79 protein-coding genes and 1 pseudogene (1 of these 80 running past the window's edge) are annotated in these 85,847 nt (G+C 60.2%); 44 read left to right on the top strand and 36 right to left on the bottom strand.

Going from position 1 to position 85,847, the window contains the following annotated elements; all coding sequences use genetic code 11:
• Positions 1-937: 937 nt before the first annotated feature.
• On the top strand, positions 938-1,126 hold the full coding sequence (locus ABSE61_RS11920) for a cold-shock protein (RefSeq protein ID WP_423871308.1): 189 nt from the start codon (positions 938-940) through the stop codon (positions 1,124-1,126).
• A gap of 1,540 nt (positions 1,127-2,666) precedes the next feature.
• Here the strand turns inward: ABSE61_RS11920 and ABSE61_RS11915 are convergent.
• A complete protein-coding gene (locus ABSE61_RS11915; RefSeq protein ID WP_423871301.1) occupies positions 2,667-2,885 on the bottom strand; it encodes a hypothetical protein in 219 nt (72 codons plus the stop codon).
• A 246-nt stretch (positions 2,886-3,131) separates the two neighbouring features.
• Positions 3,132-3,392, bottom strand: coding sequence for a hypothetical protein (locus ABSE61_RS11910; RefSeq protein WP_423871300.1), 261 nt, complete (start codon positions 3,390-3,392; stop codon positions 3,132-3,134).
• 344 nt (positions 3,393-3,736) lie between these two features.
• Here ABSE61_RS11910 and ABSE61_RS11905 point away from each other — a divergent pair, with 344 nt between their 5' ends.
• The 3 genes and pseudogenes from ABSE61_RS11905 (at position 3,737) to ABSE61_RS11895 (ending at position 4,928) form a co-directional block, all read left to right on the top strand.
• Complete coding sequence (locus ABSE61_RS11905) at positions 3,737-4,057, top strand: DUF2934 domain-containing protein (protein ID WP_423871299.1); 321 nt, start codon at positions 3,737-3,739, stop codon at positions 4,055-4,057.
• Positions 4,058-4,212: 155 nt separating this feature from the next.
• Positions 4,213-4,332 (top strand): annotated as a pseudogene (locus ABSE61_RS11900) (IS701 family transposase); the annotation flags it as partial.
• 242 nt (positions 4,333-4,574) lie between these two features.
• Positions 4,575-4,928, top strand: a complete 354-nt coding sequence (locus ABSE61_RS11895) for a hypothetical protein (protein ID WP_423871298.1) — start codon at positions 4,575-4,577, stop codon at positions 4,926-4,928.
• 343 nt (positions 4,929-5,271) lie between these two features.
• Here the strand turns inward: ABSE61_RS11895 and ABSE61_RS11890 are convergent, their stop codons facing one another.
• On the bottom strand, positions 5,272-5,697 hold the full coding sequence (locus tag ABSE61_RS11890) for a hypothetical protein (protein WP_423871297.1): 426 nt from the start codon (positions 5,695-5,697) through the stop codon (positions 5,272-5,274).
• A gap of 25 nt (positions 5,698-5,722) precedes the next feature.
• Here ABSE61_RS11890 and ABSE61_RS11885 point away from each other — a divergent pair, with 25 nt between their 5' ends.
• The 6 genes from ABSE61_RS11885 to ABSE61_RS11860 all read left to right on the top strand — a co-directional run bounded on the left by ABSE61_RS11885 (position 5,723) and on the right by ABSE61_RS11860 (position 12,188).
• Entirely contained in the window at positions 5,723-5,980 is a 258-nt protein-coding gene (locus tag ABSE61_RS11885) for a cytochrome d ubiquinol oxidase subunit II (RefSeq protein WP_423871296.1), read from the top strand.
• 73 nt (positions 5,981-6,053) lie between these two features.
• Positions 6,054-6,263: a formate dehydrogenase gene (locus ABSE61_RS11880; protein WP_423871295.1), complete on the top strand. Its 210-nt coding sequence runs from the start codon at positions 6,054-6,056 to the stop codon at positions 6,261-6,263.
• Between the two features lie 12 nt (positions 6,264-6,275).
• On the top strand, positions 6,276-9,227 hold the full coding sequence (locus tag ABSE61_RS11875; RefSeq protein ID WP_423871294.1) for a formate dehydrogenase subunit alpha: 2,952 nt from the start codon (positions 6,276-6,278) through the stop codon (positions 9,225-9,227).
• Between the two features lie 11 nt (positions 9,228-9,238).
• Complete coding sequence (fdh3B, locus tag ABSE61_RS11870; protein ID WP_423871293.1) at positions 9,239-9,841, top strand: formate dehydrogenase FDH3 subunit beta; 603 nt, start codon at positions 9,239-9,241, stop codon at positions 9,839-9,841.
• A gap of 64 nt (positions 9,842-9,905) precedes the next feature.
• Positions 9,906-10,904 (top strand): formate dehydrogenase subunit gamma, encoded by a 999-nt coding sequence (locus ABSE61_RS11865; protein WP_423871292.1) that lies wholly within the window; start codon positions 9,906-9,908, stop codon positions 10,902-10,904.
• 57 nt (positions 10,905-10,961) lie between these two features.
• Positions 10,962-12,188: an oxalate decarboxylase family bicupin gene (locus ABSE61_RS11860; RefSeq protein ID WP_423871291.1), complete on the top strand. Its 1,227-nt coding sequence runs from the start codon at positions 10,962-10,964 to the stop codon at positions 12,186-12,188.
• 25 nt (positions 12,189-12,213) lie between these two features.
• On the opposite strand, the gene ABSE61_RS11855 is transcribed toward ABSE61_RS11860, so the two are convergent.
• Positions 12,214-14,199, bottom strand: coding sequence for a 4Fe-4S binding protein (locus ABSE61_RS11855; RefSeq protein WP_423871290.1), 1,986 nt, complete (start codon positions 14,197-14,199; stop codon positions 12,214-12,216).
• Between the two features lie 168 nt (positions 14,200-14,367).
• Between ABSE61_RS11855 and ABSE61_RS11850 the strand changes: the two genes are divergently transcribed.
• The 5 genes from ABSE61_RS11850 (at position 14,368) to ABSE61_RS11830 (ending at position 17,612) form a co-directional block, all read left to right on the top strand.
• On the top strand, positions 14,368-15,381 hold the full coding sequence (locus ABSE61_RS11850; protein WP_423871289.1) for a DUF6352 family protein: 1,014 nt from the start codon (positions 14,368-14,370) through the stop codon (positions 15,379-15,381).
• Positions 15,378-15,884 carry a DUF3305 domain-containing protein gene (locus ABSE61_RS11845; RefSeq protein WP_423871288.1) on the top strand — a complete coding sequence of 169 codons (507 nt, stop codon included), beginning with the start codon at positions 15,378-15,380 and terminating at the stop codon, positions 15,882-15,884. The genes ABSE61_RS11850 and ABSE61_RS11845 overlap by 4 nt, the downstream gene beginning before the upstream one ends.
• A complete protein-coding gene (locus ABSE61_RS11840; protein ID WP_423871287.1) occupies positions 15,799-16,476 on the top strand; it encodes a DUF3306 domain-containing protein in 678 nt (225 codons plus the stop codon). The genes ABSE61_RS11845 and ABSE61_RS11840 overlap by 86 nt, the downstream gene beginning before the upstream one ends.
• A gap of 45 nt (positions 16,477-16,521) precedes the next feature.
• Entirely contained in the window at positions 16,522-17,130 is a 609-nt protein-coding gene (locus tag ABSE61_RS11835) for a TorD/DmsD family molecular chaperone (protein ID WP_423871286.1), read from the top strand.
• Positions 17,131-17,396: 266 nt separating this feature from the next.
• A complete protein-coding gene (locus ABSE61_RS11830) occupies positions 17,397-17,612 on the top strand; it encodes a hypothetical protein (protein ID WP_423871285.1) in 216 nt (71 codons plus the stop codon).
• A gap of 29 nt (positions 17,613-17,641) precedes the next feature.
• Here ABSE61_RS11830 and mobA read toward each other — a convergent pair whose 3' ends face one another.
• Both mobA and fdhD read right to left on the bottom strand, forming a co-directional pair.
• Positions 17,642-18,271 (bottom strand): molybdenum cofactor guanylyltransferase MobA, encoded by a 630-nt coding sequence (gene mobA / locus ABSE61_RS11825; protein WP_423871284.1) that lies wholly within the window; start codon positions 18,269-18,271, stop codon positions 17,642-17,644.
• Positions 18,261-19,151 (bottom strand): formate dehydrogenase accessory sulfurtransferase FdhD, encoded by an 891-nt coding sequence (fdhD, locus tag ABSE61_RS11820; RefSeq protein ID WP_423871307.1) that lies wholly within the window; start codon positions 19,149-19,151, stop codon positions 18,261-18,263. The genes mobA and fdhD overlap by 11 nt, the downstream gene beginning before the upstream one ends.
• Before the next feature lie 166 nt (positions 19,152-19,317).
• Here fdhD and ABSE61_RS11815 point away from each other — a divergent pair, with 166 nt between their 5' ends.
• From ABSE61_RS11815 to fdhF, 4 genes are all read left to right on the top strand, one after another.
• Complete coding sequence (locus ABSE61_RS11815) at positions 19,318-20,571, top strand: molybdopterin molybdotransferase MoeA (RefSeq protein ID WP_423871283.1); 1,254 nt, start codon at positions 19,318-19,320, stop codon at positions 20,569-20,571.
• Positions 20,572-20,582: 11 nt separating this feature from the next.
• Positions 20,583-20,846 carry a sulfurtransferase TusA family protein gene (locus ABSE61_RS11810; RefSeq protein ID WP_423871282.1) on the top strand — a complete coding sequence of 88 codons (264 nt, stop codon included), beginning with the start codon at positions 20,583-20,585 and terminating at the stop codon, positions 20,844-20,846.
• A 173-nt stretch (positions 20,847-21,019) separates the two neighbouring features.
• Positions 21,020-22,729, top strand: a complete 1,710-nt coding sequence (locus ABSE61_RS11805; protein WP_423871281.1) for an NADH-ubiquinone oxidoreductase-F iron-sulfur binding region domain-containing protein — start codon at positions 21,020-21,022, stop codon at positions 22,727-22,729.
• A gap of 37 nt (positions 22,730-22,766) precedes the next feature.
• The gene (fdhF, locus tag ABSE61_RS11800; RefSeq protein ID WP_423871280.1) at positions 22,767-25,673 is read left to right on the top strand and encodes a formate dehydrogenase subunit alpha; all 2,907 of its coding nucleotides are present in this window, start codon (positions 22,767-22,769) and stop codon (positions 25,671-25,673) included.
• A 564-nt stretch (positions 25,674-26,237) separates the two neighbouring features.
• On the opposite strand, the gene ABSE61_RS11795 is transcribed toward fdhF, so the two are convergent.
• Positions 26,238-27,053 carry a substrate-binding domain-containing protein gene (locus ABSE61_RS11795; RefSeq protein ID WP_423871279.1) on the bottom strand — a complete coding sequence of 272 codons (816 nt, stop codon included), beginning with the start codon at positions 27,051-27,053 and terminating at the stop codon, positions 26,238-26,240.
• Between the two features lie 197 nt (positions 27,054-27,250).
• Between ABSE61_RS11795 and ABSE61_RS11790 the strand changes: the two genes are divergently transcribed.
• Together ABSE61_RS11790 and ABSE61_RS11785 are read left to right on the top strand one after the other, a co-directional pair.
• Positions 27,251-29,545, top strand: coding sequence for a TonB-dependent receptor (locus ABSE61_RS11790; protein WP_423871278.1), 2,295 nt, complete (start codon positions 27,251-27,253; stop codon positions 29,543-29,545).
• A 42-nt stretch (positions 29,546-29,587) separates the two neighbouring features.
• Positions 29,588-30,286, top strand: coding sequence for an ABC transporter permease (locus ABSE61_RS11785; protein WP_423871277.1), 699 nt, complete (start codon positions 29,588-29,590; stop codon positions 30,284-30,286).
• Here the strand turns inward: ABSE61_RS11785 and ABSE61_RS11780 are convergent.
• The 5 genes from ABSE61_RS11780 to ABSE61_RS11760 form a co-directional block, all read right to left on the bottom strand.
• Positions 30,260-31,069 carry an ABC transporter substrate-binding protein gene (locus tag ABSE61_RS11780; protein WP_423871276.1) on the bottom strand — a complete coding sequence of 270 codons (810 nt, stop codon included), beginning with the start codon at positions 31,067-31,069 and terminating at the stop codon, positions 30,260-30,262. The two genes, ABSE61_RS11785 and ABSE61_RS11780, sit on opposite strands and share 27 nt — an antisense overlap.
• Positions 31,066-33,027, bottom strand: coding sequence for a molybdopterin biosynthesis protein (locus ABSE61_RS11775; RefSeq protein WP_423871275.1), 1,962 nt, complete (start codon positions 33,025-33,027; stop codon positions 31,066-31,068). Before ABSE61_RS11775 ends, ABSE61_RS11780 begins: the two co-directional genes overlap by 4 nt.
• Before the next feature lie 16 nt (positions 33,028-33,043).
• Positions 33,044-34,159, bottom strand: coding sequence for a molybdopterin-binding protein (locus ABSE61_RS11770; RefSeq protein WP_423871274.1), 1,116 nt, complete (start codon positions 34,157-34,159; stop codon positions 33,044-33,046).
• A gap of 1,252 nt (positions 34,160-35,411) precedes the next feature.
• Positions 35,412-36,866: a short-chain fatty acid transporter gene (locus tag ABSE61_RS11765; protein ID WP_423871273.1), complete on the bottom strand. Its 1,455-nt coding sequence runs from the start codon at positions 36,864-36,866 to the stop codon at positions 35,412-35,414.
• A gap of 58 nt (positions 36,867-36,924) precedes the next feature.
• The gene (locus ABSE61_RS11760) at positions 36,925-40,320 is read right to left on the bottom strand and encodes a molybdopterin-dependent oxidoreductase (RefSeq protein ID WP_423871272.1); all 3,396 of its coding nucleotides are present in this window, start codon (positions 40,318-40,320) and stop codon (positions 36,925-36,927) included.
• Between the two features lie 535 nt (positions 40,321-40,855).
• Between ABSE61_RS11760 and ABSE61_RS11755 the strand changes: the two genes are divergently transcribed.
• The gene (locus ABSE61_RS11755; protein WP_423871271.1) at positions 40,856-41,230 is read left to right on the top strand and encodes a hypothetical protein; all 375 of its coding nucleotides are present in this window, start codon (positions 40,856-40,858) and stop codon (positions 41,228-41,230) included.
• On the opposite strand, the gene ABSE61_RS11750 is transcribed toward ABSE61_RS11755, so the two are convergent.
• Together ABSE61_RS11750 and ABSE61_RS11745 are read right to left on the bottom strand one after the other, a co-directional pair.
• Positions 41,227-42,573 carry a polysaccharide deacetylase family protein gene (locus ABSE61_RS11750; RefSeq protein ID WP_423871270.1) on the bottom strand — a complete coding sequence of 449 codons (1,347 nt, stop codon included), beginning with the start codon at positions 42,571-42,573 and terminating at the stop codon, positions 41,227-41,229. The genes ABSE61_RS11755 and ABSE61_RS11750 overlap by 4 nt on opposite strands.
• A gap of 78 nt (positions 42,574-42,651) precedes the next feature.
• Positions 42,652-43,494, bottom strand: a complete 843-nt coding sequence (locus ABSE61_RS11745) for a polysaccharide deacetylase family protein (RefSeq protein ID WP_423871269.1) — start codon at positions 43,492-43,494, stop codon at positions 42,652-42,654.
• 179 nt (positions 43,495-43,673) lie between these two features.
• On the opposite strand from ABSE61_RS11745, the gene ABSE61_RS11740 reads away from it, so the two are divergent.
• Positions 43,674-43,997, top strand: coding sequence for a helix-turn-helix domain-containing protein (locus tag ABSE61_RS11740; protein ID WP_423871268.1), 324 nt, complete (start codon positions 43,674-43,676; stop codon positions 43,995-43,997).
• A 21-nt stretch (positions 43,998-44,018) separates the two neighbouring features.
• Here ABSE61_RS11740 and ABSE61_RS11735 read toward each other — a convergent pair whose 3' ends face one another.
• Positions 44,019-44,696, bottom strand: coding sequence for a DUF599 domain-containing protein (locus tag ABSE61_RS11735; protein ID WP_423871267.1), 678 nt, complete (start codon positions 44,694-44,696; stop codon positions 44,019-44,021).
• A gap of 244 nt (positions 44,697-44,940) precedes the next feature.
• On the opposite strand from ABSE61_RS11735, the gene ABSE61_RS11730 reads away from it, so the two are divergent.
• The 5 genes from ABSE61_RS11730 to ABSE61_RS11710 all read left to right on the top strand — a co-directional run bounded on the left by ABSE61_RS11730 (position 44,941) and on the right by ABSE61_RS11710 (position 48,930).
• Positions 44,941-45,597 (top strand): glutathione S-transferase family protein, encoded by a 657-nt coding sequence (locus ABSE61_RS11730; protein ID WP_423871266.1) that lies wholly within the window; start codon positions 44,941-44,943, stop codon positions 45,595-45,597.
• Between the two features lie 543 nt (positions 45,598-46,140).
• Positions 46,141-46,509, top strand: a complete 369-nt coding sequence (locus ABSE61_RS11725) for a YidB family protein (RefSeq protein WP_490338370.1) — start codon at positions 46,141-46,143, stop codon at positions 46,507-46,509.
• Between the two features lie 286 nt (positions 46,510-46,795).
• Complete coding sequence (locus ABSE61_RS11720) at positions 46,796-46,999, top strand: hypothetical protein (RefSeq protein ID WP_423871264.1); 204 nt, start codon at positions 46,796-46,798, stop codon at positions 46,997-46,999.
• A 417-nt stretch (positions 47,000-47,416) separates the two neighbouring features.
• Positions 47,417-48,388, top strand: coding sequence for a hypothetical protein (locus tag ABSE61_RS11715; protein ID WP_423871263.1), 972 nt, complete (start codon positions 47,417-47,419; stop codon positions 48,386-48,388).
• Positions 48,389-48,489: 101 nt separating this feature from the next.
• Positions 48,490-48,930, top strand: a complete 441-nt coding sequence (locus tag ABSE61_RS11710; RefSeq protein ID WP_423871262.1) for a DUF1489 family protein — start codon at positions 48,490-48,492, stop codon at positions 48,928-48,930.
• Positions 48,931-48,956: 26 nt separating this feature from the next.
• Here ABSE61_RS11710 and panC read toward each other — a convergent pair whose 3' ends face one another.
• Entirely contained in the window at positions 48,957-49,808 is an 852-nt protein-coding gene (panC, locus tag ABSE61_RS11705) for a pantoate--beta-alanine ligase (RefSeq protein WP_423871261.1), read from the bottom strand.
• A 283-nt stretch (positions 49,809-50,091) separates the two neighbouring features.
• On the opposite strand from panC, the gene ABSE61_RS11700 reads away from it, so the two are divergent.
• The 3 genes from ABSE61_RS11700 (at position 50,092) to ABSE61_RS11690 (ending at position 53,047) form a co-directional block, all read left to right on the top strand.
• Positions 50,092-51,015 carry a division plane positioning ATPase MipZ gene (locus ABSE61_RS11700; RefSeq protein WP_423871260.1) on the top strand — a complete coding sequence of 308 codons (924 nt, stop codon included), beginning with the start codon at positions 50,092-50,094 and terminating at the stop codon, positions 51,013-51,015.
• Positions 51,016-51,368: 353 nt separating this feature from the next.
• Positions 51,369-52,226, top strand: a complete 858-nt coding sequence (locus tag ABSE61_RS11695; RefSeq protein WP_423871259.1) for an alpha/beta fold hydrolase — start codon at positions 51,369-51,371, stop codon at positions 52,224-52,226.
• 74 nt (positions 52,227-52,300) lie between these two features.
• Positions 52,301-53,047 carry a VWA domain-containing protein gene (locus ABSE61_RS11690; protein ID WP_423871258.1) on the top strand — a complete coding sequence of 249 codons (747 nt, stop codon included), beginning with the start codon at positions 52,301-52,303 and terminating at the stop codon, positions 53,045-53,047.
• A 6-nt stretch (positions 53,048-53,053) separates the two neighbouring features.
• Here ABSE61_RS11690 and ABSE61_RS11685 read toward each other — a convergent pair whose 3' ends face one another.
• Complete coding sequence (locus ABSE61_RS11685) at positions 53,054-53,452, bottom strand: DUF302 domain-containing protein (protein ID WP_423871257.1); 399 nt, start codon at positions 53,450-53,452, stop codon at positions 53,054-53,056.
• 138 nt (positions 53,453-53,590) lie between these two features.
• Between ABSE61_RS11685 and ABSE61_RS11680 the strand changes: the two genes are divergently transcribed.
• The gene (locus ABSE61_RS11680; RefSeq protein ID WP_423871256.1) at positions 53,591-54,322 is read left to right on the top strand and encodes a DnaJ domain-containing protein; all 732 of its coding nucleotides are present in this window, start codon (positions 53,591-53,593) and stop codon (positions 54,320-54,322) included.
• Between the two features lie 181 nt (positions 54,323-54,503).
• Here ABSE61_RS11680 and ABSE61_RS11675 read toward each other — a convergent pair whose 3' ends face one another.
• Positions 54,504-56,339 carry a serine hydrolase gene (locus ABSE61_RS11675; RefSeq protein WP_423871255.1) on the bottom strand — a complete coding sequence of 612 codons (1,836 nt, stop codon included), beginning with the start codon at positions 56,337-56,339 and terminating at the stop codon, positions 54,504-54,506.
• Positions 56,340-57,199: 860 nt separating this feature from the next.
• Here ABSE61_RS11675 and clpS point away from each other — a divergent pair.
• The 3 genes from clpS (at position 57,200) to ABSE61_RS11660 (ending at position 61,233) form a co-directional block, all read left to right on the top strand.
• Positions 57,200-57,532 carry an ATP-dependent Clp protease adapter ClpS gene (clpS, locus tag ABSE61_RS11670; RefSeq protein ID WP_423871306.1) on the top strand — a complete coding sequence of 111 codons (333 nt, stop codon included), beginning with the start codon at positions 57,200-57,202 and terminating at the stop codon, positions 57,530-57,532.
• 275 nt (positions 57,533-57,807) lie between these two features.
• Positions 57,808-60,222, top strand: coding sequence for an ATP-dependent Clp protease ATP-binding subunit ClpA (gene clpA, locus ABSE61_RS11665; RefSeq protein ID WP_423871254.1), 2,415 nt, complete (start codon positions 57,808-57,810; stop codon positions 60,220-60,222).
• Positions 60,223-60,315: 93 nt separating this feature from the next.
• On the top strand, positions 60,316-61,233 hold the full coding sequence (locus tag ABSE61_RS11660) for a dioxygenase family protein (protein ID WP_423871253.1): 918 nt from the start codon (positions 60,316-60,318) through the stop codon (positions 61,231-61,233).
• Between the two features lie 6 nt (positions 61,234-61,239).
• Here ABSE61_RS11660 and ABSE61_RS11655 read toward each other — a convergent pair whose 3' ends face one another.
• From ABSE61_RS11655 to ABSE61_RS11630, 6 genes are all read right to left on the bottom strand, one after another.
• Positions 61,240-62,523 (bottom strand): TRAP transporter large permease, encoded by a 1,284-nt coding sequence (locus ABSE61_RS11655; RefSeq protein WP_423871252.1) that lies wholly within the window; start codon positions 62,521-62,523, stop codon positions 61,240-61,242.
• A gap of 12 nt (positions 62,524-62,535) precedes the next feature.
• The gene (locus ABSE61_RS11650; protein WP_423871251.1) at positions 62,536-63,033 is read right to left on the bottom strand and encodes a TRAP transporter small permease; all 498 of its coding nucleotides are present in this window, start codon (positions 63,031-63,033) and stop codon (positions 62,536-62,538) included.
• 32 nt (positions 63,034-63,065) lie between these two features.
• On the bottom strand, positions 63,066-64,094 hold the full coding sequence (locus ABSE61_RS11645) for a TRAP transporter substrate-binding protein (protein WP_423871250.1): 1,029 nt from the start codon (positions 64,092-64,094) through the stop codon (positions 63,066-63,068).
• Between the two features lie 170 nt (positions 64,095-64,264).
• Complete coding sequence (locus ABSE61_RS11640; protein WP_423871249.1) at positions 64,265-65,458, bottom strand: alpha/beta hydrolase; 1,194 nt, start codon at positions 65,456-65,458, stop codon at positions 64,265-64,267.
• 94 nt (positions 65,459-65,552) lie between these two features.
• Complete coding sequence (locus ABSE61_RS11635) at positions 65,553-65,909, bottom strand: PilZ domain-containing protein (RefSeq protein ID WP_423871248.1); 357 nt, start codon at positions 65,907-65,909, stop codon at positions 65,553-65,555.
• A gap of 145 nt (positions 65,910-66,054) precedes the next feature.
• Positions 66,055-66,990: a glycine/sarcosine/betaine reductase selenoprotein B family protein gene (locus ABSE61_RS11630; protein ID WP_423871247.1), complete on the bottom strand. Its 936-nt coding sequence runs from the start codon at positions 66,988-66,990 to the stop codon at positions 66,055-66,057.
• Between the two features lie 109 nt (positions 66,991-67,099).
• On the opposite strand from ABSE61_RS11630, the gene ABSE61_RS11625 reads away from it, so the two are divergent.
• The 5 genes from ABSE61_RS11625 to tsaA all read left to right on the top strand — a co-directional run bounded on the left by ABSE61_RS11625 (position 67,100) and on the right by tsaA (position 71,014).
• Positions 67,100-68,125 (top strand): transglycosylase SLT domain-containing protein, encoded by a 1,026-nt coding sequence (locus tag ABSE61_RS11625; RefSeq protein WP_423871246.1) that lies wholly within the window; start codon positions 67,100-67,102, stop codon positions 68,123-68,125.
• Positions 68,126-68,236: 111 nt separating this feature from the next.
• Positions 68,237-68,974: an AzlC family ABC transporter permease gene (locus tag ABSE61_RS11620; RefSeq protein WP_423871245.1), complete on the top strand. Its 738-nt coding sequence runs from the start codon at positions 68,237-68,239 to the stop codon at positions 68,972-68,974.
• On the top strand, positions 68,971-69,315 hold the full coding sequence (locus tag ABSE61_RS11615) for an AzlD domain-containing protein (protein WP_423871244.1): 345 nt from the start codon (positions 68,971-68,973) through the stop codon (positions 69,313-69,315). The genes ABSE61_RS11620 and ABSE61_RS11615 overlap by 4 nt, the downstream gene beginning before the upstream one ends.
• Before the next feature lie 59 nt (positions 69,316-69,374).
• The gene (locus tag ABSE61_RS11610) at positions 69,375-70,355 is read left to right on the top strand and encodes a Bug family tripartite tricarboxylate transporter substrate binding protein (RefSeq protein WP_423871243.1); all 981 of its coding nucleotides are present in this window, start codon (positions 69,375-69,377) and stop codon (positions 70,353-70,355) included.
• A gap of 167 nt (positions 70,356-70,522) precedes the next feature.
• On the top strand, positions 70,523-71,014 hold the full coding sequence (tsaA, locus tag ABSE61_RS11605) for a tRNA (N6-threonylcarbamoyladenosine(37)-N6)-methyltransferase TrmO (protein ID WP_423871242.1): 492 nt from the start codon (positions 70,523-70,525) through the stop codon (positions 71,012-71,014).
• A 155-nt stretch (positions 71,015-71,169) separates the two neighbouring features.
• Here tsaA and ABSE61_RS11600 read toward each other — a convergent pair whose 3' ends face one another.
• The 4 genes from ABSE61_RS11600 to ABSE61_RS11585 form a co-directional block, all read right to left on the bottom strand.
• Positions 71,170-71,595, bottom strand: a complete 426-nt coding sequence (locus tag ABSE61_RS11600) for an HIT family protein (protein ID WP_423871241.1) — start codon at positions 71,593-71,595, stop codon at positions 71,170-71,172.
• A gap of 14 nt (positions 71,596-71,609) precedes the next feature.
• Positions 71,610-72,821, bottom strand: a complete 1,212-nt coding sequence (locus ABSE61_RS11595; RefSeq protein WP_423871240.1) for a GNAT family N-acetyltransferase — start codon at positions 72,819-72,821, stop codon at positions 71,610-71,612.
• 64 nt (positions 72,822-72,885) lie between these two features.
• Positions 72,886-73,632 (bottom strand): glycerophosphodiester phosphodiesterase family protein, encoded by a 747-nt coding sequence (locus tag ABSE61_RS11590; RefSeq protein WP_423871239.1) that lies wholly within the window; start codon positions 73,630-73,632, stop codon positions 72,886-72,888.
• A gap of 17 nt (positions 73,633-73,649) precedes the next feature.
• Positions 73,650-74,117 (bottom strand): RidA family protein, encoded by a 468-nt coding sequence (locus tag ABSE61_RS11585; RefSeq protein ID WP_423871238.1) that lies wholly within the window; start codon positions 74,115-74,117, stop codon positions 73,650-73,652.
• Positions 74,118-74,317: 200 nt separating this feature from the next.
• Between ABSE61_RS11585 and ABSE61_RS11580 the strand changes: the two genes are divergently transcribed.
• Complete coding sequence (locus ABSE61_RS11580; RefSeq protein WP_423871237.1) at positions 74,318-75,193, top strand: cell envelope integrity EipB family protein; 876 nt, start codon at positions 74,318-74,320, stop codon at positions 75,191-75,193.
• 9 nt (positions 75,194-75,202) lie between these two features.
• Here the strand turns inward: ABSE61_RS11580 and ABSE61_RS11575 are convergent, their stop codons facing one another.
• Together ABSE61_RS11575 and ABSE61_RS11570 are read right to left on the bottom strand one after the other, a co-directional pair.
• Entirely contained in the window at positions 75,203-76,501 is a 1,299-nt protein-coding gene (locus tag ABSE61_RS11575; RefSeq protein WP_423871236.1) for a DNA polymerase IV, read from the bottom strand.
• Positions 76,498-76,791 (bottom strand): DUF3572 domain-containing protein, encoded by a 294-nt coding sequence (locus ABSE61_RS11570; RefSeq protein ID WP_423871305.1) that lies wholly within the window; start codon positions 76,789-76,791, stop codon positions 76,498-76,500. Before ABSE61_RS11570 ends, ABSE61_RS11575 begins: the two co-directional genes overlap by 4 nt.
• A 224-nt stretch (positions 76,792-77,015) precedes the next feature.
• Between ABSE61_RS11570 and ABSE61_RS11565 the strand changes: the two genes are divergently transcribed.
• A complete protein-coding gene (locus ABSE61_RS11565; protein WP_215606327.1) occupies positions 77,016-77,381 on the top strand; it encodes a response regulator in 366 nt (121 codons plus the stop codon).
• An 11-nt stretch (positions 77,382-77,392) separates the two neighbouring features.
• Entirely contained in the window at positions 77,393-78,766 is a 1,374-nt protein-coding gene (locus ABSE61_RS11560) for a PleD family two-component system response regulator (protein ID WP_423871235.1), read from the top strand.
• Between the two features lie 13 nt (positions 78,767-78,779).
• Here ABSE61_RS11560 and ABSE61_RS11555 read toward each other — a convergent pair whose 3' ends face one another.
• A complete protein-coding gene (locus ABSE61_RS11555) occupies positions 78,780-79,379 on the bottom strand; it encodes a TetR/AcrR family transcriptional regulator (protein ID WP_423871234.1) in 600 nt (199 codons plus the stop codon).
• Positions 79,380-79,511: 132 nt separating this feature from the next.
• Between ABSE61_RS11555 and ABSE61_RS11550 the strand changes: the two genes are divergently transcribed.
• On the top strand, positions 79,512-80,744 hold the full coding sequence (locus tag ABSE61_RS11550) for an MFS transporter (RefSeq protein WP_423871233.1): 1,233 nt from the start codon (positions 79,512-79,514) through the stop codon (positions 80,742-80,744).
• 51 nt (positions 80,745-80,795) lie between these two features.
• Here the strand turns inward: ABSE61_RS11550 and rpmG are convergent, their stop codons facing one another.
• The 5 genes from rpmG to rnr form a co-directional block, all read right to left on the bottom strand.
• Positions 80,796-80,963, bottom strand: coding sequence for a 50S ribosomal protein L33 (rpmG, locus tag ABSE61_RS11545; protein WP_159011529.1), 168 nt, complete (start codon positions 80,961-80,963; stop codon positions 80,796-80,798).
• Between the two features lie 187 nt (positions 80,964-81,150).
• Positions 81,151-82,476 (bottom strand): LLM class flavin-dependent oxidoreductase, encoded by a 1,326-nt coding sequence (locus ABSE61_RS11540; RefSeq protein ID WP_423871232.1) that lies wholly within the window; start codon positions 82,474-82,476, stop codon positions 81,151-81,153.
• 123 nt (positions 82,477-82,599) lie between these two features.
• The gene (locus ABSE61_RS11535; protein ID WP_423871231.1) at positions 82,600-83,337 is read right to left on the bottom strand and encodes an NUDIX hydrolase; all 738 of its coding nucleotides are present in this window, start codon (positions 83,335-83,337) and stop codon (positions 82,600-82,602) included.
• Between the two features lie 34 nt (positions 83,338-83,371).
• Positions 83,372-83,800, bottom strand: coding sequence for a DUF983 domain-containing protein (locus ABSE61_RS11530; protein WP_423871230.1), 429 nt, complete (start codon positions 83,798-83,800; stop codon positions 83,372-83,374).
• Positions 83,749-85,847: the 3' portion of a ribonuclease R gene (gene rnr / locus ABSE61_RS11525; protein ID WP_423871229.1), read on the bottom strand. It continues 259 nt past the right edge of the window; only the last 2,099 of its 2,358 coding nucleotides appear in the window; its start codon lies beyond the right edge, outside the window; it ends in the stop codon at positions 83,749-83,751. Before rnr ends, ABSE61_RS11530 begins: the two co-directional genes overlap by 52 nt.

Genomic DNA, 85,847 nt, shown 5'->3' with positions numbered 1-85,847 from the left:
ACCAGATCAACCGCCTGCCGCTTGTAGTCGTCCGTAAACGACCGACGTTGACGTCCTTCCATCCGACACCTCCTGGCTCTTCGAGCCTACTACAGGTGTCCATCAGTTCGGAGGAGGTTCAAATATTGCTGCTGCAAAGCTACCCAAATTACGAAGAGTAAAGTGGCGATGATGCAGACTTGAACCCTTAAATCTCCTACCCATTTCCAGCCCTTCACTTCGTTTTCGCCGTCAGCCCGAGCGCTACCAATCGCCTTATGGCGTGTGCCCGAGTGAGCTTTTTGTCGCTCGACGACGCGATCCAAGCATCGATCGCCGCAAGCTCGGCGGGGTGCCATCGCTCGCCGATCTGAGTGCCCTTGCCAGTCGGCGCAGGCCCGCGCTTTTTCTTTGGTACCACACTTGTCTTTGCCATAAACCATGGTACCAGAATTGCGAGCCGTCGGGAAGGGTGCAGGCATAACCTCAATCATCGAAAGCGCTGAAATCCATCATCGAAAACTGACAGCGTGCATAGCACGCCACCCCTAAACTCGTCCTCGATCCGAGATCCCAATCCCCGTCTACAAACTGTGCGGACTCGGTGGATTCCTTTTCCCGTCAACTCGCTATCGGACAGCCCGAAACCGAAAACTCAACTAGTGACTCTCCTGGCGCCGTTGAGGCCACAACGTAATCAAGATTGACTTGAGCGTTTCTTGCGAGGCACACGCCCGCAACGTACGGGCGCAAAAAGTAAAGGCCGAGCGCCGGCGCCAATCAATCAGGAAGCGCAACCGGCAGCGGCGGCCGAACATGCCAGGAGGCCCAAGCGGTAACAAACCATCAACTTGATTTCGGTATGTTGCTGCTGTCGCGAGCCTAATATCGCGATCCTTTCGGATGAAACCCACAGGACCCGCCGGTCTCAACCCCGGCGGGTTTTGCTTGCGAGGCCCTGTCTGAGCGCCTTAAGCTGCAGTCGCGCGGTAAAAGGGAGTGCGGACGTGGCGGCAAAGATGTATTCGTGCACATCTCAGCCGTCGAGAAAGCAGGCCTGAGCAGCCTCAATGAGGGTGCCAAGGTGAGCTACGAAGAGACGGAAAACCGCGGAAAAACATCCGCGGAAAATCTGCGGGTTGGCTAGGTGATTGGATCAGCGTGCTAGCACAAAAAGCTACGCGCCAGGTTCGAAATATGGCGTCCGCCGGCGCCTGTGACTCGGCCCTTAAATCCCCGGCATCAAGAGTTTAGCAGGTGCTGCGCAAGGCTGACGAGAACTGGCTCACAATAGGGCATTCTGAACGAAACCTACCCTTAACTACGCGAGCGGAACTGAAACTGACAGTCATAATTGCCCCGCATTGATCGTCGAACGAAGCGCCATGGGTATTGCGTATGGCAATGTGCGGGTAACAGCGCTCGCGTCAGGGGCGCTACTGTTGTTGAGCCTATCGCTCGGCGGTTGCGCAAGTTCAGCGGGCGTCTCATCCTTGATGGACGCTCGAGCCGAAGTAACGGACCATCCCAAGACAACCACTTATCCGGCTGTGGAAGATGTGCCACCTAGGCCTGACAAACCTGCCATGACGGCCGACGAGCAGTCGAAGCTAAAGAAAGCTCTGATCGCTGCTCGCGAAGGACAGGCCAAGGAAAAGGCCAAAGAGGATGCTCTGCGCGCTGAACCTGCAAAGCCGTGACCTGTGAGCTTCTCTCTCGCCTAACCGCCCGTCATCACGCGCGTGTGGATCAAACCCGCCCCGGCATATAGGCCCGCAGTTTCGCTTTGGGCGGCGCCTTCGGTCCCGCGCCCTTCCCAGATTTCATGGAACTGACCTTCGAAAGCGTTATTGGTTTTAGCGTCGCTGACAGCCGCCCGTCAGGGCCTGCACGGTCGGCAGAACCTTCCCCCCAGCAGGGCCGGCCGTGCTCTTCGGGATCGAACTATTCCGCTGCAGACGCGTATTCCTGGATGAGCGAGAAACCAAAATTCCATTCGAGGATGATCAAGGACGGTCGTTGGACCGTTGCCGTAAGTACCGGATATGGCCCCGTCTCGCATGCCGGGAATTTTGCGACCGAGGAAGAGGCTAACTGTCAATCGGCTTGCAAATTTGACCCCGTATCGGCGTCCAATTTTTGGACGCCGATCCCCCGGCTTAGGGGGTCAATATTGCAGGCCGAATAACAACATAGAAGCCGATCCTTTCATTCGGCACTTGATAAAAGTGAGCCAAAATCAATCCGAAGGTAAAAAACACCGAATTATAAAGAAAAGACTGTGCAGACCATTAGCGTGAGCGCCAGGATGCTCCGCTGCCGGTACTTGCCGATCATGCCTGTAAATATCAGTCCTAGCCCAAATGATATACGCGGATGAACTTCTAGCCGTTAGCTCGGCTTCGTCAGTGTTTGCTTTGTAACGGCAGCCACCTTTTCTTCGATCTCCTTGACCACCGCTTCAGCTTGGTCGCTTCGGCAATGCGTCACTAGCCATCGGGGCTGCACTTTCAGTAATGTCTGCTTTACCGCCAAGGAAAGGACGCGGACTCCACTGCGATCAGCGTTACTGCGGACACAGATCATCCTTCGGATAATAGTGCTAGCCGCCATAGGACATCAGCGCATTATTCTCGGCGGACGTTTGTTCGAACGGCTTGCGGGCAATCATCCGACCGGATTCCAAATCACCGCGAGCGCGGCAATGGCGCACTCAACTCGTCAACGATGCGGTTGATCACAAGTCGCAAGAACTGATCGCGCGGGAGACCAGCATCGGTCTCCGAGACGTAGGCAACAAGCAATTCGACTAAGTGGTGTGAGCGGAGCCGGGCCTTGGAGACGCGGGAGTGATCATCCCTGATTTGGTCCTCGGCTAGAACGACGGCTTCAGTTTGATCGCTCATGTGATTCCCCAAGACCAAGATACAAGCGCATTGAAATGTAGCGGACAAGTTGTGGCGCTCGGAAATCCCCCGAAAAGCTAAGCCCTCCTTATAGGTCGGCTTCGAAAATAGGCTGCCTCATGCCAAATAGGAACTTCCGGCCCCAACGACGATTGCCTCGGAGGTTACGGAGATTCCGATGTCCCAGCACATAACCCGCGTGCGGCTGAGCCGCAGCGTCCTCGGCGCGCTTAGCGATGATCGTCTTTACGACGCCGCTATTTTCTGTGGCGCATCATTTTGCCGGGTAATTAATCGTCCCAAGTGCGCTGGCCGCAATCGCCGCACTCGAAGATGCGCGCTGCGCGTGCGGTCGTTGAATCGATAATGCTGCGAATAAACTGAACGGTCGCCAAGCATTTTTTGGCAAGTGAGTTCGGCTGGCGAGTCTTCAACAGCGAAGTCCGCCTGAAGGCTATTTTCGTTTTTTGATGCATCATCATGGTCGATCGTACCGACAGCGACCAATGGGTCTATCCGTTGAAATACCGGCCGGCGTTAGAAGCCGATGCGCAAGCGTTCTAACTGAAGACGCGACCGACGACGCCGCAACCAAACAGTAGGAAGCTGACATAAGCGAGGGCGAGAAACTCGCACGAGAAGAATGCTTGCTTCACGATCCCCTCCTGCGGCTGAAACTAGGAGTCACGTCGTAGGACACAAGCGTTGCCGGCCTATGTCATGCACTCCGCAGAATGGTTTCGTCGCACGCGATTGTTGTTCATAGGATTTCAAATCATAGGCCAACCTCACGTTAACCGTTCATTAACCATCTAAGTCGATGTTTTCGCTTACGAAGCGGTGGAACCAGGATGCTGGCAGCCGCCCGGTACGGCCGGCGGCGTAGCGCCCGCCGCCATTCCCTCGGGGAAACACGCAAGGAAGGCTCTCCGGAAGCAGCGAACAGGAGGCCTATGGTGCAGGAATTAGATCAAGCCATCCGCGAGCGCGCGTACCAGCTTTGGATCGAGAGCGGTCGTGACGATGGAAAAGCAGACGCTCATTGGCTGGCGGCGCAGCGAGAAATTCTGAGCGTATCGCTCGGTGATCTCGGCCGGCCGGCGTCTAGCGAAGCAAAGAAGATCGAAAAACCTAAGAAGGCGAAGGCGCCTCGGAAACGGCGCGCTGCTTAGGTAATCGCGAGGGGATTCACGCGACTGTGATTCGGCAGACAGGGAGCCGACGGCGTCTAACCGATCGGGCTCGATCTGCTTTAAATGTTATCTCGAATTGGCCGATCTCGAGGCCGAACAAACCAACAGCGCCAATCAAGGACTGTGGACGCGTTCGGTGGGCGATCGAGGACAGTTTCGAGACCGCGAAAAACGAATTCGGCCTCGATCACAACGAGAGCCGATCCTGGCATGGCTGGCATCGTCACGTTTCCATGGCTATGCTCGCCTTCGCCACCTGGTGTCCAGCTGCAACATCCATCGAGACGTACGGAAAGGATGCCTTTTACAGGATCACTGAGGAAGGCATCGCGGCAAAGACAGCGTTCATTCCACGCGCGAAACGATAAGCGAAGCGTTTCTCTCAGCTCAGGACCATCGATTCGGCGACGGCGACAAAGCTCGGGGCCATGCGGAACCAAGAGCAGTCCAGGGGCTTGACCGGATAAGGAGCACCCGGCTCGGGTGTCTTGGACCGATGGTGCGCGACGACAGCCGTCCCGGATTTCGATATCACCTCAAGGTCCATTCCTTCCGGACGTTGACGGTCATCCTAGCTTGGGTCTTTCTAGCCTTGGCTTTCTATCAGGACCCGGAAGTTCTCACCGGCGCGCAGCGGTTGATCCAGCGAGGCATCGAATTTGTCGGCGACAACATTCCGTCTCCTTGGGGTCCCCGGATAGAGTTTGTTTTTCGGGAGGTGGGCGGTCTGATCTGGCTGCAGATCACGCTTTTAGTATTGGCGCTTCGTGTCGCTCTCTCTGCACTCGCAATGGTGTTTCGCGGCTTTCGCCGCAGGTCGGTGCGCCGAGCGGGTGAGATCGGCGCGTGAGTCCCGCCTCGAACAGGCAGCTTCTTCCCTCGTGACGCAGATCGTGGAGGGGGTTTGTTCGACTTCAGCTAAGCCGCCAAACAAGCGTCTAAGAAATGGATGCATAGATCCCTGTTGTCCATTTAAAATTCCCTGTTCTTCGGAAAAACTTCCCTGATAGTTCGCTTAGGGAATCCACAGAAAAGTCCCTCCGGCACAGCGGTTTCTTGCTCTAAGACTTCCGCCTGTCTGCCTAAATTCGTAATTTTCCCTGTAAAATTCCCTGTTTTCAGGGAATTAGCCCGGAGACAGGTGCGATCTGCACTGCGTCGCCAGCCAGGTTTCACTCAGCAAAATCAGGTGCTTACCGAATCTGCCAGATTTTCATCTGAACGGGCGGTCGTCTTCCCGTTCTTTTCCAAGTCAGCGTCCTCAACACCAAGCGCGCCTTTGTGCGCGCAAGCAATACTGACTCGTACGACGACAAAAGAAAACATCGATTTTGTTGGTTGCCGCCGGCGAGGATCAAATATTGGCGTGCTTCTTCGATCTCATTCGTAAGCTGGCGTAATTCGGCGAAGACAGGCGTTGCAGAAAAACTTGCGCGCTTCTGATCTTCATTCATCATTGCGATCGCTAACAATTTATAGAGCATCCAGACGGCAGGATCGTCGGCTAAAAAACCGGAATTGAGGTAGTCCATTAGAATTTTGCGGTCGAATAGTGCCTGCACCATTCGCGACGCGCTTTTTCCCGACCATTCGGAGATTCTCGCGTTCGTCAGTGGCATAGGCCTTTTCGTACTGTCGTTTACCGTGATTACGATCAGTCTCTTCCCGATGATCGTGCCGCCTCATTTCACGTTGTGGCAGGCGGCGTCCTCGGACCGGACCCAGGCTTACTTGCTTGTCGGAACGCTGGTGCTACTGCCGGCCATCTTGATGTACACGATCTGGTCGTATTGGGTCTTTCGCGGCAAGGTGCGGGCCGACATCGGTTATCGCGGAGGCGCATCGAAAACGGCAATAACGAAGAAGTCGTGCGTTTTTCACATAAAAGGCAGCGCCGAATAGCACTTCAATTTGATTGAGGTCAATTCGGACGTCGGATAAGCTGGGAGCTGGGCTAGTTTGGAAGGGTCCCTCGATGTCAGAGAATTTGGAGCGAAAATTTCCTCGGCGCGACCTGTTTCGTTTAGCGTTGGCCGGTACTGGTGCCGTGGTGATCGGCTCGCAATTGCCGGAGCCGGCTTCCGCACAATCCGTTGATCTGAAAAACAAGCGTCGCGCCCGCTATCAAGCGGAGTCTGCAGAAGTCCGTAATTTTTACCGCGTCAACAGCTATCCGGCCCGATAAGGGGAAAGTGCGGTGCTCGTAAGGAAGTCTGAAAAGCGTGCCGAGAAGAGAAACGGCGACAGCAAAGCACCACTATCAAATGGCGAGTTGGGACGTCGTGCGTTTCTGAAGCGCTCCGGTGTTGTTGCCGGAGCGCTCGCTACGCTTGGCGCTCTTCCACTGACCGGCGTGCGGAAGGCCGCCGCCGGGCCGCCGCCGCCCGTAGGGGCGGCAGTCACGACACGCAAGAACGTTTGCACCCATTGTTCGGTCGGCTGTTCGGTGATCGCAAAAGTCGCCAACGGTGTGTGGATCGGGCAGGAGCCGGACTATGACAGTCCGATCAATCGCGGTTCGCATTGCTGTAAGGGCGCCGCAGTCCGCGATGATGTCCTGAGCGAGCGTCGCCTTCGCTATCCCGTCAAGCTCGTCAATGGCGAGTGGACCCGTGTTTCTTGGGAAAAGGCGATCGACGAGATCGGCGACAAGCTGCTCGATATTCGTCAGAAGGCCGGTCCAGATTCGGTCTATTGGCTCGGTTCAGCCAAGTTCACCAACGAAGCCGCCTACCTCAACCGCAAGCTTGCCGCGTTCTGGGGCACCAACAATTCCGATCATCAGGCGCGTATCTGCCATTCCACGACGGTTACCGGCGTAGCCAACACCTGGGGCTACGGTGCGATGACGAATAGCTACAACGACATCCGCAACGCCAAGACCATTCTGGTTATGGGCGGCAATCCGGCTGAGGCCCATCCGGTCTCGTTGCAGCATATTCTGGAAGGCAAGGAGCTTAACCGCGCGAACATGATCGTGGTTGATCCGCGGATGACGCGGACTGCGGCCCACGCCACCGAATACGTGAGGGTTCGTCCGGGCACCCACATCGCTACCATCTATGGCATGCTGTGGCACATTTTCGAGAACGGTTGGGAAGACAAGGAGTTTTTGAGCCAGCGCGTTTACGGCATTGACGAGATTCGCAAGCACGCAGCGAAATGGAATCCGAAAGAGGTTGAGCGTGTCACCGGCCTGCCTGAGGCCCAGGTCAAGCACATTGCTGAAATCTTCGCCAAGCAAAGGCCGTCGACACTGATCTGGGCGATGGGCCAGACCCAATTTACCACCGGGACCGCTAACGTCCGCGCAAGCTGCCTTCTCTTGCTCGCTACCGGCAATGTGGGCATCGCCGGCGGCGGTGCCAACATCTTCCGCGGCCACACCAATGTGCAGGGAGCGACCGATCTCGGCCTCGATGTGACGTCATTGCCGCTCTATTACGGACTGGCGGAAGAAGCTTGGCGGCATTGGTGTCGGGTGTGGGAAGTCGACTACGACTGGATGAAGTCGCGTTTCCCCGACAAGAAGCTGATGGAGACGCCCGGTATTCCGAGCACACGCTGGTTTGACGCGACTTTGCTGCCCAAGGATCAGGTCAACCAACCTAATCCCGTGCAGGCCATGTTCATCATGGGACATGGCGTCAACACGATTACCCGTATGCCGGAAGCGGTGCGTGGCATCGAGAAGCTCGAACTGCTTGTGGTTTGCGATCCGTATCCTACGGCGTGGTCGGTGCTGTCCGAGCGCAAGAACGGTACCTATCTGCTGCCTGCTTGCACTAGCTTCGAAATGGACGGCTCGCGGACGGCCTCGAACCGCTCGCTGCAATGGGGCGAGAAGATCGTCGAGCCCGTCTTTGAATCGAAAAACGACTACGACATGATGTACATGCTGGCCCGCAAGCTTGGCTTTGCGGACCTGATGTTCAAGAATATCAAGGTCGAGGACGGCAAGGTATCGGCAGAGGACCTCCTGCGCGAGATCAATCGTGGCGGCTGGTCGACCGGCTATTGCGGACAGTCGCCGGAACGCCTTAAGGCGCATATGCGCAACCAAGCCAAGTTCGACCTCGTCACGATGCGGGCGCCGAAGGACGATCCTGAAGTCGGTGGCGATTACTACGGCCTGCCGTGGCCGTGCTGGGGAACGCCGGAGTTCAAGCACCCCGGCACGCCGATCCTCTACAACACAAATCTTCCGGTGAAAGAAGGGGGAGCCACGTTTCGAGCCCGGTTCGGCGTGGAGCGGGTCGTCAAGCGCAAGGTGATGGAGAACGGCCAGGAGGTCGAGCGCGAAGATCATGACAATTTGCTGGCCGAAGGCTCTTATTCGGTCGGCTCGGAGATCAGGGACGGCTATCCGGAATTCACGCTTGGCGTTCTGAAGAAATTGGGCTGGGACAAGGATTTGACGCCGCAAGAATTGGAAGTGATCCAGCGCGTCAACGCCGCAAATCCAGATGCCGTATCATGGTCGCTCGATCTGTCGGGTGGGATTCAACGCGTGGCGATCGAGCACGGTTGTTCGCCTTACGGCAACGCAAAGGCGCGCATGATCGCCTGGAATCTTCCAGATCCTATCCCAGTGCATCGCGAGCCGATTTACACCCCGCGTCCTGACCTCGTCGCGGATTATCCGACGCTGCCGGACGCCAAGCAGTTCCGGGTGCCTAATATCGGTTTTTCGGTGCAGAAAGCTGCCGTCGACCGCGGAATCGCCAAGCAGTTTCCGCTGATCCTGAGCTCCGGCCGATTGGTCGAATACGAAGGCGGCGGCGAGGAGACGCGGTCCAATCGGTGGCTCGCCGAACTGAAGCAGCACATGTTCGTGGAAATCAATGTGACGGATGCCGCCGATCGCGGTGTCAAGGATGGCGATTGGGTCTGGGTTACCGGCCCGGAGAATAACTCGCGCGCCAGGATGAAAGCGCTGGTCACGGAGCGCGTCGGTAGGGGCGTTGCCTGGATGCCCTTTCATTTTGCCGGCTGGTTCGAGGGCGCCGATTTACGTGCCAGATACCCGAAAGGGGCCGACCCGATCGTATTGGGCGAGAGCGTCAACACGCTGACGACGTACGGCTACGACCCTGCGACCGGTATGCAGGAGCCGAAAGCCACACTTTGCCAGATCAGGGCCGCCTGAGAGGAAAATCGATGGCACGCATGAAATTTCTTTGCGACGCGGACCGCTGCATCGATTGCAACGCCTGTGTCACCGCCTGTAAGAATGAGAACGAAGTGCCTTGGGGCATCAATCGCCGGCGTGTCGTCACGATCAATGATGGCAAACCGGGGGAGCGCTCAGTCTCGATGGCCTGCATGCATTGCACTGACGCGCCTTGCGCGGCGGTATGTCCGGTGACGTGCATCTATCCGACTGATGACGGCATCGTCCTCCACAACAAGGATTTGTGCATCGGCTGCGGTTATTGCTTCTATGCTTGTCCGTTCGGCGCGCCGCAGTATCCGAAGGTGGGTAATTTCGGCTCACGCGGTAAAATGGATAAGTGCACCTATTGCGCAGGGGGCGGCGGTCCGGAAGCCTCCGGCAGTGCCGAGGAGTACGCGAAATACGGGTCAAACCGTTTCGGCCAAGGCAAACTGCCATTGTGTGCCGAGATGTGCTCGACCAAATCTCTGCTGGCCGGCGACGGTGACATGATCGCGCAGATCTACGGAGAGCGGGTTCGCAAGCGCGGATACGGCTCGGGTGCTTGGGGCTGGGAGACGGCCTATCACGAAGACGTCAAACTATGAGCGGGCGGACTTCAATCACTGCGGGAGACGTCGTGATCGAGGGAACTTGGAATAGGTGATTGTCATGACGTTCTTCGCGCGCATTCGCCTCGTGACGCTCGTCCTGATGTTGCTCGGCCTTGTCGTGGCACCTCTCTGCGCTCAAAAGCTCGGCCCCGACGGCGCTCCAAACCCGGATGCCAGCGTCACTAACCAGCGTACGCTGCTTGAACAGGTTCCGCGGATTCAGGGTCGCATCGACATTCCCGACGTCAAGGCCAGCGTCTTGATGCAGCCCATGGGCCGGACATGGGATTATTTCCACGAAGTTCTTCTCCATTGGGGCGGCGCGATTGTCATCGTCGGAACGATAGCGGTTCTTGCGCTCGCCTATCTGATCATCGGACGCATCCGCATCGCCGCCGGCCGTTCGGGTAAGAAGATCGTCCGCTTCAAGGCCTTTGAGCGCTTCTCTCATTGGCTGACGGCCGTCTCTTTCGTCGTCCTCGGGCTGACCGGCTTGAACATCACCTTCGGCAAGATCGTGCTGCTACCGCTTGTCGGTCCGGAGGTTTTTTCCGAAATCTCCGAGGTTGCCAAATACACGCACAATTTTACGAGCTTCGCCTTCGTGGCCGGGCTCTTCATCATCATGGTGATTTTCTTCAAGGACAATCTGCTTGCGAGAGTGGATTTCGAATGGCTCAGGCAAGGTGGCGGCTTCATCAAAAACAGGCACGCGCCGGCAGGACGGTTCAATCTCGGTGAGAAGATGGTCTACTGGCTGTCCGTTGCCGCCGGGATTGCAGTCTCTGCTTCCGGATTTGTGCTGCTGTTTCCGTTCTACGGCACCAACATCGCCGACATGCAGCTGGCGCAGGCAGCCCACGCCATCGTCGCCCTTTTGTTCATCGCCCTCATTCTCGCGCACATCTATATCGGTACGCTCGGAATGGAAGGCGCGTTCGAAGCCATGGGCAAGGGCGAGGTCGATCTTAACTGGGCGAGGGAGCATCATGATCGCTGGCTCGCCGAGCAACTTGAGAGGGAAGGCGGGCGACCTTCCGCGACGCCGGCGGAATAAGGGGGGCGACATCCGAGCGGGGGCTCACTAATCCAAGGTTCTGTAGGAGCAACCACGATGGATGAAGTTACGCGGCGCGCCATGTTGGCGGCAACTGCGGCCGGTAGTGTTTTGACACTGGCATCTGCGGCCAATGCGCAAACGGCCGAGCCGATCCCGCAACCACAGCGACCCGGACACGGTGGCACCGATCCAGGACCGCGCAACGTTGTACGTGATCGGCAGAATCCGGACTTGCTCGTACCTCCGTCGACCGACCACGGCACGCTTCCCAACCTGCGTTTTTCGTTCGCCGACGCGCATGTGCGGCAGGAAACCGGCGGTTGGACCCGGCAGATCACGGTCCGAGAGCTTGGCATTTCCAAGGAAATCGCTGGCGTGAATATGCGCCTGAACGCCGGCGGCATTCGGGAGCTGCACTGGCACAAGGCCGCCGAATGGGCCTACATGCTCTACGGAACGGCGCGTATCACCGCGATCGACGCCCAGGGACGCAACTTTGTCGACGATGTCGGCGTTGGCGATCTGTGGTATTTTCCATCAGGCGTTCCGCATTCGATCCAGGGCCTTAGCCCGGACGGGTGCGAGTTTCTGCTGGTGTTCGACGATGGCGATTTCGACGAAGATAACACGTTTCTATTGAGTGATTGGTTCAAACATACGCCAAACGACGTGCTGGCGAAGAACTTCGGCGTTCCCGGCACCTCACTCGCCCATCTTCCGGACCCAAGCGAGCTCTATATCTTTAACGCCAAGGTGCCCGGCCCGATCGATTCCGACAAGATAGCCGGGGCCACGCCAGTGCCGCAGACGTTCAGCCATAAGATGCTGGCGCAGCAGCCGAGCAAGACCAAAAGCGGCACGGTGCGTATCACTGACACCAGCGTATTTCCTGTTTCGAAGACGATCGCGGCGGCGCTGGTCGAGGTCGAGCCTGGCGGGATGCGGGAGATGCATTGGCATCCCAACACCGACGAATGGCAATATTACATCGATGGACAGGCACGAATGGGCGTTTTTGCCGCCTCGGGTCAGGCGCGAACCTTCGATTTCCAGGCCGGAGATGTCGGCTTTGTCCCCTTTGCGATGGGGCACTATGTCGAAAACACGGGGACAACGACGCTGCGCTTCCTGGAGATTTTCAAGAGCAGTTACTACGCCGATGTCTCGCTCAATCAATGGCTCGCGTTGACACCCCCCGAGTTGGTGAAAGCGCACCTCAAATTCGACGATCAGGTGATGGCCGCTCTACACAAGGAAAAGTTTCCGATCGTACCGGGATGATCGGCGTCGCCACGTCTTCTTCGTTCTATTCGCCGCTGTCGCCCAGAGGGCGTTGCGCTTCTCTTTCGCGCAGATAGTCGTCCGTCGTGCGGACGAGGGGAGCTGCGCCGTAGGTTTCGAAACCCTGCTCCGCAACAAAGTTGACCCGGCAGTCTTCGCACATCTTGATAACGTCCAGTCTTTCTGGCGAAGCCTTGTACATCCAGTGCTTACCCTCGAGCTTTGCCACGACGCGCTCGATGCTGCTTTTGACACCGAATGGTTTGTTGCAACGGATGCAGCAGAAAGGCTCTTCCTCTTTGAGGACGCGAGCGGGAGCTCTTGAGGCACCAAAATCGATCCGGGGCGATAGCGTGATGACTTTCTCGGGACAGGTCGCCTGGCAGAGGCCACATTGCACGCAGGCATCCTCGATAAACCGGAGTACTGGTCGTTCTGGATCGTCGCGCAAGGCGCTGGTCGGACATGCCGACACGCAGGACAAACACAGCGTGCAATTATCCACATCGATCTCGACCGCTCCGAATGGAGCGCCACCGGGTAGAGCAATCACGTCGGCGGGAGCCGGAGCGGAACGGTGCAATTCGCTGAGGGCAAAGCGCAACACATCGCGCTTCTTTCCGAGTGGGTGGAAGCTTGCGGGGCGTGGCGTAGGCGTGAGTGGCGGAATCGTACGAAGCGCGTCAAGTAAGTCGTCCGGGTCATCCGTTTCGATCGTCGCGATACGGTCCGCACCAAAGTTGAGTCCGACAAGGATCGGATCCGCTACTGCGATCGTCCGCGACAGGCCCGCGACGTCGTGACGTGGCTTTGCGCGCAGCAGAAAGCGCATCGCCGACGTACCATAAGCGAAAGCGGCGATAATGGCTTCCAACCCGACCTGAGTGATCTCGTTGACCGCAAACGGCAACACGTTCGCCGGCAGTCCGTCGCCAAATCGAGCCAGCGCGTCGATCAGCGGCAAACCGTGCGCCTCGTCGTGAAGCAGCACCACGGCGCGTTCGCCGCCGGCCTCGCGAAACGCCATCAGCATCGAGCGGAGGCGGCGCATGAGCGCATCCTCGGGCGGCAGTCCATATGATGCCGCGCCGGTGGGGCAGGCGGCGGCACATTGGCCGCAACCCGCGCAGATATTCGCGTTAATCGCGACATGGTCTCCTGCGGCGCTGATGGCGCCCGCCGGGCACAGATCCAGACATCGGGTGCAACCCGTCCGATGCGAGCGCGAGTGGGCGCACAGTCTGGCTTCAAAATTGATGTAGCGCGGCTTCTCAAAGGTGCCGACGAGATCTCGAGCTTTGAGGACGGCCTGCAAGACCGCCGCAGGATTGGCCGGATCCGCCCGCAGATAGCCGTCGCGTAGATCAGCGGCAGAAAACAGGGCGGCGCCGCCGGTTAGATCAAGAACGATGTCGCAATTGGAGCGGGCGTTGTTACGGGAAGGCCCGAAGGTCAACACCTCGCGCGAGGAGGGAGCGGCCTCGGCGAAATCATCGACTGTGATCTCGAACGCGCCGAGATGGCCTTTGGCGCCCCTCACCTTGCCCTTCGCTACCGGAAATTCGGTTCTTCCTGGGGGGGCGATTGATGCCGGCGGCTCGATAAGTACGGTGACGTCGAGGTGGTCCTTGACCAGGTTGGCGGCCTCAACCGCGGTCTCGTCTCTTCCGCAGATGAGAATTATGCCGCCACTTTGAAGTTCGACCGAGGGCGTCGGCGGGACCGGCTCAGCTGCGGCCGCCAGCAGGGCTGCCATCTTTGGCCCGGCATGTTTCGCCTCGCTGGACCAGCCGGCGGTTTCGCGGATATTCGCAAACTGCAGCGGGGTCGTGCGGCCGATTTCGCCAGCGACATCTCTGAACAGAGTTGCCTGCTGGGTGCATCCCACCGTGAGAGGACCATCTTCGGATGCGATCGTCTTGAAGCGGTTGAGTTCAGCGCCACAGAGATGGGTCGCTGAGGTGGTATCCAGGTGACAACCACGGCCGACTGCATCAGCGTCAAGCGGCATCGTCCCTTCGCAAGAGCAGATCAGCAGCCGCCGCGCGGGATTGGGTGTTGAGGTCACGGTTGCAAGTAGCCTCTTGGTATAGCCGGCACCGCTGGCTCGGAACTCCGCGGAAGTATATACTGCTGTTGCCAAAAGCACGATGCCGAGACACAGGACAGATAGCGGCAAATGGTGAGTTCTTGCGATTTTTGGCTGTCTTGCGGGCATCATTTGCTCGACCGGAACACGGCGGGTCGCTTGCTGGTAACGGATGAGTTCTTGAAGGCGTATCTGGCCCGCCCGGAGCTGGTGCCACCGCCGGAAGCGTGTGCTGAGGAGCAGGCCCTGCATCGGGCGCTGTTGCGCGAACCGAGGCTGCCAATCGCGACTTCGCGGATCGCGGCGATAGCCGACGCGGATGCACGCGAGAATTGGCAGATGATGATCGCTTGGCGCGATCAGCTTCTCGGGCACGACAGTCTGGAGGCGGCTTATCTTGGTATTGCCCGGCAAAGCATCCACTTCCCACAGATACTTGTAGGTCAGTTGGTTCAGGTCATCCTGCGCAATGCGTTAGACGCCTGCGGGGATGTTTTCGTGTTGCGCGCGGCCGAAATGTTGTTCCGGCCACAAAAAATCTCGTTTCAGGAGGCTGCAGTCGTCGCGGTCGACGAAGAGACCGAAGCCGTTGGCGTACAGCATCCGTCGTCGCCGCTGTTCTCGTTGCTGGGATTGCAGACCGCCACCGGCGTTGAGCTCCTGAGCGAAGCAACGTCACAAAGCTATTGGGAGCGAAGCGACCGCTTTGATATGGCGCTCGATCTCTCGCCAGGTGGACGTGGCTTAACCGCGCTTTGTGACGTCATCGCGCGCTGGCTGGCACATCTGCTTGCCATCGAGGTGGTAGTCGAGCCGGTGGCGGAAATGCAGAATTTGCCATGGAATTGGTACGTCGGATTGAGCTCGGAAGCGACGCATATCGGTGACGCCCTCTGGCGAGGAGAGCAAGTTACCGACGCGATGCGTGCGCAGTTGATCGGCCTGCTGCGGCTGTTGTTCCGTGATCCTGCGGACGTGATTGAGAAGGTGAGGGACGAACCGGTTCACCTGCTGCTGGCCATGACGACTAAAGAGGTACTCCGAATAAAGCCTCAAAATCTTCTGACGGGATTGCCGGTTCGCGATATGGAGGCTGTGAGTTGATATCAACCGCCCTGACACGAATTGCTGTTGGCGTCGTGGTCGAGCGGCGAAAGGCAAAAAGTGCCTGGGCCGATGTTTTGTGGCGGCCGGTATCTGTGTTTGCGGGAACGCCGGAGGCGACGCCCTGGACGCCACTTGGCGGCGATAACGAAGTAACGCGCTTCTATGCGGGTGAAGCAGTGATCGAATTGCATCGTACCGAGACCACCAATTATCGAGAAAACCTCGCGTCAGGGGCGCCGAGCCTATGGGTCAACATGCGCCCGACGATGTCTGAACCTCCGTACGAATTGCTGGTTGTCACGGCAGATCCGGCAGAGGGCGAAGCGTTTACGGATGCCGGCAACAATCTGGTCGAAGCGGTCCCGATGCCCCAAGAAATCGCCGACACCGTCAGCCGGTTCGTCGCGACCCACCATGTGGAGCGCCCGTTCGTCAAACGGCAACGCAATCGACAAACGCCATTGCTTCAAAATCCGCCAGGGACCGCAAGCGATGAGTGAGCCGGAAAATCCGTTATCGCGCTGGGCGCGACTGAAACAGGTCGCGAAAGCCCAGGAAGAAATCGAGGCTGCTTCTCCTGGCTCCGAAGCAATGGCCGCGCCCGAAGCGCCATTTGATCCCGCGAGCCTGCCTTCCATTGAGTCAATTGTCGGCGATAGCGACATCATTGCGTTTCTGCGCAAGGGGGTGCCGGCTGATTTGACGCGAGCGGCCTTGCGGAAGGCCTGGGCGAGCGATCCTGCCATTCGAGATTTCATCGGGATTGCAGAGAACCAGTGGGATTTCAACGATCCCAACGCGATTCCAGGCTTCGGCCCACTGGCCCCCACGGAAGCTGGTGTCGACGTTTTTGCTCAAATCTCGAGCAGGCTGCGGCCTCGTGTGGATGAAGATTTAACGGCCGCGGAACCCATAGTCCCTTCGAACGAGGATGCCGGCGCTGCCGATCGATCCCCCGTCCTCGCCGAGCCGCCTCTTGTCACTTTGAGCGCTGTACCCAACAAAATGCCTGTTTTTGCGGCAGATGAGAATCCATCGACAGCTGGTGAGGCTCGAAACACTCGGCGTCACGGCAGCGCTCTGCCGCGATAATTAGTTTGAGCGGTATTTGTTCTTTCGACAGGATTAAGAATCGCAGTGGATACAATTTCGCAGAATTTACTTGAACGCAGCATCGACGAGTTCGATCGCGCGCGTGCGCGCGAATATGCGCTGTTGGCGACTTTGCTTTCCCATAGTCCCGACGCGGAACTGCTGTCTGGTTTGGCTGGCCTGTCTATCGATAGCAGCCCGATCGGGCTGGCTCATGCCGCGTTGGCCGAAGCGGCCCGGCAAGCCACCGAGGAAAGTGTTGCCCGCGAGTATGTGGCGTTATTTGGCGGAGTGGGGGGAAGCACCTTGTTGCCGTATGCCTCGCACTATTTGGCGGGCGCGCTGTACGGCCGCCCTTTAGCCCGGCTGCGGGAGACGCTCCAGCCTCTTGGCGTCGAGAAGGCGCCAGAGCGCATCGAGCCGGAAGACCATGCCAGCTTTCTCTGCGAGGTCATGGCAGGATTGATCGGTGGAGACATCTCTGCGCCACACGGCGCTGACCGAATCTTCTTCGAGGAGCATCTTGCGTCTTGGATAAGGCGTTTTTTCGTCGATCTCGAAGCGGCCAAATCCGCCGATTTCTACAGATCTGTTGGTATTCTTGGACGGACCTTCATTGATGTGGAGACACACGCTTTTACGCTTTCTGAGTGAACACATATTGTTGTCCGAACCATGAGGGTCTCGGATCGACAAATGTGTTAAGAGACTGCGATTGAGGATTATCGAATGCGCGCATTCGCCCTTGCTTGTTTGGTTTTGGTCGGCGTCGCGGTTGGCTCTTCGGCCATCCTATTGGAATTGGTTCAACAATCTTCTTCAACGGCATTTGCCGAGCCGAGCGCGCGCATTCCAACGTAGAATACGTGTCGGGCCATTTAGGCCAGAGGACCTTACCTAAATTGAAACGGAGGCTTCCGATGACGCGTTCCGTACTCATTGTTTTGGCGATTTTAGCTGTCATTGTTGGTGGCGAGCTGTTGAGCCCGCGGCCCGATGCCCTCAAAGAAGCGACGGCTGCAATGCCTTCGTTGCTGGAACTCCATTCGATGGCGGAGGTCCACAAGCTACCGCTCCAGGACATTGAGGATCAGTCGCTGATGTATCCTACCACCACGAACGGGCCCAAGCCCTGATGTTGGGCGCGCCGTAAATCACCGCCGGATTAGCTCTCGTCCAGCGCCACCAGCCGCTCGGCCTCGGCGATGTCTTCAATGGTGTTCGCATTGAAGAAGGGATCGAACGGAATGGTCGGCCAAGCGATTGTGGCAATCGGGTAGCGGGAGGTCCACCGGTCGATCTTCCGCAGTCCTTCGACGACCAACGCCTGGCGAAGTTCCTCGCGAAGCCGGACGCTCCAAAGACCAATGACCGGGTGCGTCTGGCCGTCGGATGCCGCAACCGCGAGCTCGGCTTTTTGCTGCCTTCGTTCGCTATCGAGCCGAGCCACCAGATCGTGGGGCAAGAACGGGCAGTCCCCCGCTGCGCTCAGCATCCAATTTACGCCGGGACGGTTTGCGGCGGTCCAATCGAGCCCGGCAAGTATACCGGCGAGGGGACCTGGAAAGCCCACGACGCTGTCTGCGATCACGGGGATGCCAAATTGAGCAAACCTAGCAGGATCGCCGTTGGCGTTGAGAACGAGTCCGTCGCATTGCGGCGTTAGCCGCGCGATCACGCGGTCCAGGATAGTGCGCCCGGCAATCTTGCGCATCGGTTTGTCGCCGCCGCCCATCCGCCGTGCCAGACCGCCAGCGAGCAACACGCCAGGCGTCCGAGGCACATCAATCGTCACGACCTTCGCCCCTACGTCTATGCCGTGCAGATTCTTCTTCAACGTACTCAAGGTTCTGGTCGAATATGATGCGCTCTAGACCTGATAGTGCGGTAAAGCGTTTGCCGCGCGCTCGCCCAATTAGCGTCAACCCGACCTGCCGCGCTAGATCGACGCCCCAAGCGGTGAAACCCGAGCGAGAGACGAGGATCGGAATGCCCATCCGTACCGTCTTGATGACCATCTCCGAGGTAAGTCGTCCCGTAGTGTAAAGGATCTTGTCGGTGGGATCGACGTTGTGGTGATAAATCCAGCCTGCAATCTTATCGACAGCATTATGGCGACCAACGTCTTCCGTGTAGCAGACGGGCGTACCTTCCTTGCAAAGCACGCAGCCGTGGATCGCACCTGCTTCGAGATAAAGCGATGGCATCGAGTTGATCGTGTAGGTCATCTGATAAAGCCAGGATGTATGGAGCTTGGCTTTAGGAAGCGCAACTTTTTCGAACGCTTCAAGCAAGTCGCCGAACGCCGTGCCTTGCGCACAGCCTGAAGTTTGCGTTCGCTTTTTCAGCTTCGCTTCGAAATTAGTGTGATGCTCCGTGCGCACCACGACGACCTGCAAGTCGTCGTCATATTCGACTTCGGTGACAACGTCGTCGTATTTGAGCATGTTCTGGTTCAGCAGGTAGCCGAGCGCAAGATATTCGGGGTAGTCGTTGATCGTCATCATGGTGACGATCTCTTGTGCGTTGAGGTACAGCGTTAACGGTCGCTCGACCGGAACTTTGATCTCAGTTTTAATGCCGGTTTGGTCAACGCCGATAACCCGCTCGGTTAACCGCGGGTCTTCTGGGTCTGGGACAATCAAGGGGACGGGGGTTTTCCCGATTTTCATCAGTGCGCCGTGCTTAGTATGAAACTCACTCGTACCTAGATATAAAGCGCATTCGACATTGGCTAGTCATGTTCCTTTCGGATGCGGCCCGCCAATTTCGACGATATACCGCGGTGGCGCGATTTCTAATCCACAATATCACGACGATAGTCGAAGGTTGAAACCCGACATGGCGCAGCTCTCTGAGGACTCTTTTGCCTTTGGCGGGCCGATGCTCTCCGTCGATGAGGCGGTGGAGATCATCGCGTCACGTGTCAAAGCGGTTGGCGAGACAGAGGCTGTTTCATTGGGAGAGGCCGACGGCCGGATACTGGCGCGTGACATTGCCGCGCCTTTGCCGTTGCCGCCTTTCACCAATTCTGCGGTCGATGGTTATGCCGTGAACGGCGGAGACTTGCCGCCTGACGGCGAACGGGCTTTCCCGATAGGTGGACGCGTGCAGGCGGGTACGCCAGCAAAAGCCGGGCGGCCCGCACACGCCGTGCGGATCTTTACCGGGGCACCAATGCCCGACGGCACCGATACCGTTTTTATGCAGGAAGATGTGCGAATTGATACCACAGGGCAGGTGGTGCTTCCGCCCGGCTTGAGGGTGGGCGCAAACGTTCGCCCGGCCGGCGAGGACATACCGCTCGGCCATCTCGCCCTGACATCCGGACAACGATTGCGCCCGCAGGATGTCGCACTTGCCGCCGCTTTTGGGCTAACGCAGCTAGATGTGGTACGACGCCTTCGCATTGCGGTTTTCTCGACCGGCGATGAACTGGCCTCGCCCGGGACAGAGCGGGCAGCCGCTCAGCTCTTCGACTCCAATCGTTTCATGTTGATGGCGATGCTCCGAAGGCTGGGCTGTGAGGTTAGCGATCTCGGCATCTTGCGCGATGAGCGGGCGTCACTGGCGAACGCGCTGAAGCAGGCCGCAAGACAACACGACCTCATTCTCACCACCGGTGGTGTCTCGACTGGCGAGGAGGATCACGTCAAGGCGGCCGTCGAAAGCGCAGGATCGCTCGTTCTGTGGCGGATGGCGATCAAGCCCGGCCGCCCGGTGGCTATGGGAATCATCGATGGTACGCCGTTTATCGGACTGCCAGGTAACCCGGTCGCTAGTTTTGTTACCTTCGTCCACGTGGTGCGGCCCACAGTGCTGGCCCTTTCGGGAGCCGCGTCTGCGCCGTTAATACCGATGCCGGTACGGGCGACTTTCAGGTACAAGAAGAAACTTGGCCGCCGCGAATATGTCCGCGTCACGCTTCGTAAGGCGGCGGACGCTATGTTGGAGGCGACCAAATTTCCGCGCGAAGGAGCTGGCTTGTTGTCGTCCTTGGTCGAAACCGATGGACTGGTGGAACTCGGCGAATCCATCGTCAAGGTGGGGCCTGGCGACAGCGTCGGGTTCCTCAGTTACGCCAACATGTTTTAAAGCCCTAACGCATGATAACGACCAAGCTCAATCTCACCGGTCTCAGATGCCCGTTGCCGGCGCTGAAGACGCGCAAGGCGTTGAAGTCGATCTTGCCAGGCGATTTCCTTGAAGTGCACTGCAGCGATCCGTTGTCAGTCATCGATATTCCGAACTTGGTCCGCGAGACCGGCGATAAGGTCGAAATCACTGAACGCGACGAAAAGAGAATTGTGTTCCTGATCGAAAAGGCAGAGAGCACCCCCGCGGACGAGGGACCTTCGAAGGGTTCGTAAGGTTTCGGCGCCGGCTGCCTTAGACTTATTTGGAATTGACTTGCATCTGGTATACCAAGGGCTAGAGTTTAGCTGCGGCGACCTTGAAATCCGGGATCAAAAGCTGATCGTGTTCAAGGACTTGCCGAATCGGTTTCGAGTGCTTTCGCCTTAAAGGAGCGCGCGACTTTTCCATGAGTGAGGACGTTCACAAAGTCCGTGCCTTTGAGCACCCCGGGGAAGGGAGGAAACGGGCTAAATCGACACCCAAGGGTCGTCAGGTCGATCTGACCGCGGCGCATGAGATCGAACTTCTATTAGGGGATCGGCCTAGGAAGCGTGACCTGCTGATCGAGTATCTGCACCTGATCCAGGACACCTATCATCAGATTTCCGCGGCGCACCTTGCGGCACTCGCTGATGAAATGAAGCTTGCTTTTGCCGAAGTGTTTGAGACCGCGACTTTCTATGCGCATTTTGACATTGTGAAGGAAGGTGAGGCGGAGGTCGCGCCGCTGACCATTCGCGTCTGCGATTCCCTCACGTGCGCCATGCTGGGCGGCGAAAAGTTGCTTCATGAATTGCAGAATACGGCCGGCCCTGGCGTTCGCGTGGTGCGCGCGCCCTGCGTTGGTCGCTGCGATACAGCGCCCGCTGCCGAGGTCGGACATAATTTCGTGGATCATGCGACCGTTGCGAACGTCCTTGCCGCCGCGAAAGCCGGCGACACCCACGCCCATCTGCCTGATTATGTCGACTTCGACGCTTACGCGGCCGGTGGTGGCTACCAACTGTTGGGGCGTCTCCGCTCCGGCGCTCTTCCAAAAGAAGACTTGCTAAAATCGCTCGACGACGCGAGTTTGCGCGGTCTCGGCGGTGCTGGCTTTCCGACGGGACGCAAATGGCGCTCGGTGCTGGGGGAGCCAGGTCCGCGGCTGATGGCCGTCAATGGCGACGAAGGCGAGCCTGGCACGTTCAAGGACCGCTACTATCTCGAAACCGATCCGCATCGCTTTCTCGAAGGCATGCTGATCGGTGCGCACGTGGTCGAAGCGACCGACGTCTATGTCTATCTTCGCGACGAGTATCCGGCCTCGCGGCAAATCCTCGAGCGCGAGATCGCAAAGCTGCCGCCGAGCGGACCGAATATTCATATGCGCCGCGGCGCTGGTGCCTACATCTGCGGCGAAGAATCCTCGCTTCTGGAAAGTCTGGAAGGCAAGCGCGGCTTACCCCGGCACAAGCCTCCGTTTCCGTTCCAGGTCGGCCTGTTCGGTTTGCCGACCCTGATTAACAACGTTGAGACGCTGTGGTGGGTGCGCGACATCGTCGAGAAGGGGGCTGATTGGTGGAAGGGCCACGGCCGCAATGAGCGTCACGGGCTGCGAAGCTATTCGGTCTCCGGTCGGGTCAAAAATCCCGGCATGAAACTCGCGCCCGCAGGCGTCACCGTTCGCGAACTGATTGACGAATTCTGCGGCGGCATGGCGGATGGACACGATTTCTTCGCCTATTTGCCGGGAGGGGCGTCAGGCGGGATCTTGCCGGCGGCAATGGACGACATTCCGCTCGATTTCGGCACGCTGGAGAAATACGGGTGCTTTATCGGTTCGGCCGCGGTTGTCGTTCTGTCCCAAGCCGACAGCGTCCGGGATGCCGCTCTGAACCTGATGAAGTTCTTCGAAGATGAAAGCTGCGGCCAGTGCACGCCGTGCCGTGTCGGAACCCAGAAAGCGGCGATCCTGATGCAGCAGCCGGTCTGGAACCAGGAGCTGCTTGGCCAATTGAGTCAGGCGATGCGTGATGCTTCAATCTGCGGACTGGGGCAGGCGGCCTCCAATCCGCTGACATCGGTCATCAAGTATTTCCCCGACGAGTTTCGTCCCCAGCAAGCCGCCGAATAGGCGTGTCCTGGGGGCGTCCGTTTCCGACGAGGGCTGAATGAGCAACGAGCAGAACTCCCCACCGCAAGGCTACGGCCACGACGCCAAAGGTTCGGCAGGGGGCAAGAACGTGCCGGATGGGCGGATAACGGTCTCTCATAGCGAACCGATCGGGACGGTCGGCGGCAAGGGCAGCGGACCGCAGGTGATCAAGTTCGAGCTCGACGGCCAGCAGGTTGAAGCGAGCGCTGGCGAAACCATCTGGCAGGTGGCGAAACGCCAGGGCCGCGATATTCCGCATCTGTGTTATTCGCCCGCGCCGGACTACCGGCCCGACGGCAATTGCCGCGCTTGCATGGTAGAGATCGAGGGCGAACGGGTGCTGGCAGCGTCGTGCAAGCGGACGCCATCTGTTGGCATGAAAGTAAAATCCGCAAGTGACCGGGCCATCGCCGCGCAGAAAATGGTGATGGAGCTGTTGGTTGCTGACCAGCCGGCGCGCGAGACCTCGCACGACCCCGATTCAAAGTTCTGGCACTGGGCCGAAAAGATCGAAGTTACCGAAAGCCGCTTCCCGGCCGCCGAGCGCTGGCAGGGCGACGCCAGCCATCCGGCCATGCGCGTCAATCTCGACGCCTGCATCCAATGTGGCCTCTGCGTGCGTGCTTGCCGCGAGGTGCAGGTCAACGACGTCATCGGCATGGCCTATCGCAGCCACGGCACCAAGATCGTCTTCGATTTCGATGATCCTATGGGAGAGTCGACCTGCGTGGCCTGCGGCGAATGCGTCCAGGCTTGCCCGACTGGCGCACTGATGCCCGCCGTGATGCTCGATGAGAACCAGACCCGCGTCACCTATCCAGACCGCAAGGTCGATTCGCTTTGCCCTTATTGCGGCGTTGGCTGCCAGGTCACCTATGAAGTCAAGGACGAGAAGGTCATCTACGCCGAAGGCCGCGACGGTCCGGCCAATCACAATAGACTCTGCGTCAAAGGCCGCTTTGGTTTCGACTACATCCATCACCCCAACCGTCTAACCAAGCCGTTGGTGCGGCTGCCTGGAGTCAAAAAGGACGCCAACGATCAGGTCGATCCGGCCAATCCGTTTACTCACTTCCGCGAGGCTTCCTGGGAGGAGGCGCTCGACATCGCAGCCAAAGGCCTCGTCAAAATCCGAGACGAAAAGGGCTCCAAGGCGCTCGCAGGCTTCGGCTCGGCTAAGGGATCGAACGAAGAAGCCTATCTATTCCAGAAACTCGTCCGGACCGGATTTGGCTCCAACAACGTCGACCATTGTACGCGGCTTTGCCATGCTTCATCGGTTGCGGCACTATTCGAAGGCATAAGCTCGGGAGCGGTGTCGGCACCGTTCGCAGCCGCTGCGGACGCAGAAGTCATATGGGTGATCGGCGCCAATCCCACAATCAACCATCCCGTTGCCGCGACCTTCATCAAGAACGCAACCAAGCGCGGCGCCAAGCTGATCGTGATGGATCCGCGGCGTCAGACGCTGTCTCGCCACGCCACCAAACATCTTCAGTTCAAGCCCGGCAGCGATGTCGCGATGCTGAACGCGATGATCAATACGATTATCACCGAGGGGTTGACCGACCAGCAATACATTGCCGGTTACACCGAGGGATATGACGAGCTGAAGGCCAAGATCGTCGAGTTCACGCCGGAGAGAATGTCCCCGATTTGCGGTATCCCAGCTCAGACTCTTCGGGAGGTGGCGCGGATGTACGCTCGCGCGAAATCTTCGATCATCTTTTGGGGAATGGGGATCAGCCAACATATTCACGGCACCGACAATGCGCGCTGCCTGATCGCGTTGGCGTTGATCACCGGTCAGATCGGCCGCCCGGGCACCGGTCTGCATCCACTCCGCGGCCAGAACAACGTGCAGGGTGCCTCCGACGCTGGACTAATCCCGATGTTCCTGCCGGATTACCAGCCTGTCGGTCGTAACGATCTGAGAGGAGCCTTCGAGAAGCTTTGGGGCCAGGAGCTTGATCCGGTGCGCGGACTAACCGTCGTCGAGATCATGAATGCGATCCATGCCGGAACGATTCACGGCATGTATGTCGAGGGCGAAAACCCTGCGATGTCGGACCCCGACTTGCAGCATGCGCGCCATGCGCTGGCTATGTTAGACCATCTTGTGGTGCAAGATCTGTTTGTCACCGAGACCGCGTTCCACGCTGATGTCATCCTGCCGGCGTCGGCGTTTGCGGAAAAGTCTGGCTCCTTCACCAACACCGACCGCCGTGTTCAATTGGCGCGCCAAGTGATCAAGCCCCCGGGCGATGCTCGACAGGATCTCTGGATTATCCAGGAGATTGGCAAACGAATGGGCTTGCCTTGGAACTACGAAGGGCCGGGCGAGGTCTTCACCGAGATGGCGCAACTGATGCCGTCGCTCAAGAACATTACGTGGGACCGGCTCGTGCGTGAGGGCGCGGTCACGTATCCCGTGGATGGACCGGATCAACCGGGCAACGAGATCATCTTCACCACCGGTTTCCCGACCGAAAGCGGCCGCGGCAAGATTGTGCCGGCGAAAGTCATCCCGCCGGATGAAATACCCGACGACGAATATCCGATGGTGCTCTCCACCGGCCGCGTGCTCGAACATTGGCACACCGGTTCGATGACGCGGCGTGCGCTTGTGCTTGACCAGATCGAGCCCGAGGCGGTCGCGTTCATGTCGCCGAAGGATATGCGGAAGAAAAAGCTCGCGCCCGGTGATTTTATGCGGCTTGAGACCCGCCGTGGCGCGGTCGAGGTCAAGGTGCGCGCCGACCGCGATGTGCCCGAAAATATGGTGTTCATGCCATTCTGTTATGCGGAAGCCGCAGCGAACCTGCTGACCAATCCGGCCCTCGATCCGTTCGGGAAGATCCCGGAGTTCAAGTTCTGCGCGGTGCGCGCGGAGAAAATCGAGATGCGGACCGCTGCCGAATGAGCTGGCTATAAGCTGATTTCGTTGCCGATCCGATCAGCAAGGATGCTCAAGCGATCTGGAAGTACTCTGTCACTTTATCCGGAGTAATGCCGTGTTCGGCACAGATTGTCAGCAGCTTTAGCGTCGCACGATAGCGTGTCAGCCGTTCAGAAGGAAATAGCTCGTCAGAACTGTGCCTTCCGGGTATGTGCCGCCTTACCTGCACGAGGCGTTCCTTGGTCACAGGTTTTCCGGACATTGTCGAACATTCTGGACGAGACAGGTTGTCCTGAGAAGCGGTTTTTGTCCAAAGAACAACTAAGCCATTGGTTTCGACGATCGGACAAGTTGGCTGACAGCAGTTCGGCGAGAAAAGCGGCCGTTGCGGTCTCATAAGCAGCCTTGGTTTTGATGCGCATGTAGTGCCTGACGCGGGCACCGCTATTGCGTGGATACCGTTCTGCGAGCTCTTCAACCAGCGCGCGGCCTTGCGCGGTTGCCACGGAACTTCGCAGGTGTGCGAGCGGGACGAGTTGCGGCTCTACGTCGGAAACTACAGCTGGCCTGATGTGCCTGGGCAGGGGCTCACCTTCTGTTGGAATCGGCCGACGCTATCGGCTCCAGGCCGTGCCTTTGCAAGATGGCTTGCCCGTCTTCCGACATCACGAATGCAGCGAAGCGCAGCGCAACCGGTTTGCTTTCGAGGATCACCAACCCGTCCGCAGGCTGAACAGCAAGCGCTGATGGCAACTTGACAGATGTGAGGGTCGGAACTTCCTCCTGAACGGCGGCAACGGCGCTACAATAAATGAGCATGACGTCGGCCTGATCGGATAGGAATATGCCTTCAACGGCTCCTTTGCCGGCTACCAATAGCGGCGTCTTCTCTCCACCCCCGACAAGCTTCTTTGCCTTTGCCTCCAACGTCGCGCGTGCTCCGGGTTTGACGGAATCAGCGCGTGCGAAGACCTCCCAGCTGTAGGTCCCCAGTGGGTCGGACCCTGGCGTCGAGGTCGCAATCCTGACGGCAGGATCCAGTAAGCGATCGAGGAAGTTGGCTCCGTTGAGGCCCAACTCCGGACGAGCCAGCGCGCAAAGGGTGTTCCGCGCGAAGAGGATGACCAGGCGTTCGGGGTGTCCCGCGGCCAGTTTATGGGGCTGTTCTAAATCAGCAGACGCAAATACATCGACATGCGCGCCGCCTTCGATCTTCTGGCGCATCAGACCCGAGGCGCCGAACTCCGGCGTGTCCACCTCGTCGGATTGCTTCGGAAAATGCTGCAAAAGATCCGTCATTGCAGCGCGGAGGCTGCCAGCCCCCATTACCTTCAACGTATCCGCCCTTGCTGGTGTAAAGAGGGCCAGAACGGTCGCGAGAAGACCAATCAACTTGCGGGGCATGCAAACCTCCGGACGGATGAGATCTATAACAAAACCGGATTGCCCGATAGAAAATATCGATCAAAGCTTTGCTGGGAAAGACCAAAAAGAGATGGCTCCTGTGGCATAGATGTCATTGCCAGAACAGACCGTTATGTTTCAGTTTATACAGCGATAATTTCTTGATCCATAGTCGGTAAAGTACTTGGGGGCAGGGGATGAAGTATGTCGCGGTGGCCGGCATTTTGCTGGCGAGTTTGAATACCGAGTTTGCTGACGTTGCGTTCGCTCAGCAGGCGCCGCAGGGGCCTCTCCCTCCGGTGACGGTCGAACCTCCAAAATCTCGGGCCGATCAGCAGGGCCAAACGGCCGCCGCCAAGCCCGCCGAGCCGTTGAAGAAAAAGAAGCGGGTCGCGCGTCGGTTGGCCTCGCCATCGCCGGCTGCCGCCGCTCCAGGACTGCCTGGCGCGGGAGGCGTCCACAACGCGGCGACAAATCCCAATTACAACACGGGCATCGCAAACTTCGGGCCCCTCGGAAACCGCAGCCTCCTCGACGCGCCGTACTCGATGACGGTCATATCGAACGACATGCTCGAGAACCTCCAGCCCAAGACAGTCAACGATGCGCTGCGGTATCTTCCTGACGTCGAGATCCGTAATCAGCAGGGTTATGAGGTGTCCCGTCCTCAATCCCGCGGTTTCCAGGGAACCGTGGTGCAGAACACCAGACTCGATGGATTGAGCGTCATCGGAACCACCGCGATCCCCACCGAAAATCTCTCCGGCATCCAGGTGCTGAACGGGATGGCTGGATCGCTCTACGGACCCGCCACGCCGGCTGGCGTCTTCAACTACGTTTTGAAACGGCCGTCAGATAGTCCTTACGCAAGCTATACACAGGGGTTCGATTCAAATTCGGTCTTCACAGAGAATATCGACGTAGGCGGGCGCACGCCTGACGGAAAAGTGGGCTACCGGTTCAACGTCGTTCACGGCGAAGGCGAAAGCTGGGCGCCGGAGAGCGCGTCCAACCGAACGCTGGCGAGCGGCGCCATCGATTTCTATCTCGCCAATCGAACCGTCATCGAAACCAATTTCAGTCACTATGAAACCAACGCCACCGGGCTGCCTGGCAGCATCACTTATTTCAGCAAGACGAACATCCTGCTTCCTGCTGCCGTCGATCCGACCAAGCTCGGCTTGGGACAGCCGGGCGCCGGCACGGATCTCATCACCAATACGGGCGTCGTCAAACTCAAACATGAGTTTAATAACGACTGGAATTTCGAGATTGGTGGCCTCTATCAGGATGCCGTGCGCAATCTGTTTGGTATCACCAACAGTATGACGGACAACAATGGTGACTTCACGGTCATCAAGAACTTTACTGCCGTCCCGCATTTCACGATCGCCAGCAACACGGCATCGTTGAATGGAAAATTCGATCTGTTCGGCTTCCGAAACGAAGTGACGTTTGGGACCAACGGGTTTTTCAACGGCCAGTATTCCTATGTGAACTCCATCGCGCAGAATCTCCCCGGCACCTCAAACCTCGCCGATCCCACACTGTTCTCGTTGCCACCTGTTCCAAACAATGGCGGGCAATTCAAGTCGGCCATTCTGCAGAACCAGACGATCGTTACCGGTGACACCTTCCACTTCAACGACCAGTGGGCTTTGCAAAGCGTGGTCAGTACATCGTTCCTGCATTCCGAGAGTTGGTTGGCGACCGGCGCAATCAGCAGCCAACAAACGGCAAATGGCGTCGTCAGTCCCACCGTGAGCTTGATCTACAAGCCCTTTGAGAAGATTGCGACCTTTGCGACCTTGGCCAGCAGCGTCGAGCAAAGCGATCAGGCGCCGGCCGGCACAGCCAACGTCAACCAGTTTCTCGCGCCATATTACGATCAGGAGTATGAGGTCGGCGTTAAATACGCAGTCTCGCCCGCGCTTCTCGCTACCTTCTCTCTATTTCACATGACACGCCCGTTTGCGTCGACCGATCCGGTCACGAACATATTCGAGGTCGTTGGCATGCAACGAAACAATGGCGCCGAATTGTTTCTTCAGGGCGCGATTTACCAGGATCTGTCGATCTTTGGTGGCCTGAGTTACATAGACGCAAGATTGGAGAATACCGGGCTGGCTACGACGAACGGCCGACTGGTTGTCGGTGTTCCACTCTTTAAAACCGACGTCGCGATCGACTATCATCCGGTAGTTTGGCACGGGTTCGCGCTGACCGGCGGTGTTCATGCGGAAGGCGAACGAGCAGCCACCAATCTCAACAATTCATTTGCTCCGTCTTACGCGACATTCGACGCGGGTGTTCGCTATTCGACGACCGTCGACAAGCACATCATAACGGCTCGGTTCCAAGTGCTGAATATCGGCAATGTTTTCTATTATTCGTCGATTGCCGACGGCAACATCGTGGGAAGTCCAGGCGCAAACACCGCGTACCTCGGAACGCCGCGGACGTTTATGCTTAGTCTACAGATGACGTTGTGAGCGAGGCTTGCCGACAGCCGGCCGCGCGGAGGCACTGACCAAATGAACGACTTCGCTCGATCTGTCGGGGTCGCCCTCTCGCTGATCGGCAAAGCTGATCCCGAACTTTTCGGAATCGTCGCGCTGTCGCTATGGGTCAGCTTGACGGCAAGCACGGTCGCACTTGTGGTCGGCGCGCCGATCGGGGGGTGGCTCGCGATAATCCGCTTTCGGGGGCGGGAGGCAATCATCGTATTGATCAATGCGCTCCTCGGTCTTCCCCCTGTCGTGGTGGGGCTCGCACTCTATCTACTGCTTTCGCGGTCGGGCCCTCTCGGGTCCGCCGGGCTGTTGTTCACGCCGACGGCCATGGTCATCGCGCAGACGGTGCTCGCCACCCCGATCGTGGTCGCGCTGGTACATCGGCCGTCCACCTTGCTGTGGGCCGAGTATGGCGATCTTGCTCGCACGGACGGCCTGTCCACCGTACGCAGTATGGCCTTGCTACTCGCTCTCGGCCGGGCTTCGCTCCTAACGGCCTTCCTTGCCGCATTCGGTCGGGCCATCGCCGAAGTCGGCGCCATTATCATCGTGGGCGGCAATATTCGCAGTTTCACGCGGACGATGACCACGGCGATCGCACTGGAAACAAGCAAGGGCGATCTTCCATTGGCACTCGGGCTCGGACTGATCTTGCTGGCGCTGAGCGTAGCGGTCTCGACTGCAGCATTCCTGTTAGTGGGACGCGTCGGGGAAAAATAGCTGCTCGTCGCCCACCTTGTAGCCTGCGATGGTTTCTTGCCCTTTCGGTGAGATGAGCCAGTCGACGAAGGCTTGCCCATCATAAGCCCTCACGTTCGGATGCTCCGCCGGGTTCACAAGCATGACGCCGTACTGGTTGAATAGTCGTTTGTCGCCCTCGGTCAGGATCGCGAGATCTTCCCGGTTCTTGAATGACAACCAAGTCCCCCGATCGGATAGCAGATAGGCATTCGATGACGCCGCCATGTTCAGCGCCGAACCCATGCCTTGGCCAATCTCGCGGTACCAGTTTCCCCGGGCCGCCGTGATGTCGATTCCCGCATCCTTCCAGAGCCGTAATTCGGCTTCGTGCGTTCCGGAATAATCGCCGCGCGAGATAAATGGCGCCTCCGCCGCCGCGATCTTGCGCAGTGCCTCTAATACGTTCTTGTCGCCGGCGACGTGCGCGGGATCGTTCTTCGGACCGACGATGACGAAGTCGTTGTACATGACATCGAAACGCCTCACGCCTTGTCCCTCCGCCATAAACTTGTCCTCTGCAGGGCGATCATGGACAAGGACGACATCTGCATCACCCCGGCGTCCGATATCCAACGCTTGACCTGTGCCAACGGCGACGACCTTCACGGTAATGCCTGAAGCTTTTGAAAAGACGGGCAAGAGATAGCCAAACAGGCCCGATTGCTCCGTGGACGTCGTTGACGCGACCGTAATGGCGCGATCCTGCGCAAAAGCGGCAGTCCAACAGATTAAAAGCAGTGCGATTGCGCCAGCCTTTTTCATTGACTGTCAAACGCTGGCCTGAAACCGGCGCTCTCGAGTGCCGCGCGAGTATGGTGTGACGCAAGTGCGTCCAGGAATGCTCGAACCGCTGGCCGCTCTTTCCGCGCCGCGACAAGCGCAAAATCATAGTGTTCTTCAGCGAAAGGAATAAAGCCAAGATCCGTTGCGCACGCAACTGGTGCGATGGTCATTCCCCAATCGGCGCGTCCCTGCGTCACCGCCGCCGCGACTGCATTATGCGATCGAGGTTGGTTCCAGTACCCGTCTGGACGCGCCTCACCAAGCAGGCGGTCGATCAGGATGCGCGTGCCAGCCCCTTGATTGCGATTGACCATGATGCAAGTGGGATCAGCGATCGCGCTGCGCACGGCCTGTTCGGCGTTCAAACCCTCAAAACGTTGATCGCCTTTCTTGAACACGATTCCTTGCATACGACGCCATCCTGGCACCAGATCGAGCCCCTCACTCAAAAAGGGCGCGTTGTAGGTTTCGGTCTTATCGTCGAGCAGGTGGATCGGCGCAAAATCGCATTCGCCGCGTTTCGCAGCCGCCAAGCCGCCGAGACTGCCAACCGCAATCGAACGCACAGTAAGACCGGTATGCGCTAACGGCGCCGTCACCAGGTCGAGCCCTGTGCAGTGACTGCCCACGATAACCAGGTCGGGCACGCGTACATGCGGCGTGAACAACGTCACCTTGGCTTCGCTGCCGGCCGGCATCTGGTCGGCCAGCGCGTCGATCCGAAGGAAGCCGTCAGCCTGCGAGAACGATGTAACGGCCCCCGATCCTTTGCCTGACGGATAGGCAATCAGACCGTCCGCGCCTTCGACCAGCGAGACCATAACGAACTCGGTGCGCCCGAGTTCAGATGCGATCCTTACCGGCACTTTCGCTGTGACCGTCGCATCCGAACGAGGTGGGAGACCGGCCAGCCGCCGAAGCACCGGCACGATCATGTCATGGAAGGTGAACATGGCGGAGGTCGGAAAGCCCGGTAAAATCACCACAGGCTTGTCGTTACACACGGCCAGGCAGAGTGGCTTGCCTGGCTTCAGCGCGACGCCGTGACAAATAATCCCGGGTTGGCCGAGGCGCGCGATAATGCGATGGGAGACGTCACCCGCTCCCTTCGAAGTCCCGCCTGACAGCACGACCATGTCGCTTTCGGCGAGCGCCCGGTGCATCGCCGCTTCGAGCTTCTCTTCGTCGTCTGGGATGGCGCCCCAAAACACTGCGTTTCCGCCATTTTCGTTGATCGCGGCGACGACGATAGCGCCATTGCTGTCGTAGATCGCTGCCGGCGGCAACGGCTCGCCAGGTTGAACCAACTCATCACCGGTTGAAATCACAGCGACGCGGACGCTCCGTCGAGTGGGGACCTCGGCGATTCCGCAGGCGGCAAGCATGCCGATCTCCCGCGAACCGATCACGGTGCCGGCTCGCAAAAGCGCTTCGCCGCGAGCGATATCGGACCCGGCAAAGGACACAAATTGCCCGGGGAAAGCAGAGCGACGTACTTCGATCGCGTGTTCGCCGGAGGGCTCGGTATGCTCCACCATCACGACAGCATCCGCGCCGCGCGGAATTGGTCCGCCAGTTGCAATCGGCGTCGCTGTGTCGGGCAGTACCAGTTGAGTGGGTGCGGTGCCGCAGGCGATGACTTCCTCGTTCAAGATCAGATGCACCGACGCAAATTCTGCGGCTGAAGCAAGGTCGGTCGAGCGGACAGCAAATCCATCGACATTTGAACGGTCGAACGGCGGTACGTCGATTGGCGAGAGGATATCTCTCGCCAACGCGCAACCAACCGCTTCGACGAGCTTTCTTTGTTCGGTGGATACTTCCCGCGGAAACAACACCGCTTCGAAGCGTTCAAGCGCTTCCTCACGCGACAATATTGTCAGGAATTGATCTTGATCGATCGAGTTCCGGTCCTTCGGTAAGGATGTGTTGGTCATGTCGGCACCCGCGGCATTAGATTAGCATATAGGCACCGACCGGCGTTCCCGCCGGAAATCCTTCGCTACTTCCCGGAACTACCAGCCAAGCGCTGGCCTTCATGATGGCCTGGAGGGGAAGATCTGCCAGTGCAAGGGGCACCCAACAGCCGTTGTTGCGCTCAAGCAGAGCGATTTCGGCGATTCCGACGCTGGAAGCGAGCTTACGAGCCAGCGGTAGGATCGTGGCTTCACGAGGCTGCCGTCCGGAGAGCCGATCAAGGACAGGCAGCCCCAACGTCCACCATCCGGCCAAGGCGCCGGCCGCCGAACCCGGCAGCGCAAGCACCGGGGTGCTTCCGATCCTGCCAACCGCCGATGTGACGGCAGGTCTGAGCGCCAGTCCATGAGCGAAAACTTCTCCGCGTTGTCCGATTGCCAGGACGGTCGCGTCAGTCCGGCCGACGCCAGAGCCGCCGACTGTGACGAAAAGATCAAAGGCGGTCATTTCAAGTTCGGCGGCTATGGAGGCGGCGCCGCGCGATCCAGCGTCAGCGAATGTCACTTCGGCGCCGGCGTACCGTGCGCTTTTCTGGATGAGATGCGCTGTTTCGATGTCGCCATTGGTTGCTGGAACATTGATCAAGCGCAACCTTGGCCGGCGCACCTTCATCTTTTCGAGCCGGGCTGCGTGTGCAAATACGATGTCGAATGGGCGAAGCTGCATGCCGGGGACAATGACGAAGCCATCCGGGAGATCGCCGCCGCGTCGGCGCACACCGCGTCCCGGGGAGGCGTCGGCCATGACTTGAGGGACCGGGGCCGACTGGTCGATGCCGTCGGCATCGATCACGCAATCGCAACCATCCGGTATCGGATCGCCAGCCTCGACCCAACGGGGCGCTGTCGTCAGCGGCAGCGGCGCATAGGCGGACACGCCAACCAGATCACTGGCGCGGAACGCCCATCCGTCGACCAAGGCGATGTCCTGTTGCGGATACGTCCGGATTGGTACCGGTTCGGCCGTGACGCAACCGACCGCTTGGCTCAGAGGCAGTTCGGCAACGGCCACGGGTGCAAGACCGTCGAGGAGCGCGGCAAGAGCCGCATCAAGCGCAGTGAGCGAAGGCGGCAGGCGTTGAGCTACGTTCATGGCCGTTTCTGGATCACGGATTAACGAGCCTCGCAACTACGCCCCCGGACCTCGCGGATAAGCTGGGTGTGTCCATTCTGAACGCGCCCATAACCTATTGAATTAATTAAGGGACAGAATCCACTGTTTCGTCAAAAAATTCATCGAAATCATTGATGAAGTAGCCGGATTTTGATTCCAACGTGCGTTCAGAAGGCAAGCACAGATCAGTTCATCTGAAATCATCAAGCCGACGCGGGACAAACCTGTATCCAAATTACAATCCGAAATCCTTGGAGCAGCGCGTGGCAGCCTGCTAAAAATGCGATCGTGATGTCGCGACCACCTGCAATACTTCGTGAATCCTAAAAGGCGCTCGCGGAGGTTCAGCGACAACCTGAACGGCAAGAAATGAAGAAGCCCGTTGAACGGCCAATCGAGCGTCCGTGCCCGCGTGCAACGGGACCGGTATCGCGCCTGTGAAGCCACCGGCGCGCCCGGACGTCAGGATTCACGCGCGGCGCGCGGTGGCAAAGCACGGGTAACCGGCGTCAGCCGATAACCGACACCCACGTCCCGGCACCGGCTAAGCCCAGCACCACGATCACGAAGAGGGCGGTTTCCGTGACATTCATAGTCCAGGGAGTTGGCGCCATTGTGGATAACTCCAAGCCAGCGCCCCAAACTTCACGAATCCCCAATCCCTTACAGTAGTCAACTTGTTTGACAGGCCTGTGAATAATTTGTGGATGACCCGGTTAGGGTGAAATGATAGTTTTCGACCATGCGAGTGTCCGACGTCATCTGTCCGAAGTGCCACGCTGGCTATAGACGCATCGAACTGATGTCGAAGCCGGGCGAGAGCGGCGAGTTTCGCTGCTTGAGCTGCAATCATTTGCTCGAGGTTTTTGACGGCTTTCATGAGGTCGCGATGCGCCTCACGGTTCAGCCTGGCCTAACTAACGCGGAAACGCGCAGGCGGGCGCCTTTCGCATTGACGTTACGGCTGGCTTACGGAGACAGCGACTTCTTCAACTCAAGTTTGATGTCGACTCGGTCCGCCGCAATATCGGTGACGGCGAAGCTCCGAGCGGCGATCACGACGAAGATCGATAGGATTGCGAGGGCTAACGCGCCCTCACGACGCTATACCTAAGTTGAGATTTCTTGCGTGAAATCAGGTGACGCGAGATAGAGGCGCTATCTTAGCCGGCAAGCGGCTTTCGAGACGCGCAAACGAAGCGCCGAAACAGCTTTCTGTTTCCCGTGGAAATCAAGGCAGTACAGGCGCGTGATAAGTGAAGGTCGTCATCAGGATCGCGGCCACGATCATAATGATCGGGAAATGGATGAAGAACTGCACCGACGTGTAGCCGATCAGATCCTTTGACTTCAAGCCGAGAATGCCGAGTAAGGGCAGCATCCAGAACGGATTGATGAAGTTTGGAAGTGTCTCGGCGATGTTGTAGATCATCACGGTCCAGCCGAGGTGCGCGCCGACCTCGTTGGCGGCCTTCATGATGTAGGGCGCTTCGATCACCCATTTGCCGCCTGCCGACGGGATAAAGAATCCGAGCACCGCGGAATAGATTCCGACCAGAAACGAAAAAACGGTCGAATTGGCGGAGGCGTCCACGAACCAGTGAGCGATGGTGTCGGAGAGCGTAATCCCCTTGCTGTTCGGCACTTTGGTCAGCATCTGCGCAATGCCGGCATAGAAAGGAAATTGCAGCAGCACGCCTGAGACGCTCGGCATCGCCTTGGAGAAGGCGTCGAGCAGGCTGCGCGGGCGCCAGTGCAGTAGAATGCCGAGTATGAGAAAGACAAAGTTATAGGTGTTAAGGCCCGATAAGGTGATCAGCGGATTGCCGGACTGAAACGTCTGCCAGAGCCAGCCCAGCGCCAGCACGACGATCAAAATCGTCAGGATGGGACTGAATTCGAGAAAGTCGCCAGGCCGGGCCGGCTTCTTCTGTTCAATCCCATCATCATCGAGCGAAACGCCGAGGTCCTCGGCCGTCTTGACCTGCATGGGATTAGGAGCGGTCAGATAGCAGATCACGGCGGACAGCACGGTTACGATCACTGTCGTCACCACGTTTTGCCATGTGAGGATCGTCTCGGAGAAGCCGATGACACCGGTGATAGGCAATAGCGAGCCTGGGATGCTGGCGGCGTTAGCCTGAAGCTGAGCCGCCGACGATGTGATCCCGAGCGTGAAACCACAACCGAGACCGAGATAACCGGCGGCGCCTGCCGCGCGGTAGTCGAGCCGGATGTCTTTGCGCCGAGCGATTTCACGCACCAGCAGGCCAGAGAAAATCAGGCTGAGCCCCCAATTGAGAAGCGACAGCAGGATGCTCAGCACGCCGACAAAGACGACGGCGCCGCGCGCCGTGGTGGGCACGCCGGCGAGTCGCCGCATGGCGGCCGCAATCGGTGGTGACATCGCAACCACATAACCGCCGACCGCGACCAGCGCCATCTGCATCGTAAACGGAATCAGATTCCAGAATCCGTCGCCGAAAGCCTGGCTGACCGTTAGCGGCGAGCCGCCATGCGCGATGGTGCCGAGCGCGATCACGACCACCGCGATCAGCACGAAAACATAGGCATCCGGAAACCAGCGTTCGGCGAAACCGACCATATGCTGCGAGAAATTGGCGAGGAGGTTGCTCCGGGTCGGCGCGTCTTCTGGGAAAGAATTTCTATCCGTCGTATCGGTCATCGGAGCCCCCGTTATCGGCTGGTCAGTTAAATTGTCGTTTTTTCCAAATTCGCCGTCGTCAAAGCGCGAGCGTCAATTCGGACAGTGGAACGGCCTGGCAGGTCAAACACTGATCGGGTTCTCCTTCCTCAGTGCCAAGACGCGCGATACTGCCGTGGACGATGCGCATGGCGCAGCTTTCGCATTGGCCGACCCGGCACCCGCTCGGAAGCGCAAGACCTGCCGCTTCGGCAGCATCAAGGATGGTGCCGAGCTCTGGAGCCCAGACAAAGCTCCTGTCGCTGCCGGCGATATGGATGGTCTGTGATGTCAACGAAGGTGGGACAACCGGCGGGGACGCAAAGGCCTCGGTAAAGATGTCGAAACGCGGCATCCCGCGTTCGACCAGCTGCGCTGTCATCGCCGCTGTGAAGGTCGGTGACCCGCACAGATAGGCGAGGGGACGTTGCGAGAGTAGTGCATCGACAGGCGACAGATCCAGCCTGCCTGCGTAGTCATAATTCTGCGGGCAGCGATCCTGTGCCCGCGGCGTCGAATACGCGGTCACGAGCTCAAGCTGCGGCAACCAGTCTGCCAACTGCCGCAGCCGGCCGGCAAACGGATGTTCGCTGCCATTGCGGCAGCCGTGAAGCAGTAGCACCCTGGCCACACGCTCGGCCGGCTCGCGTTTGGCCAACGCCTCGAGATGACCGATAAAGGGCGTGACGCCTATGCCGCCGGCCAAGAAGATCAGCGGCCGGGCTCCGCCCAGTGGTGGCGTAAAGATGCCGCGTGGCGGTTCGATCCACACTTCATCGCCGGTTTTGAGCCGATGTACATGATCGGAAAGATGATTGGCCTCAACGGTCAAATCAGCCACGCTCTTCTTGATCGCGATCGACAATGAGCTGCAGCCGTCACGGCTCGTCAGCGAGTAGGCGCGGGTAAGATCAAGTCCCGGCAGGCTCAGCATGATATGCTGGCCCGGGCGGAAGGTGGGCAGGTTGCCACCGTCACGTGGCACGACGTCGAGCGCCACGACATCGTCCGCTTCGCGGTGGATTTTGGCGACTGAAAATGCGCGCCGTCCGGTCCAGTGGCCGCGGCTCGTTGGCTCGTCCTTGCGAATATCGCAGCTCGTCGCGCGCAGCGGTACCGAGCCGCTGACGGGGTCGCGTGTCGCGTCGCTCAAGGCATCATTCATGTTTGATGTCTGCAGACCGGTGGCGCCCGTCGCATCGAGGCCCAACGGCGGACAATCTTCCCACCAGCCGAACTCGGCGACGGCGACGCGGTCGTCCAGCGCTTCGTTGAGGCGCACGCGCAGCCGGACTTCGCCGGTGGGCGTCTCGACAACGGCCCAATCGCCTTCCTTCAGCCCACGTTGTGCGGCGAGCGTCTCGCTTATTTCGATAGCCGGTTCCGGCGTCTTCTTGCGAAGGGACGCGACGTGACGATGCGAACTATGCACGAACCAGCCGCTCTTTGCCGTCGTCAGCACCAACGGGAAACGTCGATCAATAGGCTCGGCAAACGGGCTCTCGGCTGGCTCGATATGCCCAGCCAGCGGGGCATAGCCGTGCTCGAGCATCAATTCCGAATAGATTTCGACGCGGCGGGTGGGGGTGACGAATCCTCTGATTGTCGCGTCCGGCTGCCTCATAGCGTATTTCTCGTACCTGAACGCTTGCGGGAAACGCCTACCCGTTGGATGTTGGCGCAAATCGTCGACCGTCACGCCGAGCGGCGCGAGCTGGTAATTCCAGCCAGCGCGGATATCGCCGCCGAAAAATTCGTTTAATAGTCCGAACCTGACGGCGAGTTCGGCCGCAATCTCGTAGTCCGCCTTGCATTCGCCAAGCTGGGGAATCATTTGTGGTCGGAACTGAACCGTCTCGACCGCTGCCTGCGTAATCTCGAAACCGATCTTCAGCGCGTCGCGTTCCCAGGGCATGCTGGCGGGCAGCACGATGTCGGCATTTTCGGCGGTCGGATTCATGAACATGTCGACGTGAACGTGGAAGTCGATTTCGCGCAACGCGCGGCGGTTGCGCGAGGAGTGTCCCTGCGACACCACCAGATTGGTCCCAAAACTCATCAGCGCCCGAACGCGGTAGGGTTCGCCCTCCAGCACGGCGCGGCTGAAATCCCGCGCCGTGATCCAGCCCCGGCTGGGTGGCCCGAGCGGCAACGCGTCGATGCCGAGCGCCTTCGCCTGCTGCTCCTTCGGCAGCAACGCATAGTCGTTGACGGTCCGCGTCGGCGGGGGCACCGGCCAGACATTGCCACCCTGCCGGTCGCAGGCGCCGGTGAGTGCGTAAAGTGTTCCGATCGCGCGCTCCGTCATGGTCGCGTTGGTGTGCTGCCCGACGCCGGTCCATGAGTGATAAGCGAGGCGCGGTTTGTTTTCGAATAGCTTATAGAAGGCGCCGATCTTCTGGTCATCTAGCCAGGTGACGCGTGCGACATGGGCAAGAGTGTATGGGGCGGCCGCGGCCGTCAGCAGGGAAAACGCCGTCGCCGCCGTTACGACCCGGCCATCGCGGGCAGCCAGAGTCGCGTTGCCGTCGAGCTGGCAATCGGTCGGATCGTTGACCGCGAAACGGGGATCGAAGGCATGCGGCTTGCCGGTATGATCCAATGCAACGAAAGCTTCCGGCGGTTGGTTGTCCCAGATTTCATTCGCGCGAACGAAACCGCCTGTCTGCGTATCGACCAGCAGCGGTCCATTGGTCCATCGCGTCACGAAGTCCGCGTCGAACGAGCGATTCGTGATGAGATGACGGATCGCGCCCATCGCCAGAGCGCCATCTGCGCCGGGGCGAATTCGGAGCCAAATGTCTGCTTCCTGTCCCGAGCCGTTCGGCTTGGGATCGACCACCGCGACGTGCGCGCCGCGTCGTCTTGCATCGGCGACGCGCGTGGCCTGCGCAAGCCATGTGCGAGCCGGATTGTGTCCCCACAAGACGATCGCGTCGGCCTGTTCGTAATCGGGAAAACCGATGCCGCGTCCATAAGTCAGAGCGTGGGCATAATCCTTGTGCCAGCCGCAGATCTCGACCGCATAGATCAGGTTGGGACTGCCGAAGCAGCGGACGAAGCGCTCGACCCACTCAAAGCTGTCGATCATCGGTGTGCCGCTCGGCGTGGTGACGGCGAACGCCACGGCTTCGGCGCCGGACGTTGTTCTGATGTCGCCAAGCTTTTGGACGATCTCGTCCATCGCTTCGTCCCAGGAAATTTCACGCCACCCTGGATCTGCGGCGTCACGTGGCGCGGTCCGGCGCAGCGGTTTGGTCAGCCGTCGCGGGCTATGCGTCATCTCGGGTGCGGCGCGGCCCTTGGCACAAAGCGCACCGCCGGTCGGATGCTCCGGCAGATTCTCGACGCCGATCATTCTTCCGTTGTCGACGATCGTGGTGGAGCCACACCGGGATCGGCAAAGTGTGCAATAGCCGGGAATGCGCTCAACCATAAAATGGTCCAGTATCAAAGAGGTAGCGCGTCACGTCAAACCTTACGCATCATTTACTGCGTTGAGAAGCGTCAAGGGCCGTTTTGATACGCAGGCTCGCGGCTGGTCGTGGCTCATTCATCGTGACCCGCGCGGCACGAACGTTGAAGATACTGGTTGGTGCGAGGCTGGAGAATCGAGTTTGGAATTGAAAAGTACCGTCGGCCACGGTAAAGCTCCTCACGTTCTGTCGGTAAGTTGGAAGGCATTGAAAAAGTTCACCTTTTTCCAGCCCTCCGAGCGCGCCAATAAAAAAATTGGAATGCCGGGCCGGCCCACGCGGGCGGGTTCGGAAGGCGAGTCGGCAGCTCTGCTGCTTGACACTCCGCGAAGCCAACACCGATTCCGGATACGATGCCGGCGTATCCGTTGCTGCGCTGTCACAACGCTGGCGTATCTGCTTGCGCCGGACCGACTGTGGCTTGCGATCTAATCGTGACGTTCCCTGGGGCTGTCCGTTCCAGATGGCCATGCTTGTATCGGATGGATCACACACATGAAGTTCTTGAGCTACGTCTACCGGTTCGCTTCCAACTTCCTCTTCCTGATCATGGTCTATTACAGCCTCAACTTCCTGGATAAGTACAACCAGCGCGCCATCGTTGCGATCATGGTGCTGATCTACAGCGCGATGCGGGCCGCCTCGGCGTTGCGTTCGTTCTACTTCTTTCAGCGCATCGAGCGGCTGGAGGGCGAAACGCGCCGTCTGGCAGCCGCGGCCGGCGAGGGGCATTCGGCGGCGTCCCAGCGCAAGCTCGTGGTCAACGAAGTGTCCAGTCTGCGCCAGGCCGGCGAGATGAAGGCGTATATCGATCTGCTATTTCTCGCGCTGATCGTGCTGTTATGCGTGTCCAAGATCGTGACGAACTAAACGCGTCGCTTCCTGACCTGAACCATTCGCTTGACCGGCCCGCGGTGTGCCGCCGGCACCGACGGCCCGTTTTGGCTTGAGGCGTTCGCCGCGGCACGACGGGCTTGGCGGCCGCCTGCGTGTGCAAAACGTCCTTGCCGGCCGTTTGCCAGACGCCGCGCTTCTCGAGGCGACGGCCGCCTGGTGTCTGCGTCGTGCGCAACTGAGGCGATCCTTGCGCGACGCGACAGGGCGGCGCCACGGCGGGCGACATCAAGACCGCCCTGGAGTTCGAAAAGGCTCGGCGCCGGTGCTGCCAGGGTCACGGTCGTATTTTCCGGCGCGAGCCCGGGCGGCTGCGGCCAGGACGGACGGGCAAAAGATGTCTGGAGCAGGGTGGAAGTCTCTTCCGCCTCCTCGAAGTCGGAGCGGGCCGGGACAGGAAGGTTGCCGAGATCGGCGAAGACAAAATTCGGAACCTGCGGCCAGTGTGCGATCGCCTCCGGCGAGGGGTGTAGCAGCCACTCCTGCGGTTCAGTCGGCGTTGCCGGCCGCTCGGCGGTCGCCGGCACGACATGGACGATGCGGTAGCCGCGCGCTTTCAATGTTTCGAGAATCCGCGGCAAGGCGGCGACGGTGCGCGCCTGGATATCGTGGAGCAGAAAAATGCCTTTGCCCTTGGCCTCAAGCCGGCTGATCGCGAGATCGTAGACCCGGGCGGAAGAGATATGCCGCCAGTCGTCGGCAAGAAAATCAGCGCTCCAGACCTGGACACCCTGTTCGGCGAGATAGTCCTCGACATTCTCGGCGCGCAACAGCCCGGGAATCCGGAAGAACGGCGCCAGTGCGTCGGCGTTGTCTCCGAGGGCGGCCTTTGTCGAGGCAATTCCGTCGTCGATCTCCTGCTTGGCGCGCTCGATCGGCATGCGGTTCATGCTCAAGGGGTGAGTCTGGGTGTGCGTGCCGATGGTGTGGTCCGCCGCGAGCAGCTTGCGGACGCCTTCCGGAGAATTTCGCGCCTGTTCGCCGATGGTGAAGAAGGTCGCCTTCACGCATTCGGCCGCGAGGATGTCCAGCACCTTGTTGCTGTTGCGCGGCAACGGCCCGTCGTCGAAGGTCAGCACCACTTCATGATCGGCGAGCGGCAGCGTTTCCGGATATTGCATGGTGCCGATGCGGGGATGCTCCCGGGGATCGACCACCAGCGTGCGCGAAGTTCCGAGCGCGTTAGGATGGCCGGGACAATCGGCGGCAGAGGCGATGTGGACCGCAAAACTGGAAAGCAGACCGCAAGCCAAGGCCGCCTGCCGCCATAACCGTACGCCACGCCACGCTCCGCCCATGAACAAGCTTTCGTCACCCATGCTTCAAGACCGGCCCATCATGACATGCTGCAATCCGAATGCGGCCTCAATTGTCGAACGTCCACATGTTTCGGGTCTTTAGTGGGTTACGGAGGCGGCAGGTCCAGCCGGAATGACATGAACGACGTGATAGCCGTTGTCGCGGAGATATCGCAAGAAGGCTGGCATCATCGCAGCCGTGTGGGTCTTGGTGTCGTGGAACAGAATGATTCCCTTGCCGGCGGCCTCGAGGCGGTCCGTGATCAGCTTCAATTCCTGCTTCGGGGTCATCTTATTCCAGTCGCTGGCCCAAAGATCGGCGCCGAATACCACGATTCCGCGCGATTGTAAGAGATCGAGCGTCTCAGGCGTCGACTGAAAGCCGGGGAAACGAAAAAACGGCGTGGCTGGAATGGTCGTTGCTTTTCCATGCAACACCGTTTCCAGCGCCGAAATACCGTGGTCGATTTGCTCGATCGCTTGCTCGTGCTTGATCTGCATCAGGTTGGGATGTGACCAGGTGTGGGTGGCGACGGTGTGCCCTTCCGCCACAATCCGGCGCACGATGTCCGGGTGTTCAGACACATGCTCTCCGATCAAGAAGTACGTCGCCCGGACGCATTCTTGCGCCAATGCCGTTAGCACCCTCGATGTTGTCGGCGGCCAGGGGCCGTCGTCGAAGGTCAGAACCACTTCATGGTCGGCAAGCGGAAGCGTTTCCGGAAAACTCTGAAGCCCGACCCGCGGTGTGGTCGAGACATCGACCTCAAGCACCCGCGATGTTCCAAGCTTCCCCGGGCGCGGGCACGGTGCGGCGTGGGCGGTCGCGGCGAAAGCGGGCGAGATCGAGGCAGTCGCAATCAAGGCGAGCCCGATCACGAGACCTGACAGCGTTGCCTGCGGGCGGGATTGATTGGTCGGGAACGAATTACAGCTTCGCATGAGAACAAACCTAGATGACATTGCAATACCTGCCAAACCGGCAGCCGGAGCCCATGCCTGCCAGCCCGCGACTGGTGGCAAAAGTATCGTTAATCGAACCTTAACGCGGATCGCGGAATATCCAGGCCATCAAGGGGCCATAGCTTTGCGGCCCGCAATGCACGCAAGATGAGGCGAGAATGCAGCGCCTTCGGCTGAAAGCAGACGGACGTATCGTCGAATTGAGGGACGGGCAGGAGTTTCCGCTCGCGCCGGTCATGGCGGCTTCCGATCTGCCGCGCGCTGCCACCCCGGCCGACGCGGCTGCGGCACCGGTGGTGCGCGATCTCCGCCGCCGGGCCTGCTTGACGCAGCTCGAATTCGCAAGCCGCCTCGGCGTTCCCGTCGAGACCATCCGCAACTGGGAGCAGGGCAAACGGATGCCGCGCGGACCGGCGCGCGCGCTGTTGGCCGTGATCGCGCATGCTCCGGATACGGTGTTTTCGGCGCTCGCCAAGTCCTGACCGCTGAACAGCCGGTTGCGATCAGCTTCCCATCGCCCGCCAGGCGCTGGAGGCAAATTGCCGGCGCCAGGTGACGATCACCACGGCTGCCGTCGATACGAACAAAACCCACGGACTGACGAACCAGCCGAGATAGCCGAGCGCGAAAAAGAAGGCGCGCTGTCCGCGATTGAAATGCCGGCCGGCCGCCTCGAACAATCGGGTGGTCCGGACGACATGCGCCTCGGCTTGCGGGGTATCGCGTTGCGAGGCCGGCGGCATCGAGCCGAGCAGGATGGCTACGTAGTTGAACAGGCGGTAGGCCCAGGCGAATTTGAAAAAAGTATAGATGAAAATCAGAACCAGCCCGACACATTTGATTTCCCAAAGCGCCGGCGGCGGGCTGATATCGATGGGAAGCGCCTTAAGCACGCTCAGCGCCTCGCTGGTGGAGCGCAGCAGCGCCAGCCCGCCGCCGACTGCAATCAGGCTGGTGGACGCAAAAAACGCGGTGCCGTTCTGCAACGAGCCCAAGATCTGCATATCGACCATGCGGGCGTCCCGGTCGAGCAGGCGGCGGATCCACACCTCGCGATAGACGTGCATGCGCGCCGAAAGGCTGTCGCGTCCATAGGCGCTATGTTCGAGGGTGAGCGCATAGACTGCCCATTCCAGAATGAAAAAGCCGACGGCCAGGATATCGACCAGATAAGCGCGCATGTGTCGTCTCTGTTGAAGCCTTCAGGATGCTGCCACACTGGTGTGGCGGTTCAGAAGTCCGCATCATCCTTGCCTCGAGTCCTTTATGCGGACTTCTAAACCAAAGCACGCTAGATCATCAATCTGCCAGTGTCCCGATTCCTACATTCCACTGGCTTGATCGCGGGAACGTGCCGTGTTTCAAGCCTGCCTCGAGCGCGCGCCGGACGACACCGCTGATTCTTGCATCGAGAACGGATTCGAAATGACCCTGAAGCTCGTGATCGGCAACAAGAACTATTCATCATGGTCGATGCGGCCGTGGCTTGCGCTACGTGCCGGCAACATCCCGTTCGAGGAGGCTGTCATCCCCCTCTACACGGGCGCCGCCGACAAGCAGCGCATTCTAGACGTCTCGCGTTCGGGCAAAGTGCCGATACTGGTTGATGGTGACGTCACCGTCTGGGATTCGCTTGCGATCATCGAATATATCGCCGAGCGTTTTCCGGAAAAACGGCTTTGGCCCGAACATCCCGCCGACCGTGCGCATGCCCGTTCGGTTTGTGCCGAGATGCATTCGGGGTTCGCAGCGTTGCGCAACGAATGCGGCATGAACCTGCATCGGCCGGTCGGTGCGATCGAATTGTCGGCCGACGCGCGCGCCAATGTGGCCCGCATTGAGGAAATCTGGGGCGAGTGCCGCGATCGCCACGCGCAGTCCGGGCCGTTTCTGTTCGGTGATTTTGGCGCGGCGGATGCCATGTTCGCGCCGGTAGTCCATCGCTTTCGTACCTATGCCGTTGCAGTGACCAAGGAGACGCAACGCTACATGGAAACGATGATGGCCTTCCCAGCATTTGCGGAATGGACGAAGGCTGGCCTGGCCGAGACGATGGTCATCGAGAAATTCGAAGCGGTCTGATCTTATGTTTTTTCGATAAGTGAAAAATCGGTATGCGAAAAATATCACAGCTCGTTCCAATTGAATCGGCCGTGATCACTTTTGCACTTTTTACGAAACCGATTGGGGCTGCGAACGTTGAGAGCGCGCAAACGAAAGTTGGGGGTGCATGATGGTTGGAAGGGCGTATCTGTCGCGTCAGATGATGGCGCTGTTGAACGTCGCTCGTGCGACAGACAACCCGGAACTTGCGGCTCTGTTGGTTCAAAAGGCCGCTCGACTCAAATCGCAGGCGGACGAAATCGCGCCGCCGATGGACATCGGTCCGAGAGCGCCCGATGTGGAACCGCTTCCTCCTCGCACAGAGTCGCCCCTCAGAGACTGATCCGTCGGTGACGCTCCGTTTCGACGTCATGGATTGTAACGTTGGCCGGGCGTCGCGGCTCGAGCCAGGTCGTGATGTCAAAACGGGCTCGAGCGCCGAATTGGCGGCTTGACCTCATCAAGCAAAAGCGGTCTGAATCTGGAACCGACGTCGCTCACAAGCCCAAAAGGGGTTCGGCCATGGGAATTCTGGATTCATTGGAAAATTCGCCCGCTTTGAAGGGCGCACTCGGACAATTGGAGACCGCCGTTCTGCCGGTTGTGCTGAGCCAGGTATTGGGGAACGGCAGTCAGGGCGGACTTTCCGCCATTGTGGCCAAGTTGCAGCAGGCGGGTCTCGGCGATCAGGTGAAGTCCTGGATTGGCAACGGCCAGAACCTGCCGATCACCGCGGAACAGCTGCAACAGGTGCTGGGCAGCGATACCGTCCGCCAACTCGCCGCCAAGTACAACATTCCGGTCGACCAGATCACCCAGATCCTGGCGCAGCAGCTTCCCGGCGCCGTCGACCACGCCAGCCCGGACGGCAAGCTGCCGCATACGGCCTGATCTCGAAAAAGCAGTCTTCCGACCGCCGGGAACACATGCCCGGCGGTAATATTCGCTTGCCGGAACCACGGGTTCCGACGCGGATTTTCCGGCTAATCGAGCCGGTCATGTCGGGCCGGCCGATATGCCCGCGACTGGCCCTTTATCTCACTGAAAATCCTGCAAAATCGTCATGTTTGCCATGTTCGGATCGCGCTGGCCAAAAAGTCAGGCCGCGTGCTATAGTGCAATAGTTTCAGTCAGCTAACGCAAGCGGGACCAAGCGCGGCAGCTGACGTTTTGCGTGATGGAGAGGGCGTTGAGTCATAAATACAGGGTTGGAGAGTCCGTCTACTTTACCGCCAGCAATATCGCACGTCCGGCCGCGAGCGGAACCTATGAGGTGATCCGTCTGCTTCCGACCGACGGAGATGACTGTCAGTACCGGATCAAGAGCACGACCGAGGCGTTCGAACGAGTAGCCAAGGAAAGTCAGCTCGCGATTTCCTGATCTCGCGATTTCCTGATCTGATGCATCAGACTGAAACCTGTTTTGCGTTTCTGCCGTGTCGTTAAAAGGCCCCGTTCGCAGAAACAGGCTGTTGACCGAGCTTTGGAAGTCCGCATTTGGCTGCATAACGTCACGCGGTTTTCTGAATCAAGTCACACAAGGTTTTTTCTTGCTAGTGTGGCGGTTCGGAAGTCCGCATCACTGTCGCCGCGAGTTCGTTGTGCGGACTTCTGAACCAAAGCCACACTAGATCAACGGGTTTGCTAGTGTCGTTTCGATTCCGAAGTTCGAAACGTGGCTCCGTAAAATGCTACGAACTTCGGAATCGGGACACGAGTGCCCTTGGATTCTTAAAGCTCGCAAACGCCGAATGCGCCGTTGCCGCGCTAACGGACATCGCGTTAAGGGACATCGCGCATGAATTGGGTCTGGGCCGGCACGCTCGATCAGATGTGGCGTTCTCCCGCATTTCCGATGTGGCTGACATTGGCTGCGGCGGGATTTTTCGCTGTCATTGTGCTGATCACGCTGCTGCGGGCGGAAAAGTCGGTGGCGAACGGCGCGTTGACGGTTATCACGCTGCTCGCGGTCGGGATCGCTCTTACGGCGACCATGCGCGGTTTCGGCCCAGGTAGCCCCGGTACGATCGAGAATGGCCGCTCGTCTTCGGCGGCGGTGGCGAGCTTGCCTGCTCTCACCTGCGTTGACGATCTGGCCGGAGAGGCGGTTCTGGCAGCTTGCGAGAAGGCCGTGTTCGCCTCACCGGAGGCAACCGCCGCGGCGCTATCCTATGCCGCGCGCCAAATTAACCGTCTGACCGGGTTTGGCGATGTAGTGAACGCCAACAAGAATATGACGCCGGAGCTTGAGGTGCTGCGCCGTTCGGTCGAGCACGACCGGTACGGGTTGATGGCTGAGGTGCTGGTGGTGCGCGACCACTGTACGCTGTCGGATTGTGCCGCATTCAAATCCCTGACGGACCGGAGCCGCCTCGCGTCGAATATCGAAGAGCGGACCTATGACGGAATGGTTGCGCGGTATTCGGTGCTTTGGAACGCGCCGGCGGCGCCCGCAGTGGCGCCGGTTACCGCCCTCATACCGGGTGTGCCGACAGGCAAGCCGACCAGTGCCGAATTCCCAAGTGCGTCTTCGACGCCGCCTGTGAGCATCATGACGCCGGAACCCTCGACCGCATCGGCTTCGCGCCAGACTGCGCCTTCGACGGCCAGCCCTGCCGCGGCGTCCCCGCGGCCCGGCGCACCGACGTCACTGACGGCACCGGCATCACCGACAGCCGCAGCCGCCAAGAAACCGCCGACACCAAAACCCGCGCGCACAGCGACACCTGCGCCGGCCACATCTGCGGCACCGGCTGCGTCGGCGGAATGATCCCCCGCTAGTTCTGAGGGTTTTCTGACATTCGCTTGACGAACCTGCGGCCGGGCAAGTAGCGAAGGTCAACCTAGTCAGTGTTTGCCCGATATAAAAACATGCCGCTCCATCTGATCAAGCTTTCCGTCGGCGCTGATTCTGTGAAGGATCTCAAGGGCTGGATCGCCGATCGCATCAAGGTCGCCAAAAGCAAAGGCCAGCCGGCCCATCACATCCACATCACGCGGATGACGCCCAAGCGCGTCGAGGAACTGCTGGCAGGCGGCTCGATCTATTGGGTCATTCGCGGCGAAATCGCCGCGCGCGAAAAGCTGATCGCCATCGAGCCGTTTCGCGACAAGGACGGCATCGGCCGATGCCGCCTGGTGATGCAGCCGAAGTTAATTTCGGTTTCGCCGCGCCCGATGCGTGCTTTCCAGGGCTGGCGCTACTTCGAGGCCGACGCTGCGCCGCCTGATCTCACCAAATCGGCGGCTTCAAGTGTTGCCGCCATGCCCGAGCCGATGCGCCGCGAACTGCGCGATCTCGGGCTGCTCTAGGTTCCCTGGTTTAGATTCCCTGGCCTTCACACCGCGATATTGTCGATCAGCCGGGTTGCGCCGATTTTGGCGGCGACCAGAATGCGCAGGGGTCCGTCCTTGATCGAGGTGACCGGCGCCAGCGATTCGGCGTGCCGCGTCTCGAAATAATCCACCGCAAAACCCGCAGCGGTGATCGTCGCGACGGCGCTGGCCTGGGCAGCTTGAATATTCTCCCCGGCGCGCAGCTGGCGCGCGGTTTCTTTCATGGCATTGAACAAAACCGGCGCGGCGCGGCGCTCCGCGGGCGACAGGTAGACGTTGCGCGACGACATCGCCAGCCCGTCGCGCTCGCGCACGGTTTTGGAACCGATCACCTTGACGCCGAGGTCAAGGTCGGCGGCCATGCGCGCCACCACCCGCAATTGCTGGAAATCCTTTTCACCGAAGATGGCGATGTCGGGTCGGCATTGCGTGAACAACTTCCCGACCACGGTGGCGACACCGCCGAAGAAATGCGGCCGGAAGCGGTCTTCCAGATCGACCGTCGCCGGCCCCTCGATGAGGATGCGGCTGGCAAAGCCGTCCGGATACATGGTCTTGACGTCGGGGTTCCAGATCAGATCGACATCTTCCGCCGTCAGCCGGGCGAGGTCGGTTTTCCAGGTCCGAGGGTAGGATCCGAAATCCTCCGTTGGCGCAAACTGAGTCGGGTTCACGAAGACCGAAACCACGACTTTGCGGGCGCGTCGCTTGGCCAAGCGAACCAGCGACACATGGCCGTCATGGAGTGCTCCCATGGTCGGCACCAGCGCGATCGAGGCTTTTCTCGCACGAAGGCCGTCGAGCGCGCGGCGCAGCGCGGGGATTGTGCGGGCGATCATGGGGCGTGAGGGCATCGGGTCTCGATCTTCGAGGGGAGGAGGAGCGGTAGGCGTGGTGTCGCGGCAGCGGAACACTGTCCGACTCTACCAAGCTCCGCGGCCAGTCGCCAAGCGCGGCAACAGCCGGCCGGCATCGGCCACGATCGGCGCTTTGCGAAATATCTTTGCCGCATGCCGACGCAAGGCCCGCGCGATTCACCATCACGGCAAGCTTCGTTGCGATTTGCGAAGACGTTTGCGCATTTAACTTGACCGCGCTCACGCGTAATTTGAAGATGAAGAAAGGGGAGTCGAATGCATGTTGCTGCAGACTAGTCAGGGTCAATCGGGCTCGGCTCATGTCGTCGTGCTGGGCAATGAGAAGGGCGGCTCAGGCAAATCCACCACAGCCCTGCATATTGCCGTCGCCTTGCTGAAGGCCGGACAGCGCGTCGCCACCATCGACCTCGATTGCCGCCAGCAAAGCTTCACCCGTTACATCAACAACCGCCGCGCATGGGCAAGCCGGACCGGTCTCGATCTCAAGATTCCGGTGCACCGCTGCATCAAACTCGGCCAGACCATGCAAATCGCCGAAAACGAGACGACCGAATTCGAGCAGTTCGAGGAATCGGTGAGGGCGGCCGAGCATTGTTTCGATTTTATCGTGATCGATACCCCGGGTTCCGACAGTTATCTGATGCGGCTGGCGCATTCGATGGCCGATACGCTGGTCACCCCGATCAACGACAGCTTCCTCGACTTCGACGTCCTTGGAACCGTCGACCCCGAAACCTATTCGGTCACCGGCGAAAGCCACTATTCCGAGATGGTGCGCGACATGCGGCGCAGGCGCCGACAGATCGACGGTGTCAGCACCGACTGGATCGTCGTTCGCAACCGCCTGTCGATGCTGGGATCGCGGAACAAGCAGCTTGTTGCCGACGGACTGAACGAATTGTCGTTGCGGCTCGGCTTTCGTTCGATTGACGGGTTCGCCGAGCGGGTGGTGTATCGCGAATTTTTCCCGCGCGGCCTGACCGCGCTCGACGACCTCGATGAGGAAACGCTGGGTACCCGTCCGAACCTCGGACACGTGACGGCGCGCGAGGAGGTTACGAGCCTATTGCGCCAACTGAAATTGCCTCTGGACGAACGTGGTCGCCGCCGCGCCGCCAACCGCGCCGAGTGGTTCAGTCAGGTCGACAAGCCTCTGGAACTCCACGACATCATCGGTGCCTGAAATCGTGCCGGCCTCCTCACGCGGCCGAGAACGGGGCCAAAGCGGTTTCGAATTTCCGTCGAATTGTCCCGATCCGGTCGAGAGACGGTTTACCAGAGCTTTGTTTTACCGGGCTTTTACCCAAAATCAGAACCTGTTTTTGACCTTGAACGTCCATCTCTGCGCGCGTTGGGTGGGGGCGTTTCCGGAGATATCTGTGCTCTGGAATTAGTGCGCCGCACAATGATCGGGCGGCAAAGTGCCAATATTTGGTCTTTCCGTCACAGCAGCGTGAATTATATTAAGGCTGTGTGACCCAGAGAGAGTCTGGACGTTATGTCCAGGCGGTCAATGCGGTCCCGCAGAGGGCGAACATGAAACGTGGAATTGCCGTTCTACTTTCCCTGTCGGCTGTGGTTGCGGTGGGCTATTTCACCGCAAGCAAATGGGCGATCCGCCATGAAACGCTGATGTTTCATGATCCGGCGCGCGGCGATCGGCCGGTTGAAATCGACGTCGCAGTTCGTCGCGACCGTGAGTTGCAGGCGAATGCCGGCATGATCAAGCTGCCGGTGGTGATCCTCAATCACGGCAACACCGTCAAGTTCACCGAATACTCCTTCTTGGCAAACCTCTTTGCCGCCCGCGGCTATATGGTGGCAAGCATCCAGCACGACCTCGCAAGCGATGCGCCGCTCGTAACCAAGGTCGGCGAACTCTATGTCGGGCGCCTGCCGCAGTATCACCGGGGTGTCGCCAACATCCGCTTTGCGATCGAAGAGTTGAAGACGGTTCAGCCCAACGCCGATTACGATCACCTGACCATGGTCGGGCATTCCAACGGCGGCGATATCTCGATGTATTTTGCCAAGCTGTATCCCGAGCAAATCAAGAAAGTAGTCACGCTGGATAACCTGCGCGTGCCGTTCATGACCGACGGTCGGTTCAAGATCATCTCCTTCCGTTCGAAAGACCCCGTCTTCAAGCCCGATCCCGGCGTCATTCCCGACGACGAAATCTGCGCGAAGGCGGGAATCACGGTGGTCCGCACCTCGTTCCAGCACAATGACATGCGCGATACCGGCTCCGACGAGGCCAAGACGACGATCCAGCAGACGCTGGACAAGATGCTGGACGACGACAGCGATCTTCGGCCGGCTGAAACCGGTTCGCCGCCGGTCATGACCGACGCCGGCCCTGTCGCGCCCTATGCGCCGGTCGCGCACAACTGACTTCCTCCGCCCATTGATGACCTCGCATTGACGGCCCTCACGCCCCGACCCACATTGGGTTGCGGGAGCATGTGATGGCCGGCGAGCCCACCAACTCGAAATCCGATGGAAGCGTAGCGCGCGACGGCGAGGGCAACTCGTTGCCGCAGCCGTCGACTTCCGACGACATTGCCGCCTTCGTCGCCAAAGCAAAGTCGATGTCGCCCTTTACGGCGGGCGGCAAAGGGCGCCTGGTCTTCGCGCTCGATGCCACCATGAGCCGTCAACCGACATGGGACATGGCGTGTGCCTTGCAGGCCGACATGTTTCGGGAAGCGGGCTCGCTCGGCAGCCTCGACATCCGTCTGGTTTATTATCGGGGCCTGAATGAATGCCGTGCCTCGGGCTGGATTTCCGATAGCGCCGCGTTGGCGAAACTGATGGGCAAGATCGATTGCCGCGGCGGCAATACCCAGATCGGCAAAGTATTATCGGAGGCGCGGCGCGAGGCGGTAGCATCTGGCGTGCGGGCCGTGGTGTTCGTCGGCGACGCCATGGAGGAAAACGTCGACGACCTCTGCGTGAGAGCCGGCGAATTGGGTTTGCTCAAGGTGCCCGTGTTCATGTTTCAGGAGGGGCATGATGCTGCTGTCGAGCAGGCGTTTCGAGAAATTGCGCGGCTGACAGGTGGGGCGTGGTCGCGGTTCGATCCAGGCGCCGCCGCACAATTGCGCGAGCTTTTGCGCGCGGCAGCGGCTTACGCAGCCGGTGGGCGCGAAGCGCTGCTACGGATGTCAGGGAGCGAGGGCGGGGCGGCCAGATTGTTAGGCCAGATGAAGTGACAGCACTTACGCGCCCGTCGCGGTTTTGGCGATGTCGTCCAACACAGCGGTCAGTTTGCCGGTGACCGCTTCGGCTCCGCTGACGCCGTGTCGCGCGGCAAGCCAGGCCGGATCGTTCCAGGATAGCCACGTGTCGCCCGCGGCGTCCTGCCAAACCAGCGCCTTGAGCGGGAGGTCGATCCCGACGGTCTGCACGGCTTGCATCAGGGGCGTACCGCCTTTGGCATTTCCGAAGATCAAAACCTCCGTCGGCCGCAACGAAAGGCCGACGGCGGACGCGCCCTCGGCGTGATCGATTCGGGCAAACACCGTCAGGCCCTTTGCGGTGACGGCGGTTTCCAGCCGGTTCATGGTCTCGCGCGGCGCATGGCTGCTTTTGATGGTCGTCAAACCCTGAACCGCCATGTTGCGCTCCTGTCGAATGCTCCTGACCCGAAATGATACGGGCACGATAGCGAAGCGCCAACGCGCTTTTTTGACGGCGTGCCCCCCAAAAGAAGAGGCCGGCATGCTTTTTTTGCCGACTGCAACTATATTGCGGCCATGCCCACCCTAGTCGCAGGCGCTGTCGCCGTTATCGTTCTCTATTTACTGCTGCAAATGTTCCGCGCGGCCAATCCGGCCGTGCTTGCGCGAGCGGTCAAGATCGGTGGCGGCGTGCTGGCGCTGGCGGTGGCTGCCTTCACCGGCCTCAAGGGCGAACTTGCGGTCGCGCTCCCACTCGGCATCTTTGGTGCCGGACTATTGGGTTGGGCGCCGTTCGGAACGCCGACCTTTGGCCAAATCGGCGGACTATTTGGTGCTGGCGGGGGACAGCGCTCGAACGGCCAAGCCTCGCGCGTGCGCTCCCGGTTTTTCGAGATGACGCTCGATCACGACACCGGCGCGCTGACCGGGACGATCGTTTCCGGCCCCAACGCCGGTCGCCCGCTGGCGGATTTCGACTATCCGGCGCTCTTGGGCATGTTTGGGGAACTGGATGCTGAAAGTGTGCCGTTACTTGAAAGCTATCTGGACCGCCGGTTTCCCGCCTGGCGTCAGAACGCGCAAGGAGACGCGGCAGGCCGGCAGCGCGGTACGGCGCCGAGCGGCAAAATGACGGAAGAGGAGGCCTATCAGATCCTTGGCTTGAAGCCGGGGGCGGGGCGCGACGAAATCGGCCTTGCCCATCGTGGACTCATGAAGAAACTGCATCCCGACCAGGGGGGGTCGACGTACCTCGCTGCCCGGGTAAACGAGGCCAAGGAGGTTCTGCTTCGCACGCATCACAACTAACTCCGGCACGCCATCAAACGCTGAGAGCCGAGAAGCGCTTCCTGTCCGTCTGACGCCGTCATCGCCCGCCGTTATCCGGCGTGGCTGGTTTCACCTGAGGTTTAACCGGAAAAGCTTGACGAGAAGTTTGCAAAGCAAAGGCGGCCTCCTTTCGGAGGCCGCCTGGCAGTTTATTTAAGTCTTAGTTATGAACCGTGATGCAAGAAATGTCGCTGCGTTTCAGCGTCTTGCAGACCGCCTCGGCCTGATCGCGGTCGAGGCCGGCAAAGCGGGCGCGGTACAGCTTCCGATCGTCCTTGGCGACCACCGGCTCGGTGAATGAATCGGCCTTGTTGAGCAGACCATGCGCCTTGTTTCGGGCGGCATCGATCCGCTGAAGCGCTTCGGTCTCGCTCTCGAGCGCGCCGACCTGAATGATCCATCCGGTATGGGTTACCTCGGGCTTACTCGCACTGCTCGGCTGGACGCTGGGGGTTGGCTGGGGGCGAGGCGAGGGATCGGCGTAGGCCATCGCCTGCGCAGGCGATGAGGCGGAAAGGCTGGAGGCGGGCAAGACGCCGAGAATGCCGTTACCGGTGCCGTGGTTGGCCGGTTGCGGCGGCAGAGCGGTGCGTGCGGCGTTGACGGTGCCGGTGTCGGCCTTTCCGCTGTCGGCTTTGCCGTTTTCAGCCTTGGCAACAATCGCGTTCGAGGTTTCCGGTACGTCGGTCCGGGCCGGTATGGCGCTCGTGACCGGAGGAGCCGGCTGGGCCGGACCCGCAGCCGCCAATTTGGTCTGGCCGGCCTTGATCTGGACGGTCTTCACCTTGACCGGCTTCATCGGTTCCGACGAGCCGGGGATGGCGGCGATGGCCTGGGCCTGGAGCACACCGTTCGTCAGCGGCGCGAGCTCGGTTTTAGCCTGTTCGGTCTTGGCGTCGGGCTTGACCGACGAGGCGTCGGCCTTGGCTTGCGACATCAGCGAAGCGGCGGCGGCCGGTCGCGACGGAGCCGGCACGATCGAAACCGGCGCGGACTGGACGGACTGTGCCGCAGGCGACGGCGCCGGCGTTTCGGCATCCGCAACTTCTACATTCGTATCGGATGGGTTGCGTTCGGAGATTGCTGCAACCGTGCGCTTGGTGGAAGCCTTATCGAGGTTTTCCGCCAGCAGGTTGCGCATGATGGCGTCGCGCGAACTGCCGCTGCGGCCGCCCATGACAACACCGACCAGATGGCGGTTGCCCCGGCGCATCGATGTCACGAGGTTGAACCCGGACGCGCGCGTATAGCCGGTCTTGATTCCATCGACGCCCTCGACCGTGCCGAGCAGATGATTGTGGTTGGCGATCGAATGGCCGCGGAACGTGAAAGATGAGGTCGAGAAGTAGCGATAATAACGCGGGAAGCGATCCTGGATCGCCCGGCCCAGCGTTGACTGATCGCGCGCGCTTGTCACCTGTTCGTCGTCAGGCAGGCCCGAGGCGTTGCGATAGGTGGTCTTGCTCATGCCGAGCATATGCGCTTTGCGGGTCATCATCTTGGCGAAATCGTCTTCGCTGCCGCCAAGCGCTTCGGCTATCACGACGGCGGCGTCGTTGGCCGAGCGCGTCACCAACCCCTTGATCGCATCTTCGACGCGGATGGTCTGGCCCGGCATGAGGCCGAGTTTGGTCGGATCCTGTTCGGAGGCGTGTTCGGACACCGGCATTTCGGTGTCGAGCTTGATCCTGCCGGCGTCGAGGCGCTCGAACAGCAGATAAAGCGTCATGATTTTGGTCAGCGAGGCGGGATGGCGGCTTGCATCGGGATTGGTCGACGTCAGCGTCGCGCCGGAATTGCCGTCGACGATGATCGAGGAGAACGCCGGGCTGTAATCCTCGTGCGACTCCGAGTGGTAATGGCGTACGTGGTGATAGGAGTGCCGGTGGCGCGCTTCGGCGGTACCGGTGGTGAAGGCGACTGCGGCAGTGACCGCGACAAACCCGAAAGAGCAAACTCGCCAACGACGCGAGGTAACCAAGCTGGTCCGAAGCATGAACTTTCCCGTCCTATTTTCTGTCTTGATCACCGCTTCGTGAGGCCAAATTATGCCCGACGGCCTGGTGAGCTTTCCCTGTTCAAAAACCGACAGCGGGGATTTAACCCCATGCCCGTCGGCCGACAGTCCGCCATTCTAGCTAAGACGCTGTTCATAAACAGATTTCCGAGCCTGCCCGCAATCGAGCAGACCCGAGGAATCAGGGTAGGGGGCTGCGGTTTCCAAATGATTAAGAAAGGCTTGCGGGAAAGCACGGGATTCTGAGTTTTCAGTGTAACAGTCACCCCTTCTTGTGCAATGCACAATCTGGCCGCCCGAGCGGGTGCAGGCCGCCTGGCAGGCGGGCCTTATCCACGGCCGCGACGACGCCGTCGGCTTTCGGGAGCGCATGCCTCGCTGGCAAAGGCCAGACCGCGAAAATACCTGCCGAAGCGACGAAGGGTGAGAGCAAATTCTCAAGTCGCCACCGATCCGGGAATCACAGGCTTGGCTGGTAGCTGTGGTCGGGTGAGTTCGCGACCTGCTTTGTCAAAGCGTAACGAATTGACTAGTCTGGCCGGGACGCCGCGCGGGGAATCGGTTTTGCTGGCAAGCCAAGCGACCGTGAATGTTTTACGAGCTTGCGGCCAGACAGTGCTGGACCCATATTCTTTTTCGCGCGGTCGGTCAGCGGCCGGGCCAAAACTTGGTAGACGGTCAAGAGGGTGTTGTGGAGTTGGCCGATGGTTCCCGTCGCCGAGAACCTCGCCCGATCGTTATTCAGCTTTACCAGAGGACTTCAAAACACTCCCGCCATGTTACGCTTGATTAACAGTCCTGATCCGCAGCCGTCGTCGATTGCCGCATTCCGTTCTCGGATGGCCAACGATGACAACCGCTCCGGCGGAACCGGCGGCCCGGCGACGTCCGTTATCACCAAGGTGAAGCCGAAAACCAAACGGCCCAGTCTCTATCGGGTGCTGATCCTGAATGACGACTACACGCCGATGGAGTTTGTCGTTCACGTGCTGGAAAAATTCTTCCAGAAGGATGCCGAGGCGGCGAACAAGATCATGTTGCACGTCCATCATCACGGCATCGGCGAGTGCGGTATTTTCACCTACGAGATCGCCGAAACCAAAGTTACGCAAGTGATGGACTTTGCGCGCAAGCACCAGCATCCCCTGCAATGCGTGATGGAAAAGAAGTGATGTTGCGTCCCGGCCAAAAGGCCGGGTTTTTACGTATTCCCGCTTTTCATAGTTTGAAATCGGAACGGGTCTTGCATCGGAACGAGTCCGGCAAGGATTTGCAGGACCGGTTTACCGGAAAAATAAAGGTAATCTTTCCCCCTCACATCAGCGTGCGGGGAGAAATATGCGAGGCGGTCTTTTGCCTCGATCGTACGCAACTATATATGATAAACGTTGTTGTTGCCTCACGGGCCAACGGCGATCATGATGGCAGGGGGCCATAGAGGACGCGAATGCCGACTTTTTCCCAAAGCCTAGAACAATCCCTGCATCGTGCGCTGGCGATTGCAAACGAGCGTCATCACCAATATGCGACGCTCGAACATCTGCTGCTCTCGCTGATCGATGACAGCGATGCGGCGGCCGTGATGCGCGCCTGCAGCGTCGACCTCGACAAGCTGCGCACCAGCCTCGTCAACTATCTCGAAACCGAATTCGAAAATCTCGTGACCGACGGCGCCGATGACGCCAAGCCGACCGCCGGCTTTCAGCGCGTGATTCAGCGCGCGGTCATTCATGTGCAGTCCTCGGGGCGCGAGGAGGTCACCGGCGCCAATGTGCTGATCGCGATCTTCGCCGAACGAGAGAGCCACGCCGCCTATTTCCTGCAAGAGCAGGACATGACGCGTTACGACGCCGTCAACTATATCAGCCACGGTATTGCCAAGCGGCCCGGCGTGTCGGAAGCCCGTCCCGTGCGCGGTGTTGACGAAGAGACCGAGACCAAGGGCAACGAGGATTCCAAGAAGAAGGGGGAGGCGCTCGAGACCTATTGCGTCAACCTCAACAAGAAGGCCCGTGACGGCAAGATTGATCCGGTGATCGGACGCAACTCCGAAATCAACCGGGCGATCCAGGTGCTGTGCCGCCGGCAGAAGAACAATCCGCTGTTCGTTGGCGAAGCCGGTGTCGGCAAGACCGCGATCGCCGAAGGCCTCGCCAAGCGCATCGTCGACAGCGAGGTGCCGGAAGTGCTGTCGGCCGCGACGGTGTTTTCGCTCGATATGGGCACGCTGCTCGCGGGCACGCGCTATCGTGGCGACTTCGAAGAGCGCTTGAAGCAGGTGCTCAAGGAGCTCGAGGCGCATCCCAACGCGATCCTGTTCATCGATGAAATCCACACCGTGATTGGCGCAGGCGCGACCTCCGGCGGCGCGATGGATGCCTCCAATTTGCTGAAGCCTGCGTTGGCCTCCGGCACGATCCGCTGCATGGGCTCGACGACCTACAAGGAATACCGTCAGCACTTCGAAAAGGACCGCGCGCTGGTGCGGCGTTTCCAGAAGATCGACGTCAACGAGCCGACGGTTGAGGACGCGATTGCGATCCTCAAGGGCCTAAAGCCTTATTTCGAGGACTATCACCGGCTGAAATACACCAACGAGGCGATTGAAGCCGCGGTGCAGCTGTCGTCGCGTTACATCCACGACCGCAAGCTGCCGGACAAGGCGATCGACGTGATCGACGAGTCCGGTGCGGCGCAAATGCTGGTGGCCGAGAACAAGCGAAAGAAGACGATCGGTATCAAGGAAATCGAAACCACCATCGCCACGATGGCGCGGATTCCGCCCAAGAGCGTCTCGAAGGACGATGCCGAGGTGCTCAAGCATCTTGAACAGACCTTGAAACGCGTGGTGTTCGGCCAGGACAAGGCGATCGAGTCGCTTTCGGCCTCGATCAAGCTCGCGCGCGCGGGCTTGCGCGAGCCGGAGAAACCGATCGGCAGTTATCTGTTTTCAGGTCCGACCGGCGTCGGAAAAACCGAGGTAGCCAAGCAATTGGCGGCGTCGCTCGGCGTCGAGCTGCTGCGCTTCGATATGTCCGAATATATGGAGCGGCACACCGTGTCGCGCCTGATCGGCGCGCCTCCCGGCTACGTCGGCTTCGATCAGGGCGGCCTTCTTACCGATGGCGTCGACCAGCATCCGCATTGCGTGGTGCTGCTCGACGAAATCGAGAAGGCGCATCCTGATCTCTACAACGTCCTGCTCCAGATCATGGATCACGGCCGGCTCACCGACCATAACGGCAAGCAGGTCAACTTCCGCAACGTGATCCTGATCATGACGACGAATGCGGGCGCGGCCGATCTGGCGCGTCAGGCGTTCGGCTTCACGCGCTCAAAGCGGGAAGGCGACGACCACGAGGCCATCAACCGGCAGTTCGCGCCGGAATTCCGCAACCGTCTCGATGCCATCGTTTCGTTCGCGCATCTCAATGCGGACGTGATCGGCATGGTGGTGGAGAAGTTCGTGCTTCAACTCGAGGCGCAGCTTGCCGACCGCGACGTCACGATCGAACTGTCCGAGCCGGCCAAGGCCTGGCTGGTGCAGCATGGCTATGATGAGCAGATGGGCGCGCGGCCGATGGCGCGGATCATCCAGGAGCACATCAAGAAGCCGCTGGCCGATGAGGTTCTGTTCGGCAAGCTCAAGGGCGGCGGTCACGTCCGCGTTGTGCTGGTCAAGGACGAAGCGACGGCTCAGGACAAGATCGGCTTCGATTTTGTCGAGGGGCCGGTGACGCCGAAGCCCGAGAAGCTGCCGGGCGCGCGTAAGCGGTCGGCGCCCCGAAAGCCGAAGCCGAGTGGCCCCGGCGGTGGCGGGTCGAAGGGCCCGGCCTCCCGAGTGCCGCTGGTCAAGGCCTGAAGCAGGCGATACAGTTTTAAAGCGAAAGGCCGGCGCGTTGCGCCGGCCTTTTTGTTAAAACAAGCTGGCGGAAAGCCGCGTGAGGAAACGAACATGATCATCGAAAATCAGGCTGACGTGACCGAGGCGGTCGAAGCGGCCGTTTCTCGCGTCGAAGATGAGCGCTTACGCGAAATCCTGCTGGCGCTGGTTCGGCACCTCCACGGGTTTGTGCGGGAGACCCGCCTGACCGAACGCGAATTTGGCGAGGCGGTGCGCGTGATCGCAACTATGGGGCAGAAGACGACCGCCTCGCATAACGAGGTGATGCTGATGGCGGGGTCGCTCGGCGTGTCCCCGCTGGTCTGCCTGCTCAACAACGGCAATCACGGCCAGACCGAAACCCAGGCCAATATGCTCGGCCCGTTCTGGCGCGACGACCAGCCGCCCTGCGCGAGCGGGGACTCGCTGGTGCGTTCGCCGACGCCGGGACCGGAACTCCTTGTTCGCGTTTCGCTGGAAGACGCCGGCGGAAAACCAGTGGCCGGCGCTGAAATCGACGTCTGGCATTCCTCGCCGGAAGGTCTTTATGAAAATCAGGATGCCACGCAGGCCGAGATGAATCTGCGCGGCCGCTTTGTTTCCGATGGCGCTGGAAAATTTCATTTCCTTAGCGTCAAGCCGGCCGGCTATCCGATCCCCGTGGACGGTCCCGTCGGCGAACTGGTGCGCGCCACGCGCCGCCACAACTTTCGCCCGGCGCATCTGCACTTCATGGTCTTCAAGCCGGGATTCAAGACGCTGATCTCGCAAGTCTATTCGCCTGACGATCCGCATATCGACTCGGACGTGCAGTTCGGCGTCACGCGTGCGCTGATCGGTAACTACATTCGCCATGACGAAGCTTCGGACGAGTTCGGTTTCGCGACGCCCTGGTTTTCATTGGATCAGCGTTTTGTTCTGGAAGCGGGCGAGGCAAGACGGCCGCCGGCGCCGATCCGTGGCAAGGTGTCATCCGCAGATGGCCGATAGCTGAGCCTACCGGATCAAGCCGGCGAGCCTCGGCAGTGTCAGGCTGATCTCGGGAATGCAGATGATCAGCAAGAGGCCGACGAAGAGGGCACAGATATACGGTAGATAGGTCCGGAAATGTTCGCTCACGTTTAGTTTTGCAAAACGAAGCGCCATCAATAGCCCAACGCCCATCGGCGGCAGGAAGAGACCGATTCCGACCGCTGCAGTCTGAACGATGTTGAAATGGATGGGATCAATGCCCATCGATTCCGAAATCGGAAAGACCACCGGGACCAGCACCACCGCGGCCGGAAGGCCTTCTAGCACCATTCCAAACAGACAGCTCACGATCGCGGTCACCGCGAGAAACAGCCAGGGATGTCCCTTCAGCGGCGACAGCATTTGGCCAAGGAGCTGCGGCACGCCGCTCACGCCCATCAGATATTGATAGACGGAGGCGACCGCGAGCAGGAACACCACGGCCGCCGTGAGGATGGCGCTGTCGTAGGCGATCCTGCCCATCTCGCGCCAGGACACGTTGCGATAATAAAGCTTCGCGGCGAGAAAGGCGTAGCCCGCGACCACCGCGCCGGCCTCGGTCGCGGTGATGATGCCGAGAATGAAGCCCGCGAGAATGACGAACGGCACCACCATCGGCACGGCCGCATGAAGTGCGGCTTCGCCGAGGCGTTTGAAGCTGGGTCTGGTATCGACCGGCCAGTTCTTTTGTCGCGCCCGGATGTAGACGACTGCCATCAGGCAGAACATCATGACCATGGCCGGAACGAACCCGGCGACGAACAGCGCCACGGCGGAAGTGTTGGTGACCTGGGCGATCACGATCATGAAGATGGCCGGTGGCACCAGCATGCCCATCGCGGTGCCTGCCGCGATCAGCGAAGCCGAATCGCGCGGGTCGTAGCCGGCTCTTGTCAACGGCGGCATCAGCGCCGAACCCAGCGCGGACACTTCCGCCATTTTCGATCCGCAGATGTCGGAGAAAAAATAAGCCACCACGATCACCGACATGCCAAGCCCGCCTTTGACCCAGCCGATCAGCGCGCGCGCTAGCTCGACCAGCGCGTGGCTCATGCCGCAACGTTCCATCAGGTTGCCGGCGAAAACGAAGGCAGGGATCGCCAGCAGCACCCAGCTTTGCGAGCCCGAGACCAGCGCCGAGGACAATTGCTGCATCGGATAGCCGCCAATCCATAAGCCCGCGATGCCGGCAACCGCCAGCGCGAACACGATCGGCATCGAGAGCAGGATCAGGAAAATGAAGATGGCGGCGACCGCAGCAAGCAGCATGAACGACGCGCCCTAGTGTTGCGGATCTTGAAGCGTTGGTGGCGAAATCATCATCGCCAACGCATACACCGCAATCAGAATGCCGCCGACAACGGCGGACGCATAGAGCCAGGCGAGGCTGATCTCGAGCCCCGGCGTCTTCAAGGCGCTGTTGAGCAGGCAGAGCTTCCAGCCGTACCACGCGACCAGGAGACCGACGCCCGCAATCAGCGCGTGATTGAAGCAACCGATCCAGAGCTGCGTGGCCTCCGGCAGGCGATGCACGAACACCGATAGCGAAAAATGCGAGCGCGACCGAATGCCGATTGCGGCGCCAATCAGCGTCAGCCAGGCGAGCGATAATTCGCCGACTTCCTCGACCCAGGTGAATGGTACCGGATCGACATCGAGCCAGTCGGTGATGGCGCCGACGAAATAACGCAGGATGACGCCGACCAGGAGGTTGGCGATCGCGAGCACGATCAGCGCCGTGACCGTGATTTTCGGGACGGTTTTGAGGATCCGCAGCATGCGTGTCAAAAATTCCGGCGGGAGGAGTGGGCTCAGGCCTTGAAGCCTTCGATCTCGTCCCACAGGGCGCCGTATTGCGCTTTGTAAGCCGGCCAGATCTTCTGCTGCGCTACTTTGCGGAATTCGTCGACCTTGGCCTCGACCACGGTCATCCCGAGCGGCTCAAGCAGGGCCTTGGCCTCCTCGAAATGGTCCACCGACTCGGTCAATTGGCGAATCTTTTCCTGCGCGGTGCGCGACAATTCGAGAACCAGTTTCTGTTGATCGGGCGTCAACCCGTTCCAGATGTCGAGGTTCATCACCGCGTTGGTCGGGCCGTAATTGTGATAGGTGAGGGAGGCGTATTTCGAGACTTCGTAAATCTTGAGCGCTTTCATGTTGACGACGGGCAGGTCGCCGCCGTCGATCACGCCCTGTTTCGCAGCCGTGACGACCTCGCCATAGGCCATCGGCACCGCGTTGCCGCCGAGCCCATTGATGGTGTCGCCGAAAATCTTCGACTGCTGCACGCGGATTTTCAGGCCGCGCAGATCTCTCGGTTCGATGATCGGCTTCTTCGAGGTCCAGAAATGGCGAAAGCCATAGTCGAAATAGCAGAGCACCTTGAGCTTGTAATTGTCTTCGATCTGCTTGCTCAGCTTGTCGCCGATCTGGCCGTTGAGCATGCCATAGGCCGAGGCGTAGTCCTTGACCAGATAAGGCACGAGCAGCGCGCCCATCTCGGGAAATATCGTGGCGGCGGCTCCGGCCGGGCTTCCCATCGCGATGCTGCCGGACTTGACCGCGTTCATGATCTCGAGCTCTTGCGGGATCAGCGTCTTGCCGAAGAACTGCATTTCGAGCGCACCGTTGGTCCGCGCCGTCAATTCCTTCGCCATCCAGTCGAAGGCCACGGCCGCCGATTCCGGCACGGCATTGATGTGGGCAAAGACCAGTTTCTTCGGCTGGGTCTGGGCAAAGACGGGAGCGCGGCCGGTGGCGAGAAGGCCCGCCAGGCCTCCGCCGGCGGCGAGAAGCGCGCGGCGATTGAGGGTGGCGCGGCGCACAAAAGTGGCTGGCATCAGGTTTCCTCCGGCTGTTTTTTGGCTTTTTTTATTGTTGATTTTTTTATTGTCGTTATCAGCCCGGCAGGATTAACCCGGCCGGGCCGGCCGCGAGCTTACAGAAGTGCGGTCCCGTTGAAAGAGGCATATTGGTCGCAACCTTCGCAGCCGCGAAGGGGCGCCAGCCTTTAAGGTGTCGCCTTGGCGTTGAGGTGGCGCAACTCCCACGGCAGGATGATCTTCCTGAAGATCACCGGGTCCGGCCATGTATTGGCCGTGCGGCCCATATGCCCGCCGGCCGGATTGATCCAGGCTTCGCGCGGCTCGGTGCCGCTGTTGATCAGCAATTCGAGATCGTCGATCGGCACTTGTGTATCGCGGGTGCCACCCACGACCAGAATGGGCGCGGTGGGCTTGCCGAGCAGGCCCTGGGTCTGCAGCGACATCTTCGGCAGGAAAGCGATCAACTCGTCGGCCGATTTCATCCCATAGACAAACAGGCTCGCCGGAACGAGGTCGAACAAATATTCGCGCGTGTACATCCGGCCGCGAAAGAAATCGGCCTGGAATGTGCGATGGATCGGCGGCGATTGGGTGACCGCGCCGACCAGACGCTTGGCCTCGGTGTGCGCGAGCTTGGCGGCCCAATAAGCGCCAAAACTCTGGCCATGCACGAGGATGCGGTTCTTGTCGATCTCGCTCCGGGTCGCGAGATAATCGAGGACGCGCGAGTAGATCTCGTCGGCGCTCTCGTCCGCCTTGCGCGGGGCTTGTCCGGTGCCGGGGCTGTCGACGGCGAAGAACCCGATTCCTTCGGGAATGGCGGCGGCATAGGTCTCGGCCACGGTTTCCTTGCGGCTGTCGAGACCCGAAATCGCCAGCACCAGAGGCACCGGGCGCGGCGCGTTGGCGGGCAATCTTAAGTAACCGACGATTTCCCTGTCCCCGTAAGGGATGTGCACGACTTCGAGCGGCGGATCGAAATAACGGGCATGCTGCAGATAGGCGTCGACCGCCTTCTGATACGCCGCCTGCTTGCCGGCCGAGGTGGGCGATGGCCACTGGCCGAAATAATAGAGGCGCCAGGCGCGCACAAAATTGGCGTCGGCTTCCTTGGGGTCGGTGGCGGCCTTGGCCTTGGCCATATAGGTATCTGCAACCGCGCTCCAGGCGGCCGCCCAATCATCCGGCTCACGGCTCTTGATACGGGAGAGCGCCTCGCTGGCGTCAACGGGCTGGATACCCAACGCAGGATAAGCGCCGGTTTGGGCACGGGCGAGCGTTTCGGTCTTGATTTCGTCGATGGTGCGGTCGGCGGTTTGTGCCGAGGCGGTTTCGCTCGCAAGCCCTATCAGGGCGGCGGCTATCAAGAACAGGCGCATTTTTTTGTTTTCCTCCCGGTAACGTCGCGATTATGGGCGGACGAGGGAGGGGAAACAAGGGATCGCCAGATGATCCACGGCAAAGCCTGAAGGCTTAGCCTTCTATCAATTCCTTGATGCGGCGCTGCAACTGGCGTTTTTTCTTTTCGCTTTTGCGCAGGCGTTCGGCGAGATCCGAGCCGGGCAACTCGTAAGACTGTTCCGGGTTGAACGCCACGCCGACGAAATTGTCGCGCCACCAGATGATCCGGGCCATGACAGAGCGTCCCTTGCGCGCGATCGTCAGCCGCAACGAGTCCTTGGGCAGGCGCACTGCGTTGTTGAATTCGAGGTGGGCGCCGTGCTCGGAGATGTCGCGCACCACGCAATCCCGTGCCGTTCCATTGTCGGCGATCTCCGCGACCCCGCCATAAATAACCTTGTCGCGCGCGCTCTGGCGTCGTTCCGGCATCGAAAAGCTCCCAATCGAAAGCCGGACTTTTACGCGAGCCGGTGGCGCAAGAAAGGGCAGCGCAGCCAAAAAGCCGCGTTAACGTAAATCGATGTTAGGAAAATCATGTCGCAGGCCGCGGCATTAAGCACGATTTTTGGAAGACTTAGGCCGCCGTCTCGCGAAGGTTGCGAGCAATTTCTTTCTGGGCGTCGAATTCGCGCCGGCGCCGCGCAAGTTCCTCGGCGCTCAAGGCTGCGACGTTGTTGTAGTCGCGTTTCCAGGCGGGATCGACGCTCCATCGTAGCGGCGATTGCACGGTGGTTTGGGCGGATGGAGCGGTTTCCAGCACGCGCAGCGCCAGCTCCAGCGTAAAAGCTTGCGAGGCCACATCCTGCGGCTTGCCGGCGGAATTACCGAGCGGGAAGTCGGAGAACAGGAAGCGGGGCACCGCGGCGTGCTCGACGATATCCTTGGCGCAGCCCATCACAACCGTGGGAATGCCGTTGGTCTCGAGATGCCGGGCGACCAGGCTGACCGTCTGGTGACAGACCGGACAGTTCGGCACCAGAACCGCGGCGTCGACGCCATCGGCCCGGCAGCGGGCGAGAATCTCAGGCGCGTCGGTCTCGATCGTGACGCGGTGGCTCCGGTTGGTCGGCGCGCCAAAAAAACGCGGTGCGACCTCGCCGATCCGGTTTTCGGCGGCGAGCCGGTGCAGTTGCGGCAATGGGAACCAGGTGCCGCTGTCCTCGGCCGAGGTGTGCACGCGGTCATAGGCGACGTGCGAAATCCGCACATCATGCAGCTTCGACGTATCGCCGTCGTAGACCGAATAGAACTTGACGCCGCCGTTATATTTGGCGCCGGGCCCCTGATCACCCTTGGCGGGGTCGAACGGCGCGGCGGTGGTGATGAGGGCAACGCGTGACTGCGCGAGCGGCTTGCGCAACGGCTGGAACGGCGCCTCGACATAATGCGCCCAGCGATAGGGCGTGGTGTAGCCGATCGCGGCGTAATATTCCCGCGTGCGCGCCATATAGGGGATCGGCGCATTCTCGTCCGATGCAAAGCCGGTGCGGTCGTCAGAAGAGCTATCCATATAAACTCTCATCAAGGCGCCATCATCCAACGATAGCTAAACGGCGCATGGCCGGTGTCAAGGATGGTGTACGTCGAAGGGCAGGACGGCAATGCAAGAGTGGACTGCCATGCAAGGTTCCAAAAGTTCGCTGGTCCCATTTCTGGTTTGGGTCACGTTGATCGCGAGCGCGGCCGCGCAGGAGGCCGCGCCCGTGAACGACGGTTCGCCGGCCGCGAAGCCTGGCGTGGAAGCGCCGGCCACCGATCCGCAAGAGAAATCGCAGGACAAACCGCAAGACAAGCCATCGGAGAATGCGGCGGATAAACCATCTGAGAAGCCGGCAGATCCCGACACAAGGGAGGCCGTGTGTCTGATGATCGAAGCGGCGGCTCGCGCCAACGATCTGCCGCTTGAGTTTTTCGCCCGCGTCATCTGGCAGGAAAGCCGCTTTCAGTCCGACGCCATGGGGCCGATGACCCGCAGCGGCCAGCGCGCGCAAGGCATCGCGCAGTTCATGCCGGGCACGGCCAACGAGCGGCGGCTGCTCGATCCCTTCGATCCGGTCCAGGCGTTGCCGAAATCCGCCGAATTCCTCAGCCAGTTGCGCGGCCAGTTCGGCAATCTCGGGCTGGCAGCGGCTGCCTATAATGCCGGGCCGCGGCGGGTGCAGGAATGGCTCGCCGGCACAGGCTCGATGCCGCAGGAGACCCGCCATTACGTCTCAAGCATTACCGGCGCCACGGTCGAGGAATGGCAGACCGCCGGCCGGGGCGGCCGGATATCCGACCGCGCGGCCGTGCATACGACCTGCCAGGATTTGATGGCGCTGCTCAAGCGCGCGCCGAACTATTTTGTCAGCCGGCTCGAGCAGAGCGTGGAGCTCGGCGCGGCTAAGCCGTGGGGCGTACAGCTGGCCGGAGGATTCGATCGCGACCTGGCGATGGCGATGTACTCGCGTGCGGTGTCGCGATTGAGCAGCGTGGTCGGCGACCAGACGCCGACCTTGCTTAGTACGCAGAACCGTCACCGCGGCATGCGGCCGTTCTATCAGGTGCGTATCGGTGCCGACACCAGGCCGGCCGCCGACGATCTCTGCAATCGTATTCGCCGTGCCGGCGGCGCCTGTTTTGTGTTGCGCAATTTCAAGGCGTGAGTTTATGAGCTGACGACGACTCTGCATGCCAGCCGTGAGGCTGCGATCGCTTGACGCGCATGCAAATCGAAAGCGTTATGCCGCCTCGATTCACGCAATGTTCATGCTCACATGGTCTTTCCGCCGCTCGATTCACCCCAATGGCATCAGCCCCTGCGCGCATACGCGTTGGGGATGTCTGCGGTTCGGTGGACCATTCTCTCGGCAGTGCTGTTCGTCACCTATATCGGCATCGGCGCACTTGCCCATGACACGCATTTCTCGTTGGCCTGGGCCTTGCTGGCCACGCTCTTGGTTTGGGCGGGGCCGGCGCAGATCATCCTGATCTCGACTTTGGCCTCGGGCGCCTCCGTCGTGCAATCGGCGATCGCGGTGACCGTGAGCGCGGTCCGGCTGTTTCCAATGGTGGTCGCGGTGCTTCCGATGATGCGCACGCCACAGACCAAGCGGCGACAGCTTGTGCTGGTCGCGCATTTTACTGCGGTGACGCTCTGGGTCGAATGTTACCGCTTCCTGCCGCATGTGCCGCGCGAGCGTCGTATCGCCTTTGTCCACGGGCTCGGCAGTGGGTTGGCGCTGATCGGTCTGGTCGCGACCGCCATCGGCTATGAGTTGGCCGCGAACCTGACACAGACATTCGGCTCGGCGATCCTGCTGCTGACGCCGCTGGCGTTTCTGTTTTCCACCGCGCGCAACTCCAGAGAACTCGCGGACGGGCTGGCGCTCGGACTCGGGCTTGCGCTCTATCCCCTGGCGTCGCTGCTCGACAGCGGCCTCGATATCCTGATCAGCGGGGTTGCGGCCGGCACCATTGCCTTTGTCGTCCATAAATGGCGGGAGAGCGCATGAGCGATTTCCTCGGCAATTGGCACGCGCTGCTGTTGCTTCTGGTGGCGGGCGTGATCCCGAACCAGATCTGGCGCATGCTTGGACTGTGGCTCGGCAGTGGGCTGGACGAGGGGTCTGATCTCCTGGTGTGGGTCAAGGCGGTCGCAACCGCGATTCTGGCCGGCGTGATCGCGGAGATTTTGGTGCACCCGCCGGGAGCGCTGGCGAGCGTCCCCGGCCTTTTGCGCTACGGCGCGGTCGTCGCAGGTTTTATCGTCTTCATGCTGACGCGGCGGTCGATCTTCGCCGGCGTGGTTTCCGGCGAGTTCCTGATGCTCGCGGGAAAATGGTGGCTTGGCTGATCGCCGCATTGCTGATTTGATCAGCCGCTGACGTAACATCGTCAGCGGAGGAAACGGCAATGGGCAGACACTTCAAGTCGGCCTTGATCGGTGCGTTTGTCGCTGCGGCTTTTTTCGCTGCGGCGGGAAGTGCGGCTGAATTTCCGGTACGGCCGCTGCGCCTCGTGGTCCCCTATGCTGCCGGCGGTCCGACCGACGTGGTCGGGCGAGTGGTGGCGGATTATCTCGCGAGAGATCTCAAGCAGGCGGCGTTCGTCGAGAACAAGCCTGGCGCGCAAGGCGCGATCGGTTCCGAGGCGGTCGCGCGGAGTGACGCGGACGGGTACACGCTGCTGGTCGTCTCCGGCTCGATGTTTGTGCTCAATCCCATGCTCTACAAGAAGCTGGCCTACGATCCCGATCGGGATTTTCGGACGTTGGCGATCGTCACGGAAGACCCTCTCGTGATGGAGGTCCACCCCTCTCTGCCAGTGAAGTCCGTTGCCGAATTTGTGGCTTACGCCAAACAGAATCCGGGAAAACTCAGCTTCTCCTCGGCCGGAACGGGAGGCGTGATTCATCTCGCGGGCGAGATGTTCAAGCAGATGGCCGGCATCGAGATGACACACGTGCCCTACAAGGGAGCCGGTCCCGCCATGGTCGATCTTCTCGCGGGAAACGTCCAGCTGATGTTCGATTCCTTTGGCACGGCGTACCCTCCGGTGACGGCCGGGTCGCTGCGGGCGCTCGGCGTGAGTTCGGCGCAAAGACGCTCCGAATTGCCTGATGTGCCGACCATCGCCGAAAGCGGCTTCCCCGATTACCTCGTTAGCGTCTGGTTCGCGATTGCCGTGCCAGCCAAGGTGCCCGAGAATGTTGCGGGAATCATCAAGGCCAGCCTCGACCAGGCCCTGAACGACGATGCGTTTCGTGCGTCGCTTCAGAAAATCGGCTATTCGGTAAAGCGACCGCAAAGCGCGGCCGAGATCGCCAAGTTCATCGAAGCCGATCGCGCGCGATGGTCGGCGGTGGTCAAGGACCGGAACATTTCGTTGGACTAGTGGAGTGGATTTGACATTCGCTACCTACCTGGCCACGAGTTCGTCAAGCGAATGTCAAATCCAAAACTCCACTAGAAACTTATATTATTAGTGGTCCTTTGATTCTAACATTCGCAAAAGCGACCGCTGCGAAGGGATACGAATGTTAGAATCGGACCACTAGAGCGATGACCGTAGAGATCAAGTTGCGCGAGGGGGAGGTCGCCGTCGACATGCCCGAGGCCGGCGATGCCGGTCTCGTCTTCATCGGCCGCATCCGCACCCCTTGGAAATTGCGCGAGGAAACACCGCGACAAGGCAGCCATGATGGCCCTATCTGCCGGATCGAGATTTTCGAGGCATGGGTGCCGGCGCTCAAGGGCGTCGATTTCTACGCGCATCTGGAAGTGATCTACTGGCTGCATCGCTCGCCACGCAATCTCGTGGTGCAACGCCCGAACAAAAACGGACAGACGCGCGGTACGTTTTCGCTGCGCTCACCGGTCAGACCCAATCCGATCGGCACCTCGATCGTCAAATTCGTCGGCATCGAGGGATCGAGCGTGCTGGTGCGCGGCCTCGATTGCCTCGACGAAACCCCGCTGATCGATCTCAAGCCGGACCGTTGCGATTTCTCACCGCTCGCGGCGCAGAGGGGTGGGGATACGGAAGGGGAGTGATCTGCTCTTCGCATCTCCCTGAAAGGGAGAGGTCGGATCGCCCCTGCCGATGCGAAGCATCGCCCAGTGCGATCCGGGTGAGGGTCATCTTTCGAACCGAATTTTGGGTCGACCCCCCAACCCAACCCTCCCCCTTGGGGAGGGAGTTTGAGTTCTTACCCCTTCAACGCCGCGATCAGTTTGGCCGCATTTGCCTCAAGCACCTTGCCGTCTTCCTTGCGGCTCGCGGGCGGAAGCAGCGCCACGCCGTCATGGCGCGGCATCACATGCATGTGCAGGTGAAACACCACCTGTCCGCCGGCTGGTTCCGAGAATTGCTGCACGGTGATGCCCTGCGCATCGAACGCTGTCATTGCGGCGCGCGCGATCTTCTGGGAGACACGCGCGACGTGGGCGAAATCCTCAGCCGTAATATCCAGGATGTTGCGGGCAGGCGCCTTCGGGATCACCAGCGTATGGCCCGCACAGCGCGGCATGATGTCGAGAAAGGCGAGCGTGTGGTCGTCCTCATAGACCTTGTAACAGGGGAATTCGCCGCGCAGGATCTTGGCGAAGGGATTTTGCGGATCGTAAGCGGGCATGAAAAACTCCTGATCTAATCGTCGCCCAAAGCGCCGTTGTCTTTACGAAACGGTCCGGCCGCGGTGAGTTCGCGTCCCATCTCGGCTACATAGGCACGCTCGCGCTTGAGATAGTCCTTGATGGCGTGACGCAGGCCTGGGTCGGCGATGAAATGCGCCGAATAGGTGGTTTGAGGCAGATATCCGCGGGCGATCTTGTGCTCGCCTTGCGCGCCGGCTTCAACCGTTTTCAAGCCCCGCGTGATCGCATCGTCGATCGCCTGATAGTAGCACACCTCGAAATGCAGGAACGGGTGATGCTCGATCGCGCCCCAGTTGCGGCCGAACAGCGCCTCAGAACCGATGAAGTTGATAGCGCCGGCAATCCAGCGATTATTGCGCCTCGCCATGACCAGCAGCACGTCGTTGGCCATGGTTTCGCCGATCAGCGAGAAAAAACTGCGTGTCAGATAGGGCCGGCCCCATTTGCGCGAGCCAGTCTCCATGTAGAACGCAAAGAACGCATCCCAGGCTTCCTCGGTGATGTCGCTGCCGTTCAACGCGTGGATGGTGATGCCGTTGGCGACCGCCTCGCGCCGCTCGCGCTTGATCGCCTTGCGGTGACGCGAATTCAACGTGGCGAGGAAGTCGTCGAAGCTGCGGTAATCCTGATTGTGCCAGTGGAATTGCTGGTCGGTCCGTTGCAGGAAGCCGTGGCTTGCCAGCAATTTCCATTCGGCTTCGCGTGCAAATGTCACATGCACGGAGGACGCCTCCGTAGCCTGACACAGCCCGACGAGCCCTCGTGCAAGCGCATTTCGGATTTCGTCCTGGTCGACGTCGTGGCGGATCAAAAGGCGAGGGCCGGTGGCCGGCGTAAAGGGAACCGAGGCCTGGAGTTTCGGGTAATAGCTGCCGCCCGCGCGCTCATAGGCGTCCGCCCAGCCGCGGTCGAATACGTATTCGCCTTGCGAGTGCGATTTCAGATAGCAGGGCACGATGCCGGCGATCGCGCCGTCGCAGCGGGCGAGCAGATGTCGCGGCCCCCAGCCGGTGCGTGGGACCGCTGATCCGGATGCCTCGAGGGCCGAGAAAAAGGCGTGCGAAACGAAGGGGTTGTAAGAGCTTTTGGAGCCTTCGCGAGAGCCTTCGGTCGCAACAGGCGGATTGGCGCAGGCGTCCCATTCCTCAGCCGGAATCTGGCTGATGGAAGAAACCGCTTCGAGGGTGATTTCGGATGAATCCATCGATAGTTCGCGCTGACCTATGTTTAAGATCGTGCAAGGCGGTGCGGACTTCAAGGTCCGCCTGTCAAGGCTGGAACCCCTCGAAGATCATTTGATCGGCATAGCGGGCCGCACGCGTCCGCTGCTCGGGCGTGCGCACCGTCCAGGTCAGGAGCGGCAGGCCGAACATATGCCGTGCGATCCAGGGCGCGGGCGCCGGCAGATCATTGACCCAATAGGCGACAAACTGCGGCTGCGTGCGCAAGAAGTGTTTCAGGTGCCTCATGCCCGCGCGTTGGGCTGGCGTGGCCTCCGGCCAATCGGCTTCCGTATAGTGACGTTGCGCAACGATGCCGCGCGGCGATTCCGGCAGCATTTCTCGAAGCGCGACCACCTGGTCCGGATCGAATGACATCCCGGCCACTGGGCCGGAATAAGAGGCGAGCACTTCCGCCATCCGTTTCACCAGCCGGCGGTCGCCGTCGAAATGGCTCTTGACCTCGACGACGATCGGAACGCGTCCCCTGACCAGGATGCAGAGGTCGGCCAGTGACATCATCCGCTCTGAAGTGCCCCTGAAGCGAACTTCCTTCAAAGCTGTCGCGGTCAGGCCGAGCAGGGCGCCCGAACCCTCGGTGAGGCGGCCGAGCGCATCGTCGTGATGCACCATGGCTTCACCGTCGCCGGTGAGTTGCACATCGCATTCAATCGCAAAATTGCCGTCGATGGCGGCGAGCGCCGCGCTTGGCATGTTTTCAATAATGCCGCGGGCGCGATCATGCAGGCCGCGATGGGCCACCGGTCGCGCCGTCAGCCAGTCGGGGGCGCGCATCGGAAAGGGCCTCCTGCTTATGAGACCTCGAACACCCCTTCGACCTCGACTGAGGCATCAGCTGGAAGCGAGGCCACGCCGACCGTGGTGCGGGCATGGCGGCCCTTGTCGCCGAAGGCTGCGACCATCAGGTCGGAGGCACCGTTGAGAACCTTTGGCCCATCCAGAAAATCAGGTGCGGAATTGACAAAACCGCCAAGGCGAACCACCCGCGCCACCTTGTCGAGGTGGCCAAGCGCGGCCTTGACCTGCGCCAGAAGGTTGATGGCGCAGCCGCGCGCGGCGGCATTGCCTTGCTCGACGGTCACGCCGGCACCAAGCTTGCCCTTGGCGATCAGCTTGCCGTCTGCGCCGAGGCAAATCTGGCCGGATACAAACAGCAAATTCCCACTGCGCACGAAGGGCACGTAATTGGCCACCGGATTCGGCGGTTCATGCAGGGTGATGCCCTGTGATGCCAGCTTTTGTTCGACCGTCCCCGTCATGTTCGTCCCCGCTTGATGCTGCCGGCACCCGTATTACCAGCTCACATTGTTTCGCGCATCAGGCCCCTACTTGCAAGCGAAGGGCTGGCGGATGGAGCGATGCTGAAAAACATGGCAAGTCAACATTTTCCGCCTTTTGGCCGCAGTTGCGGTGCAATGAGTCGGTGAATATCCTCGTGAAATCATCTAAGGAATGAATCATGGCCCGCGCATTCCAGACTTTGTCCCGCAGCACCAGATCGTTGGTGCTGACTTTGGCCGTGCCTGCATTGGCTGCGGGATTGTCCGGAAGCGCCAAGGCCGCCGCCAACGGCGCGTTTCTTTCCCACCAGGCACTTTATGAACTCACCCTGTTGAAGTCGCGGGGATCCAATTCGATCAGCAGCGCTCACGGCCGCATCCTCTACAGCTTCACGGGCAGCGCCTGCGAGGGCTACACCTCCGAATTCCGCCAGGTGTCCGAGATGGACAATGGCGAGAACAAGGTGACGCTGTCGGACCTGCGTTCGACATCCTGGGAAGATGCCGCCGGCAAGACCTACCGCTTCAAGATCGACTCGCGGATGAACGATGTCGATACCGGCCCGATCGACGGGATCGCGGAACGGGTCGGCGACCATATCTCCGTCAAGCTCAAGCAGCCGCAGACCAAGACCTTCAATCTCGATGGCTCGACCGTATTCCCGACCGAGCAGATTCAGCACATCATTGCCGCCGCGAAGGAAGGCAAATCCATTCTGGAGCAGACCGTCTATGACGGTTCGGACAATGGCGAAAAGGTCTTCTCAACGCTTGCGGTGATCGGGCAGCCGATCCATGGCGATCAGACCATTGCCTCGCCCGATCCCTCGACCGAAAACGACGTGATGAAATCGACAACCCGCTGGCCGGTGACGGTGAGCTATTACGATCACGACGCCAAGCCGGAAGAGGGCGAACAGACGCCGCTTTACGCAATGTCGTTCGAGCTGTTCGAAAACGGCGTCTCCCGGGCGCTGGTGCTCGACTACAATGACTTCGTGATTTCCGGCGCGCTCGGAAAATTCAACGTCAAGGATTCCAAGCCGTGCAAATGACGGCTTGAACTATTCTTCGGTTTTTTCCGGCCCTTCATAGGCAATCCCCCTGATCACCGCGGCCGCCCCGAATTTCTTGCGCAGGCCGTCGATGGCGCGTTCCGCATCCGCCGAGCGCCGGTCCAGCATGTCGGTGTCGTGGGCGTCGCTGCCGGAGCGAAGGGCGCTGACGCCCGCGCCCATCAGGCGGAAGGCGGTGCCGTCGATTTCCTTTGCCAGCATCTCTCTCGATATCGCGAAAATCTTGGCCGCGAGCTGGGTCGGGGCATGAATCGATTGCGAACGGGTGCGTTGTCGGAAATCGGCCGTCTTCAGCTTCAACGTGATGGTCGACCCTGCCAGTTCGCTGCTTTTGAGCCGGCTTGAGACTTTCTCCGACAGCCGCCACAGCAGTCTTTCGAGGGTTGCAAAATCGCGGATGTCGGTCTCGAAGGTGGTTTCGCTCGAGATCGTCTTGGCGCCGCGATCGGCTACCACGCGCCGGTCGTCGATGCCGCGCGCCAGCCGCCACAGTCTTTGTCCCTCGCCGCCGAATTGCTTCATCAACTCGGTTTCGTCGGCGCGTTGCAAATCGGCGATCAGGCGAAAGCCGCGCTGGACCAGGCGCTCTTGCGTGGCCGGTCCGACGCCGAAGATGAAGCTGACCGGCTTGTCCGCCAGCATGACGCGCGCGTCGTCCTGATCGAGAGTAGCGAAGCCGCGCGGCTTGTCGAGGTCGGAGGCGATCTTGGCGAGAAACTTGTTGCAGGAAAGCCCAACCGAAACGGTGACACCGACCTCTCGTTCGATTTGCTGCGCAAAGCGCGCCAGCACCTTGCCGGGAATCATGCCGTGAACGCGCTGGGTCCCACTGAGGTCGAGAAACGCTTCGTCGATGGACAGTGGCTCGACCAGCGGCGTTAGCGCCTGCATCGCGTGGCGCACTTCGCGGCCGACCCGGACATATTTGGCCATGTCGGGCCGGATCACGACCGCTGAAGGGCAGAGGGCCAGCGCCTTGAACATCGGCATCGCCGAGCGAACGCCGAAGGTGCGCGAGATGTAGCAGGCGGCCGAGACCACGCCGCGTTTGCCGCCGCCGATAATGACCGGCTTGTCGGCGAGCTCCGGATTGTCGCGCTTCTCGACCGTGGCATAGAAGGCGTCGCAATCGATATGGGCGAAGTTCAGCGAAGTGAGTGCACGGTGACGCACCAGCCGCGGCGAGCCGCAATTGCCGCACCGCCTGGCTGAGAACTCCAGATCATGGAGGCAGTCCCGGCAAAAGCAGGTCGGTCCGTCTGCTGATGCCGGTAAGGGGGGCGTCACGGCACTTCTAAACCTGGATCGATCAGCGCCTGATGGGCCGCGGCGATGTTGGTCGGATGAAGTTGGGATACGGCGGCAAATGCCTTCACGGTGGCGTCGTCGCGCATGACGAAATCCAGCACATGCGCCAGGAATTGGGGATTGGCGGCCGCGCTGCGCAGCGTCTCGGGTCCGAGGCCGCTTTCGGACAGAAAGGCCCCCAGCCGCTCGGGCTCGCTTGCGATAAAGGAAAGCGCCTGAACGGCAACAATTTCAGCAACTTCCCGAGGGTTCCGTGTGGGTTTTCTCAAGGGATCCATTTGCCTTTCCGTAACTTATGGTTTCTATTTTCCAAACGATCATGCCCGAGTCTGCGGAAACTGTTCAAGCAACTGACAACCACGTCTGGAAAGTTGGACTTCGGCTTAACGGGTTAGAGCGAATCTGGCGCTAGTTTGATTTCACTTTTTGACGGGCCGAGCGGCTTTTGGGGCTTCGCCTTGAAGGTTCGTGTCGCCGGGAGTGGAGGGGCGGGATGGCAAAAACCGTCCTGATCGTGGAGGACAACGAGCTCAATATGAAGCTCTTTCGCGATCTGCTTGAAGCACATGGCTATCAGACTTCCGGCACCAGCAACGGTTTCGAGGCGCTCGATCTCGTGCGCAAGCTTCGTCCCGATCTGATCCTGATGGATATCCAGCTTCCGCAGGTATCGGGTCTCGAAGTCACGCGATGGATCAAGGACGATCCGGAGTTGCGTTCCATTCCGGTCGTGGCGGTCACTGCGTTCGCGATGAAGGGCGACGAGGAGCGTATCCGTGAGGGCGGGTGCGAGGCTTATCTGTCCAAGCCGATCTCGGTTGGCAAGTTTATCGAGACCGTCCGACGGTTTATTGGATAGGGGAGTTTGAAATGTCCGCGCGCGTTCTTGTCGTCGACGATGTTCCCGCCAACGTCAAACTGTTGGAAGCGCGGTTGTCGGCCGAATATTTCGATGTGCTCACCGCAGCTAGCGGCGCCGAAGCGCTGACGATGTGCGCGCGCGCCGAGTGCGACATCATCCTGCTCGACGTCATGATGCCGGACATGGATGGCTTCGAGGTCTGCCGCCGGCTGAAGTCGAACCCCGCCACCCATTACATCCCGGTCGTCATGGTGACGGCGCTTGATAGCCCAGCCGACCGCGTTCGCGGCCTGGAGGCCGGCGCCGACGATTTCCTGACCAAGCCGGTATCCGACGTGGTCCTGATCGCGCGCGTGCGTTCGCTGACCCGGCTCAAGATGATGACCGACGAATTGCGGATGCGCGCCATTACCTCGCTCGAAATCGGCGTGCAGGCGCCGGAGCGCAGCGCGGTGGCCGATACCGGCAAGGGAGGCCGTATCCTTCTGGTCGACGATCGGCCGTCCTCCTATGAGCGGCTGGCTCCGGTCCTGAGCACCGAGCATAAGGTCGATGTCGAAGCCAATCCGGCCGAGGCGCTGTTTCATGCCGCCGACGGCAACTATGACCTGCTGATCGTTTCGCTCGGTCTCGACAATTTCGACGGCTTGCGGCTTTGCAGCCAGGCGCGCTCGCTCGAGCGCACGCGTCACGTGCCGATTCTGGCGATTGCGGAAGCTGACAGCAATACGCGGCTGCTCCGCGGGCTCGAGATCGGCGTCAACGATTATCTGCTGCGCCCCGTCGACAAGAACGAGCTGCTGGCGCGTGCCCGCACCCAGATCCGCAAGCGCCGCTATACCGATCACCTGCGCGACAACGTGCAGAACTCGATTGAAGCCGCGATTACCGATGCCCTGACCGGCCTGCACAATCGTCGTTACATGGAAAGCCATCTGGCGACGCTGGCCGAACAGGCGTCGAGCCGCGGCAAGCCGCTGGCTCTGATGATGCTCGACATCGACTTCTTCAAATCGATCAACGACAATTACGGTCACGATGCCGGCGACGACGTGCTGCGTGAATTTGCGGTGCGCGTGCGCAAGTCGATCCGCGGCATCGATCTCGCCTGCCGCTATGGCGGCGAGGAGTTCGTGATCGTGATGCCGGAAACCGATCTGCATGTCGCCGGCATGGTGGCGGAGCGTTTGCGGCGCTCGGTCGCCGGCGAGCCCTTCGCCGTCAACAAAGGCGAAAAGCGCATCGAAGTCACGATCTCGATCGGGCTCTCGACGCTGGAGCGAAAGGGCGAGGCGGTCGCCGACGTGCTCAAGCGCGCCGATACGGCGCTTTACCGCGCCAAGCACGATGGGCGTAATCGCGTGGTGGCGAACGCCGCCTAAAGCAGGCCCCGCGTTATTTCTTGTTTCCCTGCGCCGATATTGATCCGGGCCCGTCAATCCGGACGCCGGCGCTCGCCAGAAGCACTTTAGCGGCTTGCTTGGCCGCGCGCGCCATCGCGGGATCGTCGCGCACTAGGTCCTGCGCGATCGAGCCATCGACAAGCAATGTAAGCTGGGTCGCCAACCCTTCCGCGTCCGTTACGCCGAGCTGTATCAGCAGGTCACGGAACCAGAGGCGCCGGCTCTCCTTGAAGGCGATCGCGATCTTGCGCACCGGTTTGGCGTCCGCACCCAATTCGGCCACGGCATTGACGAAGGGGCAGCCGCGAAAATCCTTGTGCGAAAAACGCCGTTCGAGCGAATCGAAGGTTCCGAGAATCTGTTCGGCCGGAGGCTTGTCGGACGGTTTGGGTTGTACGAAGCGCCGCTGGAGATAAGCCGATATCAGCGCGTCCTTCGACGGGAAGTGATTGTAGAGGGTACGCTTGCTGATGCCGATTTCGGCCACGATCGTGTCGACGCCGATGGCGCGAATCCCCCTGAGGTAGAACAGCCTGTCGGCGGTATCCAGAATCCGTTCCTTCATGCTTGGCTTGGCGGGCAGACTTGCCATGCGGATACGCGAGGTCCTTCCAACTTGACAGTGAGGCACCATTGTAGCCTAAGTACACAGGTCTGTTTACTTATTTCGGCCGGCGGAAATCGGATATTTTGGTCGGTGCCGAAAGCCGGGAGAACAAGAACAATGCCCCTGTTGCAGATCTTGCGGCCGACATTGCCGATCCTGATCGGTGCCTCGATCATGCTGACTCTAAGCATGGGGCTGCGGCAGTCGCTCGGCATTTTCATGCAGCCGCTGACGCATGGCATCGGCATCTCCGTCTCCGATTTCACGCTGGCGATAGCCGTACAAAACCTGGCCTGGGGATTCTTGCAACCGCTCGCGGGCGCACTGACCGTGCGCTTCGGTTTCCGCGCGATCATGGTGACCGGCGCGATCTTCTATATCGCTGGCCTTACGCTGATGGCGACGGCGCAGGGGCTGATCAGTGTCATGATCGGCGGAGGCTTGCTGATCGGCCTGTCGCTCGCGTGCACGGCAGCGGCAATCGCGATGTCGGTCGCGGCGCGCGCGGTGCCGGAAACCGTGCGATCGACCGTCCTCGGTCTCGTATCGGGCGCCGGATCGCTGGGCGCGCTTTTATCCGCGCCGCTCGGGCAAATGCTCAGCGCCGGCTATGGCTGGCGGGTGGGGCTGGCTGGTTTTGTCGTGCTGTCGGTTGCGATGATTCCCGCGGCGTGGTTTGCGGGCAGGGTGGATGCGATCCCGCTGCCGAAGCCCGCGCGCGATGACGCCGGCGGCAATTCGGCGGGCGATGCGGTCAGGCTGGCGTTCGGCAATGCATCCTTCGTGGTGATGACTTGCGCCTATTTCGTTTGCGGCATGCAGCTGGTCTTTCTGAGCACGCACTTGCCGTCGTATCTGGCGATCTGCGGCATGGATCCGATGCTGAGCGCGCAGACGCTCGGCATGATCGGCGGCTTCAACGTGCTCGGCAGCGTGTTCTTTGGCTGGGCCGGCCAGCGCTGGAACAAGCTCGCGCTGCTCGGCGGAATTTACGTTCTGCGCTCGCTCGCACTCGCCTGGTATTTCATGCTGCCGCCGACCCCCGCGAGCACGCTCTTGTTCGGCGCGATCATGGGATTTCTATGGATGGGCGTCGGTCCGCTGGTGGCGGGCGCGGTGGCCGAGATGTTCGGCCTGAAATGGCAGGCGATGATTCAGGGATTCGCCTTCATGAGCCATCAGCTCGGCAGCTTTCTCGGCGCCTTCGGCGGCGGACTGCTGTACGATTCACTCGGCTCATACACGATGGCTTGGCGGATCGGCGTTGCGCTGGGACTGGCCGGTGGCATCGTCCAGATCGCGTTTGCGCTGATCAAGCCGTCGGCGCCGCCGATGCTGAAGACGGCATAAAACAAAACGGGGCCCGATAAGGCCCCGTTTTCATATCAGCAAGCTCGAAACTTACTTGATCTTGGATTCCTTGAATTCGACGTGCTTGCGCGCGACCGGATCGTACTTCTTCTTCACGAGCTTGTCGGTCATGGTGCGCGAGTTCTTCTTGGCGACATAATAGAAACCAGTATCCGCCGAAGAAACGAGCTTGACCTTGATGGTGACCGCTTTGGCCATGTTCAAAACCTTTGATGTCTGGAAGTTGCGCCCGGCCCATCAAAGGGAGCGCATTCGGGCGGCAACCTAGCTTCAAACCGCCCAAAGTCAAGGTTTTGCGGGTCAAAACCAGTCGGAATCGGGCAAAATCCTCGTTTTTACGCGTATTCTGACCGCAAAACCGGTCCGCATTTTTGCGGACTTCGCGCTACCGCTCAAAGAAGCGGTTTTTCGGCCGGGGCAGGCCGAGATTCTCGCGCAAGGTCCGCCCCTCATACTCTTTGCGGAAAATCCCGCGTTTCTGGAGTTCCGGCACCACCTTGTCGACGAAGTCATCGAGCCCTGCGGGCAAGAATGGGAACATGATGTTGAAACCATCCGACCCGAAACCCGTCAGCCATTCCTCCATCTGGTCGGCGATCGACTGCGGCGTACCGACAAACGACAATCCGCCATATCCGCCGACGCGCTGGGCGAGCTGGCGTACGGTGAGCTTGTCGCGCGCGGCGACATCGACCATCCGCTGACGTCCGCTCTTGCTGGCATTGGTTTCGGGGATCGGCGGCAACTGGCCGTCGGGGTCGAAGCCGGAGGCATCCGTTCCCAGGATCACAGAGAGTGAGGCTATCGCGCTGTCGTAATGCACCTTGCTGTCGAGGACGGCGCGCTTTTCCTTGGCCTCGTCGATGCTATCGCCGACCACGACAAAGGCGCCGGGTAGGATTTTCAAATGCTCGGGTTCGCGGCCGATCTTTTCCATCCGCCCCTTGATGTCGGCGTAGAGCTTTTGAGCGTCCGCGAGAGGCCCGCCGCCGGTGAAGACGGCCTCCGCGGTTTCTGCCGCCAACTGTCTGCCGTCATCGGAGGCACCGGCCTGGACGATCACGGGCCAGCCCTGCACGGGGCGCGCGATGTTGAGCGGGCCGCGCACCGAGAGATATTTGCCCTTGTGATCGAGCACATGCATTTTTTCCGGATCGAAAAACAGGCCGGATTCGACGTCCCTGACAAAAGCGTCATCGGCGAAGGAATCCCACAGGCCCGTGACCACGTCGTAAAATTCGCGGGCGCGCTTGTAGCGCTCGGCGTGCTCCATGTGCTCGTCGAGTCCGAAATTCAGCGCCGCATCCGGGTTTGATGTCGTCACGATATTCCAGCCCGCGCGGCCGCCCGAGATATGATCGAGCGAGGCAAAGCGGCGGGCGACATGATAAGGCGCGTCGAACGTCGTCGAGCCGGTGGCGACCAGGCCGATATTGTCGGTGACGGCGGCCAGTGCCGACAGCAGCGTGAACGGCTCGAACGATGTAACGGTGTGGCTGCGCTTGAGCGCATTGATCGGCATGTTGAGCACGGCCAGGTGATCGGCCATGAAGAAGGCGTCGAATTTGCCGGCCTCCAGCTTCCGGATCAGTTGCTTGATGTGGGAGAAATTGAAATTGGCGTCGGGCCAGGCGCCGGGATAGCGCCATGCGCCGGTATGAATAGAGACCGGTCGCATGAAAGCGCCGAGCTTGAGCTGCCGTTGTGCCATTTGCCCCGTGTCCGTGTTGTTGTTCGCCTGATTGAAATAGGCATGCCCGGCCACAAAGGCATTACGCCGGCACGAGAAGATTTTTGCGTTTTGCGATCACTTTTTGGAAAAGGACTTGTTCGGCTAAGCCCGCAAAATGTCCCGGCGCATTCCGCCGCCTTCGGCGCGGAAAAACGGCACCTCGGCATCATGGCGCAAGGGACCGGTCGAAAGCCGCTTTCCGAGCTCATCGAGCACTTTCTGGGTCATCCTGTGCAAGTCCGCGAGCGGCTTCGAGCCGAGTTCGACCCACACCAGCTCCACAAGTTCGGCATCGGCATGGACGACACCCTCGACGCGATGAGCGATGGTTGAGGCATCCGCGGTGAAGAAGCGGGTGTCAAAACGCCTGACCCGGCCGGGCGGGGTGATCGCGCGCGCAATCAGGAAAAGGCCGGATGGATCGGGCAAGAGATTGGCATCGGTGAACGGCTTCCACGGACCCGATAACGCCGGCACCGGACCGGCCGGCTTCTTCCCCAGGCACAGGCCAGTCTCCTCGCAAGCCTCGCGGATGGCGGCAACCGCCAGCGCACGGGCGCGTGAAGGGGTTATTTTGGGGCTGCCCTTGAGGAGGTTCTTTTCAAGTGCCGCGGGAATCGGCGCCGCCACCGGGACGCGGTTGTCGGCCGGATCGACCCGGCCACCGGGAAAAACGATCTTGCCGGGCTGGAACACCACCTTGTCGTGACGCTTGCCGACCAGGACTTTAGGGATCGCGCCAGAGCGATCGACCAGGATCAGCGTGGCGGCATCGGCGGGGCGGCGATAGGGAAAGTGGTCCGGCTCCTTATCCTCGTTTTTTGGCTCGCGCTCGCTCATTTCCCCCTGGCCTCTCGTTTCTTACTCGAGAGGTCTATGGCTCCGGATTCTCTTCGTCAAATCCGTGCATCCGCAGCGCCCATTGCATCCCCACCACGGCGCCCTTGACCGGTTGCAGCAGCGCGAGCGAGGCAACGAACGTCACCGGAAGATAGATCGCAAGCTGAAGCGCGACCGGCGGCGAGTAGTTGGTTTCGATCATCAGTGCCAACGGCACCACGATGTGGCCGACGATCACGATCACGAGATAGGCCGGCAGGTCGTCGGCGCGGTGCGGCGTGAAATCCTGCCCGCAAACCGAACAGCTATCTGCGGTCTTAAGGAAGGCGCGAAACAATTTGCCTTCGCCGCAGCGCGGGCAGCGGCCGCGAAAGCCGCGCTTCATGGCCTGCCAGACGTCGCGCTTTTCCTTCAACGCGGTCTCTTGGCTCCAGACCGTCGGAGGGGTGCTCGCCGTTTCCATGACTTGCCTCTCTTCGATTTCTTCCCGGCCTTCGCTTTACCAGGCCGGCCTCGCTTTTCATGAGGGCTGCGGCCGGGATAGGCCTTTGCTTTAGATGGTGTGCGGCGGCCGCGGACGGGAGTGTGACCTTCCGAAATCAATTCGAACCGCAGCGCACCGGCAACTGGCGCTGCTTCTACCAGACGGACGTCGACGACGTCCCCAAGCCTGTGCATGGCTCCGCTGCGTGAGCCGATCAGCGCGTGGCGCGTTTCGTCATAGTTGAAATATTCCTCGCCCAGCGTGCGGACCGGGATCAGCCCGTCGGCGCCGGTATCGGCCAGTTTGACGAACAGGCCGGCGCGGGTGACGCCGGAAATACGGCCCTGAAAGGTTGCGCCGATACGGTCGGCGAGAAAATGCGCAATCAAACGATCGGCGGTCTCGCGTTCGGCCTTCATGGCGCGGCGCTCGGTGACGGAGATTTGTGCCGCGACTTCGCTCAGAGATTCCGCCGTTTCGGTGTCGGGCAAGGCGCCTTCACCTAAACCAAGCGCGCGGATCAGCGCGCGATGCACGATAAGATCGGCGTATCGCCTGATTGGTGAAGTGAAATGCGCGTAGCGGCGCAAGTTGAGGCCGAAATGGCCATAATTCTCGGCGGAATATTCGGCCTGCGCTTGCGAGCGCAGCACCACCTCGTTCACCAGAGGCTCGGCATCGTGGCCTTTGACCTGGGCGAGCACGCGGTTGAAGACCGTCGGCCGCAACGCGCCGGCCTTGGCGAACGGCAGGTCGAGGGTTTTCAGGAATTCCTGCAACGCATGAACCTTCTCGAGCGTCGGTTCGTCGTGCACCCGGTAGATCAGCGGCAGCGACTTCTTTTCAAGCATTTCGGCCGCCGCGACGTTGGCCAAAATCATGAACTCCTCGATCAATTTGTGCGCATCCAGTCGCTCGGGCACGACGACACGATCGACGGTGCCGTCGGCCTTCAACAGGATCTTGCGTTCGGGCAGATCGAGGTCGAGCGGATCGCGCTCGTCGCGGGCGCGCTTCACGGCTGCATAGGCGGCATAGAGCGGCTTCAGAATTGGAGCGAGCAGGGGACCTGTTGTATCGTCCGGATGGCCGTCGATCGCGGCCTGCGCCTGCGCATAACTGAGCTTGGCGGCCGAGCGCATCAGGATGCGATGGAAACTGTGCGAGCGCTTGCGTCCGTCGGCTGCGATCACCATCCGCACCGCGAGCGCGCCGCGCGGCTCGCCCGGCACCAGCGAGCACAGGTCGTTCGAGATGCGCTCGGGCAACATCGGCACCACACGGTCGGGGAAATAGACCGAATTGCCGCGCATCAGCGCATCCCGATCGAGCGCCAATCCCGGCCGAACGTAGAACGCGACATCGGCGATCGCGACATTGACGATGAAACCGCTTTTGTTGTTCGGATCCGGATCAGGCTCCGCGTGGACTGCGTCGTCATGATCCTTCGCATCCGGCGGGTCGATCGTAACGAGCGGAACGTCGCGCCAGTCCTCGCGTCCCTTCAGGTTTGCCGGCTGAGCTTCCTCGGCCTCGCGCAACGCATCTCTTGAGAAGGCCTGCGGAATGTCGTGGGCATGGATCGCGATCAGACTGATCGCCTTTTCCGTCGCCAGCGACCCGAGCCGCTCCTTGACCTTGCCGCTATTCAGGCCGAAGCCGCGCGAACGTATGAGATCGACGCTGACGAGGTCGCCATCTTCGGCGCTGAGCGTGTCGGTCTTCGCGATGTTCAATTCGCGGCCGGCTTGTTTCTTGTCGACCGGGATCAGACGGCCGCTGCCGTCGGCGTTCCTGCGGAAGATCCCAAGCACGCGTGTCTTGCCGTGGTCGATGACCTTGAGGATTCGCCCGCGATAGGCGACGCCGTCACGAACGCCGTCCTCGAGCTTTTCGACCCGCACCAGCGCGCGGTCGCCGACGCCGGCCGCAGTGCCGGGCTGTGTCCGCCGCGGAATGTGGATGCGGATTTTTGGCGGCTCGCTGTTTTCGACCTCATCCCATTCGGCCGGAACGGCGATCAACT

The sequence above is a fragment of the Bradyrhizobium sp. genome, assembly GCF_049519115.1.
Classification (GTDB): Bacteria; Pseudomonadota; Alphaproteobacteria; order Rhizobiales; family Xanthobacteraceae; genus Bradyrhizobium.
The sequence above is the reverse complement of the archived record's forward strand: the minus strand, read 5'-3'. Positions and strand labels throughout refer to the sequence as shown.

Bases quoted from the DNA above. Each gene is read 5' to 3' on its own strand.
- ABSE61_RS11580 (WP_423871237.1), top strand. From the start codon at position 74,318: ATGGCCCGCGCATTCCAGACTTTGTCCCGCAGCACCAGATCGTTGGTG.
- ABSE61_RS11595 (WP_423871240.1), bottom strand. From the start codon at position 72,821: ATGGATTCATCCGAAATCACCCTCGAAGCGGTTTCTTCCATCAGCCAG.
- ABSE61_RS11790 (WP_423871278.1), top strand. From the start codon at position 27,251: ATGAAGTATGTCGCGGTGGCCGGCATTTTGCTGGCGAGTTTGAATACC.
- ABSE61_RS11720 (WP_423871264.1), top strand. From the start codon at position 46,796: ATGGAGAGGGCGTTGAGTCATAAATACAGGGTTGGAGAGTCCGTCTAC.
- ABSE61_RS11775 (WP_423871275.1), bottom strand. From the start codon at position 33,027: ATGACCAACACATCCTTACCGAAGGACCGGAACTCGATCGATCAAGAT.
- ABSE61_RS11660 (WP_423871253.1), top strand. From the start codon at position 60,316: ATGATCATCGAAAATCAGGCTGACGTGACCGAGGCGGTCGAAGCGGCC.
- ABSE61_RS11620 (WP_423871245.1), top strand. From the start codon at position 68,237: ATGGTCTTTCCGCCGCTCGATTCACCCCAATGGCATCAGCCCCTGCGC.
- ABSE61_RS11890 (WP_423871297.1), bottom strand. From the start codon at position 5,697: ATGCCACTGACGAACGCGAGAATCTCCGAATGGTCGGGAAAAAGCGCG.
- ABSE61_RS11785 (WP_423871277.1), top strand. From the start codon at position 29,588: ATGAACGACTTCGCTCGATCTGTCGGGGTCGCCCTCTCGCTGATCGGC.
- ABSE61_RS11915 (WP_423871301.1), bottom strand. From the start codon at position 2,885: ATGAGCGATCAAACTGAAGCCGTCGTTCTAGCCGAGGACCAAATCAGG.
- fdhF (WP_423871280.1), top strand. From the start codon at position 22,767: ATGAGCAACGAGCAGAACTCCCCACCGCAAGGCTACGGCCACGACGCC.
- ABSE61_RS11815 (WP_423871283.1), top strand. From the start codon at position 19,318: ATGGCGCAGCTCTCTGAGGACTCTTTTGCCTTTGGCGGGCCGATGCTC.
- ABSE61_RS11625 (WP_423871246.1), top strand. From the start codon at position 67,100: ATGCAAGGTTCCAAAAGTTCGCTGGTCCCATTTCTGGTTTGGGTCACG.
- ABSE61_RS11615 (WP_423871244.1), top strand. From the start codon at position 68,971: ATGAGCGATTTCCTCGGCAATTGGCACGCGCTGCTGTTGCTTCTGGTG.
- ABSE61_RS11840 (WP_423871287.1), top strand. From the start codon at position 15,799: ATGTGGAGCGCCCGTTCGTCAAACGGCAACGCAATCGACAAACGCCAT.
- ABSE61_RS11610 (WP_423871243.1), top strand. From the start codon at position 69,375: ATGGGCAGACACTTCAAGTCGGCCTTGATCGGTGCGTTTGTCGCTGCG.
- rpmG (WP_159011529.1), bottom strand. From the start codon at position 80,963: ATGGCCAAAGCGGTCACCATCAAGGTCAAGCTCGTTTCTTCGGCGGAT.
- ABSE61_RS11850 (WP_423871289.1), top strand. From the start codon at position 14,368: ATGGTGAGTTCTTGCGATTTTTGGCTGTCTTGCGGGCATCATTTGCTC.
- ABSE61_RS11630 (WP_423871247.1), bottom strand. From the start codon at position 66,990: ATGGATAGCTCTTCTGACGACCGCACCGGCTTTGCATCGGACGAGAAT.
- ABSE61_RS11590 (WP_423871239.1), bottom strand. From the start codon at position 73,632: ATGCGCGCCCCCGACTGGCTGACGGCGCGACCGGTGGCCCATCGCGGC.
- ABSE61_RS11810 (WP_423871282.1), top strand. From the start codon at position 20,583: ATGATAACGACCAAGCTCAATCTCACCGGTCTCAGATGCCCGTTGCCG.
- ABSE61_RS11760 (WP_423871272.1), bottom strand. From the start codon at position 40,320: ATGGTTGAGCGCATTCCCGGCTATTGCACACTTTGCCGATCCCGGTGT.
- ABSE61_RS11755 (WP_423871271.1), top strand. From the start codon at position 40,856: ATGAAGTTCTTGAGCTACGTCTACCGGTTCGCTTCCAACTTCCTCTTC.
- ABSE61_RS11895 (WP_423871298.1), top strand. From the start codon at position 4,575: ATGGTGCGCGACGACAGCCGTCCCGGATTTCGATATCACCTCAAGGTC.
- ABSE61_RS11750 (WP_423871270.1), bottom strand. From the start codon at position 42,573: ATGGGTGACGAAAGCTTGTTCATGGGCGGAGCGTGGCGTGGCGTACGG.
- ABSE61_RS11830 (WP_423871285.1), top strand. From the start codon at position 17,397: ATGACGCGTTCCGTACTCATTGTTTTGGCGATTTTAGCTGTCATTGTT.
- ABSE61_RS11635 (WP_423871248.1), bottom strand. From the start codon at position 65,909: ATGCCGGAACGACGCCAGAGCGCGCGCGACAAGGTTATTTATGGCGGG.
- ABSE61_RS11880 (WP_423871295.1), top strand. From the start codon at position 6,054: ATGTCAGAGAATTTGGAGCGAAAATTTCCTCGGCGCGACCTGTTTCGT.
- ABSE61_RS11740 (WP_423871268.1), top strand. From the start codon at position 43,674: ATGCAGCGCCTTCGGCTGAAAGCAGACGGACGTATCGTCGAATTGAGG.
- ABSE61_RS11585 (WP_423871238.1), bottom strand. From the start codon at position 74,117: ATGACGGGGACGGTCGAACAAAAGCTGGCATCACAGGGCATCACCCTG.
- ABSE61_RS11905 (WP_423871299.1), top strand. From the start codon at position 3,737: ATGCTGGCAGCCGCCCGGTACGGCCGGCGGCGTAGCGCCCGCCGCCAT.
- ABSE61_RS11540 (WP_423871232.1), bottom strand. From the start codon at position 82,476: ATGGCACAACGGCAGCTCAAGCTCGGCGCTTTCATGCGACCGGTCTCT.
- ABSE61_RS11735 (WP_423871267.1), bottom strand. From the start codon at position 44,696: ATGCGCGCTTATCTGGTCGATATCCTGGCCGTCGGCTTTTTCATTCTG.
- ABSE61_RS11600 (WP_423871241.1), bottom strand. From the start codon at position 71,595: ATGCCCGCTTACGATCCGCAAAATCCCTTCGCCAAGATCCTGCGCGGC.
- tsaA (WP_423871242.1), top strand. From the start codon at position 70,523: ATGACCGTAGAGATCAAGTTGCGCGAGGGGGAGGTCGCCGTCGACATG.
- ABSE61_RS11860 (WP_423871291.1), top strand. From the start codon at position 10,962: ATGGATGAAGTTACGCGGCGCGCCATGTTGGCGGCAACTGCGGCCGGT.
- ABSE61_RS11725 (WP_490338370.1), top strand. From the start codon at position 46,141: ATGGGAATTCTGGATTCATTGGAAAATTCGCCCGCTTTGAAGGGCGCA.
- ABSE61_RS11640 (WP_423871249.1), bottom strand. From the start codon at position 65,458: ATGCGCCTGTTCTTGATAGCCGCCGCCCTGATAGGGCTTGCGAGCGAA.
- ABSE61_RS11690 (WP_423871258.1), top strand. From the start codon at position 52,301: ATGGCCGGCGAGCCCACCAACTCGAAATCCGATGGAAGCGTAGCGCGC.
- ABSE61_RS11685 (WP_423871257.1), bottom strand. From the start codon at position 53,452: ATGGCGGTTCAGGGTTTGACGACCATCAAAAGCAGCCATGCGCCGCGC.
- ABSE61_RS11565 (WP_215606327.1), top strand. From the start codon at position 77,016: ATGGCAAAAACCGTCCTGATCGTGGAGGACAACGAGCTCAATATGAAG.
- ABSE61_RS11535 (WP_423871231.1), bottom strand. From the start codon at position 83,337: ATGAGCGAGCGCGAGCCAAAAAACGAGGATAAGGAGCCGGACCACTTT.
- ABSE61_RS11655 (WP_423871252.1), bottom strand. From the start codon at position 62,523: ATGCTGCTTGCTGCGGTCGCCGCCATCTTCATTTTCCTGATCCTGCTC.
- ABSE61_RS11650 (WP_423871251.1), bottom strand. From the start codon at position 63,033: ATGCTGCGGATCCTCAAAACCGTCCCGAAAATCACGGTCACGGCGCTG.
- ABSE61_RS11675 (WP_423871255.1), bottom strand. From the start codon at position 56,339: ATGCTTCGGACCAGCTTGGTTACCTCGCGTCGTTGGCGAGTTTGCTCT.
- ABSE61_RS11770 (WP_423871274.1), bottom strand. From the start codon at position 34,159: ATGAACGTAGCTCAACGCCTGCCGCCTTCGCTCACTGCGCTTGATGCG.
- fdh3B (WP_423871293.1), top strand. From the start codon at position 9,239: ATGGCACGCATGAAATTTCTTTGCGACGCGGACCGCTGCATCGATTGC.
- ABSE61_RS11805 (WP_423871281.1), top strand. From the start codon at position 21,020: ATGAGTGAGGACGTTCACAAAGTCCGTGCCTTTGAGCACCCCGGGGAA.
- ABSE61_RS11560 (WP_423871235.1), top strand. From the start codon at position 77,393: ATGTCCGCGCGCGTTCTTGTCGTCGACGATGTTCCCGCCAACGTCAAA.
- ABSE61_RS11680 (WP_423871256.1), top strand. From the start codon at position 53,591: ATGCCCACCCTAGTCGCAGGCGCTGTCGCCGTTATCGTTCTCTATTTA.
- ABSE61_RS11780 (WP_423871276.1), bottom strand. From the start codon at position 31,069: ATGAAAAAGGCTGGCGCAATCGCACTGCTTTTAATCTGTTGGACTGCC.
- ABSE61_RS11645 (WP_423871250.1), bottom strand. From the start codon at position 64,094: ATGCCAGCCACTTTTGTGCGCCGCGCCACCCTCAATCGCCGCGCGCTT.
- ABSE61_RS11795 (WP_423871279.1), bottom strand. From the start codon at position 27,053: ATGCCCCGCAAGTTGATTGGTCTTCTCGCGACCGTTCTGGCCCTCTTT.
- ABSE61_RS11700 (WP_423871260.1), top strand. From the start codon at position 50,092: ATGTTGCTGCAGACTAGTCAGGGTCAATCGGGCTCGGCTCATGTCGTC.
- ABSE61_RS11550 (WP_423871233.1), top strand. From the start codon at position 79,512: ATGCCCCTGTTGCAGATCTTGCGGCCGACATTGCCGATCCTGATCGGT.
- clpA (WP_423871254.1), top strand. From the start codon at position 57,808: ATGCCGACTTTTTCCCAAAGCCTAGAACAATCCCTGCATCGTGCGCTG.
- ABSE61_RS11855 (WP_423871290.1), bottom strand. From the start codon at position 14,199: ATGCCGCTTGACGCTGATGCAGTCGGCCGTGGTTGTCACCTGGATACC.
- ABSE61_RS11695 (WP_423871259.1), top strand. From the start codon at position 51,369: ATGAAACGTGGAATTGCCGTTCTACTTTCCCTGTCGGCTGTGGTTGCG.
- ABSE61_RS11715 (WP_423871263.1), top strand. From the start codon at position 47,417: ATGAATTGGGTCTGGGCCGGCACGCTCGATCAGATGTGGCGTTCTCCC.
- ABSE61_RS11555 (WP_423871234.1), bottom strand. From the start codon at position 79,379: ATGGCAAGTCTGCCCGCCAAGCCAAGCATGAAGGAACGGATTCTGGAT.
- clpS (WP_423871306.1), top strand. From the start codon at position 57,200: ATGGCCAACGATGACAACCGCTCCGGCGGAACCGGCGGCCCGGCGACG.
- ABSE61_RS11530 (WP_423871230.1), bottom strand. From the start codon at position 83,800: ATGGAAACGGCGAGCACCCCTCCGACGGTCTGGAGCCAAGAGACCGCG.
- ABSE61_RS11710 (WP_423871262.1), top strand. From the start codon at position 48,490: ATGCCGCTCCATCTGATCAAGCTTTCCGTCGGCGCTGATTCTGTGAAG.
- ABSE61_RS11765 (WP_423871273.1), bottom strand. From the start codon at position 36,866: ATGACCGATACGACGGATAGAAATTCTTTCCCAGAAGACGCGCCGACC.
- ABSE61_RS11730 (WP_423871266.1), top strand. From the start codon at position 44,941: ATGACCCTGAAGCTCGTGATCGGCAACAAGAACTATTCATCATGGTCG.
- panC (WP_423871261.1), bottom strand. From the start codon at position 49,808: ATGCCCTCACGCCCCATGATCGCCCGCACAATCCCCGCGCTGCGCCGC.
- ABSE61_RS11745 (WP_423871269.1), bottom strand. From the start codon at position 43,494: ATGCGAAGCTGTAATTCGTTCCCGACCAATCAATCCCGCCCGCAGGCA.
- ABSE61_RS11865 (WP_423871292.1), top strand. From the start codon at position 9,906: ATGACGTTCTTCGCGCGCATTCGCCTCGTGACGCTCGTCCTGATGTTG.